Consider the following 111617-nt stretch of genomic DNA (forward strand, 5'->3'; position numbering starts at 1 on the left):
GGGAAACGCCCGGTTACATTCCGAACCCGGAAGCTAAGCCTCATAGCGCCGATGGTACTGCAGGGGGGACCCTGTGGGAGAGTAGGACGCCGCCGGACTCCTTTTCATAGCCGTGGTCCCTGGATTCAATTCCAGGGACCACGGCTTTTTTGTGTTCCGGGGCCGAGGACGCGGCCACCCCTCTGCACCGGCGTGTGGCAACTGAGGGTAAGGTCAGGGGGCATCATTGGCTCTTTCCCACAGGAGGCCCCCGGGTGGAGGTCCAGGAGACTCGCGTCCAGACGGACCGTGTCCTCACCATCCCGAACATCCTCAGCATGGCTCGCCTCGCCGGCGTGCCCCTCTTCCTGTGGTTGATCCTCAGGCCGGAGTTCGGAGGGCCCAACAGCGACGGATGGGCGCTGCTGGTCCTGGCGTTCAGCGGTGTCAGCGACTACCTCGACGGCAAGCTGGCCCGACGCTGGAACCAGATCAGCAACCTCGGCCGGCTCCTCGACCCCGCGGCCGACCGGCTCTATATCCTCTCGACGCTCGTCGGCCTCACCTGGCGGGAGATCCTTCCGCTCTGGCTGACGGCCGCGCTGCTGCTGCGCGAGCTGGTTCTCCTGGTGATGGTCGGGATCCTCAGGCGGCACGGCTATCCGCCGCCGCAGGTGAACTTCCTGGGCAAGGCCGCCACCTTCAACCTGATGTACGCCTTTCCACTACTGCTGCTCAGCGACGCAAGTGGCTGGATCGCCACACCCGCTGCTATTTTCGGATGGGCGTTCGCCGGATGGGGTACAACGCTGTATTGGTGGGCAGGGATCCTCTACGTGGTTCAGGTCCGCCGACTTGTCAAGGCGGACAGCCCGGCCGATTGAGTTCGCCGATTCGGCGGCTGTAAGAGGCTCTCAGGGCCCGCATGCGACATATGTGGGCCCCATCTCGGTGAGCTGAGTCGGCCAGATCGTCGTCTATTGAGGAGGACGTTTCCGACATGAAGGCCGTCGTGATGGCCGGCGGTGAGGGCACACGCCTTCGCCCCATGACCTCGAGCATGCCCAAGCCGCTCCTTCCCGTGGCCAATCGGCCGATCATGGAGCATGTGCTGCGGCTGCTGAAGAGGCATGGGCTCACCGAGACCGTAGTGACAGTGCAGTTCCTGGCGTCTCTCGTCAAGAACTACTTCGGCGACGGCGAAGAGCTTGGGATGGAGCTCACCTATGCCAACGAGGAAAAACCGCTCGGCACCGCGGGCAGCGTGAAGAACGCCGAGGAAGCGCTGAAGGACGATGCTTTCCTCGTCATCTCCGGTGACGCCCTGACCGACTTCGACCTCTCCGAACTGATCGCCTTCCACAAGGAAAAGGGCGCGCTCGTCACCGTATGTCTGACGCGCGTTCCGAATCCGCTGGAATTCGGCATCACCATCGTCGACGAAGAGGGAAAGGTCGAGCGTTTCCTCGAGAAGCCGACCTGGGGCCAGGTCTTCTCCGACACGGTGAACACCGGCATCTACGTCATGGAGCCGGAGGTCTTCGACTACGTCGACGCCGACGTGTCGGTCGACTGGTCCGGTGACGTCTTCCCGCAGCTCATGAAGGAGGGCAAGCCGGTCTACGGCTATGTCGCCGAGGGCTACTGGGAGGACGTCGGCACGCACGAGAGCTACGTCAAGGCGCAGGCCGACGTGCTGGAGGGCAAGGTCGACGTCGAACTCGACGGATTCGAGATCTCGCCCGGAGTATGGGTCGCCGAAGGCGCCGAGGTGCATCCCGACGCCGTACTGCGCGGGCCGCTCTACATCGGTGACTATGCCAAGGTCGAAGCGGATGTCGAGATCCGCGAACACACCGTCGTCGGGTCGAATGTCGTCGTGAAGAGCGGCGCGTTCCTGCACAAGGCAGTCCTGCACGACAACGTCTACATCGGGCAGCACAGCAATCTCCGCGGCTGTGTCATCGGCAAGAACACCGACATCATGCGGGCCGCCCGTATCGAGGACGGCGCGGTCATCGGTGACGAGTGCCTGGTCGGCGAGGAATCGATCGTCCAGGGCAATGTGCGGGTCTATCCGTTCAAGACCGTCGAGGCCGGTGCGTTCGTCAATACGTCGGTCATCTGGGAGTCCCGCGGCCAGGCCCACCTCTTCGGGGCGCGCGGGGTGTCGGGGATCCTGAACGTGGAGATCACGCCGGAACTCGCCGTGCGCCTCGCGGGCGCCTATGCGACGACCCTGAAGAAGGGGTCCACCGTCACCACCGCGCGTGACCACTCCCGTGGTGCGCGCGCACTCAAGCGGGCGGTGATCTCTGCCCTGCAGGCCAGCGCCATCGACGTACGGGACCTGGAGAACGTGCCGCTGCCGGTCGCCCGGCAGCAGACGGCCAGGGGCAGCGCCGGCGGCATCATGATCCGGACGACGCCCGGAGTGCCGGACTCCGTCGACATCATGTTCTTCGACGGGCAGGGCGCGGACCTCTCGCAGGGCAGCCAGCGGAAGCTGGACCGGGTGTACGCGCGCCAGGAGTACCGGCGGGCCTTCCCCGGGGAGATCGGCGACCTGCACTTCCCGTCGAGCGTCTTCGACTCCTACACGGGGTCCCTGCTGCGGAACGTGGACACCACCGGTGTCGCCGAGTCGGGGCTCAAGGTCGTCGTCGACGCGTCCAACGGCAGCGCGGGCCTCGTGCTGCCGAGCCTCCTCGGCAAGCTCGGCGTCGACGCGCTGACCATCAACCCGGGGCTCGACGAGGCGCGGCCCACGGAGACCGCGGACGCCCGCAGGTCCGGGCTCGTGCGACTCGGCGAGATCGTCGCGTCCGCGCGGGCCGCCTTCGGCGTGCGGTTCGACCCGGTCGGCGAGCGCCTCTCGCTCGTGGACGAGAAGGGCCGCATCGTCGAGGACGACCGGGCCCTGCTGGTCATGCTCGACCTGGTGGCCGCGGAGCGGCGCAGCGGGCGGGTGGCGCTGCCGGTGACGACGACACGCATCGCCGAGCAGGTCGCCGCGTACCACGGGACGCAGGTGGACTGGACGACCACGTCACCCGACGATCTGACGCGGGTGGGACGCGGCGACTCGACGATCTTCGGCGGGGACGGGCGGGGCGGGTTCATCGTGCCCGAGTTCAGCAGCGTCTTCGACGGGACCGCCGCGTTCGTGCGGCTCATCGGGCTCGTGGCGCGGACGCAGCTCACGCTCAGCCAGATCGACGCACGCATCCCGCGCGCGCACGTGCTGCGGCGCGATCTCGCGACACCGTGGGCCGTCAAGGGGCTCGTGATGCGTCGCGTGGTGGAGGCGGCGGGGGAGCGGTCCGTCGACACCACCGACGGGGTGCGGGTCGTGGAGAGCGACGGACGGTGGGTCATGGTGCTGCCCGACCCGGCCGAGGCTGTCACTCATTTGTGGGCAGAAGGACCCGACGACGCGTCCGCCCAGGCGCTGCTCGACGAGTGGGCCGCCGTGGTGGACAGCGCAGGTCGCTGACGTTTTCCGGCGTCGGACGGCACCCGCAACAGGTGCCGTCCGGCGCGCCGGTGGGGCCATTCGGAGGTAGTGCCCACGACGTGCGACGATGTGCGGCATGCCGCAGCAGCCCCCCGTCCGGAGCACCCCCTCGCGCCCCCGGCGCAAGGACGCGTCCATGTCGCTGCTCACCACCGTCATGGACCACAGTCTCGACGAGGGATACGCGGAGGCGGCGGCCCGCAAGGAGGCCAGGGGGGACCGCGGTGTCCCGCGGCCGTTGCGGGCCAAGCTGGGGCTCGCGGCCGGACTCGTGCTCGCCGCCCTGGTGGTCACCGTGGGAGCCGCGCAGGCGCGCATAGAGGCTCCGGTGCTCGCCAAGGAGCGTGAGGAGCTCATCGACCGCGTCGAGGAGGCCACGTCGGGAGCCGACAAGCTCGAGGACGACGTGGACGAGCTGCGCGACGACGTCGGCGAGCGGCAACAGGCCGCGCTGCGCAAGCACGGCGGCAGCCAGGGGGAGTTGATGGGGCTCCTCTCCGGGGCCACCGAGGTCCACGGGCCGGGCGTGAAGCTCGTCGTGGACGACAAGAAGCAGGCCCAGCAGGGTGGCGGCGGGCCGCGTGAGAGCACCGGGTTCTCCGACACCGGGCGGGTGCGCGACCGGGACATGCAGCGCGTCGTCAACGGCCTGTGGCAGTCCGGCGCCGAGGCGATCTCCATCAACGACCAGCGACTCACCGCGCTGTCGGCGATCCGGGCCGCGGGTGACGCGATACTGGTCGACAACAGACCGCTGGTGCCGCCGTATACGGTGCTGGCGGTGGGGGACGGGAAACGCCTGAGCTCCCGGTTCCAGAACAGCCCCGACGGTCAGTACCTGCATGCTCTGCAGGAGAACTTCGGCATCCGGACCAGCATCTCCGTGTCGGACGAGCTCCGGCTGCCGGCAGCGCCGAGCGTGACCGTACGAACAGCAGAGCCGAAGGCAGGAAAGGGCACATCGTGATCGCCGTACTGGGCCTCGTCGTGGGAGTCGTGGCCGGATTGTTGGTTCGGCCCGAGGTTCCGGCGGTGGTGGAGCCTTATCTTCCGATCGCCGTGGTCGCGGCCCTCGACGCCGTGTTCGGCGGGCTGCGGGCCATGCTCGACGGCATCTTCGACGACAAGGTCTTCGTGGTGTCGTTCCTGTCGAACGTGGTGGTGGCCGCGCTGATCGTGTTCCTCGGCGACAAGCTGGGCGTCGGCGCCCAGCTGTCCACGGGCGTCGTCGTGGTCCTGGGCATCCGGATCTTCTCCAACGCCGCCGCGATCCGCCGACACGTCTTCCGGGCGTGACGCCGATGAGCGACGAGAGGCCCGACTACAGCCGCCGCAGGGAACTCCCCGCGGAGGTCCCCAGCGCGCCCGAGGCGCCCGCGCCCGAACAGCCCGGGGGCCCGCCGCCGCTGACCGGCCGTCAGCGGCTGGCGAAGGGGCTGTGGCCGCCGCGCGTGACCCGCCCCCAACTCATCGTCGCCCTGCTGCTGTTCGTGCTGGGCCTCGGTCTGGCCATCCAGGTGCGGTCCACCAGCGACAGCAGCGCGCTGCGCGGCGCGCGGCAGGAGGATCTCGTACGCATCCTCGATGAACTGGATGACCGGACTCAGCGTCTGGAAGAAGAGAAGCGACGCCTCGAGGACCAGCGGACCGGGCTGGAGAACAGCTCGGACCAGGCCGAGGAGGCCCGCAAGCAGACGGTCGAGCGGGAGCGGCAACTGGGCATCCTGGCCGGAACGGTGGCGGCCCAGGGACCCGGCATCACGCTGACCATCGAGGACAAGAAGGGGGCGATCGAGGCGGACATGCTGCTCGACGCCATTCAGGAGCTGCGCGCCGCCGGCGCGGAGGCCATCCAGATCAACGACGTACGCGTGGTGGCCAACACCTATCTTTCGGACGCCGACGGCGGTGGCGTCCGGGTGGACGGCCACAAGGTCGGCGAGCCGTACTTCTTCAAGGTGATCGGCAAGCCGCAGGATCTGGAGCCTGCGCTGAACATCCCGGGAGGCGTGGTGCAGACTCTGGAGAAGGAGCAGGCCACGGTGACCGTGGAACGCTCGGAGAAGATCGTCGTGAACGCCTTGCGACCTGCGAAGCGGCCTGACTACGCTCGGTCGTCCTCCCAGTGAGGGGCGGACGCATGGGGGCCGTCAGGCGAGGGCATGAGGTTGCGGGGGGTCGGCGCACCGGAAGCACGGTGCGTGGTGGAAACTGTTTGGTGGCCACAGACGTTGTGAGAATGTCTGGCTCACCGACGAATGCCGGTGTGTGCAATCAGGGTTCGTCCTGCCCCACGGGCGGGTCTGTTTCGGTCAAGGGGAATCGCCCGTGAAGTTGTTTGCGAAGTTGTTCGGCAAGAGCGCACGTGAGGACAGCGGCAATCCGGCCACTGCCCGCCACCGTGCCCCGCGCCACGGAGACGGTGAGGAGCAGGGCGCAGGGCGCCCGATGTTCCGCGATCAGGTCGCTGGTCCAGGCGGTGACAATTCGGGCGGACAGGGCGCGTCGTCTGTTGACCCTGCCGGTCCCGGCCGCATAGGTTTCGGAGAACCGTCAACCTCAAGTACGGGTGGAGGGTTTTCCCCCGACCCGTACGCATCCCATGCCCCTGCGGGGCAGCCACGGCAGGAGGACCCGTCCATGGCCCTGGTGTGTACGAGGTGCGGAAACCGTAACGCCGAGGCGAGCCGGTTCTGCTCCAACTGCGGCGCTCCGCTGCGGGCCGGAGCCGCGCCGGAGCGCGCCTCCGAGACCACCTCGACGATCTCCATCTCGGGCCTGGAGGCCTACGACGCCGAGGTGACGGGCCAGAACCCGTCTCCCGCGCTCTCCCCGGAGGCGCAGGCGGCCGTCGACGCACTTCCGCTCGGCTCCGCGCTCCTGGTGGTGCGCCGCGGTCCGAACTCGGGCAGTCGTTTCCTGCTCGACGGGGAGCTGACCACGGCCGGGCGTCACCCGCAGAGCGACATCTTCCTGGACGACGTGACGGTGTCGCGTCGCCACGTGGAGTTCCGTCGCGTCCAGGACGGTTCCTTCACCGTCGCGGATGTGGGCAGCCTCAACGGCACGTACGTCAACCGCGAGCGCATCGACTCGGTCGCGCTCTCGAACGGCGACGAGGTGCAGATCGGCAAGTACCGCCTGGTCTTCTACGCGAGCCAGCGGGCCATCTGACCCGCCCCCAGACGCCGGGTCTGGGGGGAACCCCAGGGAAGGTCCATGCTTCAAACACCGAGGGGCGGTGCCGGCACCGGCACCGCCGCCGCGGACCGTCGGCTGATGAGCATCGGTACCGTGCTGAACATGCTGCGTGACGAGTTCCCCGAGGTCACGATCTCCAAGATCCGTTTCCTGGAGGCCGAGGGGCTCATCGAGCCGCAGCGCACGCCGTCCGGCTACCGGAAGTTCGCTCCGGCGGACGTCGAGCGGCTCGGCCACGTCCTGCGGATGCAGCGGGACCACTACCTGCCGCTCAAGGTCATCCGCGAGCACCTGGACGCGCTGGAGCGCGGCGAGCGGCCTCCGCTGCCGTCCCTGGGGCGCCAGCGGGACGGCGGTGACGGCGGGGGCCACGACGAGGCCGACGGGCCGACGGCGGCCCGTGTGGGCCGTGCGGAGCTGCTGGCCGCCGCGGAGATCGACGAGGGGCAGCTCGACGAGTGGGAGACCTACGGTCTCGTCGCGCCGCTGCCCGACGGCGGATACGACGCGGAGGCCGTCACGGTGGCCTCGCTCGTGGTCGAGCTCGGCCGTTTCGGTATCGAGCCACGCCATCTGCGGGCGATGAAGGCCGCCGCGGAGCGGGAGGCCGGGCTCGTGGACCAGGTGGTCGCGCCGCTGCGCCGGCACCGCAATCCGCAGACCAGGGCCCACGCCGAGGCCCGCACCAAAGAGCTGGCAGGGCTCACCGGCAGGCTGCACTCGGCACTCGTGCAGACCGCGCTCGGGGTCAAACTGCCCTGACGCGGAGCGGTCCCCGCCGGTACTCGGCGGGTGCCCGACTACCCAAACCTGCCAGCCACGTCCTAGGGTTGCTGTGTGAACGAGCTCGACGTCGTAGGTGTCCGGGTCGAAATGCCCTCCAACCAGCCGATCGTGCTCCTGCGTGAAGTGGGAGGCGACCGGTACCTCCCCATCTGGATCGGACCAGGTGAGGCGACCGCCATTGCCTTCGCGCAGCAGGGCATGGCACCCGCACGGCCGCTGACCCACGACCTGTTCAAGGACGTGCTGGAGGCGGTGGGCCAGGAGCTCTCCGAGGTGCGCATCACCGACCTGCGGGAAGGTGTCTTCTACGCCGAGCTGGTCTTCGCCAGCGGCGTCGAGGTGAGCGCGCGGCCGTCCGATGCCATAGCGCTCGCGCTGCGCACCGGCACGCCGATCTACGGGAGCGACGGCGTCCTGGACGACGCCGGCATCGCGATCCCGGACGAGCAGGAGGACGAGGTGGAGAAGTTCCGCGAGTTCCTCGACCAGATCTCGCCCGAGGACTTCGGCACCAACAGCCAGTGAGCCGCTTCCGGCGGCCCGCGTCGGACCATTCGGCTAGCCTTTCCCCGCGGTGAGGTACGGGAAACCACTCTCAGGGTGATTATCACTCGGCGTGCCGAGTGTGGCGATCGTTGACGAGCCCCTGGCGACTGCCTACCGTCGAGAAGGCAGGTCAAGGAGGGAGGTCGGCGTGAGCAGCAGCGGCGACGGTACGGCGATGGGCGGTCCGTACCCGCTCCACGGCGGCGCGGCCGGTCACTCTCCGCATCGACCCATGGCGGTCCAGGGGAGCGGGGACGCGACGTTCGAGGAAACCGAGCGGATCGGCTATCGCGGGCCGACCGCGTGCGCGGCCGCGGGCATCACCTACCGGCAGCTCGACTACTGGGCCCGTACGGGTCTGGTCGAGCCCAGTGTGCGGGCCGCGGGCGGCTCGGGCACGCAGCGGCTCTACAGCTTTCGCGACGTGGTCGTGCTGAAGATCGTGAAGCGGTTCCTCGACACCGGGGTGTCGCTGCAGAACATTCGCACGACCGTCCAGCACCTGAGGGAGCGCGGGTTCCGCGACCTGGAGCGGATGACGCTGATGAGCGACGGTGCCACGGTCTACGAGTGCACCTCGCCCAGTGAGGTCCACGACCTGCTCCAGGGCGGCCAGGGGGTCTTCGGGATCGCCGTGGGCGTCGTCTGGCAGGACGTCGAGGGGGCGCTGTCCCAACTGCACGGGGAGCGTATCGACACGGGCGAGACACTCGTCGGGCACAACCCCGCCGACGAGCTGGCCCGACGGCGCAACAAGGCCGTCTGAGGCCGCGTTGTCAGTGGCGTAGGGCAGCATCGGAGATGTGAGAAGCGCGCCGACGATCCTGCATCTGGACATGGATGCCTTCTACGCGTCCGCCGAGCAGGCCGCTAAGCCCAGTCTGCGGGGAAAAGCCGTGGTCGTGGGCGGTCTGGGACCGCGCGGTGTGGTCGCCACCGCCTCGTACGAAGCCCGTCGGTTCGGCGTGCACTCGGCGATGCCCATGGGACAGGCGCGCAGGCTGGCGCCGAACGCCGCCTATCTCGTGCCGCGCTTCGGGCTGTACCGCGAGGTCAGCGAGCAGGTGATGGCCCTGCTGCGGGAGCTGTCGCCCCTCGTGGAGCCGCTCAGCCTGGACGAGGCCTTCGTGGACCTGGAGGCGGGCGGGGTCGCGGCCGACGAGGCCTCGGCACGGCTCGTGGGGGAGCGGCTCAGGACGGACATCAGGGCGGTGACGGGCCTCAACGGCTCGGTGGGGCTCGCGGTCTCCAAGATGCTGGCGAAGATCGCCTCCGAGGAGGCCAAGCCGGACGGGCTCAGGCTGATAGCACCCGGGACCGAGCGCGCGCTGCTGGGGCCGATGCCGGTGCGCACCCTGCCCGGGGTGGGGCCCGCGACGGGGGACCATCTGCGGCGGGCCGGGATCACCACGGTCGAGGAGCTGGCGGAGGCCGGTGAGGACGAGCTCGTACGGCTGCTCGGGAAGTCCCACGGCGGCTCGCTGTACGCGATGGCGCTCGCGCGGGACGAGCGGCCCGTGGTCGCCGAGCGGGAGTCGAAGTCGGTCAGTGTCGAGGACACCTACGACGTGGACATCCACGACCGGGTGCGGGTCCGTACGGAGGTCGGGCGGCTCGCCGAGCGGTGTGTGCAGCGGCTGCGGGCGGCCGGGCACTCGGGGCGGACGATCGTGCTCAAGGTCCGCCGGTTCGACTTCTCCACGCTGACCCGGTCCGAGACGCTCCGGGGGCCCACGGACGACCCCGGGGTGGTGCGGGAGGCCGCCGCGCGGCTGCTCGAGTCGGTGGACACCACGGGCGGGGTGCGGCTGCTCGGCGTGGGCGTCACGGGTCTCGCGGACTACACGCAGGAGGACCTCTTCGCGCAGGCGCAGGCCGCCGAGGCGGCGCTGGCCGTGGCGGCGGCGGAGAGCGCCGCGCAGGTCGTGCCCGGGGACGACGGCGGGGCCGGCGGGGGCGCGGAGGCCGATCCGGAGGGCGGGGAGCCCGTGGTGCGTGCCGAGGACGGTGCCCAGGAGTCCGTGGCGCCGGCCGAGCGGCGGTGGGCGGCCGGACACGACGTGCGGCATGCCGAGTACGGGCACGGGTGGGTGCAGGGGAGCGGCCTGGGGCGGGTCACGGTGCGTTTCGAGACGCCGGGTTCCCCGCCCGGGCGGGTGCGGACCTTCCGGACGGACGACGTGGATCTGGCGCCCGCCGAGCCGCTGCCCCTGGTCGGCGTGGGGCTGCGCAGCGAGGGTGTGGCACGGGCGGGGCTCAAGGGTCCGTCCACGACTGATGGTGCGCGGGCGGCGGAGGCGGCTGAGGCCCGCTCGGGGCCGGGCTGAGACGGGCTCGCGCGGGTGGCGGGCGGGGTCAGGGGGTCTCGGTGCCCGCGATCCGGCCGAAGGTCTGGTCCGGGGGAGGCGCGGACCCGGGCGGCGTCGTGTCCAGGCCGTAGTGGTGGTAGAGCTGCAGCTCCTGCTCGGGGGAGAGGTGCCGGCCCACGCCGAAGTCCGGGGCGTCCTTGATCAGGGCGCGGTCGAAGGGGATCCGCAGGGTGCCGTCCTCGGTCAGCTCGCTCGGCTCCAGCGGGACGAAGGCGTCGCGGCTGAACAGGCCGGTGCGTATGGCCGCCCACTCCGGGGCGCCGGTGGCGTCGTCGAGGTAGACCTCGTCGATCGTCCCGATCTTGGCCCCGGTCCGGTCGAACGCCTTGCGGCCGATCAGGTTGCGCGGATCGATGTCGGTCTGCACGGGCCCTCCAGCTGATCGAGGCTTGTCGAAATCGGGTGCAACTCATCCTTATTCAGTCGTAGTCACTACGAAAGAGCACTTCGGGGCAGGCGGCCACTCGAGGGAAGGCCCACGGGCCTCGCTGGTAGGCTGGCGACTGGCTGCTGACCCCGTGCGGGAGAGCTCTCCGGAAAGCGACTTCCGGAGGCGCCGAAGGAGCAAATCCTCCCCGGAATCTCTCAGGCACCCGTACCGCACGGACGAGGTCACTCTGGAAAGCAGGGCGGGCGTCGGGCGGGCACGTTCGGGACCCTTCCTCACCGACGGTGAAAGCAGATCCGCCCCGGGACATGGGCGGCCCTGTGAAGCTCTCAGGTTGAGATGACAGAGGGGGAGGCCGTCCGGGTACCCGCGCCGTGGTACCCCTCGCAGGTCGTGCAGACCAGGAGGCCTCCGCCATGACTGCCACCCATCGCATCCCGCTCGCCGAGCTCGAGCAGGGCATCCCCTTCGAGCAGCGGCACATCGGACCCGACGCGGAAGCTCGGGCCAAGATGCTCGCCCAGGTCGGGTACGGCTCGCTCGACGAGCTGACGGCCGCCGCGGTGCCGGATGTGATCAAGAACGCCGAGGCGCTCGACCTGCCCGGTGCGCGCACCGAGGCGGAGGTGCTGGCCGAGCTGCGCTCCCTCGCGGACCGCAACCAGGTCCTCGACTCCATGATCGGGCTCGGTTACTACGGGACGTTCACCCCGCCGGTCATCCTGCGGAACGTCATGGAGAATCCCGCCTGGTACACGGCCTACACGCCGTACCAGCCGGAGATCTCGCAGGGCCGCCTCGAGGCGCTGCTGAACTTCCAGACCATGGTCGCGGAGCTGACCGGCCTGCCCACCTCGGGCGCCTCGCTCCTCGACGAGGGCACCGCGGCCGCCGAGGCCATGGCCCTCTCGCGCCGCATGGGCAAGGTCAAGAACGGCGTCTTCCTCATCGACGCGGACACCCTGCCGCAGACCGTCGCCGTGATACAGACCCGCGCGGAGCCCACCGGTGTCGAGATCGTCGTCGCCGACCTGAGCGAGGGCATTCCCGCCGAGATCGCCGAGCGCGGTGTCGTGGGCGTGCTCCTGCAGTACCCGGGCGCCTCCGGTGTCGTACGCGACATCAAGCCGCTGATCGACCAGGCGCACGAGATCGGCGCCGTCGTCAGCGTCGCCGCCGACCTGCTCGCCCTGACGCTGCTCACCTCGCCCGGCGAGCTGGGCGCCGACATCGCCGTCGGCACGACCCAGCGCTTCGGCGTGCCGATGGGCTTCGGCGGTCCGCACGCCGGTTACATGGCGGTCCGCGAGAAGTTCGCGCGCAGCCTGCCCGGGCGGCTCGTCGGCGTCTCCGTCGACGCCGACGGCAACAAGGCCTACCGCCTGGCGCTGCAGACCCGTGAGCAGCACATCCGCCGCGAGAAGGCCACCAGCAACATCTGTACCGCACAGGTGCTGCTCGCGGTCATGGCCGGAATGTACGCCGTCTACCACGGCCCCGAGGGCCTGAAGGCCATCGCGCGGCGCACCCACCGGTACGCGACGCTGCTCGCGGCGGGTCTGACCGCCGGCGGCGTCGAGGTCGTGCACGGCGCGTACTTCGACACCCTCACCGTGCGCGCCGAGGGCAGGGCGGAGCAGCTCGTCTCCGCCGCCCGCGAAGGCGGCGTCAACATCCACCCGGTGGACGCCGACCACGTCTCGATCGCCTGCGACGAGACCACCACGCGCAAGCAGCTGACCGCCGTGTGGAGCGCGTTCGGCGTCGAGGCCGACATCGAGGCGCTCGACGCCGGGACCGCGGACACCCTGCCCGAAGGGCTGCTGCGCGGCGACGACTACCTCGCCCACCCGGTCTTCCACCAGTACCGCTCCGAGACGGCCATGCTGCGCTACCTGCGCCGGCTCTCCGACCGTGACTACGCGCTGGACCGCGGCATGATCCCGCTGGGCTCCTGCACCATGAAGCTCAACGCGACCACCGAGATGGAGCCGGTCACCTGGCCCGAGTTCGGCCAGCTGCACCCCTTCGCGCCCGCCCAGCAGGCCCAGGGCTACCTCACGCTCATCCGTGAGCTGGAGGAGCGCCTCGCCGAGGTCACCGGCTACGACAAGGTCTCCCTGCAGCCCAACGCCGGGTCGCAGGGCGAGCTCGCGGGCCTCCTCGCGGTGCGCGGCTACCACCGGGCCAACGGCGACGAGCAGCGCACCGTCTGCCTCATCCCGTCGTCCGCGCACGGCACGAACGCCGCGAGCGCCGTCATGGCCGGCATGAAGGTCGTCGTCGTGAAGACCGCCGAGGACGGCGAGGTCGACATCGAGGACCTCCGCGCCAAGATCGAGAAGCACCGCGACGAGCTGGCCGTGCTGATGATCACCTACCCCTCGACGCACGGCGTCTTCGAGGAGCACGTGGCCGACATCTGCGCGTCCGTGCACGAGGCCGGCGGCCAGGTGTACGTGGACGGGGCCAACCTCAACGCCCTGGTGGGCCTCGCCAAGCCGGGCCACTTCGGCGGCGACGTCTCGCACCTGAACCTGCACAAGACCTTCTGCATCCCGCACGGCGGCGGCGGCCCCGGCGTCGGTCCGGTCGGTGTCCGCGAGCACCTCGCGCCGTACCTGCCCAACCATCCGCTGCAGCCCGCGGCCGGTCCCGAGACCGGTGTCGGTCCGATCTCCGCCGCGCCCTGGGGCTCCGCAGGCATCCTGCCGATCTCCTGGTCGTACGTGCGCCTCATGGGCGGCGAGGGCCTCAAGCGCGCCACGCAGGTCGCGGTGCTCTCCGCCAACTACATCGCCAAGCGGCTCGAGCCGCACTTCCCGGTGCTCTACACCGGCCCCGGCGGTCTCGTCGCGCACGAGTGCATCATCGACCTGCGGCCGCTCAGCAAGGCGACGGGCGTCAGCGTCGACGACATCGCCAAGCGGCTCATCGACTACGGCTTCCACGCGCCGACCATGTCGTTCCCGGTCGCCGGCACGCTGATGATCGAGCCGACGGAGAGCGAGGACCTGAACGAGATCGACCGGTTCTGCGAGGCGATGATCGCCATCCGCCGGGAGATCGAGAAGGTCGGCGCCGGCGAGTGGACCGCCGACGACAACCCGCTGCGCAACGCGCCGCACACCGCCGCGGTGCTGGGCGGCGAGTGGAAGCACGGCTACAGCCGTGAGGAGGCCGTGTTCCCGGCCGGTGTCTCCGCCGCGGACAAGTACTGGCCGCCGGTGCGCCGCATCGACCAGGCGTACGGCGACCGGAACCTGGTCTGCTCCTGCCCGCCGCTGGATGCGTACGAGGACTGATGACCGCGCCCGGCGGGCATGCGGTGGGGCCGGTTCGGAGATTCTTCTCCGGGCCGGCCCCTCGTCTGTTCGGTGGTGCGGTTCTCGGTGGTGCGGTTTTTCGGTGGCGCGGTGGTGCGGGTGCGGACCAGTGACGGTCGTGTCGGTGCGTGCTCAGGCGGCCGTCATGACCTGGTCGGTGCCCAGCGGTCGGTGCGGGGCGATGATCTGCCCGTCCGGCAGCAGCTCACCGGTGTCCTCGAAGAGCAGGACGCCGTTGCACAGCAGGCTCCATCCCTGCTCCGGGTGGCTCGCCATGAGGAGCGCGGCTTCCCGGTCGGCGGAGTCGGCTGTCGGGCACGGTGGTTTGTGCTGGCACATGGAAGGGTTCTTTCGCTGCGATGAGATGGCTGTGACGTCGGTCCTGTGGCTCGATGCGGTATTCATAACCGCCCCCCGTTTGTAGTCGGTCCGCTCCCAGTGTTGCCCTCCGGGCGTCAATCCGCAGGGATTTTGCCGCAGCGGCTCCTCCTGCTTAAGGACGTATCACCCGCCCGGACGGTTCAGCCCAACTTCCCCGTCTCTTCGGGTGGTTCGGGGTGGCCTGAGTGGGCTAGTCCACCTGGGTGGGCAGCGCTGTGCCCCGCGGCCGGGGGCGGCGGGGCACAGGAAGCGCGAGGGTGGCGTCAGGCGGGCGAACCGAGCAGGGGCGCCGGGGTCAGGCGGTGGTTGAGCATCGCCAGCAACTCGGCGACGCGATGCGGGCGGTGGGCCGCGATGCCGGGCGGGGCGGGGGCCAGCGGGACGAGGAGGTCGGAGGCGGCGAGCGGCCCCTCGGCGCCGTCGTCCGTGCAGTCCCGGTGCAGCCAGAGGGTGATCATGTAGAGCTCGGGTACGGAGAGGAGGCGTGGCTGGCAAGGCATCGGCATGGCCTCGGCGTGCCGCAGGGCCCGTTCGGTGGAGGCGATGTAGGGGCCTTCGAAGAAGTGCGAGAACGCCCAGCCGTCCGGGGTGAGCATCGTGTCCGCGGCGGCGAGCGCGCGTTCCCCGCTGCGGATCAGGAAGCGCCAGCCCGCGAGGCGGGTGGGCGCGGTGCCCTCGGGCGTGATGCGGTCCAACACGTGGACCGGCAGCGGCAGTTCGGGACTCGTGGGGCCCTGCGCGGTGCGCAGGGACGGGGTGCGGGCCTCGCGTACGGCCGTGGGGGAACCGAGTGCCGCGAGGACGCTGCGCAGGGCGGGCGCGGGAGCCGGGGGGACATGCAGCGGCATGGTGGGTCGCCTCTCTCATTCGACAGGCACGGTGGAGCGGGGGCAGGTGCGTGACGTCGCTGTCAGCTCTGGGTCAGAGGGGCGGGGGCTGGAACCGCGAGCGCCAACTCTCTGCCTAGATTGCGCAGTTTATACGAGACGTGTTCGAGCAATGTTTCATCTAGAACAAGCTGATATTGCGCGCAAGTGCCTATCAGGTCGAGCTTGTGAGAGTTTTCACCCGATTTTGCGTGGGCCCGGCCGTGGTGACCTCGTATTTCCCTGGGCGCGCGGTCGGCCGATTTCTGCCGGTACTTTTGACCAGGCGCTTCGGAACGGAATCTTCCCTGTGCCGCATGCCTGGTGAATGTGCCGGACAGCTGATGCGTCGAGGGTACCGGCCGGTGGTCGCGCGCGGGGCGTTACCGATCACATTGTCGGGGCATCATCCCCCGTACACAGCGGCCGGATCGTCCGCCGCCCGTGCGAGGAGGGACGCTTCGATGGGGGAGAAGGTCGCGGCAGGCACGTTCGACCTGGCCGATCGGCACCGCTACCGAGGCAAGCTCCGGGAGTGTCTCGCGGGGCTGGAGCGAATGCTGGAGGAGGAGCGGTTCGACCGGCCCAAGAATCTGATGGGCATGGAGATCGAGCTGAATCTCGCCGGGCCCGACGGGCTGCCGAGGATGTTGAATGCGCAGGTTCTGGAACGCATCGCGAGCCGGGATTTCCAGACGGAACTCGGAATGTTCAATCTGGAAGTGAATATCGCCCCGCACCGGCTCGGCGGCCGTGTTCTCGACCGGCTCGCCGAAGAACTGCGCACGGGCCTCAACTATGCCCACCGGAAGGCGAACGAGCTGGACGCCGGCATCGTCATGATCGGGATCCTGCCGACGCTCGACCACGCCGACCTGGTCTCCGGGAACCTCTCCGACGTCGACCGCTACGCCCTGCTCAACGATCAGATCGTGGCGGCGCGCGGCGAGCACTTCGCCCTGGACATCCAGGGCGTGGAGCGGCTGACCTGTACGTCCGCGTCGATAGCGCCCGAAGCCGCGTGTACGTCGGTGCAGTTGCACCTCCAGGTCACGCCGGGCCGGTTCGCCGACGTGTGGAACGCGGCGCAGGCGATCGCCGCCGCGCAGGTCGCCGTGGGGGCCAACGCGCCGTTCCTGTTCGGCCGGGAGCTGTGGCGCGAATCGCGGCCGCCGCTGTTCCTGCAGTCCACCGACACCCGCCCGCCCGAGCTCCAGGTGCAGGGCGTGCGGCCGCGGACCTGGTTCGGGGAGCGGTGGATCACCGGCCCCCTGGAGCTCTTCGAGGAGAACCTGCGGTACTTCCCCGCGCTGCTGCCCCTGATGGACGAGGAGGACCCGATCGGTGTCCTCGACGCGGGCGGCGTGCCGCAGCTAGGCGAGCTCGTGCTGCACAACGGCACGGTCTACCGCTGGAACCGCCCGGTGTACGGCATCGCCGACGGCGTCCCGCATCTGCGCGTGGAGAACCGCGTGCTGCCCGCGGGCCCCACCATCACCGACGTCATCGCCAACGCGGCCTTCTACTACGGGCTGGTGCGGGCGCTTGCCGAGGAGGCGAGGCCCGTGTGGACCCGGCTGCCCTTCGAGGCGGCCGCCCAGAACTTCGACGTCGCGTGCCGCCAGGGCATCGACGCCACGCTGCAGTGGCCGCGGCGCGGCAGGCTCGGCGGCACCACGGAGGTGGCGGCCGTCGATCTCGTACGCGACGAACTGCTGCCGCTGGCGGCCGCGGGTCTGGACGCGTGGGGGGTGGAGGCCGCCGACCGGGACCTCTACCTCGGGGTGATCGAGGAGCGGTGCCGGCGGCGGGTCAACGGCGCGTCGTGGCAGGCGTCGACGTACCACCGGGCGTTGGAGGACGGGATGACCCGGGAGGAGGCGCTGGCCGCGACCACGAAGCGGTACTTCGCGCTGATGCACGCGGGGGAGCCGGTGCATACATGGCCCGTGGGGCTCAGGGAGCCCGCGGTGCCGCTGGGTTGAGCGGCGGCCTGTGGTGCCGCCGGGTTGAGCGGCCGCCTGTGGTGTCGTTGGGCTGTCCGGTTGATCAGCCCTGATTGCTGCCCGCCTCCATGATGGCCTTGAGGATGACCGCGTGGATCTGTGCGGGGTCGTCGACCTGGTGACCGGAGCCGCCGGTGGCCGTGGCGATCTGCTGGACCTCGTCCTTGTCCGCCTCGGGGCCGACGGCGATGGCGATGATCGGCACCGGCTTCGCGGGGTCGGAGAGCTCCTCCAGCTGGGAGATGAGGGAGCTGCGCGAGATGCTGCCCGGGTCCTGGTTGGCGCCGTCGGTCAGGATCACCAGGGCGTTGAACTTCCCGCTCGCGTACGTCGAGCGTGCCTCCCGGTAGGCGGCGAGGGTGGTGTCGTACAGGCCGGTGGCACCGCCGGGCACGGGCTGCAGGGCGCCGAACGCCTCGGACAGCTCGTCGCGGTGGGTGCCGTCGCCCTTGCGGTCGCCGAGCCGCTCGGTGGGCTCCAGCTTGCGGTAGTCGCGGTCGCCGTCCAGCCGGGTGGCGAACTCCCACAGACCGATCTGGTCGTCGTCCGTGAAGCCCGCGAGCGCCTGCAGCAGCGAGGACTTGGTGACCTCCATCCGTGACTGGTCGCGGCCGGGGACGAGCTGCCGCATGGACTCCGAGGCGTCGACGACCGTGCTGAGCCGGGCGCTCTGCACCGTGATCGTCCACATGCCCAGGGTCTCCTGGAGCTGCTTGTCCGACGGCGGGTCCGTGGCCTCGCCCGCGTAGGGCTGCGGGGTGCGGCCGCCGGCCGCGGTGACCAGCTTGTCGGACGGCTGGTCGGGGTCGGTCCTGAAGCCGTGCTCCGTCAGGATCCGGCGGCCGTCGGCGTCGCTGAACATCGTCATGAAGCGCAGGGCCGCACGGCTCATGTCGGTCGACATCCGGCCGTCGTCGACGAGCGTGTACGGGTAGTCGAGCCGGGGCGAACCGTCCTTGGGATAGAACAGGTCGAGGGCGTTCTCCTCGCCCGCCGACGCGTTGTGCGCGTACGCGGCCTGCTCGGAGACGATCACGGCCTGGTTGCGGCGCGGATTGCCCTGTTCGGCGCCGGAGTCGTCGCGGGCCAGGGTTTCCAGGAGCCGGCCGTCGGTGTCGGTGGTGCGGGCGGACAGCGCCTTCGCGACCGCCGCGGCCTGGGTGCTCCCCTCCTTGCCGCTCTGCTTCTTCGCGGACGCGCCGAGTTTGGCGAGGGCGAGCAGGCCGGTCGCGCTGCGCGCCGGGTCGGCGGCGCCCAGGCGCAGCTTGTCGCCCTTCATCGCGGCTCCGGCCAGCTTCGGCCAGTCGTACGTCTTCTTCGGCCAGCCCATCGCCTCCGCGGCGGAGGGGACCATGCCGATGCCGACGGGCGACGCGGCGATGTGACCTGCGGCGGACACCTTGCTCCGCTCGGCGCCGATGCCGACGCGCTGCACCCACAGCTCGGAGTCCGGCACCCATACGTCGTACCGTGCGTCGCCCTTGCCGGAGCGGAGTTCACCGGCGACCTTGTACGAGTCGCGCGCGGTCACCCGGACGTCGATGCAGTGCCCGTCGGAGGTGATCTCCTTCTCGCGGGCCTCGTCGGCCGCTTCGCGCAGGGCGGGGGTGACGTCGGGGGAGGCGACGACATCGAGGCGCAGCGCCTCGTCGCCGCAGGAGCCGCCGAAGGTGAGCAGTCCGCTGCGGACCGCCGCCGCCGCGCCTCCCGCGACCACGAGGACGAGCGCGGTGGCGATGGCGACCGAACGGCCGCGGGCACGTGGCCGGGGGTCGGACGCTGCGCTCTCATGGTCATCGGGCAAGCTGTGACGTCCCATGGCGGTGGTGCCCCTCCTTGAACGATGAAGCAAGGAAAGAGGGGGCTGTACGTCCGAAATCGGCGTCCGTCCCCCTCGGCCTGTCGCGCACGATCTTCGTAAGTTCTTTCGAGACCCTAGCGGGACGAGGATGGGGATGAGGCGGGAATACTCAACTGGAGGCGTCAGTGCAAGAAGGGCCGGGGCCGATGGCCGGTTCTTTTCCGGCGGACGGAAGTTCGCGGCGGATCCTGCGGAACGAGACGCTGCTCGTCCTGGCTCTCTCGCTGGGAGCGAGTGGCGTGTCCGCCCTGATCAGCTTTGTCGGGTCGGTCACCAAGCCGGGCGGTCTCAAGGACCAGGCGGCCACGCTCAACGCGTCGGCGGCGCCGGGGCGTCCCTGGCTTGATCTCGCGTGGCAGTTGTTCGGCATCACGACCGCGCTGGTGCCGGTGGCGCTGGTCGCGCACTTCCTGCTGCGCGAGCGGGCGGGTCTCGGCACGCTCGGCTTCGACCGGACGCGGCCGTGGCCGGACCTGGGCCGCGGTGCCGCCGTCGCCGCGGTGATCGGCAGCACGGGCATCGCCTTCTATCTGGCGGCCCGCGGGCTCGGGTTCAACCTCACGGTGGTGCCCGAGGCACTGCCGGACGTGTGGTGGAAGTACCCCGTCCTCGTGCTGTCCGCGGTGCAGAACGCGGTCCTCGAGGAAGTGATCGTCGTCGGCTACCTGCTGCGCAGGCTCGGTCAGTTGGGGTGGACCCCGATGGCCGCGCTGGTGGGCAGTTCGGTGCTGCGCGGCTCGTACCACCTGTACCAGGGCATCGGCGGCTTCGTCGGGAACCTCGCGATGGGTGTGGTCTTCGTGCTGCTGTACCGCAGGTGGGGGCGGGTCGGCCCACTGGTCGTGGCCCACTCCCTGCTGGATATCGGGGCGTTCGTCGGGTACGGGCTGCTCGCGGGCAAGGTGGGGTGGCTGCCTACGCCGTCGTAGGCAGCGCCCGCTCCTGCGGTGGGTGGGTGCGTGCCGCGTCAGGCGAAGAGCTCGCCCTCGATGACGGTGACCGCGCGGCCGGTCAGCAGGGTCCGGTCGCCGCGCAGTGCGGTGCGGACCAGGCCGGTGCGGGCCGAGGCCTGCAGGCCGGTCAGCTCGGTGCGGCCGAGACGCTCGGACCAGTAGGGCGCGAGCGCGGTGTGCGCGCTGCCGGTGACCGGGTCCTCGTCGATGCCGACGCGCGGGAAGAAGCCGCGCGAGACGAAGTCGTAGCCCCGTGAGGGGTCCTCGGCGCGTGCCGTGGCGATGATGCCGCGCTCGGAGTGGCGGACGAGGGCCTTGTGGTCCGGTGTGAGTGACCTGACCGTCTGCTCGTCGGCGAGCTCGACCAGCAGGTCGCCCGTGTTCTTGCCGGTGTCGTACGCGGCGAGCGGCTCGGCGCCCAGGGCCTCGGCGACGCCTTCGGGCACGGGCGTCCCGGTGAGCGGGGCGGTGGGGAAGTCGAGGGTGAGGGCGCCGTCCTCGTGCGCGGTCGCCGTGAGCACGCCGCTGAGGGTGGCGAAGCGGACGGTGCCGGTGGCGGTTCCCGTGGTGTGCAGGACGTGCGCCGTGGCCAATGTGGCATGGCCGCAGAGGGCGACCTCGGTGGCGGGCGTGAACCAGCGCAGCGCCCAGTCGGCGTCGCCGCCCCGGGGCAGCGGGTGGGCGAAGGCGGTCTCCGCGTGGTTGACCTCCCTGGCCACGTGCTGCAGCCAGGTGTCGTCGGGGAAGGCGTCGAGGAGCACGACCCCGGCCGGGTTGCCGGCGAAGGGGCGGTCCGTGAAGGCGTCGACGATGCGGATGCGGTGGGAAGTCGGCATGAGGTCGACGTTAGGGGGCAGTGGCTTCACGGTGACAAGGCCAATCGGGATTGTCTGGACTGGTTTTTGGTCTGATTGGACTGTGAGGCGGGGGGGCGGGCGTGGGGCGGCTCGTCTCGCGCGGCCGTCGTTCCCCTGGTAGGCAGGCAGCAGAGTTCCTGGCGGGCCGGTGGCGGAGGAGGTGGACGAAGGCATGCTCCGTACCGCGCTCGTGGCCGCGCTCGCCGCGGTGGCCCTCGCCGTGGGAGCACTGGCCCTCTCCGTGAGTGCCTGGTGGTGGTGGGCCGCGGCACCGCTGCTCGCGGCCGCCGCCGTGGGGACGTACGACGTCACCCAGCGCCGCCACTCCGTGCTGCGGAACTATCCGGTCGTGGGCCATCTGCGCCACCTGATGGAGACGATCCGCCCCGAGGTGCAGCAGTACTTCGTCGAGCGGGACTACGACGGCCGGCCCTTCGACAAGGACACCCGGTCCACGGTCTACGAACGCGCCAAGGGCGTCGCGGACGAGGATCCGTTCGGCACGGAGCTGTCCGTGTACGAGCCCGGCTACGAGTTCTTCACCCACTCGGTGGTGCCCAAGCCGGTCCCCGAGGCGCCGCCCACGGTCCGCGTCGGCGGCCCCGACTGCACGAAGCCGTACGGGATGGCGCTGCTCAACGTCTCGGCGATGAGCTTCGGCTCGCTCTCCGCGCAGGCCGTCCGTGCGCTCAACAAGGGCGCGGCCGCGGGCGGGTTCGCGCACGACACCGGCGAGGGCGGCATCTCCGAGCACCATCTGCGGTACGGGGGCGACCTGGTGTGGGAGATCGGCACCGGATACTTCGGCTGCCGTACGGACGACGGCGGCTTCGACGCGGCGGAGTTCGCCCGCAAGGCGGCCGGGGACTCGGTGCGCTGTGTCTCCCTGAAGCTGTCGCAGGGCGCGAAGCCGGGGATGGGCGGGGTGCTGCCCGGCGCCAAGGTGAACGCGGAGATCGCCCGGGTGCGGGGGGTGCCCGAAGGGGAGACGGTGATCTCTCCCGGCTACCACCGGGTGTTCTCCACGCCCCGTGAGCTGGTGCGGTTCCTCGCCGAGCTGCGCCGGCTCGCCGGTGGCAAGCCGACCGGGTTCAAGCTGTGCGTGGGCAGCCGCCGGGACGTCCTCGCGATCTGCCGGGCCATGCTCGCCGAGGACTCGACGCCCGACTTCATCGTGGTGGACGGTGCCGAGGGCGGTACGGGGGCGGCGCCCATGGAGTTCGTGGACCATGTGGGCACGCCGCTCACCGAGGGACTGGCGATCGTGCACAACGCGTTGGTCGGCACCGGGCTGCGGGACCGGATCCGGATCGGGGCCGGCGGGAAGGTGGCCACCGGCGCCGACATCGTGCGCCGGCTGATCCAGGGCGCCGACTACACGAACGCGGCCCGCGCGATGATGTTCGCCGTGGGCTGCATCCAGTCCCAGCGCTGCCACACCAACACCTGCCCGGTCGGTGTGGCGACACAGGACCCGGGGCGGGCGCGGGCCCTCGACGTGCCCGACAAGGCGCTGCGGGTACGCCGCTTCCAGCAGGCCACGGTGCGCAGCGCGATGCAGATCATGGCGTCGATGGGCGTCACGGACCCCGCCCTGCTGCGGCCGCACATGCTGCGGCGGCGGACCGCGTACGACACGGTGGTCTCGTACGCGGACCTGTTCACCTGGCTGGAACCGGGGCAGCTCCTCGACGGCGGCGGTCTGCCGGGGGAGTGGGCGCGGGCGTGGGACGAGAGCGATCCGGACGCGTTCGTGGTGTGAGGGGGGCGTGACACTCCCTGGCGACCGCTGGTGGTGTTCGCCCTGATGACCGCCCGCCCTGGTGACCGCCCGCCCTGATTACCGCTCGGCGTCCCGCCTTCGGCAGGATGTGCACATGACCGAGATCCGCACCCCCCGCCTGCTGCTCCGCCGCTGGACCGACGACGACCTCGCACCGCTGGCGGACATCGACGCGGACCCCCGCGTCATGCGCTGGATCGACGGCGGGCCGGTGCGGGATCCGGACGCCACCGCGGAGGCCATCGAGCGGTGGGAGGAGGAGTGGGACGACGAGGGCTTCGGCCTCTTCGCCGTGGAACTCCTCGCCTCCGGCGAGCTGGCCGGGGTCACCGGCCTGTCCGTGCCGGAGTACCTGCCGGAGGTGATGCCCGCCGTGGCGATCAGCTGGCGTCTCGGCGCCCCGTTCTGGGGCCAGGGGTACGCGTCCGAGGCGGCGCAGGCCACGCTGGAGTTCGCCCTCCAGGACCGCGGCCTCGACCGTGTCATCAGCATCGACCGCGTCGGTAACCGGGCCTCCGAGAACGTGGCCCGCAAGCTCGGCATGACGCTGGAGCGGGAGACGACGCATCCGATGTCCGGAGACGCGCTGAGCGTCCACGCGATCGACCTCAGCGAGTACGCGGGCTGATCCCGCGCGGTACGTCGGCGGGCGGTTCCCCTGGAGAACAGGGGGCCGCCCGCCTTTTTGCGTGCCCTCGGCGGCCCCGGTGTCCCTTGCCGCAGGTCAGGCACGGGGTTGTCAGGCGAACTATTCCGATATATCGTTGAGGCATCGCGAGCGATACGTGACCGGTCAAAGATCGGGCGTTCCGGTTGCGAGTCAATGAATCAAGAAATCGACGAAACGATGAATCAAGGAGTGATCGCCATGCGTTCCCATGGTTTTGAACACGAGCACGGACACGGGCAGGGTCGCGGTCGCCACGGCGGGGGTCCCGGTGGGCCCGAGGGCCGTGGTGGATTCGGGCGCGAAGGCTTCGGCGGCTTCGGTGGCTTCGACGGGCGGCGCGGTGCGTTCGGCCCGTTCGGGCCCGGCTTCGGTGGGCCCGGTGGCCCCTGGGGCGGCGGCCGGGGCGGGCGCGGCGGTCCGCGCGGCAGGGCCCGGCGCGGTGACGTCCGCGCGTCGATCCTGGCCCTCCTCAAGGACCGGCCGATGCACGGCTACGAGATGATCCAGGAGATCGCCGAGCGCAGCGGCGGGGCGTGGAAGCCCAGCCCCGGTTCGGTGTACCCCACCCTCCAGCTCCTGGAGGACGAGGGCCTGATCAGCAGCGCGAGCGAGGGCGGCAAGAAGCTCTTCTCGCTCACCGAGGCCGGTCGCGAGGCGGCCGAAGAAGGCCCCGAGGCGCCCTGGGAAGAGGCCGGGCGCGGGGTCGACTGGGACACGCTGAACGAGATCCGGCAGGCCGGCTTCGGTCTGATGGAGGCGTTCGGCCAGGTCTGGAAGACCGGCAGCAAGGAGCAGCGGGAGAAGGCCGTCACGGTCATCAACGACGCCCGCAAGAAGCTGTACCTGATCCTCGCCGATGAGGACTGAGCCGGTCGGGGCCGTCGGCCCCCACCACGGATGAGGCACCCCGCACATGCTGTGGGGTGCCTCGTTCGTCCATCTCCGGGTGTGCGTCTACGCGGCCGTGGGATGCGCGGCCCCGGCTCAGGTCACCAGGCCGTCCAGCTTGCGCAGCGACTCGTCGAGCGCGGCGGTCGCCGAGTCCTTGAGCTTGCCCGCCATCAGGGACACCGCGGCGCCGGTGAACGTCCCCTCGATGCGGACGAGCGTCCCGGATTCCTCGGGCGTCAGCGAGTAGCGGGTCGTGACGTTGACGCCCATCGGGCCCTTGCCCGCGATGGCCAGGGCGCGTGCCGTCTCCAGCTCCTCGATGGTCCAGTTCACCTCGGCCGGGAAGCCCATCAGCTTCATGTTCTCCACGAAGGTGCCGCCCGTCTCCAGCGCGCTGGGGCCACCCTGCGGGAAGCTCGTGTGCGTGGCGTTCCACTCGCCGTACGAGGAGAAGTCGGTGAGCCGGGCCCAGACCTTCTCGGCGGGCGCCTCGATGTGTGCTTCCGCGCTGACTTCGGCCATGCGGCCACCCCTTCCCGTCGGGCGCTGCGACGGCCGCAGCTACGGTGTCGCGGAACGTAGCCGCAGGTACCCGAACATTCAATACTGATGAACCGTCAGATCTGTCGGCGCGGGCCCGCGGTCGCCTCGGCGGCCCCCGGAGGCGTGGGGTACTGTTCCCTTGCCCTGCGACCGACGCAGGCGGCGCGACCGGGAGGTGAGACCCATTACCGCAGTGGCAGGTCGGGCGCTCCCCCTTCGCGACCGCGCGGTTCCCCCCGCGTAGGTGACCCGAGGGAGCCCCGTCGGGATCCCGGAAGGTTTTCATCGCATGTCGGTTCCAGTTTTCTCCGCGGCACACCGTTCCTCCGCCGTCGACGCCCTGCGCGCCGCGGGCTGCGTCTTCGCCGAGGACGAGGCCGAGTTGATCCTCGCCACCGCCCGCACCCCGGCCGAGGCGGCCGCGATGGTCGAGCGCCGCGCGGGCGGCCTCCCGCTCGAACACGTCGTGGGCTGGGCGGAGTTCCGCGGCCTGCGCGTCGCCGTGGACCCCGGGGTCTTCGTGCCGCGCCGCCGCACCGAGTTCCTCGTCGCCCGTGCGGCCGCCCTCGCCGGGCGCGAGGCCGTCGTCGTCGACCTGTGCTGCGGGTCGGGCGCCCTCGGTGCCGCGCTCGCCGCGAGCCTCGACCGCATCGAGCTGCACGCCGCCGACATCGACCCGGCGGCCGTCCGCTGCGCCCGCCGCAACATCGCCGACGCCGGCGGCCGGGTCTACGAGGGCGACCTCTACGACCCGCTGCCCGGCACGCTCCGCGGCCGCGTCGGCATCCTCCTCGCCAACGTCCCTTACGTACCCACCGACGAAGTCGGCCTGCTGCCCGCGGAGGCCCGCGTGCACGAGGCGCGCGTGGCGCTCGACGGGGGCGCGGACGGGCTCGACGTGCTGCGCCGGGTGACCGAGCAGGCGCCCCGGTGGCTGGCGCCCGGCGGGCACCTGCTGTTCGAGACGAGCGAGGGACAGGTGTCCGCCGCGCTCGCCGCCGTCGAACGGGCCGACCTTGTCGGCCACGTGGTCGAGGACGAGGAACGGTACGCCACCGTCGTCATCGGGACCTGGCCGGGAGGCGGTCGGTGACCGACGGACGTACCGCAGACGGATGATGATCCGGATCGGCGTTTCCGCCGGGCGCAGGGGGCCGTCCGCAGGGCGCGGGGGCGGTCGCGTACGGCGGGCGGGCTAGCCGACCCGTCGTATGACCGCCGCGTCGAAGAGATCGGACGCCCGGGGGAAGGGACCCTCGTCGTGGCAGTGCCAGGCCTCCCAGAACAGGTCGGCGAGCAGCGCGTCCTCGGGCGCGTACACCCGGTAGACGTACTGTCGGCCGTCGATCGCCTGCAAAGCGACCATCCAGCACCTGTTCTCCATGCCTCTGAGGGACGTACGCCACCGCGCCGTGGTTGCGTACCGGCGTGCGGCAAGGCGGCGCGCGCCGGGGGAGCGGACCGATCGGATCTCATCCGTAAGGAGGACAACCCTCGTGGGTGTGCCCACCCTGTGTCGGACGCCAAGATGCTTCCCGCCGCCGATGCATATGCCCCCAGGGGTTGATGTGGTGGGAGATGTGCAAAGCCGTACCCCGCCGGGCGCCGATCCCGGCCCGACCCGAACAGAACCCGACACCCGACTCAGCGCCGAGCTGGCGTCGGTGGTGGCGGGCGCGCGCCGGCGCGCGCTGCGCGACGGGGACCGGCAGATCGACACCGCGCACCTGTTGCACTCCCTGATGGAGACCGACCCCGAGGTGCGCGCCGTCTTCGAGAGCGGCGCCCAGGCCGTCCGCGTCCTCGGGTACCTCGTGCAGCGCAGCATCGGCTACGGCCTGCAGTGGCAGGGCACCGTCGAGGACTCCGGCGCCGTGCCGGTGGTCGCCTCCGTGCCCGCGGCGAGCTCCGTGCACGAACCCGGCTGGTCGCCCGCCGCCTCCGGCGCGCTGGACGTCGCCCTGGAACGCGCCGCACTGCGCGGCGAGTCGCGCGCCCTCGGCATCGACCTGCTCGCGGGCCTCGTCGCCGACCCCGACTGCCGTGCCGTCGAGGTCCTCGCGCGCGCCCGCGTCGACGTACCGGCGCTGCTCGGCCGGATCGAGGCCGGCTGCCGGGAGTACGCCTCCGGTGGTCACGGCTATGGCACAGGGCGCGACTACGCCGCAGGCCAGGGCTACGACACCGGCCGCGCCGCCGGCTGCTGACCCGCGTCCCCGACCGCGCAGGGAGCGCTCCCGCGTCCGCTGGGTGAGACAGGGGTCAAGGGGGATGACGGTCATGACGCCGCCTGCCATGATGTGCCGGTGCAAGCGTCTGAGGGGATTCAGGAGAGCCGGGCGAGCCGGGGGAACGCGGGCGACCGGGGGGACCTGGGCGGACGGTCCGGGCCCGGCAGGGGCGTCGGTCTGGGGCTCGCCCTGGTGTCGGCGGTCGCCTTCGGCGGCTCCGGTGTCGCGGCGAAACCGCTGATCGAGGCCGGTCTCGACCCGCTGCACGTGGTGTGGCTGCGGGTGGCGGGCGCCGCCCTCGTGATGCTCCCGGTGGCCTGGCGCCACCGCGGCCTGCTGCGGAGCAGGCCCGCCCTCCTCGCCGGCTTCGGTCTCCTCGCCGTCGCGGGCGTCCAGGCCTGCTACTTCGCCGCGCTCTCCCGCATCCCCGTCGGCGTCGCCCTGCTCATCGAATACCTGGCGCCCGCGCTCGTCCTCGGCTGGGTGCGCTTCGTGCAGCGGCGTCCCGTGACGCGGGCCGCCGCGCTCGGCGTGGTGCTCGCCGTCGGCGGTCTGGCCTGTGTCGTCGAGGTCTGGTCGGGGCTCAGCTTCGACGCCGTCGGACTCCTCCTCGCACTCGGTGCCGCCTGCTGCCAGGTCGGCTACTTCGTCCTGTCCGACCAGGGCAGCGACGCGGGCGCCGACGCCCCGGACCCGCTCGGCGTCATCGCGTACGGCCTGCTCGTCGGTACTGCCGTGCTGACCGTCGTCGCGCGGCCCTGGGGCATGGACTGGTCGGTGCTCGCGGGCGACGCCGACCTGGACGGCTCGGCCGTCCCCGCCTGGGTGCTGCTCGCCTGGATCGTGCTCATCGCGACGGTCGTCGCCTACGTCACCGGCGTCCTGTCGGTACGCAGGCTCTCGCCCCAGGTGGCGGGCGTCGTGGCGTGTCTGGAGGCGGTCATCGCGACCGCGCTCGCCTGGGTCGTGCTCGGCGAACACCTCTCGGCGCCGCAGGTCGTCGGGGGTGCGGTCGTCCTGGTGGGCGCGTTCATCGCGCAGTCCTCGGCGCCGACGGAGTCGCCCGTGCCGGGCGGAGTCCCACAGCCCGAAACGGAGTTGTCGCACAGCGGCAGCGCGTCCTAGGGTGCGGCTCATGCACGTGCACACCATCGTTCTTCCGCCGCCCGCCGCCTAGCGCGGGCCCCGCACCCCCTGCCCGAGCCGGTGGCCGGGCGGAACGCCGCTGCCCGCAGACGGAGTCAGTCGTCCTTCTCTGCTGCGGAGAACCCACGTGTCACAGAGCACCCCTTCCTTCGGCCTGCCCGTCGGGCGCGCCCTCTTCTATCTGATCGTCGCCGGCACCGCGTGGGGCACCGCGGGTGCCGCCGCCGCGCTGGTCTTCGAGAGCAGCGACATGGGCCCGATCAGCCTCTCCTTCTGGCGCTGCGCCGGCGGCTTCGTGCTGCTGCTCGGCGCCCGTGCGGCCACCCGCCCGGCACGGCGGTCGCGCCGGGCCGCGGCGGACGGGGCCCCCGCCCGGCCGCGCGGTCGCACGGTGCGCCGGGTCCTGGCCACCGGTGTGGCCCTCGCGGTGTTCCAGACCGCCTACTTCGCGTCCGTCGAGGCGACCGGCCTCGCGGTCGGCACCGTGGTCACGATGGGGTCGGGACCTGTCCTCATCGCGCTCGGCGCCCGGCTGACGCTGGGCGAGCGGCTCGGGGGCGGGGGAGTCGTCGCCGTCGTCGGCGCCCTGGCCGGGCTCGTCGTACTCGTCCTCGGCGGTGGCGGGGCGGCCGGTGCGGGCGTCCGTCCGGCGGGCGTGGTCCTCGGGCTGGTCTCCGCCGCCGCGTATGCCGCGATGACACTGCTCACCCGGCGGTGGGGGCGCGGCGGCGGTGCCGACTCGGCCGACACCACGGTCTGGTCGTTCGCCGTCGTCTCGCTCTGCCTGCTGCCGCTCGCCGCGGCCGAGGGGCTGCTGCCGCACACGGCCGACCCCGCGCGCGTGGGCGTCTACTTGCTGTACATCGCCGCCGTGCCGACGGCGGTCGCGTATGCGCTCTACTTCGCCGGGGCCGCCGTCGTACGCTCCGCGACCGTCTCCGTGATCATGCTCCTGGAACCGGTGGGCGCCGCGGTCATCGCGGTCGCCCTGCTCGGGGAGGCGCTGACGGCGGCGACCGTGGCGGGCACGGCCCTGATGCTGGCGGCGGTCACGGGGCTCGCGGTCGCGGAGACGCGGGGCGCGGTGGCGCAGCGGAGGGAAACGGCCGCGGTGTGACCGGAGCGGCGGGTGGCCCAGGGAGGGGGCGGTCCTCGCACGACGCTCTGCGAGGACCGCCCTCCCGGGCTTTCCGGGCGAGCCGCCCGGAGTGGCCCGGGCCGGGGCTTTCCGTGCGGGCCGCCCGGAGTGGCCGGGAGGCTCAGTCCTGGCGGCGGCGCACCTGGTGCGCGCGGGCGGCCTCGTCCCGCGGGCCCTGTCGCTCGGCGAGCCCCGCCGCGATGCGTTCCTGCACCTCGGCGGGCTTGTGGCTCGCGTACTTGAACTTCGCCCGTACGTCCGTCACGTCGAGGATCAACGCGCGGATGCCGGAGAGCATGCGGCCGTACGGGGCCTCGCCCGCGGCCGCCCGCGCGGAGCCGCCCTCCGGCTGGAAGTGGTCGACCTGGCGGTTGAGGACGTCGGCCTTCTCCGCCGGGTCGTCGACGATCCGGGCGGTACAGCGGAGCTGGACGGCCGCGTAGAAGCTGGTCGGGACCCCGTGCTCGGCCGGGATGTCCGGGGGCGCCTGCCACGGCCCCGGCACGTACACGTAGTCGTCGACCACGCTCAGCAGCACCTCGGGGTCGGCCTCCAGCGCGGGCCACACGGGGTTGGGGCGCGCGAGGTGGGTCAGGATCCGGCCGTGCGGACCCTGGTCCGGCTCGTGGACGAAGTGGAGGGGCTGGACGTGCGGCGGCTCGCCGGGCAGGCCGTTGACCGCGAGCTGGCCGAAGTCGTGCCCGGCGAGCCACTGTTGCCACTCGCCGTCCGCGCGGGCCGCGTCCCAGGGGTGGATCAGCATCACAGCTCGATCAGGTAGTCGGGCACCGTGATGTCCGGGGCGAGGTCCGCGGACGGGATGAGGGCGTCGTGGCCCTTGCGGAGCGGGACCACGCCCGCCCAGTGGGGGAGGTCCATGTCCTCCGGCTCGTCGTTGGGGCCGCCGGTGCGCGCCTTCGCGGACACCTCGTTCAGGTCGAGGCGGAGCACCGCGGTCGCCGCGAGCTCCTTGGTGTCGGCGGGGCGGGAGTCGGCGGAGCGGCCCGGCACGACGTGGTCGACCAGCGCGTCCAGGGCGAGCCGCTTCTCCTCGGGGTCCGTGACCTGGTGGGCGGTGCCGTGGACCACCACGGAGCGGTAGTTGATCGAGTGGTGGAAGGCGGAGCGGGCGAGGACCAGGCCGTCGACGTGGGTGACGGTCAGGCACACCTGGAGGCCCGGGTCGCGGTCGGCGGCGGCACCGGCCATGCGCAACGGCCGGGAGCCGGTCGAGCCGTGCACGTACAGGCGGTCGCCGACCCGGCCGTAGAGCGTCGGCAGGACGACGGGGGCGCCGTCGCGCACGAAGCCGAGGTGGCACACGTAGGCCTCGTCGAGTATCGCGTGCACCGACTCGTGGTCGTACGACGCGCGCTCCCTGGAGCGGGTGGGGATCGTGCGGTCGGTCGGTGCGTAGGCGGCGCTCTCCGGCGACGGGGTGTCGGTGGTGTGCGGCGTCGTCTGCATGGCTCTCCCTGTACTGCGCTGGCACATGTCGCTGTTCGTGTTGCGGCTGCTATTGCACTAGTGCATAATCTGCTTTGTGCTAGGAGAGTATCCGATCGAAGGTCGGCGCGCAGCCGACATTGCGGCCAGCGTCGAGCGGGCGGTGGGTGACGGCGGCCTCGAACCCGGGCAACTGCTGCCGCCCATGCGGGAGTTGGCGACACGCCTCGGGGTGAATCCCAATACCGTGGCGGCCGCCTACCGCACCCTGCGCGAACGCGGCGTCATCGAGACGGCGGGCCGGCGCGGCAGCCGCGTACGCCCCAAGCCCGCCACCACCACACGCGAACTGATCCGGGTGGACGCGCCGCCCGGCGTCCGGGACGTCTCCCAGGGCAATCCGGACCCGGAGCTGCTCCCCCCGCTCGGCGAGGCGTTCGCGGCGGCGGCCGCCCAGGGCGACGCGCGGCCGGTCCTTTACGGGGAGGGCGCGGTGGACCCGGAACTGGAGCACCACGCGCGCGTGGCCTTCGACGCCGACGGTGTCCCGCACGCCCCGCTCGCCGTCACCTCCGGATCGCTCGACGCCATCGAGCGGGTGCTCGCCGCCCACCTCAAGCCCGGCGACGGCGTGGCCCTGGAGGACCCGGGCTGGGGCAGCCTGCTCGACCTGGTCTCCGCCCTCGGGCTGCGGGCCGTCCCGGTCGGCGTGGACGACGACGGGCCGCTGCCCGCCGACCTGGAGCGGGCGCTGGCCTCCGGCGCCCGCGCCGCCGTCGTGACCGACCGCGCGCAGAACCCGACGGGTGCCGCCGTCACCGCCGCACGCGCGCGTGCCCTGCGCGAGGTCTTCGCCGCGCACGAGGACGTGCTGCTCATCGAGGACGACCACGGTCACGGCATCGTGGACCTGCCGCTGCACCCGCTGGCCGGGGTGACCCGCAGCTGGGCCCTCACCCGCTCGACCGCCAAGGCGTACGGCCCCGACCTGCGGCTCGCCGTGCTCACCGGCGACCCCGTCACGGTGGACCGGGTGCGGGGGCGCCAGCGCCTCGGCCCCGGCTGGGTGAGCAGGCTGCAGCAGCGGGCGGTCGCGCGGCTCTGGGCCGAGGGGGCGGTGGACGCCCGGCAGGTGGCGGCGTCCTACGGGCGGCGGCGGGACGGGCTGATCGGGGCGCTCGCCGAGCGGGGCGTCGTCGCGTACGGACGCAGCGGCATGAACGTGTGGGTGCCGGTGCCCGACGAGACCGGGGCGGTGGCGCGGCTGCTGCACGCGGGCTGGGCCGTCGCGCCGGGCGCCCGCTTCCGGCTCGGCACACCGCCCGCGGTGCGGATCACCGTCGCGGCGCTCGACGACACGGACGTCGTGGCCGTGGCGGACGCGATCGCCTCCGCCACGGGTCCCGCGCCGTCGCGGCGCTACGACTGACGGCACGGGGCGAGGCCGGCCGGGCCCGGGGACGACCGGCCTCGGCCGGGCCGCGACGGGCGGGGCCGGTCGCGGAGGTGGTCGCCGTCGTGACCGGCCGGGCCGGGCTAGGGGCGGTGCGGCGGTGTCGCGGCCGGTGGGGCGGCTTCGGGACCGGGCGTGGGGGAGGGCAGCGGTCCCCGCGGAACGCCGCGCGGCCCCGACCGGGTGAGGGCCGCTCCCGCCAGGACGATCACCGCGCCGACCGGGGTCGACCAGCTGAGCGATTCGCCCAGGACCGCCACGCCCGCCGCGGTCGCGATGACCGGGATGAAGTACGTGACCATCTGGGCGGTCGTCGGGCCGACTTCGGCGACCAAGGCGTACTGCAACAGGAACGCGACCCCCGTGCCGACGGCGCCCAGCGCCACGACCGCCAGCAGCGGAACGACGGGGAAGTGCGTCGGCAGGGTGGTGAACACGGGTGTCACCACCGCCAGTTCGACGGTTGCGACCAGCAACTGCGCGCCGGACAGCGAGAGGTTCGAGTGCCCCGTCCCGGCCAGCGTGCGGCGCACGTAGATCCAGCCGATCGGGTAGCTGAGCGAGGCGAGCAGCGCCAGCGCGGTACCGCCGAGGTCCAGACCGTCGAAGCCCTGCCAGGCGCCGAGCACCGTGAGCACCCCGAGGAACCCGATGCCGAGCCCCGCGACGCGGCGCCGGGTCGGCCGGTCCTCGGAGAGCGCGACGAGGGAGAGCGCCATGCCCCACAGCGGCGACGTCGCGTTGCAGATGCCCGCCAGCGTCGACGGGATCGTCAGCTCCGCGTAGGCGAACAGCGAGAACGGCAGGGCATTGAGCAGGAACGCCGACACGGTCAGGTGCAGCCAGGTGCGCACCCCGCGCGGCAGCCGCTCCCGCTTCACCGCGAGCACCGCGCCGATCACCGCCGTGCCGAACACCAGGCGGCCGAGGGTGACCTGGAACGGCGCGTACCCCTGCGTGCCCACCTTGATCAGCAGGAAGCTGAAGCCCCAGATGAGCGAGAGGATGCCGAAGCGGACGCGCCAGTCGAGCGCGGGACGGGGCCCGGCCCCGGGGCGGTGGCCGGGCGGGATGCCGGTGCCGCGGCGTACGGGGGTGGCGGGGCCGGCCCCGGACTGCTCGGGGGACTGCTCGGGGGGCGGGAGAACCGCCGCTGATCGGGGCGGCGGGGTCAGGGTGCTCATGCACCCCACGATGGACCTCGACGATCTCGTAGCACAAGCGAGATTTTGTGAGGCTCATCGCGTAGCATCGCTTACATGTTGAACCTGGAGCGGCTGCGAACGCTCGACGCCCTCGCCCGGCACGGCTCGGTCAGCGGGGCCGCCGCGGGGCTGCACGTCACGACGTCGGCGGTCTCGCAGCAGATGACGAAGCTGGAGCGCGAGGTGGGCCAGCAGCTCCTCGCCAAGAACGGCAGGGGAGTGCGCCTCACCGACGCCGGGCGGCTGCTCGCCGAGCACGCCGCGCGGATCCTCTCGCAGGTCGAGCTGGCCCAGGCCGACCTGGAGGAGCAGCGCGGCAAGGCGGTGGGCGAGCTGCGGATCTCCGCGTTCCCCACCGCCCTGCGCGGCCTGCTGCCCGCGACGCTGACCGCGCTGCGCGCCGACCACCCCGGACTGCGCGTGAGCTGCCAGGAGTTGGAGCCGACGCCGGCGGTCGCCGCCGTGGTGCGCGGCGACATCGACATGGCGGTCGTCCTCGACTGGTACAACAAACCGCTGCCGATCCCGGAGGGCCTCGTCAAGGCCCCGCTCCTCGACGACCCCGCCGACATCGCGATGCCCGCGGCGCACCCGCTGGCCGATCGCGCCGAGGTGGATCTGGAGGAGTTCGCGGACGACGAGTGGATCACCTGGGCGGAGGGGGAGTTCTGCCACGAGTGGCTGATGTTCACGCTGCGCGGCAAGGGCGTCGAGCCGCGCATCGCGCACCGTGCCGAGGAGCATCACACCCAGCTCGCGCTGGTCGCCGCGGGCCTGGGTGTCTGCGTGGCACCGCAGTTGGGCCGCGACCCGATGCCCGCGGGGGTGCGGATGGTTCCGGTGCGGCAGCGGGTGCGCCGCCATGTGTACGTGGTGTGGCGGGCCGACGCGGACCGCCGCCCGTCGATCAGGGCGGCGGCGGAGGCGCTGAGGGGGGCGGGGGCCGGACTGCGGTAGCCGGGGGTGGTGTTGTCGGTGACGGGTGACGGGTGACGGGGTGCCCCCGAGCCGTCCCACGCGCCGCCGCCCCCAGCCGTCCCACGCGCCCCCGTCTCACCTTATCCGATTCACCCGATCCCGCCCAGTTTCCGGAAGTCCCAGGACGCCACCGCGTCCGGCGTCAGCCGCAGCCAGGCGTGGCGGCCGTCGTGCGGCATCTCGTCCAGGCCGAAGTTCTTGCGGGCGAACAGTCGCTCGGGCACGTCGAGTTCGGGGCACGGCTCGCCCGTACGCGGAGCCTCGCCGACGAACTCCACGGTGCCCGTGAGCTCCACTCCGCGCAGCTCCCCGTAGTCCTCACCCGTGTCGACCACCACGGCGACGCGCGGATCCTTGCGCACGTCGGCCCAGCGCTTGCTGCGGGTGATCGAGTACAGCCACAGCGACGTGCCGTCCCAGGCGAACCAGAGCGTGCTGGCGTGCGGCGCGCCGTCCGGCGAGACGGTCGCCACCCGGCAGGTGCGCTCCGCGGTGAGGAACGCGTCGAGCTCGTCCGGCGTCATCATGATCCTGCGGCCCCGGCGCTGCGTGACGGCCATGTGTCTTCCTCCCGAGTGGCCATCCGGCGGAACGGATCGTCCGGACCGCCGGTCTGACTCTGCGTCAGGAAAGGATGCGGGCTCTTCCTTCGTGACGCAATGGCCGTTAGCCTCGCGCGGATTCCGGGCCCCCGGCGGGTGGCGCCCGGCGACCGGTGTCCCGGACGCCCGCGACAGGGGGAAGCCATGCCGTCGTACGAACAGCTCAGGGAACTCCTCGACCCCGCAAGCACGGTCCTGATGACCGTCGAGTGCCAGCAGGGTGTCGTCGGACCGGAGAGCGCGCTGCCCGAACTCGCCGCGGAGGCACGGTCGTCGGGGGCGCTGGCCAACGTCGCCCGCCTGGTGTCCGCCGCCCACCAGAGCGGTGTCCAGGTCCTGCACGCCATCGCCGAACGGCGGCCCGACGGGCGCGGCGCCAACCACAACGCCCGGCTCTTCCGCGCGGCCGGACGACTGCCCGTGCAGCAGCTCTCGGGCACCGCGGCCGTCCGCATCGCCCCGCCGGTCGAGGTCGCCGACGAGGACCTCGTCGTCCGCCGTCTGCACGGCCTGTCGCCCGTGGCGGGCACGGACGTCGACCCGCTGCTGCGCAACCTCGGCTGCCGCACCCTGCTGATCACCGGCGTCTCCGCCAACATCGCGATACCGAACGCCGTGTTCGACGCCGTGAACCTCGGCTACACCGCCGTCGTGCCCGCCGACGCCATCGCGGGAGTCCCCGCGGACTACACGCCCGCGATGATCCGCAACACCCTCGCGCTCGTCGCCACCATCACCACCGCACAGGAGGTGCTCGGCGCCTGGAAGCGGCCCTACCGGGCCGGCTGAGGGCCACCTCCCCGGTGCCGGCTAGGCCAGCTTGATCGAGCCGCCCGAGACCGTGATCCCGGCCGACGGCAGCGGTTTCGGCGCGGGACCGCCCTGCACGCTGCCGTCCGCCAGGGCGAACCTGCTGCCGTGGCAGGGGCAGTTGATCGTGCCGTCCTCGACGCTGGACACCGGACACTGCTTGTGGGTGCACTTGTTCGAGAACGCCTTGAAGTCGCCCTTCGTCGGCTGGGTGACCACCACGCCCTCGTCCTTGAAGATCTTGCCGCCGCCCACGGGGATGTCCGACGTCCTGGCCAGGACCGACCCCGCGGCGTCCCCGCCGTCGCCCGCCTGCTCACCGGCGGGCTCGGCACTGTCCTTGTCGTCGCTGCCGCCGCAGGCGGTGAGGGCGGCGGCGAGCCCGGCGGCGCCGAGCGTGGCCACGACGGTACGGCGGCAGGGCCCCGCGTGGGTCTCATCGGAAGTCGTCATGCCCAGGGGTACGGGGCCGGGGCCCGCCGTGTTCAGCCGTTCAAGGACTTCTGCAGGAAATCCAGTTCGAGGCGGAGCAGATTCGCGGCGACCTCCTCGCGGGACACCAGGTGGCTCGCGCCGGGCAGCGGCAGCACGGTGTGCGGACGGCCCGCGGCCAGCAGCGCCGAGGACAGGCGCAGCAGGTGGACGGGCAGGACGTTGTCGTCGGCCAGGCCGTGCACCAGCATCAGCGGCCGTTCCAGCCGGTGCGCGTGGGCGACCAGCGAGCAGTTCTCGTACGCGTCGGCCTGCACATCGGGGTGGCCCAGATAGCGCTCCTTCCAGTGCGTGTCGTACAGGCGCAGGTCGGTGGGCGCGGCGCCCGCCACCGCCGCGTGGAAGACGTCGGGCCGGTGCAGGACCGCGCCCGCCGCGAGGAACCCGCCGAACGACCAGCCGCGTATGCCCACGCGGCCCAGATCGAGGTCGGCGAACCGCTCGGCGGCCGCGTGCAACGCGTCCACCTGGTCGTCGAGCACGGGCGTCAGCTGGTCGCCGTGCACCGCCTTGGCCCAGGCCCCGCCCCGGCCGGGCGTGCCGCGTCCGTCGGTGACGAGCACCGCGTAGCCCTGTTCGGCGAACCACTGGGCCACCACCGTCCACCACGCGCGCGCGTGCACCACGAGTTGGAGCCCCGGACCCGCGTAGGGGCAGAGCAGCACCGGCAGCTTCCCGGAACCCGGCTCGTGCCAGGACGGCAGGTAGAGCGCGCTGCGCAGCTCCCGTTCGCCGAGGGTCAGATGGCGGGGCCGGGGCGTCACGACCGGTTCCTCCGCGTGGACGGCGATGCGGCCGACCGGCTCGCCGCCGCGCAGCACGGTCACCGTGTGCCCGTCGGGCGTCCGGCTGTCCAGGACCACGGTGTCGCCGCCGACGGCCGCCGTGTGCACGCCGGGGCCCTCGCTGAGCTGGCACAGCGGTCCGGCCCCGGGCTCCGGATCGGGCTCCTGGTCCGCGTGGTCGAACGCGTAGACGTGCACCTCCGTCGGCTCGGTCGACGCGGTGAACCACAGTCGTTCGCCCGTGCTGCCCAGGACCTCGCGCACCTGGAGGCCGCGCGGCGTCAGGGTGTCGCCCACGTGCAGGCCGCGCGTGTCCCCGGGCACCTCGCCGGGACGCACGACCCGGCCGCTCGCCAGGCGCAGGGGCGTGCCCGGCAGCAGGTCAAGCCACGCGCCGTCGCGCAGGTGCTCGACGAGCCGGGTCGCGCCGGTCCCGGGGTCGACGGTCATGACGTACGCCGAGCGCTGGTCGCGGGTCTGCAGGGTGATCAGCGGCCCGTGGGCGTCCCAGGCCGCCGTGGGGACGTACTCGAAGGCGTCGTCCGTCCACTCGCCCGCGATGTGGCGTCCGAAGACCCGCAGGGGCGTGCGGACGGTGGTGCGGGTGCCGTCGAGGCGCAGCAAGTGCAGTGACGTTTCTGCGTTCGCGGTGCCCGCCGCCGGATAACGCACCGCGCGCGGCGCGAGCTCCGGGTGGGCCGGGTCGGAGAGCCACCACACCTGCACCGCCGAGGCGTCGACGCGGGCGACCAGCAGCGCGTCGCTCCGCGGCGACCACCAGAAACCGCGCCCGCGGCCCATCGACTCGGCGGCCACATGGTCGGCGAGTCCGTACGTGACCTGCGGACTCTCGGGTTCCGCGAGCGCCCGGTCGCCCGTCCCGTCGACGCCGACCACCCGCAGGGCGCCGCCGCAGACGTACGCGACGAGGGCGCTGTCCGGTGAGAGGCGCGGGTCGACCACCGGCCCCGCCGTGCGGATCCGGCGCGGCGCGCCGCCGTCCGTCGCCACCACCCAGAGCGCCCCGCCCAGCGCGAAGGCCGCCACGCGCGCGTGGAGGTCGCTCGAGTAGGAGACCACTCCTTGCGCCGATTCCCGGGCGCGCTCCCGGCGCACGCGCTCCGCCTCAGGGAGGGGACCGCCGTCGCCCAGGGCGAGCGGATCGGCCAGCATGCGTTCGGCCCCGTCCTCGTACACCCACAGTCGGCCCACCGGATCGTCGCCCGCCGTGGAGCGCACGAACAGCACCCGCTCCCCGTCCGGCGAGACCGTGAAGCCGCGCGGCACCCCCAGCGAGAAGCGGTGCGTGCGCGCGAACTGCAGAGGAAGATCAGGTGAGTCCATGCCGGGCACTGTAAGCAGCGGGCCGAGTGATCGAACAGCTCATGACCGGCAGTAATCTGGGCCCATGCTCAGCCACGTCACCGCGGTCCGTTACGTCACGCCCCTGCGGGAGGGCGGATCGCTGCCCGGCCTCGTCGAGACCGAGGACCACGGCACGTACGAGACGTACGTCATCAAGTTCACCGGCGCGGGACAGGGCCGCAAGACGCTCGTCGCCGAGGTGATCTGCGGGGAGCTGGCCCGCAGGCTCGGTCTGCGGATGCCGCGGCTCGTGGTGATCGGACTCGACCCGGTGCTCGGACTCGGCGAGCCGGACGAGCGGGTGCAGGCCCTGCTCAAGGCGAGCGGCGGACCCAACCTGGGCATGGAGTTCCTCTCGGGCGCCCTCGGCTTCGACCCGCTTGCCTACGACGTGGCACCGGACGAGGCAGGACGCATCGTCTGGTTCGACGCCCTGATCAACAACGTGGACCGCTCCTGGCGCAACCCCAACCTGCTGCGCCGGCAGGGCGAGCTGTGGCTCATCGACCACGGCGCGAGCATGATCTGGCATCACAACTGGCGCACCGCCCGGGCCGCCGCCGCCAAGCCGTACGACGCGTCGGACCACGTCCTCGCCCCGTACGGCCCGGACGTGGCGGCGGCCGCCGCGGAGCTCGCGCCCCGCGTCACCGAGGAGCTGCTCACCGAGGTCTGCGCCGAGGTGCCCGACGTGTGGCTGGCCGACGAGCCCGGCTTCGAAGGGCCGGACGCGGTGCGTCGTGCCTACGTGGAGGTCCTGCTGGCGCGGGCCGGCACCGTCCACGAGCGGATCACCCTGCCGACGACCGAGCCGAAGGGCGCCACCCAGTGACCGAGCAGAACGCATCCGCGACGGGCGAGCGGGACGTACCCGCGCGGGACGTCTTCGAGTACGCGCTGGTGCGCGTCGTGCCCCGCGTGGAGCGCGGCGAACAGTTCAACGCGGGCGTGATCCTCTACTGCCGCGCCCGGTCCTTCGTCGCCGCCCGCACCCACCTCGACGAGACCAGGCTGCGCGCCCTGGACCCGGCGGCCGACGTCGAGGGCATCAGGGCCGCGCTCGGCGCGGTCGAGCGGATCTGCGCGGGCGGCGCCGCCGCCGGGCAGGCCGAGCGCGACGAGGCGGGGCGGCGCTTTCGCTGGCTGATCGCGCCGCGTTCCACGGTGGTCCAGCCGGGCCCGGTGCACACCGGTCTGACGGCGGATCCCGGGGCCGATCTGGACCGCCTTCTCGACCTGCTGGTCAGGTAAAGCGGCACCGCACTCCTGTGGGCCGTTGACACCCGGTGCCAGGGCTTCTAGCGTCTCGTCCTGCTGAAGGTACTAAGCGGTCGCTCACCATCGGGGCGTACCGTAGAGCCGCATCCCAAGGGCGAGGAGAACCAGCATGTCCACCAGTGAGCAGCGCGTCGCTGTCGTGACCGGCGCAGCGCGAGGCATCGGCGCGGCGACCGCGGTACGGCTCGCGGCCGAGGGCCGCGCCGTCGCCGTCATCGACCTCGACGAGGCCGCCTGCAAGGACACCGTCGCGCAGATCACCGCGGCCGGCGGCAAGGCGCTCGCGGTCGGCTGCGACGTGTCCGACGAGGCCCAGGTCGAGGCCGCGATCGCCCGGATCGCCGAGGAGCTCGGCGCGCCGACGATCCTCGTCAACAACGCCGGTGTGCTCCGCGACAACCTGCTCTTCAAGATGAGCGCGGGCGACTGGGACACGGTCATGAACGTGCACCTGCGCGGCGCCTTCCTGATGTCCCGTGCCGTCCAGAAGCACATGGTGGACGCGGGCTTCGGCCGTATCGTCAACCTCTCCTCGTCCTCCGCGCTCGGCAACCGCGGCCAGGTGAACTACGCCGCGGCCAAGGCCGGTCTGCAGGGCTTCACCAAGACCCTCGCCAAGGAGCTCGGCAAGTTCGGCGTGACCGCCAACTCCGTCGCCCCCGGCTTCATCGTCACCGAGATGACGAAGGCCACCGCGGACCGCGTGGGCATGGGCTTCGAGGACTTCCAGGCCGCGGCCGCCACCCAGATCCCGGTGCAGCGCGTGGGCCGCCCCGAGGACATCGCCAACGCCATCGCCTTCTTCACGGGCGACGCCGCGGGCTTCGTGTCGGGGCAGGTCATGTACGTCGCCGGCGGCCCGCTCAACTGACCCGGAAGGCAGAGATCATGGCTGTGCAGGACAGCGGCAGGGCCGCGCTCGTCACGGGCGCGAGCCGCGGCATCGGTTACGGCATCGCCGAGGCGCTGGTCGCCCGCGGCGACCGGGTCTGCATCACCGGCCGCAACGAGGACGCCCTCAAGGAGGCCGTCGAGAAGCTCGGCGCCGACCGGGTCATCGGCGTCCCGGGCAAGGCCCACGACGAGGCGCACCAGGCGGTCGCCGTCGAGCGCGCGATGGAGGCCTTCGGCCGCGTCGACTTCCTCGTCAACAACGCCGGCACCAACCCGGTGTTCGGCCCGATCGCCGAGCTCGACCTGAACGTCGCGCGCAAGGTGTTCGAGACCAACGTCGTCTCGGCGCTCGGCTTCGCCCAGCAGACCTGGAAGGCCTGGCAGAGCGAGAACGGCGGCGCGATCGTGAACATCGCCTCCGTCGCCGGCGTCTCCGCCTCGCCGTTCATCGGCGCGTACGGGATGAGCAAGGCCGCCATGGTCAACCTCACCCTGCAGCTGGCGCACGAGTTCGCGCCGAAGGTGCGCGTCAACTCGATCGCGCCCGCGGTCGTCAAGACCAAGTTCGCCCAGGCGCTGTACGAGGGCCGCGAGGCCGAGGCCGCCGCGTCCTACCCGCTCGGGCGGCTCGGCGTGCCGGAGGACATCGGGGGAGCCGCCGCGTTCCTCACCTCCGCCCAGTCCGACTGGATCACAGGTCAGACACTCGTGGTCGATGGCGGCATCTTCCTCAATGCGGGCGTCGGCTGACGAACGCCCCACATCCACCGGGGCCCCGCTTTCGGTGACGTATACACGCATCAAGTGCCCTGTCGGCGCCAGGACTTGGCCCGGCGGGGCACTGCGATATTGTCTCCCGATTCCATGGCATGGCCGATCGAGGAGCGTGCGCGTGTTCAGTGAAGTTCCCGCTGCCCAGCGGACCCGGGCGCTGCGCCCGGTGGCGGCGATCGCGTCGATATCCCTGCTCGCGGGCTGTGGGGTGCTGTCGTCCGACGGGTCGGACGAAGCGGAACAGATCACCGTCGGCACGATGAGCGCGCCGAGCACCCTGGACCCGGCCAAGGCGTGGGACAGCTCCTGGGAGCTCTACCGGAACGTCTTCCAGACCCTGCTCAGCTTTCCCTCGGGGGCCACCGAGCCGGAGCCGGACGCCGCGGAGTCGTGCAAGTTCAGCGACGGCTCCAGCACGGTCTTCACCTGCGAGCTGCGCGAGGGGCTGCAGTTCTCCGACGGCGATCCGCTGGACGCGGCGGCCGTCAAGTACTCCTTCGACCGGATGCGCATCATCGCCGTGAAGGGCGGCCCCACCGGGCTCCTCGGCTCGCTCGACAAGGTCGAGGCCAAGGGCGACCGGACCGTCATCTTCCGCCTCAAGAAGGCGGACGCGACCTTCCCGTTCGTGCTCGCGACCCCGGCCATGTCGATCGTCGACCCCGGCGAGTACCCGAAGGACCAGCTCCGCGAGGGTGACACGATCACCGGGTCCGGGCCGTACACCCTCAAGTCGTACGCCGCCGACGAGAAGGCGGAGCTGGTCAGGAACGACAAGTACAAGGGCGCCGCCGACGTCAAGAACGACGCCGTGACCATCCGCTACTTCAAGAAGTCGGCGGCCATGGTCGACGCCCTGAAGAGCAAGCAGATCGACGTGACGTTCCGCGGCCTGGCCGCCGAGGACATCGTCACCATGCAGGGCAAGGGCCGGCGCGAGCAGGAGATCGAGCTCGTGGAGGGCTCGGGCACCGAGATCCGCTACCTGGTGTTCAACACCAAGGACCCGTGGGTACGGAAGCTGCCGGTCCGCCGCGCCTTCGCGCAGCTCGTCGACCGTGCCGCCATCGCCCACAAGGTCTACAAGGACACCGTCGAGCCGCTCTACTCGATGGTCCCCAGGGGTCTGACGGGTCACGCCACCGGCTTCTTCGACGACTACGGGAACCCCAGCGTGGCCAAGGCCAGGAAGATCCTCACCGACGCCGGCATCAACCAGCCGGTCCCGCTCACCCTCTGGTACACCACCGACCGCTACGGCTCGGCGACCGAGTCGGAGTTCGCCGAGCTCAAGCGGCAGCTGGAGGCGTCGGGCCTGTTCAGGATCACGCTCAAGAGCCGCCCCTGGACGCAGTTCCAGGAGGGCTACAGCAATGGCGAGTACCCGGTCTTCGGGCGCGGCTGGTTCCCCGACTTCCCCGACGCGGACAACTTCATCGCGCCGTTCGTCGGCCCCCGGAACGTGCTCAACACGCCCTACCCGTCGAAGGAGATCACCGACGAGCTGCTGCCCCGCGAGCGCAGGGAGGCCGACCGGAGCGCGGTGATCGAGGACTTCGAGCGGGCCCAGGAGATCCTCGTCGACGACGTCCGGCTGCTGCCGCTGTGGCAGGGCAAGCAGTACATCATGGCCAGCGAGGAGATCGCGGGCGGCGAGCGGGCCCTCGACCCCTCGGCGATCATGATGATGTGGGAGCTGCAGCGCAAGACCAGCTGGTAGCGGGCGGTCGGCGCCGGGCGGACGTCACCGGGCACAGGGCGGACGGCGCCGGGCGGACGTCACCGGGCACAGGGCGGACGGCGCCGGGCGGCGGGGCGGGGGAGCCGGTCGATTGTCAGTGGTCGCCGGTAGGTTCTGTGGTGAGAAGTGACCGCACACCGGAGGTTGTTGACGTGACCGACATCGCCATGCTGCCCGCGTCCTGGCGCGGAGTCCTCGGCGAGGAGCTGCAGAAGCCCTACTTCAAGGAGCTCACCGAGTTCGTCGAGGAGGAGCGGGCGAGGGGACCCGTCTTCCCGCCGCGTGACGAGGTCTTCGCCGCACTCGACGCGACGCCGTTCGACCAGGTGAAGGTCCTGGTCCTCGGCCAGGACCCGTACCACGGCGAGGGCCAGGGGCACGGCCTGTGCTTCTCGGTGCGCCCCGGTGTGAAGACCCCGCCCTCCCTGCGGAACATCTACAAGGAGATGAAGGAGGAGCTCGGCCACCCCGTGCCGGACAACGGCTATCTGATGCCGTGGGCCGAGCAGGGCGTCCTCCTGCTCAACGCGGTCCTGACCGTGCGCTCCGGCGAGGCCAACTCGCACAAGGGCAAGGGCTGGGAGAAGTTCACGGACGCGGTGATCCGCGCGGTGGCCGACCGCCCCGACCCCGCCGTCTTCGTCCTGTGGGGCAACTACGCCCAGAAGAAGCTCCCGCTCATCGACGAGGAGCGGCACGTCGTGGTGAAGGGCGCGCACCCCTCACCGCTGTCCGCGAAGAAGTTCTTCGGCTCGCACCCCTTCACGCAGATCGACGAGGCGGTCGCCGCGCAGGGCCACCAGCCGATCGACTGGCGGATCCCCGACATCGGCTGACGCGGGTGGGGCGGCGGACGGGGCGGATGCGTCGGGGACGTCGGGCGGTCCGGCGCGCGGGCGGGCCTTGCGGTGCCGGTTGGCGCGATCCGGCCCGCACCTGTCGCCGTGGGCCGCCGTGGCCGGGACCGGCCGCGGTCGGCCGGGTCCCGTGCACCGGGTCGCGAAGGGCCCGTCACCGGGCTGGCCCATCGCCGCGCGCGAGCGCCACCGCCGCCGAACGAGCCTGACCGGGATTGTCGGTGGTGGCGGCTAGCGTCGTGAGCGATGGGGGCCATGGCCGTACGACCACGGAGGATCCGGTGACGGAGCAGCAGGAGCAGACGGCGGAGGACGCCATGATGACGCGGATCGGGCAGGCGGTCATGCTGCACCACGGCGGCGACCGCGAGGAGGCGCAGGACCGCTTCCTCGGCCTGTGGGGGGAGATCGGCGAGGACGGCGACCCGCTGCACCGCTGCACGCTCGCGCACTACATGGCCGACACGCAGGTGGACCCCTCGGACGAACTGGCCTGGGACTTGCGGGCGTTGTCGGCGGCCGACGAGCTCACGGACAAGCGCCTGCACGAACACCACACCTCGCCGACGGTCCGCGGCTTCTACCCCTCCCTCCACCTCAACATCGCCGCGGACTACGTGAAGCTGGGCCGCCCCGCAGCCGCCCGCAGTCACCTGCGCCGGGCCCGCGGCGCGGTGGGCGCCCTGGAGGACGACGGCTACGGCAACGGCATCAAGGAGGCCATCGCGCGCCTGGAGGGCGAGGTGGGGGAGGGCAGCGAGGAGGAGTAGCGGCGGTGCCGGGGGAGGGGTGCGGAGGGCGGGAAGCCGGGCGGGGCCCCGAAAGAGCCGGGCAGCGGCGGCCACGGGGGTGTCGCCGCTGCTCACGGGAGTGTGAGGGGGCATCGGCCGGATATCTCGGCGTCCGCTGATGCTGCTGCCGGTGCGTGGGCGGGGGCCGTGTCCGTACGTGCGGGGGAGCCGGGGTCCGTGGGGGTGGGGTGAGCCGGTGTCCCTGGGTGCTGTTTGTGCATGCGGGGGCGTCCGTGCTGGCCGTCCGTGCTGGCCGTCCGTGCGCAGGCGTCTACGTGCTGCGGCGTTAGCGTCCGTACACGTCCCGGCAGATGACGGCCTGGGGGCTGTCGGGGTTCCAGTTGCCGTAGGCCTCGCCGAGGGTGCAGACGTCCGCGCCGCTCGGGACGGTGGGGGTCCGCGGAGGTGTCGCGGGTCGGTCGGCCCCCGCTCCGGGGCGTCGCGCGGCGGCCTCGGGTGTGTGCCGGGAGGGCGGCGGTGCCGGGCGGGCCGGTGGTGCGGGTGGCGCGGGCGAGGGGGCGGCCGCGGCGGATCTGCGGGCGGCGGGGCGCGGGGGCGGTCCCATGCGTTCGAGGGCTTCGCGGGCCGGGGCCTGCACGACCCGCGGCCGGCTCCTCCCGTCGGCGCGGGGCGCGGGCGGCGGCGCGGTGGCCGCGGCGGGACCGGCCCCGGTGGGCCGCTCGACGCTGACGCAGCCGGAGACGGCGGCCGAGACGGCCACGGAGACGAGGAGCGCGGCGGTGGTCGTCGATCGGTGCACCCGCGCAACTCTGCTGTGCGTGAGGGGCGTTGGGGTGGAAAGTAGGGGAGGTTGCCCCGCACGGGTGAGGGGCGCCGCCCCAGGTGACGCAGGCACCGGTGGCGGGGCGGCGGCCGTGCTGTTCGCGGGTGACGGCGCCGCACGCCCCGAGGTTCACGGGTGACGGCGGCGCACGCCCCGAGCGCCGTCGGCGGGCTCGCTCAGTCGTCCAGCATGCCGCGCAACAGCTCGCCCACGCTCGTCCGCAGCTCCTCCTGCGCCGGGACCGTGGCGTGGTACGACCCCGCCACGCACGAGAACATCAGGCCGTCGCACCACGCCACCAGGGACAGTGTGTGACGCTCGGGAGTCGGGGAGCCCGCAGCCCGGAGCAGGGCCTCCAGGGGTTCCCTGAACTGGGCGCCCGTCGCGTCGTAGAACGCGCGGAGCTCCGGCCTGCGGGTGGCTTCGAGGGCCAACTCGTACCGGGACACGAGGAGTCGGCGGTGCTCGCCGGTGAGGTAGCGGTGCAGCGCCAGGGCGAGGCCGGTGGCCAGTTGGTCGAGGCCGGCCGTCGGGTCCGGCAGCTCGGCCGGGTCGAGCACCTCCGCCTCGCGCTCGGCCTGCCGCCGTACCGCCGCTTCCAGGAGGGCGAGCCGGGTGCGCGCGTGATTGGACGTGGACCCCTGGGGCAGGCCCGCCGTCTCGTCCACGGCCCGGTGGGTGAGGCCTCGCATGCCGCGTTCCGCCAGGAGGGCGAGGGCGGCGTCGGCGATGAGTTCGGTGCGGGGGGCTCCCGTGCTGCGTACGGACATGACAGAAACCCTACCTCCCTGACTACAGCTGTAGTACGGTCATGTCCTCGCCCACTACGGATGTAGTGAGCGGATGGGTGCCGCGTCCGTGGCGCACGTGCGGCGGTTGTGGCGTACGGGCGACGGCGTGCGGCACCGCGGAGGAGGAGTCATGAGGAAGCAGCCCCACGCCGTGGTCATCGGCGCCGGTATCGGCGGGCTCAGCGCGGCCATCGGCCTGCACGAATCGGGATGGAACGTCACGGTCCTGGAGCGGGCGGCCGCCCTGGAGCCGGTGGGAGCCGGTATCGGCCTGGCCCCGAACGGCCGGCGCGCCCTGGACGTCCTGGGCCTCGGGGAGCAGGTGCGCGGCCTCGCCGCCTGGCAGGGCGACGGAGGGATGCGCGCGCAGAACGGCCGCTGGCTGGTGCGCACGACCGCGGCGGAGACCGAAGCGGCGTACGGCGGATCCCTGGTGATGCTGCACCGCGCCACCCTCGTCGACCTGCTGGTCGCCGCGCTGCCCGAGGGGGCGCTGCGCACCGGCACGCGGGCCGCCGTCACGGACCCCGGTGCCGCAGGCCGCCGTGCCGTGGTCACCACCGACGAGGGGGACAGCGGGGCGGACCTCGTCGTCGGCGCGGACGGCATCGACTCCGCCGTCCGCCGGGCCCTCTTCCCGGACCACCCCCGCCCCGCGTACGCCGGATTCACCGCGTGGCGGTTCGTCGTCCCGGCGCCCGACGTGCCCTTCACGCCGCACGAGACCTGGGGGCGGGGCGGCGTGTGGGGCACGCAGCCGCTCAAGGACGGCAGGGTGTACGCGTACGGAACGGCCCGTGTGCCCGAGGGCGGCAGGGCGCCCGACGGCGAGAAGGCCGAGCTGGAACGCCGGTTCGGCCACTGGCACGACCCGATCCCGCGGCTGATCGCCGAGGTCCGGGCGGAGGACGTCCTGCGCAACGACGTCCGGCACCTGCCGGCCCCGCTCGCCCGCCACCACCGCGGCCGCGTCGTGCTGATCGGCGACGCCGCGCACGCCATGACCCCGAGCCTCGGCCAGGGCGGCAACCAGGCGATCGAGGACGCAGTCGTGCTGGCCCACCACGCGGCCCCGCACGGAGACCTCGCCGCGGGCCTCGCGGCCTACGGCGCGGCCCGCGTCCCGCGCACGTCGGAGATCGTCCGGCGCGCGGCCCGCGCGTCCCGCGTCACCCACCTCACCGCAGCCCCGCTCGTCGCCCTGCGCGACGCCTTCGTGTCGACGGCCGTGCGGGTGGCCCCGGGGGCCGTCCTGCGCAGCTTCACCTCGCTCACGGACTGGCATCCGCCGCAGGCCACACCGATCGCCCAGGTCGCCCCGGTCGCCCCGGTCGCTTCGGCCGACGGTCATCCGGCGCCCGCCGCTCCCCACTAGCCCGCCAGGCCGCCCCACCGGGCTCGCCGATCACCGGACCCCGCCCTGCGGAACATCCCGGACGAACACGACCCCGTCCATGCGGGACAGGTGCGCCGGGTCGAGCGGGGCGTATCCGTAGTACGGGGACGGGCGCGGGACCGGTGACGTGGCGCCGAGGGCCGTGGCCAGCCGCGGGGCGTCGAGAAGGCAGGGATCGTCCGGCAGCGCGTACAGGTGTCCCTCGACGGAGTCCCGCGGCGGAACGTCCACGCCGTGGTGCCGGAGCGTGCCGAGGGCGGTGGCCACGAACCCGTACCGCTCGCCCAGACGGGCGCTCACGAGCGCGCCCGCGCCCCACCACGCCAGGGGCGCGGCGCCCATCCGCACCGAGCTCTTGTCCCGCTGGAGATGGGCGTTGTGGGCGTGGACGAGCGTCGGGCCCCGTTCGGCCAGGGCCAGGAGGTTGTCGGCCATCATCTGGTCCCGCAGGCTCACCAGCAGGGTCATGCGGTGCGGCGCGGGGTCGGCCATCCGGAAGTGGTAGCGCAGCAGGCCGGTGGCGGTGCGCGCGTACAGGCGGGCCCGATCCAGGTCCTCCCTGGAGGTCGCCGCGAGCAGGTGCGGTATCTCCGTGTCGAGGAGCGCGGTCAGGTCGTCGGCGAGCAGGCGCAGCTCCCTGGCCTCGGCCGAACGCCCCACGGACCGGGCCGGATCCGTCATGGCGGCGGGCGTGGTCCAGGCGTCGTCGGCGCCGAGCAACCGGTCGAGAGCCTCGGCGGAGCAGGGCAGCAGCTCCGCGTCCACCGAGGCCGACAGGTACGCGTGCAGTGCGGTGAGGGCCTGCCGGGGGCTCGCCGCGTCGGTGATCTCCAGCGGTCCGTCGAAACCGGCGAAGCGGACCTGCTCGTGCGGGGGACGCCCCTCGTTGTGCGCACGCAGTCGGCGTACGAGCTCGCGGTTGGCCGCGGAGGCGCCCCAGCCGTGACTGAACCCGCCGCGCATGACGTCGTCGAGGGTGCCGCGGCCCGTGGTCACGTACGCGTCCACCAGCAGGCCCCGCAGACAGTCGCTCTCGATCGCGACCGTCCGGTAGCCCTTCTCCTCGATCAGTCGCAGGAAGAGGTCGTTGCGCAGGTCGAGCAGGGAGTCCTCGCCGTGGGTCGGCTCGCCGAGGGCGAGCAGCCGGGGGCGGCCGGGGAACAGCTTCATGACGGCGGAGGCTTCGAGGGCGTGGGCGGTGTCCGTGATGTCGGTGGCCATGCCCTCAACGCTATCGTTGAAGATTCGGTGGAAACTTTGGCACGAAGACAGCGGGGATATAGCGGGGACATGGGCAAAAAGCTTCAAAGCAGCCGACGGCTCAGGCCGGTCGATCTGGCCCGCGGGCACGGTCTGTCGACCCAGGCCGTCCGGAACTACGAGGCGGCCGGCATCCTCCCGACCGCCGACCGCACCCCCCACGGCCACCGCACCTACACACGGCGGCACGAACAGGCCCTGGGCACGTTCCTCGCGCTGCTGCCCGGCCACGGCCACCCGACGGCGACCTCGATCATGCGGGCGGTGCACCGGGACGCGGTGGAGGAGGCGTACCACCTCATCGACGAGAGCCACGCTCAGCTCCTCGACGACCGCAGGACCCTGCAGGCGGTGGAGCGCGCCCTGCGGGATCTGGCGCCGGCCGCGACGGCGGCGGACGGGCGGGCGCCCGCGCGAAGGACCGGGACCGGGCAGGGCCCCGGCGCCGCCGACGTGTTCGTCGGTGCGCTGGCGGCGGAGCTCGGCATCCGGCCCGCGACGCTGCGCACCTGGGAGCGGGCCGGGCTCGTCCGCCCCCGCCGCGACGCGCGGACCGGGTACCGCGTCTACGACGAGGCCGCCGTGCGGGACGCCCGGCTGACGCACCAGCTCAGGCGGGGCGGTCACCTCCTCGCACAGATCGGCCCGTTGATCGAGCAGGTGCGTACGGCCGGCGGGCCGGAGCCGCTGGCGGCCACCCTGCGGGACTGGCACGCCCGCCTCACCGCCCGCGGACTTGCCCTGCTGACGGGCGCCGCCGAACTGGCGGCATACCTGCGGGAGCGGGATGGGGATCGGGATCAGGGTGAGGATCGGGAGCGGGAGTGCGGACGAGGGTGAACGGTCCCCGTACCGGCCGCGTCTGATCGCGATCGGCGGGCAGGTGGCCGAGGCTGGACGGCAGCAGGACGCGGTACGACGACAGCCGGAGTGTCGACATGCACAGACCCACGGAGCCGACGCATCCCGCGCGCGGCCCCCGCCGACAGGAGACGGCCACCCGCGTGGGGGAGGCCTCCCGTGCCTGAGACCGAGCGGGAACGCGTGACCATCACGGTCCTGTGCTGGATCCGCAAGCCCGGCAGCGAGGCCCGCTGCTGTCTTCCGCCCGGCCACCACGGCGACCACCACCACTGGTACGGCGCCGGACACTGGCCGCGGCGGGCGGGCGAGACCCAGGCGAGCTGACCGCCGACGGGGGCCGCCGCCCTCCCGCTGCCGCCGGAGCGCCGTACGGGTGACAATCTAGGGACGGTGAAACCGAGCCCGATCAGGGCTCGCCCAGGCCTACCCAGAGAGTGACTGTGACTGCAAACAGCGTGGTCGAGGCGGCGTCCGACGGCGAAGGCCGGGTACTGAAGGTCGGCTGCATAGGCCTGGGCGACATCGCCCGGAAGGCGTACCTGCCCGTCCTGACCACCCAGCCCGGGGTCGAGCTGCACCTGCAGACGCGCACGCCCGCGACCCTCGCCGACGTCGCCGGTGCGCACCACATCCCGGACACCCGCTGCCACACCGACCTCGACGCCCTGCTCGACCAGGGTCTCGACGCCGCCTTCGTGCACGCGCCGACCGCCGTGCACCCGGAGATCGTGACCCGCCTCGTCGAGGCGGGCGTGCCGACGTATGTCGACAAGCCGATCGCCTACGAACTCGCCGAGTCCGAGCGCCTGGTGCGTCTCGCGGAGGACCGCGGCGTCAGCCTCGCCGTCGGCTTCAACCGCCGCCACGCGCCCGCCTACGCCCAGTGCGCCGAGCACCCGCGCGAGCTGATCCTCATGCAGAAGAACCGCGTCGGCCTGCCCGAGGACCCGCGCACGCTGGTGCTCGACGACTTCATCCACGTCGTGGACACCCTGCGCTTCCTGGCGCCGGGGCCCGTCGACCACGTCGGCGTGCGCGCCCACGTCGAGGACGGCCTCATGCACCACGTCGTGCTGCAGCTGGCCGGTGACGGCTTCACGGCGCTCGGCGTGATGAACCGGCTGAGCGGTTCCACCGAGGAGATCCTGGAGGTCTCCGGCCAGGACACCAAGCGGCAGGTGCTCAACCTCGCCGACGTCGTCGACCACAAGGGCCAGCCCAGCGTGCGGCGGCGCGGCGACTGGGTGCCGGTGGCCCGGCAGCGCGGCATCGAGCAGGTGGTGCTCGCCTTCCTCGACGCCGTCCGCGCGGGGAAGGTGCTCAGCGCCCGGGACGCACTGGCGACCCATGAACTGTGCGAGCGAGTGGTCCGGGCCGCTCGGGAACAGGCCGCCTGAAGATCCGCAGCCCCTCCACCGCGCACAGCAGCACGAGAACGACCAGCGCCGCCCGCACGGGCCAGTCGCCCCACCGCACGTACGCCGTGACGCCCGTGCCGAGCGGCACGTCGTACACCGCCGCCGCGCTCGCCGACGTCCCGAGCGGGGAGCCGACGCGCGAGCCGTCCGGGGCGTAGACCGCGGAGACGCCGGTGAGGGTCGCGTGCACCATCGGGCGGCCCGTCTCCGCGGCCCGCATCGCCGCGAGCGACGCGTGCTGCGGGGGCGCCCAGCTCGACTGGAACGACGAGGTGGCGGACTGCGCGAGCAGCAACTGCGCGCCGTCGCGGGTGAGCCGGCGGCTCATGTCGGGGAACGCCGACTCGAAGCAGACCAGCGGTCCGACCCGCAGGCCCTGCCCGACGTCCATGACGACCTGCCGGTCGCCGCGCCTGCGGTCCTCGCCCGCGGCCTTGCCGACGGACGTCGCCCAGCCGAGCAGCGACCGCGCGGGAACGTACTCGCCGAAGGGCACCAGGCGCATCTTGTCGTACCGGTCGCCGGTCGGTCCTTCCGGGCCGACCAGGACCGAACTCTTGAATATGCCGGGCCGGTCGGAGCGGCGCGCGTCCACGTTCACCAGGATGTCCGCGCCGACCTCGCGGGAGAGCGCGGCGATCCGGCGGGCGACGTCCGGCCGGTCGACCAGGTCGTAGCCGACGCTGCTCTCGCCCCAGACGACGAGGTCCAGGTCCCGGCCCGCCAGCGTGCGGGTCAGTGCCTCCTCGCGGGCGAGCCGCCGGTCGGCGCTCCGGGCCCCGTCGATGACGCCCGGCTGGACGACGGCGACGCGGGCCCGCCCGGCGGACTCGGGGCGCGGCGCCCACGCCCAGGCAGCCGCCGTGGCGGCGGTCACGGCGAGGATGCCGACGACGGCGGGGACGGCGACCAGGCCGGGACCGGCATTCCGGAACGTGCCGCCGCTTCCGGGGGTGCCGGAGCTCCTGAAGGTGAGCGGCGCGATCGTCCGCAGCGACGTCGCTGCGGGTGACCCCGTGACCGGGGAGCGCGGCCGGACGACGGCGGGCCACGGGACCGGCCGCAGGACCGACCGCGACCCGACGGCGCGTGCGGCCGACGCGATCACCAGCAGCGCCACCGCCGTGTTCACCACCACGACGAACGCGCTGATCAGCCACACCCCGCCGACCGAGGCCAGGCGCAGCGCGGGTGCCACCTGCCACTGGCTGGAACCCAGCAGCCCCCACGGCCCGCCCAGTCCCTGCCAGGACCGCACCAGTTCCACCATCAGCCAGGCGGAAGGCAGGACCACGAGTGCGGCCGCGGCCCGTCCCGGGGTGGGCGTGCCGCCGAGGAACCGGCGTACCAGCCAGCCCCAGGGCGCCCACAGCAGACCGAGCAGCGCGGCTATCACGACCGTGAAGACGTGCAGGCTCGGCAGCAACCAGTGGTGCACGGCCACCATGAAGCCGAGGCCCCCCAGCCACCCGTCGAGCGCGGCGCGCCGCGGGGTGGGGGCCGACCTGGCCAGCAGCATCCAGGGCACGAGCGCGGCGTACGCGAACCACCACAGCGACGGGGCGGGGAACGCCAGGGCGGGCAGCGCCCCGGCCGTGACGGCGAAGCCGCCGCGCCACCAGCGCGACGCGAGCAGCCGCGCGGTGCGCCGCCCGTGCCGCTCCCACCGGTCTCGCTCCCACCGGCCGTCGCCGAACAGATCCATGCAGCGCCTCCCTCGGTCCCCGACGCCGGGTCGCCTCCAGTGTGCGCGTCCCGGACGATCTAGAACAGTGGGCGTGCGTTCGATTGCGGTCGGGGGCGGAGGGGCGGAGTCCGGGTGAGGGTGGCGCGCGGTGTCTGAGGTGCCGGGGGAGCCACCTGGTGAGGGGCCGGGGAGAAGTCAGGGGGTGCTGGGGGAGACATCAGGGGAGGCCGCCGGGGGAGACATCCGGGGAGGTGCAGGGGGAGGCATTAGGGGAGGTGCAGGGGGAGGCCTTAGGAGAGGTGCAAGGGGAGGCGTCGGGTGCGGCGCGGGGTCAGCTGTCCCGGGTCTTCTCCGGCGGCCGCCCCTCGCCGGGCAGCCGCCGCCATTTCTCGGTGACGACCACGCGGCGCAGCCGCCACCCGGCGTGCGTACGCAGCACGGTGAAGGCGTAACGGCCGCCGCAGACGAAGTCCGGGGCGGTGGAGCGGTTCGGGTCGGGTGCCGCGTCGTCGGGTGCCGCGTCTGGGGGTTCGGCGAACCGCATCGGGTTGAGGTAGTCGGCCTGGACCTGGGCGGTGTCGCCGGTGTCCTGATCCAGGGTGCCGAAGTCGAGCCTGCGGTTGGCGATCACGTGCTGGCGCATCGGGAACATCCGCATCGTCTCCGCGAGCCACGTCGCTATCTCGTCGAACCCTCCCTCGATGCCGCCCGCCGAGCGGTAGTCGGCGCGCCCCCCGGGTGCGAACAGCTGTCGGTAGGCGTCCCAGTCGCCGTCGTCGACGGTCACCGCGTACTCGGTGATGAGGGCATCGATGGCCAACCGGTCCATCACGGCGGCGAGTTCCACGCGCTGCGTCATCCGATCAGTCTTGGGCACGGGGGGTGCCGAGCCAAGAGGCGTGCAGGGATGAAGAGTTGGCGGTGGGGTCGACTCGGACGACCTGGTCGCGTCGAGGCGGGGCGGCGTGTCGGCGCGAGGTCGGAGGCGGGTGGGGTGGCGGGGTGGTGGGGGCAGGCGTATGTCGTGTGGGGGGCCTACGAGGAGGCGTCGAGGGTGGCTACGAGGAGGTCGCGGGCGGTTCCACCGCCGCGGCGAGGGCGCGAGCGACGAGGTCGCGGATCATGGTGTCGCCGGAACCACCGCTCTCCTCTTCTGCTGAGCCTGCCGCACCTCCTCCTGCGCCTCCTGCGCCTGCCGCACCTCCTCCCGCGCCTCCTGCGCCTGCCGCACCTCCTGAGCCTTCCGGGACCGCCGGTCCCTTCGTGGCCTCCGTGACTTCGGTGAGGGCATCCAGGTCGTCGGGTCCGAACCAGCCGTACGCGCTGTGCTTGGCCCATTCGAGGGAGGGTTCGGCCAGGTCCCCCGCGACCTCGACGAGATAGTCGGCCTCGTGCCGCACCCCGCAGCCGTCGTCGCCCGCCCAGGTGACCAGGCCGAGGAACCTCCGCACGCGCCGCAGCAGCCAGCCGGTCTCCTCCTCGATCTCGCGCGCCAGCGCGTCGAGCAGGGCCTCGCCGGGCTCGACGTGGCCGCCGACGATGTCCCAGCGGCCGGGGAAGAGGCGGCGGTCGGGGCCGCGCTTCTGGGCGAAGGCGCGACCCTGCGCGTCGAGGATGACGGCGCCGACGGCCCAGGTCTCACCGGGTGCGGGCACCGGTACGTGGACGCCCGGATCGACATGGATCTCCGACTCGACGTGGGCGTCGGACTCGATGCGGACGCCCGGATCGACGCGGAACGACTCCAACGATGTGCCCTTCCGTGTCCCGCCCTGCGTCCCGTCGAGTCGGCCTTCCGGCCCGCCGGGTCGGCCTAAGCGGCCTTCACGACCTCCGCGCGGACCGCGGCGGCCCACTCCGTCACCAACTGCTCGTACTCCCGGCGCTGTTCGGCGGAGAGCTTGCCGCCGGTGCGCAGCCACAGGCCGCGAATCCGCTCGTTGAGTTCGACGGAAGAGCGCGCGGAACCATGGGGTGGTGGGGTTAAGGGCATGGCGCCAAGCCTAGGGGATGGCTACGACAATCGGAACTGTCAGCTACCGCACACCTCCACCATGTGATCGTCGGGCCCGGTCGCCCTCCCCGAACCGATATGGAACGGTGGAAACCAGAAATACGCACTGATTCCCCTACGGAAGGGTTGGCGCCATGTCCTCGAAGCGACGCCGCAAGAAGAAGGCCCGCCGCAAGCACGCGGCCAACCACGGCAGCCGTCCCCAGTCCTGAGGGGCGCCGGCCCCGCAGCCGGGGCCGAAGAAATCCGTCGGGGGTGCATCCGCCCCGGCACCTCGGCGTGTAGGTAGGGGTGTGGGACGGTCCGGCACCCCCGTCCGGCCCGCCCCACGCGGCCGCTGGCGTCGGGCGACCATTGCCCCCCGACGCCAGCGGCATGTCGGGGGAGGTGGCGGCCGTCGAGCTCGGCTCCGGCCGCGGTTGCACCTAGGTGGTTGTGCGCGGGTGGCTTCGCACGAGGGGTTCCGGCGACTTCCGCGGCTCCGGCGGCTTTACACCGGTCGCGCGACCGTCTCAGAAGGCCGGGTCGGCCGCTTGCCGGAGTGCGGACCGGGTACGCGAATCCCACGGTCGTCGGCATCCTCGCCGCTCCGGCTGCACCCGGTCGGACACGTGGTCGAGCGATGCCGTCGCCGCAGCGCCGTCGAGGGCCCACGGCCGCACGACGGCACCACCACTCCTGCAGGAGGAGGCCCCGTGTACCAGCTCCCCAGCCCGAAGCGGATCGTCGTCCTGGCCGCGGGTACGACCGCCGCGACCGGCGCCGTGCTCACCACGGCAAGCACCGCGGGGGCCCCGGCCCCGGCGGCACTCGGCATCACCATCGGCGCGTTCACGGCCATCGCCGCGGGGGCCATCCGGCTGGTCCTCCATCCCGACGATCGGCACGGCTCCTCCGCCTGACGCGTACGGGCGGGCAGGAGGCGGCTACTTCCGGCGGCGGAAGAACAACCACAGGCGGGCGGCGACCAGGCCGAGCACCACGACGCCGACGGCGATCTGGAGCCAGCGCGGGGCGGCGCCGCCCGAGCCGGGGAGGTAGAGGGCGAGTGTCACGGGCGCCACGACTCCTGTCACGGGGACGCTGAGCAGAGATGCCGACACACCCCTGCGGCCGACGGCAGCACGACGCGCCCCCATCGGCGCGCCTTGCGACGGCTTGTCACGGTTGTACCAGTGTGGCGCCGCGCGCGGGTGCGGGGTGGGCATGACGGACGGCCGACGGCTACCCGGAAACGGGCGAAGAGTACAGGCGTACCGCGACGGTTTACCCGAATACCTCCCTCGGTCGACGACGCGCGGGCCGCCCCACCGCCACCCTGGTGCGTGACCACGTCACCTCACCGGGGGGAAACATGCGCACTCTGCTCGGCAAGACCGGAATGGTCGTCGGCGCCCTCGCGCTCATGACCTCACCACTGCTCGTCGCGGCACCGGCGTCGGCCGCCGACGTGAAGAGTTGCAGCCACGGCTACAGCAACAAGTCGTCCAAGACCGGCCGCATCATCGGCAACGGCGTCAACGTCCGCACCGGTCCGCACACCAGCTGCGGTTCTACCGGCGCGCTCAACTACGACGACGGCGTGTACTTCCACTGCTGGACCAACGGCACCAACGTCCACGGGGACACCCGGTGGTGGCACATCCGGGTCAACACCACCAACTGGCAGGGCTGGGTCTCCAACTACTACCTCCTCGCGGTCCCCCCAGAGGCCGCGGAGAAGTGCTGACACGCACGTCGCGTGCCGTCGCCTCGGGATCACGCACCATCCCCGCGGGGCCTTTCGCTTGCGCGGGCGTGAGGTCGAACGCCCGGAGCCACCGCTGATAGGTTCCGGGCTGCACGGGATCCTCGTTGTTGAACCGGTCGACGACGACGTTGTACGACTCGCCGCCGCCGACGTCGACGGCCTCCCCGTCGGGCGCCGTCCACTTCCAACCCCCACCGCTGATCGGCGCGACCTCGTCGGCCGTCATCGCCTTGTCCTTCAGCGTGACCACGGCGAAGACGCCGTTCTCCGCAGCGTCTTCGCCGCTCTTCCCGCACGTACGCGATCGTGTCGGGCGTGATCGTGTCGGGCGTGATCTGGAGGACGCCCGTGCCGTTCTCACCGACGGTCCGCGAGGGCTCTCCGAGTTTCAACGTCCTGGCATCGTCCCCGTTGCTCGGCTCCTGCGACTTCGACGCCTGCGCCTTTACGGCCGACTTCTCGTCGGGCTCGCCGTCTTCACCGGCACACGCGGTCAGGGCGGCGAGGAGCAGGGCGGCGAGGGCCGCGGTGGTACGAACGCGCGGGCTGGTCGGTCGCATCAGAGGAGCCCGGCGTTGAGCCCCGGCCGGCGAGCCCGATGACAATGCCATCGGCCGGTCTCGCGGCGGACTGACCACGAAGATCCACCTCGCCTCCGATGCCCACTGCCGACCACTGGCCTTCGTGCTCACCGCCGGACAGGCCGGTGACGCAGCCGCCTTCGTTCACGTCATGGCCCGTCTCCGCGTTCCTCGGCAGCGAGGACGTCCCCGTACCAGGCCGGACGTGGTCCTGGCCGACAAGGTGTACTCCTCCCGCGCGATCCGTGAGCACCTGCGCAAGCGCGGAATCCGGGCGGTCATTCCCGTTCCGGCCGATCAACGCGGCTACCGGCTGCGGCGCGGCAGCCGAGGTGGCAGACCACCCGCCTTCGACCGCGAGGGCGTACAGGCAGCGCAATACCGTCGAGCGGTGCATCAACCGCTCGCAGCAGTGGCGGGGCATCGCCACCCGCTGGCCCGCGACTACGAGGCCCGCCCGGCCCCGCTCCGAAGCGATGATCCACCTCGCCATGACCGGCCTGTCTCGTTGCCCGCAGCCTCACCGGCGAGAGCACCGCTCCCTGGCGGGAGCCGACATCCCCGTATCGAATACGTGTCACGGGATGAAACAACAGGACGAAACGACCTCTTAGCGGGGTGCCAGGCGGTTCAGGATGTCGGCGACTACGACGGAGTCGATGTAGGCGTCGACCGCGACGATGGTGTCGCCTTGTGAGTCGAAGTGGCAGACCCAGACGTAGAAGGGGTCGTACGGAACGCCGTCGAGAGCGACGCCGACACCCTGCATCTCCACCACGGACACCGGCCCGTCGCCGTGCAGGGCTTTGATGTCGAATCGCAGTCCTCCGGAGAGCAGGGGCCGGACCTGGCCGATCGTGGCCGGAATGAACTCCGCTCTGCTGCGGTACTGCCCGGCGAGCGGATGCCGGCCGTGCAGGGTCCACCGCACGTCGTCCGCGAGGTGGGCGAAGAACTCGTCGACGGTGTCAACGTCTTCCAGCAGGGCGAACAGATCCCTTCGGGATGCGCTGACTTCTTGTGGAGCCTCCATGGATCTGCCTCCGGTTGCGTCAAGGGATGGGCTGTTCCGCCGGCCGGCGGGATTGAGCGGGCAGCGGCAGAGGACTGATGATCACCCGCCGGATGTGACCACCCTCCGCGGGGGAATCAGGTCGGTCTCCTACCACCAGGAAAGCTACAGAAAGTAACAAAGCATGATGGATTAGAAAACAGGGCCGGAATTGATCACAGCACCACGGAGTGCCCCAGTGATCGACACCTATCCTGCGCCCCTGGATCGGCTGAGCCGTGGGTGCTTGACCGCGTTCGGCTGGAGGGGCGGTTTACGGCGCTGATGCGGGGCGCCGGGGCAGCGTCAGGCGGCCCGGGTAAGCGCGGGCCGGGCGGTGGCCTGGCGGCGGACCTGGTTGTGCAGCTCCTGCACCATACGTGGCACGTGCACGTCCCAGCTCTGGTCGCGGAAGTGGCGGCGCAGTTCCCCGGTGATGGTGGGCACCGCATAGGGGGCGAAGGCGCCGCGGTCCGGGTCGAAGCGGTCCACGGTCTTGAGCAGGCCAAGGGCTGCGACCTGCTTGAGGTCGTCCAGGCTCGCGCCCTTGCCCCGGAACTTGGTGCCCAGCCGGTGCGCCATCGGCAGCCATGCCTCCACGAGGTCCGCGACCAGGACGTCGCGTTCGGGTCCGGCGGGTGTGGCGGCCAGCTGGACGAAGGCCCACTCTCGACGGACTCACCGCCCGCGCGGCGCCGCAGGACGATGTGGAGCATGTCGTCGGTGATGACCGGGGGCCGGCCGCCGTCCTTGCCCTTGCGGGCCGTGGTGTCGAGCCCCTCCAGGGTGGACTCGCGGATGTTCTCCCGCTCGTTCTCCGCCATCGCGGCGACGAGCACGAGCAGCAGCTTGCCCGGTCCGGTGGGGTCAGGGGCGCTGCCCGCCACCCGCACCACCAGCAGCCCCACCGACCCGAATGCCGGAAACGGCAAGGCCACGGCCAACTGCACGGCGGTCGCCGCCCTGCTGATCACCTGCTGACCTGTCACACCGCACACGCCACCGCCCCTGGTACCCGTTCGTAGAGGGTGCCAGGGGCGGTGGCAGGTCCTTCGCGGGCCGAGCTCCCTTTGCAGGGGGAACGGGTCAGGCGGGTGCGGCGGTGGACAGGAGCCTGTTCTGCCGTTCCAGGGCGAGCTCTCCGGGGGCGCAGGCGGCGCGGGTGTCGGGGTCGGTGACCGGCGGACGGTCGGTGCGGACGATGGACGCGGCGGCGTCGCTCAGCCATGCCGGGTGGGGCTCGGCTCCGGCGAAGGCGGCCAGCTGGGCCAGGTGGTGCTCCGGGGCATCGAGGATGTCCTCGTAGGACAGGGCCATGCGCCGGTCCGCGGGAAGCTGCAGCAACTGGTCCACTCCCTGCGTGATCAGGCCGGACCAGAAGGTGCCGAACGCCGCCAGGGGGATCGCGGAGCGCATGACGAGCTCGCAGTCCACGTCGCCGGCCAGGTGGGCCAGGTGTTGCGGCAGGGACGCGGCGTGTTCGGGGCCGATCTGGAAGGGCGAGGTGAGACCGAGCAGGGTCATGGCCTCGGTCCGCAGCAGCAGGGTGCGGAAGCCGATGTGGCGGCTCATCGACATGGCGCACGCGGGGCCGGAGCGGCTCAGGTGCACGAAGCGGGCTTCGGGGAACATGGCGCGCAGTGCCGGGAGGAAGGCGAGGGAGGCACCCGAGCGTTCCACCACCACGCAACCGCCGAGCCGCCCGGCGAGTTCGGCAAAGAGCGCGAGGTATTGGTCGGCCGCGGGCCGGGCCGGCCAGCCGGGGACCGTGCAGGCGAGGTCGTCGTGCAGTGCGTCGGGGGTGGCCGTGAGCGCGGGCAGGGCCATGTGCGAGATGGCCGGCACGCCGGTCTCCGGGCGGAAACGTCCGCGGGTGTAGGGGTAGAGCAACTCCGGCATGGGGAAGCCGGAGGCCGCGATCGCATCGAGCGGACGGGCCGGACCGCTCAGCAGGGACCAGAACTCCCGCCCGTCGACCACTGCGCCCTCGAACGCCGCGTTCCCCCGGCAGGCCAGGGAGGTGAAGAACTCGTTCATGCTCAGCACATCGGGATGGGCCTGCAAGGCACGCGAGAGCATCGTCGACCCACAACGGCCGCTCCCCACGACGAAGGTGAGATGCACAAAACCCTCCTACATGTCAGCGAACCCTAACCGGGCATGACAGTAAGTCACCGATCAGCTCGTACCCCGGGGCCGGGGAACACCTCGCAGACACCCACACGCCACCTGCGCAAAACACGTCCCTGACCAGCCGGGTCGCACCGGGGCTCAAAGCAGCAAGCCCGACTCATGAGGCATTCACGCGGACGAGTGAACGGACTTGACGGAAGCCCGGCTGGGCCCGCCTGGCAGCGCGGTCGGACCAACGCTGGACGCTGATCAGCCCGATGCCGGCACTGGCAGGTCAGCTGCCTGAGGCGGCCACACCCTTATAGCCTTGTGTTTCTGTGGCGGTGGTGAGGGCCTGAATGATGCGCAGGGCTTGGCCCTGGATGGATTCGGTGAGCCCCATGGGCTGTGGCTGCTGTTGGAGGGCGGCCACGACGGAGTTGGGTTTGGTGAGTCCGGCAGGAACGGGCAGCGGGGTGAGTTCGGCGAGACGCCAGGCGCGAATGTCGACGAGCTTGATTTGTAGCCGCGGTGGGTTCGGTATCCGTAGAGCTTCTTTGTGCGGGGGATCCGGCCGGACTTGCGGGCGACGCTTACCCGTGACGCCCAGTTCACTGCGTGTGGGCCAGATTCGATGGGCTTGATGAGGCAGCCGCTGTGCGCGGCCAGTTCGTCGAGGGGCTGGTCCGTGTAGGGCGTACGGGCCTTTGCCGCGCTCTTGGGGCATGGCCGGTGCCGGATTGCGACCGGGCCGCTGAGGGGGGGGCAGTGTTCGGCTCCATGAGGCAGATGCCGCGTTCGGCGAGATCCTGCCGTCCTTTGTCGGTGAGCTGGGCGCTCCGTGCCCACGTCGTTCAGTGATTCTGATGAGTCCGCAGCTCTGCAGAGCCTGTGCGCTGCCCTTGTATGTGCTGTCCGGCCACACTCCGTCGGGGCAGCCCTGGCCGACCCAGTCGAGCACGGCCTGCTGCCGCATTGAGGCTCCTGTGAGTGTCGTGAGAGGACCTTTGTTCGGGCGAGACGAGCTGCGCGACGCGCCTACTGCGAGAACAGCTGCTCCTGGAAGACTGCGGGCTCGAAGGCAGTCAGTTCCTCAGAGCGCGGACGCCCGATGTGCTTGCCGAGCTCTACCTTCGAGGCGTGGCCTGGCTGCCCGGAGGAGTCGGACGTTGGCCGTGTCCAGGGCCTGCTGGCGCGCCTCGGCCCCGACTGACCCGGGTCGGCCGCCGCACGGAAGGGTCCGCACGGCTGTGCGGACCCTTCCCTGTCATCCCCTGCTTTGCCGATGCACACGCCCTGGGGAGGCGGGAGCTGCAATCAGGCGCTGGGAAATGCACGGTAGCGCCGGCTGCGCGGCCCTGGTTCAGCCGCCGGATTCCCCCGCATGCGGGCTCAGCGCCCCCATGCCCACCAGTACGAACAGCACGATGCCGAGCAGGACCCGGTAGTAGACGAACGGCATGAAGGACTTCGTCGTGATGAACTTCATGAACCAGGCGATGACCGCGTAGCCGACCACGAAGGCGATGATCGTGGCGAAGATCGTCGGGCCCCAGGAGACGTGGCCCTCGCCCGCGTCCTTGAGTTCGTACGCGCCGGACGCGAGGACCGCGGGGATGGCGAGGAGGAACGAGTAGCGGGCCGCGGCCTCGCGGGTGTAACCCATCAGGAGGCCGCCGCTGATCGTGGCGCCCGAGCGGGAGACGCCCGGGATCAGGGCCATCGCCTGGCAGATGCCGAAGATCAGGCCGTCCTTGACGCCGAGTTCCCGCAGGCTCTTGCGGTCCCGTACGGCGCGGTGCTTGCCGCCCTCCTCGTCGCGGGCCGCCAGGCGGTCGGCGATGCCGAGGACGATGCCCATCACGATGAGCGTCGTGGCGATCAGGCGCAGGTCACGGAAGGGGCCCTCGATCTGGTCCTTGAGCGTGATGCCGAGGACGCCGATGGGGATCGAGCCGACGATGACCAGCCAGCCCATCTGCGCGTCGTGGTCCGAGCGCGGCACCTTGCCGAAGAGCGAGCCGGACCAGGCCGACAGGATCCGCGCGATGTCCTTGCGGAAGTAGATCAGTACGGCCGCCTCGGTGCCGATCTGCGTGATCGCGGTGAACGCGGCCCCGGGATCGTGCCAGCCCGCGAACGCCGCGGTCAGCCGCAGGTGTGCGCTGGAGGAGATCGGGAGGAACTCGGTCAGTCCCTGGACGAGTCCGAGGATGAAGGATTCAAGCCAAGACATGAAAACTGAGCCGTCCAAGTACTGATCATCGGACCGCGTGTGCGGTCGTGGCGGTCATCGAGGGGCGTGGCGGTGGAGGTGGCTGCCGCGGAGTGGTGCTGCGACGTGTGCGGCAGGAGTGCTGTGCGAAGGGGCGTGACGCCTGGGTGCGAGGGGTGATCACCTCCCTCGTCGGGGGCAGCGTAGCGCTCCTGGGTTACGGGACGGTGGGAGGGCCGTCCGTGGGCCGCGCCGCGCGAGCCGCCGCGGGGAACGGCGCCGGGCCCGCCGTATTCCGCCCCGGCGCCCGCCGTCGCGCGGCCGGATCGCCGTGGCGGACCGCGTCGCCGCAGGTGAGGACCGGCACCGGAGCGTTCCCGCACACGCGTGGCGCGGCGCGGGCCTCCCGGTACTTCATCGGCCGTTCACCGGACCGTCGCTGACGCGTCGTCGGGATGTCGGGAGGGGCCCGCAGGATGCGTGAGGTCGTGATCTTCGAGGTCGTACGCACCTCCATCGGACGGCATGGTCGGCGCTCTCGTCGAGCAGGTCGCCGACCAGGGGCCGGGCACGGTCCTCGAAGCGCTCCGGCGACTTTCGCGGCACGACTCCCGCGGCACGTCCTAGCGGGGCGGCGCCGAGCGGTCGCGGAAGTGGTGGCGCTTGAACCACGCCACCGTCGCCCCGCCGAGACCCGTCACCGCGATGAACCCCATCGCGATCAGGAAGACGGGCGACGTCGGTGTCGACGCGCGGGCACCCGCGATGACGTACGCGGCGGTGTTGGGGATCGAGCCCAGGCCAGTGGCCAGCAGGAACGGCAGCCAGCCCATGCGCGACACCGCCGCGCAGTAGTTGGCGGCGGCGAACGGCACGCCCGGGAAGAGCCTTACCGCCAGCATGGAGCGGAACCCGTGCCGGCTCAGCTGCCCGTCCGCGGCCTTCAGCCAGCGGCCCCGCAGCAGCGGGCGCAGCGCGTCCTGGCCGAGCATCCGGCCGAGCCCGAAGGCGATCCCTGCGCCGAGCACCGTGCCGGCGATCGCCGCGCCGAGACCGGCCTGCGAGCCGAACAGCGCCCCCGCGGCCAGATTGAGCAGCGGGCGCGGCACGAACGCGGCGGTGCACACCCCGTACGCCACGGCGAACAGGGCCACCGCGGTCGCGCCGCCCAGCTGCGCCGGCCACCCGTCGGAGAGAAGTCTCTGTGGCTCGAAGACCAGGACACAGGTCGCCGCCGCTGCCAGCAGCACCACCAGCAGGGACAGCCGCGACCACGGCGAGAGCAGGGCCCTTGCACAGCGCCCCGCGAGGCCCTGCGGACGGACGATTGCGGTCTGGGACATCCGGGAAGAGTAACCGGCCCGGGTATCTGATCGCCGTATGGTGCGTCTCATGACCGTCACAGTCCGGACGAAAGCACCGCGCAGCGACCTGGCGGACACCGTCCTCGAACGGCTCGTCACGCAGTACCCGCAGAGGGCCGATCCGGAGCGGGCCGTGCGGATGAGGGCGTACATGAAGGACGTCGCCCCCTTCCTCGGCCTCGCCTCACCGGTGCGCCGTGAGCTGTCCCGCGCCGTCCTCGCCGGCACCCCGCGCCCCGACGAACGGGACTGCACGGCGATCGCGCTGCGCTGCTGGGAGCTGCCCGAGCGCGAGTACGCCTACTTCGCCGTCGACTACCTGCGCCGCCACGTGAAGCGCTGCTCGTCCGGCTTCCTGCCCGTCGCCCGGCACCTCGTGACGACGCGCTCCTGGTGGGACACGGTCGACCTGCTGGCCGCGCACGTCGTGGGCGCGCTGGTCGAGGCCGACCCCGGGCTGCGGTCCGCCATGGACGAGTGGATCGAGGACGAGGACCTGTGGGTGGCCCGCACGGCCCTGCTCCACCAGCTCCGGTACAAGACGGCCACCGACACGGAACGCCTCTTCGCCTACTGCGTACGCCGGTCGGGCGACTCCGACTTCTTCATCAGGAAAGCCATCGGCTGGTGCCTGCGCGAGTACGCCAAGACGGACCCGGACGCGGTACGAGGCTTCGTCGACCGGAACAGGGACGTCCTCGCGCCGCTCTCGGTACGGGAGGCGCTCAAGAACCTCTGAGGAGCGATTGCGGGCCCGCCGAGGGCGCGCTCAGAGGGCTCCGCGGTGGTTCTCCGCCATCCGGCGCAGGTCCTCGGGGGTCCAGCCGGTGATGCGGGAGACCTCGGCCTCGGCGCCCCGCTCGTCGGTGTCCTGGAGGCAGGCGAGGGCCTCCAGGCGCAGGTCGGCGCGTGCTGCCTCGAACGCGGCCTCGGCCTCCTGGTAGCGGGTGGCGGCGAGTTCGAGCTTGGCGGTGTCCATGTCGGAGAGTTTCCCACGCGGACGGGCGTGCCCGCCGTCACGTCGAGGGAGACGATCTCGAACGACGCGCCCTGCGCCTGCCAGGCGAAGAACGGCGGCCACACCGCCCGGTAGGCGTCGAGGCCGCGGACGCCGTCCTGCGGCGGCACGTCGAACATCACGATGTCGTCGGCGTGGTCCGCGAAGACTTCCCCGCCGCGGGCAACTCGTCCCACACCGTGTGCCGTTCGGGCGAAAATCATTCGACGTGGGCGTTTCCTTCGGTGAGGATCGGACCTATGTTCCGGTACGCCTTCCTCGCAGCCACGCCCGCAGTCGCGGGCGCTGCGACGGCTGCCGTCACCGCCCCCGCCGCCTTCGACGGCGCCCGAAGCTGACTCTCCCCGGACACTCCGGCGGACCCCGCAGGGGGAGGGTCGGTCCGGCCCCCGGGGTCCCCGTCCCGACCGCGCGCAGTGCCGCCGGCCCGGGGCAACAGCATTCGAGTTCCGGAGAAGGAACCACCATGTCCAAGACCGCCTACGTCCGCACGAAGCCGCACCTCAACATCGGCACCATGGGCCACGTCGACCACGGCAAGACCACCCTGACCGCAGCCATCACCAAGGTCCTCAGCGAGCGCGGCTCCGCCGGCGGCACCCAGTACGTCTCCTTCGACCGCATCGACCGCGCCCCCGAGGAGGCCCGGCGCGGCATCACCATCAACATCGCGCACGTCGAGTACGAGACGGACACCCGGCACTACGCCCACGTGGACATGCCGGGCCACGCCGACTACGTCAAGAACATGGTCACCGGCGCCGCCCAGCTGGACGGGGCGATCCTCGTCGTGTCGGCGCTCGACGGGATCATGCCGCAGACCGCCGAGCACGTGCTGCTCGCCCGCCAGGTCGGCGTCGACCACCTCGTGGTCGCGCTGAACAAGGCGGACGCCGGTGACGCGGAGCTCACCGACCTCGTCGAGCTGGAGGTCCGCGACCTGCTCTCGGCGCACGGGTACGGAGGGGACACCGTCCCCGTCGTACGGGTCTCGGGGCTCAGGGCGCTGGAGGGCGACCCGCGGTGGACGGCCTCGGTCGAGGCGCTGCTCGACGCGGTGGACACGTACGTGCCGATGCCCGAGCGCTATCTCGACGCGCCGTTCCTGCTGCCCGTCGAGAACGTGCTGACCATCACCGGGCGCGGCACCGTCGTCACCGGCGCCGTCGAGCGCGGCACCGTCCGCGTCGGCGACCGCGTGGAGGTCCTCGGCGCGGACACGGAGACCGTGGTCACCGGCCTGGAGACCTTCGGCAAGCCGATGGCACAGGCGCAGGCGGGCGACAACGTGGCGCTGCTGCTGCGCGGCCTGCCCCGCGACGCCGTACGCCGCGGCCACGTGGTCGCCGCGCCCGGCAGCGTCACACCACGGCGGCGCTTCACCGCGCAGGTGTACGTCCTCGCCACCCGCGAGGGCGGGCGGGGCACGCCGATCGCCACCGGGTACCGGCCGCAGTTCTACCTCCGCACCGCGGACGTGGTCGGTGACGTCGACCTCGGCGCGGCCGCCGTGGCCCGCCCCGGCGACACGGTCACGATGACGGTCGAGCTCGGCCGTGACGTGCCGCTGGAGACGGGGCTCGGCTTCGCGATCCGCGAGGGCGGCCGCACCGTCGGCGCGGGCACCGTCACGGAGCTTCTCTGACGGCTCGTCCCGCCCGCCCCGGGGGGCACCGGCTCCCCGGGGCGGGCGGGCACAATGGACGCCGTGGACGAGCAGGAGTTCGAGCGCGGGGCCGGGGCGGACGCAACCGGCGTGGACGACGGCGGGGCCGAGGCGATCCCGGTGACCAGGGAGGTCGACCACGGCACGGCGAAGCTGATGCCCGACGTCGACCGGCGGCGCGCCTGGCTGCTCACGGTCGACGGCGCGCCCCAGTCGTACGTCGACCTGGACGAGCCCACGCACCTGGAGTTCGAGTACGTGCGCCGCCTGGCCCACGTCCTGGACGCCGCCGCCGAGCCGGGCAGCCCCCTGGACGTCACCCATCTCGGGGGCGGCGCCCTGACACTGCCCCGCTACGTCGCCGCCACCCGGCCCGGCTCCCGGCAGCAGGTCGTCGAGGCGGACCGGGGGCTGCTCCGGCTGGTCGCCGAGCGGCTGCCGCTGGCCGAGGGGAGCGGGGTCGACGTGCACGGCGCGGACGCCAGGGAGTGGCTCGACGCGGCGCCGGAGGGCGGCGCCGACGTCGTCGTCGCCGACGTGTTCGGCGGCTCCCGCGTCCCCGCACACCTCACCACCGTCGCCTACGCGCGAAGCGCCGCGCGGGTGCTGCGGCCCGGCGGGCACTACATCGCGAACCTCGCCGACGGCGCGCCCTTCGCCTTCCTCCGCTCCCAACTGGCCACGTTCGCCGAGGTCTTCGGGGAGCTCGCGCTGATCGCCGAACCGTCCGTGCTGCGCGGGCGCCGCTTCGGGAACGCGGTGCTCGTCGCCGCGGACGGACCCATCGACGTGGCGGCGCTGGCCCGCCGCACCGCGGCCGACGTCTTTCCGGCCAGGGTCGAGCACGGGAAGGCGCTGCGGCGCCTCATCGGCGACGCGCGGCCGGTGCGCGACGAGGACGCGGTCCCCTCACCCGAGCCGCCCGACGGCGCCTTCTCCATCGGCTGACGCCACGGCGGCCCCGCGCGGCTCCGGTTCGAGGCCCGGCTTGGCCACCGGCGCCGACACCGCCACCTCCCTCGTGCGGCGCTGGAGACGGCGTACGTCGGGGACGAACAGGACGGCGGCGGTCACGAGCACCACCAGCGCCGCGCAGCCCCACAGCGAGGCGGTCCTGCCGAACGCGGACTCCGCGGGACCGGCGAGCGCCGTGGCCAGCGGCACCATCGCGACCGAGCCGAACCAGTCGTAGGCGGCGACGCGCGACAGCTTCTCCTCCGGGATCTCCTGGTGCATGGCGGTCATCCAGGACACGCCGAACACCTCGATCGCCAGACCGCTGACGAACATCACCGCGGCGAGCCCGGCGACCGGCAGCGGCACCGCGAGCGCCGCCGAGGGCGCGGCCAGCGGGAAGACGCACAGGGTGCCGGCGAGCAGCAGACGCCGCGGCTTCCACCGCGTCATCAGAAACGCGCCGCCGACCGTGCCCGCGCCGAACGCGCCGAGCGCCAGGCCCCACGGCCCCGCGCCGCCCAGTTCGTCCCGGGCCACCAGCGGCCCGAACACCGACTCGGCTGCGCCGACCACCGCCACCACCACCGAGAACTGCGCCACGATCGACCACAGCCAGGGCCGTCCGGTGAACTCCCGCCAGCCGTCCCGCAGATCGGCGAGCAGCCCGCCGCCGGGCGCCCGCGCGGGGATGTGGCTCACGTCGAGGAACGAGCGCAGGGCGCCCGCGACCGCGAAGGCGGCCGCGTCCACGGCGAGCACCCAGCCGGGTCCCAGCCCCGCGACCATCAGGCCGCCGAGCGCGGCGCCGCCCAGGCCCGCGCCCTGCATCGCCATCCGGTACAGCGCGAACGCCCGCCCGGCCTGCTCGCCGCTGACCGACGACATCAGCATGCCCTCGGCGGCCGGGCCGAAGAACGCCTGACCGACGCCGCCGAGCCCGGTGAGGACCATCATCTGCCACAGCCGTGGCTCGCCCGCGAGGACCAGTGCGGCGAAGGCGGCCTGCGAGCCGCAGTTGAGGACGTTGGCCGCGACCATGACGTGGTGCCGGGGCAGCCGGTCGGCGACCGCGCCGCCGATGAGCAGGAACAGCACGAGCGGCAGGGTCCGCGCGGCGGCCACCAGGCCCACGTCGCCGCCGTCGCCGCCCGCGTCGAGGACCGCGAACGCCGCCGCGATCAGAGCCCCGTGGCTTCCGAGGTTCGTCACGATCGCGGCGGCGGTCAGGAGTGTGTAGTTGCGGCCGGCCCGGGCGGGGCGGCGGGGTGCGGGGGCGGGATGCGTCACCCCGGGACTATCCCCGCAGGGCGGCCGTCCTGCCAAACCGTTTTGCCCGGGAGCGGCGAGCGCACTCCCGGCGGCCGGGCGCGGAGAGCGGTCGAGTGCGGCGAACGCCCGGGCGCGGAGGACCGGTGGCTCAGGACTCCTCGGCCGCGGCCTTGCTCCAGCGGACCGTGCTGAGGATCTTCTTCACCGTGGCGTCGGGAACCTCCTCCTTGACGCCCTTGGCGCCGTAGAGGGTCCAGGCGACGTACTCGCCGGCCTCGTTCTTGAAGGCGAACGTGGTGGCCTTGCCCTCCGAGTCGCACTTGGCGGAGGTGGCGGCGCCGGACGTCGTGGACGTCGCGACGCTGCCCTTGACGCCGGACGCGGTGGTGTAGTCCTCGATCTTGCCGATCTTGATCTTCTTCTTGTCGGCCTTGGTCTGCTCGGTGTAGCCGCCGAAGACCCACCACGCCGAGTCGTTGCGGGCGACGTCCTCGGTGTTCTTGGCGCCGTTCTGGCCCTTGGTGCCGACCGCGGCGAGCGAGGTGTCGTCGGGCTCGCCGTCCTTGTCGTCGTCGGACGTGCACCACTTTTCCTTGAGGATCGCCGGCGCGGACATGCCGATGATGCTCTTCGTGCCGTCGTCCTTGCGGTCGTCGAAGCCGATGAAGGTGTCCGGCGTCTCGACCTTCCAGTCGGCGGGGACGTCGAAGGCGGTGCCCCACTTGGGGTTCACCACGACCTGCCAGCCGTCGACGGTGGGCTTGTCCTCGCCGCCCTCCCCGCGCGCGTTGCCGTCGTCGCTCGGGCTCGGGCTCGGCTTCTTCGACACGGACTTCGAGGGCTTCGCGGGAGCCGCCTCGTCACCCTTGTCGTCGTCGTTGCCGAAGACGAGGAAGCCGGTGACGCCCGCCGCCACCACGACGGCGAGCGCGGCGACGATCGCGGTGATCTTCGTCTTGTTGCCGTCGCCGCCGCCCTGGCCGCCGCCGGACTGCTGCGGCGGCACGGGCGGTGGCGTCGGAGCCGCCCACTGCGGCTGCTCGGGCTGCGAGAAGGCGCCCGAGTGCGGCTGCTGGTAGCCACCCGGAGGCTGCTGCTGGTATCCCGGCTGCTGCTGATATCCCGGCTGCTGATAGGGATTCGGCTGCTGGTACCCCGGCTGCTGGTAAGGGTTCTGCCCCTGGGGCTGTCCCTGGGGCTGTCCCTGGGGCTGTCCCTGAGGTTGGCCCTGGGGCTGCCCCTGAGGTTGCCCCTGGTCACGGCTCTGGTCCTGCGGGTTCTGCTCGCCCCCGGGCGGCTGCTTTTCTGGCCACATGGCCAGTAACCATAGAGGTGCCCGGGGCCCGGTGCCATGCGCGCCCCCTGTGCGACGCGTCGCGCGTCGTGCCTGGTGGGGAGAGTGTGCGGAGAAAACGCGGAACGTACGGAGAAAGCGGTGGATACCGTCAGGATTCCGTCGGGTCGCCGTGGGTGCGCACGGTGCTGAGGATCTTCATCACCGTCTTCTCCGGAATCTCGTCCCGCACACCCGAGGCACCGTAGAGGCTCCACGCCACGTAGTCGCCGGCCTCGTTCTTGAAGCCGAAGGTGATCGCCTTGCCGTCCGTGGCGCACTTGCCCCGCTGCGGTGTGTCCGTGGACTTCGCACGGGCGATGCTGCCCTTGATGCCGGACTTCGTGGTGTACGGCTGCGCCTTCTCGTCGTTGGTGAAGCTCTTCTTGTCCGGCTGGGTGTAGCCGGCGTAGACCCACCAGCCGACCTGGTTGACCGCGACCTCGTCGGTGTTCTTCGCGCCCTTGGCGCCCTTGGTGCCCACGGCGGCGAGCTCGTGGTCCTCGGTCCTGCCGTCCTTGTCGTCGTCGCTCGTGCACCACTTCGGCCGCAGGTAGGCGGGCGCCGACATCGTCATCAGCGGCTTGCCCGTCTTGTGGTCCTCGAAGGCGATGGCGGAGCCCGGGTCCTGCACCTCCCACTCCGGCGGGACGTCGAAGGCGGTGCCCCACTTCGGGTTCACCACGACGTGCCAGCCCTTGATCGTGGGCTTGAGGGCGTTGTCCGTGCCGCGCTCGCCGCCGGTGCGGTCCGCCGCGGCGCCCGGCGCGTGGCTGCCGGGCGCGGGGGAGCCGGCCTCGGTGCCCTTGCCGTCGCCGCCGTCGCCGTCGCCGAGCAGCAGGAATCCGGTCACGCCCGCGGCCACGACCACGGCGGCCGCCGTGGCGATCGACACGATCCTGACCTTGTTGCCGCCATCCCGGCCGCCGCCCCCGCCCCCGTCCGCGGGCGCCTGCGGCGCGCCCGTCGCAGCCGTCGGGGCGCTCCACGGCCCCTGCTGACCGGCGCCGGACATCGGGGAGCCGGGCTGCTGCTGATACGGGTTCGGCGCCTGGTATCCCGGCTGCTGATAGGGATTCGGCTGCTGGTACCCCGGCTGCTGGTACGGGTTCTGCCCCTGAGGTTGGCCCTGGGGCTGCACCTGAGGCTGTCCCTGAGGTGGGCCCTGGGGCTGTCCCTGAGGTCGTCCCTGGTCACGGCTCTGGTCCTGCGGGTTCTGCTCGCCCCCGGGCGGCTGCTGTCCTGGCCACATGGCGGGCCACGATACGGGTGCCGCGCGCACAAGATCACAGCCGCCCCGGGAGGCGTGAACGGGCCTGCCGGGAATGCTCGGTTCTCGGCGGTCTTGTACACCCGCACGGCCCGGAGGACCTTCCGCACGGTCGTGTCCGGCGGCTCGCCCCCGCCGCACGGGCGCCCGGCCCGGGCGCCGGTGATCCACGCCCGGGAGGGCCCTGGCCAAGGTCGCTACCCGTGGGTAACATCGCCGTCATGAGCGCAGACCAGATGTCGATCGGCGAGATGCTCGCCGCCACGGTTCCGATGGCCCGCACGCTGAACCTGGAGTTCCGCGAGACCGCGCCGGACCGGGCCGTGGTCGCCCTGCCGGACCAGGGCGACTACCACAACCACGTCGGCGGCCCGCACGCCGGCGCCATGTTCACCCTGGGCGAGTCCGCGAGCGGCGCCATCGTCCTCGCCGCGTTCGGCGCCGAGCTCTCGCGGGCCGTGCCGCTCGCCGTCAGCGCCGAGATCGCGTACAAGAAGCTGGCGATGGGGCCGGTGACGGCCACCGCGACCCTCGGCCGCCCGGCCTCCGACGTGATCGCCGAACTCGACGCGGGGCAGCGCCCCGAGTTCCCGGTCGCCATCGAGATCCAGCGCGAGGACGGCGCGGTCACGGGCGAGATGACGGTGGTGTGGACCCTGCGCCCCAACAACCCCAACTGACCCGCACGGGTCAACCGACCCGCGGAGGCCCGTGGTTGTGCCCGACGGCACGGCCCCGGGCCTCCGGTCGTTTCGGGGTGCCGCCGCCACGCCCTGACGTTCACTTCTTGTTCAACTCATTGACACGAGTCATCGGCGGCCATAGTTTTCCCGCCGCTGCACCTGGTGTCTAACGGTGTGTCAGTCCTTCTTGTCGCATAGTGCGTTCAAAGCCCGAATGACTACTCACCATTGGCACGTGTACACGCTTCGCTTCGCACAGTCGTGTTCGCGCACACAAGGCACAGAAGGAAGTGACGGCTCATGTCCCACTCCGTGTCCCGGCGGTCGGCTCTCAGGCTGGCCGGCGGTGCGATCGCCGTGGCAGCCGCGGCCACCGCCGGTACGGCGGTCCCCTCGCACGCGGCGGCCCGCTCCAGACAGGGCCCCGGTGCGGGCCGCCGCGTCGAGTCCCTCGTCGGCCGGCTCACCCTCGACGAGAAGATCTCCCTGCTGCACGGCGCGACCGACCCGAAGAGCCTCGGCCAGGCGGGTTACGTCCCCGGCGTGCCGCGCCTCGGCATCCCGCCGCTGCGCCTCGCCGACGGCCCCGCGGGCGTCCGGGTCGCCGCCCGCGCCACCGCCCTGCCCGCCCCGGTCCTGCTCGCCGCCGCCTTCGACCCCGCGCTCGCCCGCCGCTACGGCCAGGTCATCGGCCGCGAGGGGCGCGCCCTGCAGCAGGACGTGCTGCTCTCGCCGATGGTCAACCTCATCCGCACCCCGTACGCGGGCCGCAACTTCGAGACCTTCGGCGAGGACCCGCTGCTCGCCGCCGACCTGGTGTCCGAGGAGATCAAGGGCATCCAGGGCGAGGGCCTCATCGCCACCGTCAAGCACTTCGCCCTGAACAACCAGGAGAAGGACCGCACGAAGGTCGACGTGCGGGCCGACGAGCGGACGATGCACGAGACCGAACTGCGCGGGTTCGAGGCGGCCGTCGCCGCCGGCACCGGAGCCGTCATGGGCGCGTACAACAAGGTCAACGGCACCTTCGCCTGCGAGAACAAGGAGCTCCTCAGCGACATCCTGCGCGAGCGCTGGGGCTTCGAGGGGTGGGTGATGACCGACTGGTACGCCCAGCACAGCACCGTCGCGGCCCTCGCCGCCGGTCTCGACATGGAGATGCCCGACGACGCCTACTTCGGCGCCGCCCTCAAGCGGGCCGTCCGCGACGGCAGCGTCCCCGAGCCGCAGGTCGACCGCTCGGTGCGCCGGATCCTCGGCGTCATGGAGCGCTTCGGACTGCTCGACGCGAGCCGCCCGCCGCGCCCGGAGCGCGACCCCGACGCGGGAGCGACGGTCGCCCTGGACGTCGCCAAGGCCGGGGCCACCCTGCTGCGCAACGCGCACCGCGCCCTGCCGCTCACCGGCCGCGCCGCCCGCTCCGTCGCCGTCATCGGCCCCACCGGCCGCCAGCCCTTCGTCAGCGGCGGCGGCAGCGCCCACGTCGTCCCCGACCACGCCGACAGCCCGCTCGACGCGATCACCGCCCGGGCCGGCCGCGAGGCCGAGGTCACCTACGCGGTGGGCGAGGACCTCTACGGCAAGCCGATCCCGCGCTCCCGGCTCACCCCCGGCTTCGACCCGGAGGGCCAGAAGGTCGCCGCGGGCAAGGAGTGGACGTACGACGGGACGCTGACCCCCGCCGAGCCGGACGAGTGGACGCTCGTCCTCCACTACTCCGGCGAGCGGCCCAAGGTGGAGCTGGACGACGTCGAGCTCTACCCGCCGCGGCCGGGCGTCGGCGAGTACTTCTCCGGTGGTCTCATCGCCGCCGCGCCCGACGGGCTGAACGTGCGCCGCGCGACCCGGAACCTCACCCCCGCCGGGCACCGGCTGAAGATCACCGCGAAGGGCGGCGACCGGGGACAGACGTTCCGGCTGCGCCGCATCACCGGCGCCACGCGCGCCGCCGACGTCGCCGAGGCCGTCCGCGCGGCCCGCCGGTCGCACACCGTCGTCCTGTTCGCCTACGAGGACGCCACCGAGGGCCAGGACCGCACGACCGTCGCGCTGCCCGGCCACCAGGAGGAGCTGATCCAGGCCGTCACCGCGGCCAACCCGCGCACCACCGTCGTCCTGAACACCTCGTCGGCCACCTCCATGCCGTGGCTGGAGCGGACCGCCGCCGTCCTGCAGATGTACTACCCGGGCCAGGAGGGCGCGGCCGCCACCGCTGCCGTCCTGTTCGGCGACTGCGACCCCGGCGGCCGGCTCACCCAGTCCTTCCCGGTGGACGACGACCTGCACCCGATGGCCGGGGACCCGCGACGCTATCCGGGAGTCGACGGCGTCGAGGAGTACTCCGAGGGCGTCCTCGTCGGCTACCGCTGGTACGACGCCGAAGGGGTGCGGCCGCTCTTCCCCTTCGGCCACGGCCTCTCGTACACCACCTTCGCCTACGCGGATCTGGCGGTCCGTCAGGTCGGCCGGGGCGTGGACGTCAGCTTCACCGTGCGCAACACCGGCAGGCGTGAGGGCGTCACCGTCCCGCAGGTCTACGTCGGTCCCTCGCCGGACCTGCGGCTGACCCAGGCCGAACGGCTCCTCGGCGGCTACCGGCGGCTCACCCTGCGCCCGGGGGAGCGGCGGCGCGTCACCGTCCACGTCGACCGGCGGACCCTCTCGGCCTGGGACGTCAAGCGGCACGACTGGCGGCTCGGCACGGGACGGCGCTCCTTCCGCGTGGGCACCTCCGCCCGCGACATGAAGCTCTCCGCGACCACCGTCGTCAAGGGAGCGGGCGCATGAGCGCCGCCGGCGGCCGGATACGCCGAGCCGTGTCGGCCGTCGCTGCCCTGGCGGCGGCGGCCGCCGCGGCCGTCCTCGGCCCGCTGCCGGCCCAGGCGGCGACCGGCACGGGCGGCGGCACCCTGGTGCGCACCGACGACGGCTGGCTGCGCGGCACGGCCACCGCCGAGGGGCGGCAGTTCCTCGGCGTGCCCTACGCGCGCCCGCCCGTCGGGGACCTGCGCTGGAAGGCGCCGCGTCCGGTGCGGCCGTGGGACGGCGTGCGCCGGGCGACCGGGTTCGGCAACCGCTGCGTGCAGAGCGCCAGTTGGGACCCCGGCTACGAGAATCCCAGCCACACCGAGGACTGCCTCGACCTCAACGTCCACACCCCCGAGGGGCGCACGGGCCGTCTGCCCGTGCTGGTGTGGCTGCACGGCGGCGGGCTGACCGCGGGGGCGGGCTCGGACATCGTGCCCGACAGCTTCGCCCGCCGCACCGGCGCGGTCGTCGTCACGGTCAACTACCGCCTCGGCGCCCTGGGTTTCCTCGCCTCCGCGGGCCTCGACGGCGAGGCGTCCGACGGCGTGTCCGGCAACTACGGCATGCTCGACCAGCAGGCCGCGCTGCGCTGGGTGCGCGCCAACATCGGCCGCTTCGGCGGCGATCCAGGCCGGGTCACCGTCGCCGGCGAGTCGGCGGGCGGCCGGTCCGTCTGCACCCAGCTCGCCTCGCCCACCGCCCGCGGCCTCTACCGCGCGGCCGTCGTGGAGAGCGGCGCGTACGGCGACTGCGCGGGCCGCGAGCGGCAGCGGGCGACCGCCGACGGCGCGGCCTTCGCGAAGAAGGCGGGCTGTCCCGACCCGCGCACCGCGCTCGCCTGCCTGCGGGGCAGGCCCGCCGAGCGGATCCTCGCCGCGCAGGCCGGCTTCGACTGGGGTCCCGTGGTGGGCGGCGCCTTCCTTCCGGTCCAGCCCGAGGCGGCGTACCGGAACGGGAGCGCGGCCCGGGTGCCCGTGCTGAACGGCGCGAACAGCGACGAGGGACGGCTCTTCGCCTTCTCGCAGTTCGACGGCCGGGGTGCCCCGCTCACCGCCGAGCGGTACCCGCAGGCCCTCGCCGCGGCGTACGGGGCGGAGCTGGGCGCCCGCGTCCTGCGGAGGTATCCGCTCGCGGACCACGCCTCACCGACGCACGCGTACGGCGCCGCGCTCGGCGACCGGATGTTCGCCTGCTCGGCGCTGCGCATGGACACCGCTCTGGCACGCCGAGGGCCCGTCTACGCCTACGAGTTCGCGGACCGCACCTCGCCGCCCTTCGCCTCGCTGCGGCGGCTCGACACCGACTTCGACTTCGGCGCCACCCACGTCAACGAGGTCCAGTACCTGTTCAAGCACTTCGGGCTCACCTCGCCCTTCAACGCCGAACAGCGCCTGCTGGCCCGGCAGATGGTGCAGTACTGGGGCTCGTTCGTGCGCACCGGAGTGCCGCGCGCCGACGGCGGGCCCGCGGCCCCCGACCAGCGCACCCGGCCGGGGCAGGTGCTCTCGCTGCGCACCGCGTCGGCGGGCGGGAACACGATCGACGCCACCGTGCGCGACACCCACCGCTGCGACCTCTGGGACGCCGTTCCGGCGAGCTGAGCCGCTGCGGGTAGGCTGCCCGGCGTGCGCGACCGAGCAGGCGCGCACGCCGGGCACACACACTTGAACCGCACGGGAGGAACCGGCGTTGCACGTCCAGGAGTGGCTGGAGCACGTCCCAGCCGTCAGCATCTACGCGCTGGTGGGCCTCGTCATCGGTCTGGAGAGCCTGGGCATTCCGCTGCCCGGTGAGATCGTCCTGGTCTCCGCGGCGCTCCTGTCCTCCCAGCACGGCGACCTCAACCCGGTGATCCTGGGCGCCTGCGCCACCGCGGGCGCCATCATCGGCGACTCCATCGGGTACGCCATCGGGCGCAAGGGCGGCCGCCCGCTCCTCGCCTGGCTGGAGCGGAAGTTCCCCAAGCACTTCGGCGCGTCGAACGTGGCCACCGCCGAGCGGTCCTTCCAGAAGTGGGGCATGTGGGCGGTCTTCTTCGGCCGCTTCGTCGCGCTGCTGCGCATCTTCGCCGGGCCGCTCGCGGGCGTCCTGCGCATGCCCTACTGGAAGTTCCTGATCGCCAACGTCCTCGGCGGCATCGTCTGGGCGGGCGGCACCACCGCCGTCATCTACTACATCGGCGTGGTCGCCGAGGACTGGCTCAAGCGCTTCTCGTACGTGGGACTCGGCATCGCCGTCCTCATCGGCGTCGGCTCGATGCTGTTCGTCAAGCGCCGGGCGAAGAAGGCCGCGGCCGAGGCGGAGGCGGCCGAGGCCGCCGAGCAGCCGCTCGCCGACCCGCGGCCGGTCCCCGCCGTCGACTGAACCCGTCCGGTCAGTCCGCCGCGTGCGCGTCGCGGTGGGCCTTGGCCAGATCCACGTACAGCGTGCCGTTGAGCGAGATGCCCTCGCGCTCCTCGTCGGTGAGCGGCCTGCGCACCTTGGCGGGCACGCCCGCGACGAGCGAGCCCGGGGGCACCTGCATGCCCTGGGGCACCAGGGCCTGGGCCGCCACCAGCGAACCGGTGCCGATCACCGCGCCGTTGAGGACGGTGGCGCCCATGCCGATCAGCGCGTCGTCCTCGACGGTGCAGCCGTGCAGGACGGCGTTGTGGCCGACCGAGACGCGCTCCCCGATCGTGAGGGGGAAGCCGGGGTCGACGTGCAGGGTGCAGTTGTCCTGGATGTTGCTGTCGGCTCCCACCACGATGGGCCCGCAGTCGGCGCGGAGCACCGCGCCGTACCAGGCGCTCGCCCCGGCCCGCAGCGTCACCTCGCCGATCACGACGGACGTCGGCGCGGTGAACGCGTCCTGGTCGATCTCCGGGGTCCTGCCGCCGATGCCGGTGATGAGTGCCTCGTGGCCCATCGACTCGCTCCCTGTTCGGTACGTCTGTGTGCGTCACGCCTGACGGCACCGTACGGGACGGCCGGGCGGGCGCCGCCGTGTGGGGTGAAGATCACAGGCCGGGGGCCTGCGGCGGGGTGGGGCACTGAGTAACGTGAGCGCGTGCCGAAGAACAGGAACACGTTCTCATCCCTCGCGGCCGGGCCGCGCAGGCTCGCGCAGCGCGCCGTCCACGCGGGCTGGGACTGGGTGCAGCGCACGGGCGCGGTGACCGCCGCCCACCCCGGCCGGCTGCGGTTCGGCGCGATCGGCGAGGGCACGAAGCTCGCCTTCCCGCAGGGCACGGTCTTCGGGGAGCCGTGGATCCGGCTCGGCGACCACTGCGTCGTGGGCCAGCACGTCACGCTCACCGCGGGCATGATGCCGGACCTCGACCTCGGGCCCGACCCGATCCTGCGCATCGGCAACGGCGTCGTGCTGGGCCGCGGCAGCCACGTCATCGCGGACACCGCGGTGTCCATCGGGGACGACTGCTACTTCGGTCCGTACGTGTACGTGACGTCGACCAACCACTCCTACGACGACCCGCACACGCCCATCGGGAAGCAGTGGCCCCGGATGGAGCCGGTGGAGATCGGGCCCGGGTGCTGGGTGGGGACGGGGGCGGTGATCCTGCCGGGGGCCCGCATCGGGCGCAACGTCGTGGTGGCCGCGGGGGCGGTCGTGCGCGGGGAGGTGCCCGACCATGCCGTGGTGGCGGGGGCGCCCGCGCGGGTGGTGCGCACCTGGGACGCGGAGCAGGGCTGGCAGCCGCCGCTGCGGACCCCCGCTCCGGTGCCGATCCCCGACGGGGTCACGCCGGAACAGCTGCTTGCGCTGGGGGAGTTGGGGGAGGGCTGAGGCCCGGGTCTCCGGGCGGTGCGCGGGCCGCCCGCCGGCTCAGCCGGCCAGCAGCACCGTGCCCACCAGGGCCAGGCCCGCGCCGGCCGCCTGGACCGCGCGCAGCCGCTCGTCGAGCACGGCGCGGGCCGCCAGCGCCGTCACCACCGGGTACACGGAGGAGAGCACCGCGGCGACCGTGACCGGGCCGTTCTGGGCGGCGACCGAGTACGTGCCGTTGGCGGCGACGTCCGCGAGTCCGACGAAGGCGAGGGCCGGGAGCATGGCCAGGAGCACGCCCGTGCCGGAGCCTTCGGGCAGCGCCCTGCCGCCGCGCCGGACGGAGACGTACAGCGCGGCGCCGCCCGCCGCCACGTTGGTCACGCGCTGCACGAAGAGGGCGAGGAAGAGCCCGGTCAGGCTGCTGGACGCCTCGGCGATCAGGGCCATCACGCCGCCGAAGCCGAACGCCGCGACGAGCGTGAGCAGCACCGCCCTGCGCTGCACCGGCGCGCCGCGCAGCTCCGGTCCGCCCGCGAGGACGATGCCCGCCACGGCCACCCCGATGCCCGCGAACTGGGCCGGGCCCGGCCGCTCGCCGAGCAGGAGCCCGACGCCGACCGGCACGGCGACGCCGAGCGAGCCGAGCGGTGAGACGACGCCCATCGGGCCGAGGGCGAGCGCCTTGTAGAAGGCGAGCATCGCGACCGGGCCGACCAGGCCCGCCGCCACCGCGAACCACAGCTGCGGCCCCCACTCCGTCCACCCGCCGGTCGCGATCACGACGACGCCGAGCACGACCACCGCGATCGTCTGCGAGGCGACGACCACCGTGAGGGCGGGAACGCGTCGGGTGAGCAGTCCGCCGCCGAAGTCGGCAAGGCCCCACAGGAGGCTGGTGGCCAGGGCGAACAAAGCGGTCATCGAAGGGCCTCGCAGTACAGTGTGTTGAACCATCTGGGATCATCAGGTGCACCACACCGTAGTTCAGTATCCTGAACTCTGTCATCCAAAATAATGGACGGGAATGTGTCGGACCTCGACCAGCTGACGCAGTCGCTCGCGCGCAACCTCAAGCGCTGGCGCAACGAAAGGGGCTTCACCCTCGACGCCCTGGCGGCCCGCGCGGGCGTGAGCCGCGGCATGATCATCCAGATCGAGCAGGCCAGGACCAACCCCAGCGTGGGCATCACGGTGAAGCTCGCGGACGCGCTGGGCGTCAGCATCACCACGCTCCTGGACTACGAGCAGGGGGCGCACGTCCGGCTCGTGCCACCGGAGCAGGCGGTGCGCATGTGGTCCACGGAGGCCGGCAGCAGCACCACGCTCCTGGTGGGCACCGAGGCGCGCGGCCCGTTCGAACTGTGGTCGTGGCGCCTCATGCCGGGCGAGGGGAGCGACTCCGACGCGCACCCGACGGGCACCGTCGAGCTGCTGCACGTGGCGTGCGGCGAGCTGACGCTCCTCGTCGACGGCGCCGAGCACGTCGTCACCGCCGGGGCGGCCGCCACCTTCGAGGCCGACGTGCCGCACGGCTACCACAACAGGGGCGCCGAGCCGGTCGAGATGACCATGTCGGTCTCGGTCCCGCCCGCCCACGCGGGCACGTACTGACACGCGGGCACGTACTGAGGGGTCGGAACCGGCCCGCCGCCGCGGGCTGTTAGCGTGCCGCCATGCGTGCCCCTCTCGGTCGGTTCGACGTCGTCAGCCCCGCCCCCGAAGCCCTGGACCTGCTCGTCCCGCCCGTCGCGGACGCCGTGCGCGGCTGGCGGGGCGCCGTCCCCGCCGACGAGCTCGTGCACGTCGACACCGACCCGCGCTGGGCCGACACCGCCGCCTTCCTGGAGCACTACGGCCCCGACCTCCTGGACCGGTCGGCCAACTGTGTCGTGGTGGCGGGCAGGCGCGGCGGCGAGACCACGCTCGCCGCGTGCCTCGTCCCGTCCGCCACGCGCGTCGACGTGAACGGCGTCGTACGCCGCCGCCTCGGCGCGCGCAAGGCGTCGTTCGCCCCGGCGGACACGGCCACGGGCGAGACCGGCATGGAGTACGGCGGCATCACCCCGATCGGGCTGCCCGCGGCCTGGCCCCTGCTCGTCGACGCGGTCGTCGCCGACCTCCCGTACGTCCTGGTGGGCAGCGGCAGCCGGCGCGGCAAGCTCATCGTGCCGGGCAAGGTGTTCGCCGCGCTGCCGAACGCGGTCGTCGTGGAGGGCCTCGGCGTCGCCGCGGCGGGCTGAGGCGGACGAGGCACGGCCCGGCGAGGACGCCGGGCCGGGGCGGGCGGCTCACCCGTCCAGACCGCCGCGCGCCACCAGCTGACGCACGATCACGTCCCGCTGGATCTCGTTGGTGCCCTCGCCCACGATCATCAACGGCGCGTCCCTGAAGTACCGTTCGACGTCGAACTCCGTCGAGTAGCCGTGGCCGCCGTGGATACGGACCGCGTCCAGGGCGATCCGCATCGCCGTCTCCGACGCGCACAGCTTGGCCATGCCCGCCTCCATGTCCACGCGCCGCCCCGCGTCCGCCTCGCGCGCCGCGTACAGGGTCAGCTGGCGTGCCGCGGACAGGGACGTCGCCATGTCCGCCAGATAGTTGCCGATCGACTGGTGGCGCCAGATCGGCACGCCGAACGACTCGCGCTCCTGGGCGTAGCGCAACGCGTCCTCGAAGGCCGCCCGCCCCACTCCCAGCGCGCGGGCGGCGACCTGCAGCCGCCCCGTCTCCAGGCCCTTCATCATCTGTCCGAACCCCCGGCCCTCGACGCCGCCGAGCAGCGCGCCGGCCGGGGCGCGGAAGCCGTCGAAGAGCAGCTCGCAGCTCTCCACGCCCTTGTAGCCGAGCTTCGGCAGATCGCGCGAGACGGTCAGTCCCGGGCCGTGCTCGACGAGCAGGACGGACATCCCGCGGTGACGCGGCTCGGCGTCCGGGTCCGTCTTGCAGAGCAGCGCGATCAGCCGGGACCGCCGGGAGTTGGTGATCCAGGTCTTCGCGCCGTCCACGACGTACCCGCCGTCGTCCCGGCGGCGCGCGACCGTGCGCAGCGCCTGCAGGTCCGAGCCGCCGCCCGGCTCGGTCAGCGCCATCGTGGCGCGCACCTCGCCGGTGGCCATGCGGGGCAGCCAGTGCCGCCGCTGCTCCGGCGTGCCGAAGTGCAGGAGCAGCTTCGCGACGACGGTGTGGCCGCCCATCGCGCCCGCCAGGCTCATCCAGCCGCGCGCCAGCTCCTCGGTCAGCAGGACGTAGCAGGGGGTGGAGACGGGCGTCCCGCCGAACTCCTCGGGGACGGCGAGGCCGAAGACGCCGAGCTCCTTCATCCCCTCGACGAGCTCGGTCGGATAGGTGTCGGCGTGCTCCAACTCCCGTGCCACGGGCCGGACCCGGCGGTCGACGAAGTCGCGGACCGTGCGGATCACCAGTTGCTCGTCGGGCGGCAGTCCGTCCAGGGCGCTCACCGGCAGACCCCCGCGGCGCGCAGCCGTGCGATGTCGTCCGGGGCGCGGCCCAGCTCGGCGAGGATCGCGTCGGTGTGCTCGCCCGCGGCCGGCACCGGATCCATCCGCGGGGCCACCCCGGACAGGATGGCCGGCGGCAACAGCGCCTGTACGGGCTCGTCCGTGCCCGGTACGCGGATGTCCCGCCAGCGTCCGCGCTCGGTGAGCACCGGGTGGGCCAGGAACTCGGGGACGGAGTTGACGCCCGCGTTCGCGATGCCCGTGCGGTCGAGCAGCCGCGTCGCCTCGTCGCTGCCGAGCTCCGCGAAGCGCGCGGAGATGATCGCGTCGAGCGCCTCCCGGTGCGCCACGCGGTCGGACCCGGTGGTGAAGCGGGGGTCGTCGGCCAGCTCGGGCCGCCCGAGGAACTCGCGGCACAGCGCGACCCATTCGCGTTCGTTCTGCACGGAGAGCAGCACGTCCTTCCCGTCCGACGCGGTGAACGGGCCGTACGGCGCCACCGTCGCGTGCCGGGCGCCGACGCGGGGCGGCTGGGTCCCGCCGTACCGCGTGTAGTAGGCGGGCTGGCCCATCCACTCGGCCAGCGCGTCGAAGAGCGACACCTCGACGGCGGGCGCCCGCCCGGTCGTCGCCCGCGTGAAGAGCGCGGAGAGGATGCCGCTGTACGCGTACATCCCGCCCGCGATGTCGGCCACCGAGATCCCCGCGCGCACGGCCTCGTCCGGGGTGCCGGTGAGCTGGAGCAGCCCGGTCTGGCACTGCACGAGCAGGTCGTACGCCTTGCGGTCCACCCAGGGCCCGTCCGTGCCGTAGCCGCTGACGGTGCAGGTGATCAGGGACGGATGGCGCGCCCGCAGCTCGTCGGCGCCCAGGCCCAGGCGGTCGGCGGCGCCCGGCGCGAGGTTCTGCACGAACACGTCGGCCCCGGCGACCAGGTCGCCGAGGATCGCCCTGCCCTCCTCCGACTTGAGATCGAGGGTGAGCGACTCCTTGGAACGGTTCAGCCAGACGAAGTAGCTGGCCTGGCCGTGCACGGTCGTGTCGTAGCGGCGCGCGAAGTCGCCGCCGCCGGGCCGCTCGACCTTGATCACCCGCGCCCCGAGATCGGCGAGTTGGCGGGTGGCGAAGGGCGCGGCGACGGCCTGTTCCAGGCTGACGACGGTGACGCCGGCGAGGGGGAGGGCGGGAGGGAGGGGCGGGGGAGGTGGCATGCGGTGTTTGTACGGGGTGACGGGGGGCGGGTCAATGACGCGGGGGCGGGTCGGTGGGGGTGGGGCGGGGTCGCACCGGTGCGGGGCCCGCGGGGGTGCGGCGCCGCGCTTTCGATGCCTGCGGGACGGCGGCCCGTCGTCCGGTGGACGGCAGGCGGTTGGGCGCCCGACGGCAGGCCGACGCACGCCTGAGACGCGCAGTTCAGCCGGTGCCGTCACCGTGCTGCGTGGGTGGTGGCGGTGCGGGGCCGCGGGGATGTGGCGCTGCCGGGTCGCCGTCCCGCCCGTCCCGACCGCGGTCGCGCGCCCCGGTGCGCGGCGGACCTCCCCGACGCCTCTCGATCGACCGTCTCCCGCCTTCCCCCCGCATCACTCACGTCTCCCGCACCTCCTTCGTCTCCGTCGTCCCCCTCGTCTCGTCGTCCCCCTCGAACCGAGAAACGGAAATGACATGCACTCGACATCCGCAGCGGCACCGCTCGCCCCGACGCCGCCCACCCGCCCGTACGTCACCTCCCTCGCGGACACCACCGCACAGATCAGGGCCGCCCAACGCCTGCGTCACCGGGTCTTCGCCGAGGAGCTAGGCGCCGCCCTCGACACGCCGCTGCCCGGTCACGACATCGACGCCTTCGACGACCTCGCCGATCACCTGATCGTCACCGACACCTCGACCGGCGAGGTCGTCGGGACGTACCGCCTGCTGCCGCCCGGCCGGACCGGGGCGTCCTACTCCGACGGGGAGTTCGACCTGCGCGCGCTCGGCGCCCTGCGGCCGTCGACCGTCGAGGCGGGCCGCTCCTGCGTGCACCCCGACCACCGGTCCGGCGCCGTGATCAACCTGATGTGGTCGGCGCTGGCCCGGTACGTCCTGCTCTCCGGGCACCGGTATCTGGCCGGCTGCGCCTCCGTCCCGCTGGCCGACGGCGGCCGCGCCGCCGCGAGCGCCTGGCTGCTCGGCACCGCCAAGCACACCTCGCCGCCCGGGCTGCGGGTCCACCCCCGGCGCCCCTGGACGCCCGCCGGTCCCGCGCCGGAGCGCCCGTCCTACGCCGACCTGCCGCCGCTGCTGCGCGGCTACCTCCGGCTCGGCGCCTGGGTGTGCGGCGCCCCCGCCCACGATCCCGAGTTCGACGTCGCGGACTTCTTCGTCCTCCTGGACACCGACCGGCTCAGTGCGCGTCACCGCCGCTACTTCCTGGGCGAGGACGCGCGGTGAACCCCTGGACGGTCGACCGCGGCTGCCCCGCGAGCTGTGCGGCCGAGCCGGACCCGCGCGTGCCCCTGGCCGAACTCGCGCGCCGGTACGCGGCGTTGACGTACGCCCTGACCAGGGCCGTGGCCCGCGGCGAGCGGATCGCCGCCCCGGCGGCCCTGCGCACCGAGGCACGGGCGGTGCTCGGCGCCCTGGGAGTGGGTCTGGAGGCGACCGGTGCCGGGCGGCTGAGCGCCGGGGCGTGCGGCACCGGGACGCTCGTCGTCGCCAACCACATCTCCTGGCTCGACGTCGTCGCCCTGCTCGCGGTGGAGCCGGTGACCGTCCTCGCCAAGCGGGAGGTGGGCCGGTGGCCGGTGATCGGCACCCTGGTCCGGCGGGCGGGCACGCGGTTCATCGACCGGGACGGCGATCCGCGCGGGCTCCCGCACACCGTGCGCGAGGTGGCCGGCGTCCTGCGGTCCGGCGGGTCCGTGCTCGTCTTCCCCCAGGCGACGACGTGGTGCTCGGCGGCGGGCGGACGCTTCCGGCGGGCCGCCTTCCAGGCCGCGGTCGACGCGGGCGCCCCGGTGCGGCCGGTGACGGTCGCGTACCGGCAGAACGGGAAGCCGAGCACCGCCGCCGCCTTCCTCGGCACGGAGGACTTCACCGCGTCGCTGCGCCGGGTGGCGGGCGCGCGCGGGCTGACCGCGCGGATCACCGTCCACGCCCCGGTGCGGGGCGCCGACCGGCGGAGTCTGGCCGCCGCCGCGCAGGAGGCCGTCCTCGCGGGGCACAGGGGGCCTGAGCGGCGTCAGGCGACGGCGGGAACGCCCCTTCCGCGAAGGGCTCCTGCGGGCGGTCCGGCCGGCCCGGGGCCGGCGTCGGGGACCGGTGTCACGGCGTGGGGGCCGCCGCCTCCTGACGGCCCGACCCGGTGGATCCCCGCACCACGAGCTCCGGCATGAAGACGAACTCGCCGTGCGGCGCGGGCGTTCCGCCGATCTCCTCCAGGAGCGCCCGCACCGCCGCCTGGCCCATCGCCTGCACGGGCTGGCGGACCGTGGTGAGCGGCGGGTCGGTGAAGGCGATCAGCGGGGAGTCGTCGAAGCCGACCACGGAGACGTCCCCGGGGACGGTCAGGCCCAGGTCGCGGGCGGCCCGTACGGCGCCGAGCGCCATCATGTCGCTGGCGCACACGACGGCGGTGCAGCCGCGGTTGATGAGCGTGGTGGCCGCCGCCTGGCCGCCCTCCAGTGTGTAGAGGGAGTGCTGGATCAGCTCGGCGGCCGCCTCGTCGGCCAGGCCGAGCTGCTCGCGCAGCCCGAGCCGGAACCCCTCGATCTTCCGCACCACCGGGACGAACCGCTTGGGCCCGACCGCGAGTCCGATGCGGGTGTGGCCGAGCGACGTCAGGTGCGTGAGGGCGAGGCGTACGGCGGCGCGGTCGTCCGTCGACACGAAGGGCGCGGCCACGTCCGGGGAGAAGCCGTTGACGAGGACGTAGGGGACGCCCTGGGCGCGCAGGGCGTCGTAGCGCCGCATGTCGGCGGTGGTGTCGGCGTGCAGTCCGGAGACGAGGATGATGCCGCTGACCCCGCGGTCCACCAGCATCTCGGTGAGCTCGTCCTCGGTGGAGCCGCCCGGCGTCTGCGTCGCGAGGACGGGCGTGTAGCCCTGGCGGGTCAGGGCCTGCGCGATGACTTGGGCGAACGCCGGAAAGATCGGGTTGTCCAGCTCGGGCGTGATGAGGCCGACGAGACCGGCGCTGCGCCGGTGCAGGCGCACCGGGCGTTCGTACCCGAGCACGTCGAGGGCGGCGAGGACGGCCTCGCGGGTGCCCACGGCCACCCCTGGCTTGCCGTTGAGGACGCGGCTGACGGTGGCTTCGCTGACCCCCGCGTGGGCTGCGATGTCGACGAGCCGTGCGGTCATGGCACCGGACTGTACCCGGCACCACGGGGATTGCCCACCGCCTGCGAAACCTTGCGCAAGAGGGGCGCCTTGCAAGAGTCTTGCAGGCGGATTCAGTGCGCCGCGGCAGCCCTCTCCCTGCCTTCCGTTGCGGCCCGCACCTCTCTGACCGGCCCAAGTGCCGGGACCCGCCGGGGTGTCAAGCGCGGTCGGGGCAACGGTAAGGACACGCAGATGTAACGATCACCGTGTCTTGCAGAAAATTGCCGCAAGGTCTTTCGGTGGCATTGCGGCGCTGTTACGTTCCTGGCAACCCGGCGCCGCGTCGAGAGCGGCCAGCAGGAGGCACCTCTTCGTCTCCCCGTGATTCCGGGATCAGTTGAAGGAGTTCACATGCGGCGTGGCATTGCGGCCACCGGGCTGATCGCGGCCCTGGCCATGACAGCGGCAGCGTGCGGGGGCGACGACGAGGGCGACGGCGGCAGCAAGGGCGGCAAGCTCTCGGGCACCGTCACCTTCTGGGACACCTCGAACGACGCCGAGAAGGGCGCGTACGAGAAGATCGCCAAGGGCTTCGAGAAGCTGCACCCGGACGTCAAGGTCAAGTATGTGAACGTCCCGTTCGGCGAGGCCAACGCCAAGTTCAAGAACGCGGCGGGCGGCAACTCCGGTGCCCCCGACGTGATGCGCACCGAGGTCGCCTGGACCCAGGACTTCGCCTCGCTCGGCTACCTCGCCCCGCTCGACGGCACGGCCGCGCTCGACAAGGCGGACGACTACCTCGCGCAGGCCGCGGCCAGCACGAAGTTCAAGGGCAAGACCTACGCCGCGCCGCAGACCATCGACACCCTGGCCCTCTTCTACAACAAGAAGATGCTCAAGGCCGCGGGGGTCGACGTGCCCACCACCTTCGACGAGGTCAAGTCGGCCGCGACGAAGATCCGCTCCAAGTCCGGCAAGACCGGCCTCTATCTGCGCGGCGACGACCCGTACTACTACCTCCCGTACCTCTACGGGGAGGGCGGCGACCTCCTGGACACCAAGAGCAAGAAGGTCACCGTCGACGACCCCGAGGGCGCCAAGGCGTTCTCGGTGATGAAGGACCTGGTCGACTCCAAGGCCGCGGTCACCGACGCGAGCGACGGCTACAACAACCAGCTCAACGCCTTCAAGGACGGCGACGTCGCGATGGCCCTCGACGGCCCCTGGTCGATCCAGGGCGCCCTGCAGGGCAAGGAGTTCACCTCCGACAAGGCCAACCTGGGCGTCGCCCCGGCCCCGGCCGGCAGCGCGCGCCAGGGTGCGCCGCAGGGCGGCTGGAACCTCGCCGCGTACGCCGGGTCCGGCAACCTCGACGCGTCCTACGCGTTCATCAAGTACATGAGCTCGGCCAAGGTGCAGCAGCAGACCACCGAGCAGCTCAGCCTGCTGCCGACCCGCACCTCCGTCTACGACGTGAAGTCCGTCAAGGACAACCAGATGGTGCAGTTCTTCAAGCCCGCCGTGGAGAAGTCCGTGCAGCGGCCGTGGATCCCGGAGGCCAACGCGCTCTTCGAGCCGATCCGGCTCCAGCTGGAGAAGGTGCTCAGCGGCAAGGCCTCGCCCGAGAAGGGCGCCCAGGGCATCGGTGACGCCTACCGCAAGCTCCTCAAGGACTACAAGTAGCGCCCGAAGGACCACCGACTCCACCAGGACCACGAGCAAGAGGGAGGGCCGACCGCCCCATGGCTGTCGAGACCGGCCGGGCGGTGGCGAAGGCCGCGGATGCCAGGAGCATCCGCGGCCGCGGCCACCGGCCAGGCAAGAACCCGGGGCGGCTGCGCAGGGCGCTCGCCACCCACTGGTACGCGTGGGCCATGGTCGCCCCCGTGGTCGTCGTGATCGGCGTCATCGTCGGGTACCCGCTGGCGCGCGGCCTGTACCTGTCGACCACCAACGCCAACGAGGCCAACGTCGAACGGCACATCGGTGTCAACGACATCCCCGCCACGTACGAGTCCGTCGGTCTCGACAACTACCGGTCGATCCTGTCGGACGGCGTCTTCTGGGACCGCCTGACCTGGACCCTGGTGTGGACCGTCTCCTGTGTCGCGCTGTCCTTCGCGCTCGGTCTCGCGCTGGCCACCATGCTCAACCGCAGACTGGCGGGGCGCTCCTTCTACCGGATGGCGCTCATCCTGCCGTGGGCGGTGCCGGCCTTCGTCTCCGTCTTCACCTGGCGGCTGCTCTTCAACGAGAAGAAGGGCATCCTCAACAAGCTCCTCGCGGGCGGCGGCATCGACGCCGTCCCCTGGCTCAACGACCCGACCTGGGCGAAGATCTCGGTGATCACCGTCAATGTCTGGCTGGGCGTGCCGTTCATGCTCGTGGCCATGCTCGGCGGCCTGCAGTCCATCCCGGGCGAGCTGTACGAGGCCGCCGAGATGGACGGCGCCAACGCCTGGCAGCGCTTCCGGCACATCACCCTGCCGGGGCTGCGCTCCGTGGCCAGCACGGTCATCCTCATCAGCGGCATCTGGACGTTCAACATGTTCCCGGTGATCTTCCTGCTGACCAGGGGAGGACCGGGCGACGCCACCGAGATCCTGGTGACCTACGCCTACCGGCTGTCGTTCGTCGTCAGCCCCCGCGACTTCGCGGGCTCCGCAGCCTGGGGCGTGCTCATCCTCGCGCTCCTGACGATCATCGCGGTGGCCTACCGCCGCGCGCTCCGCAAGCAGGGAGAGGTGTGGTGACCACCGTGCCGGACGAACACCGGGCCCCCGGACCCCAGGACCCCGGACCCCAGGACCCCGGGCACCGAGCCCCCGGGGCCGCGACACGCGCCGAGCGGACCGGGCGCACCCGCAAGGCCAGAGGGCGCGACGAGCGCGGGCCGCTCGCCTCGGCCGCCCTGCACGCGACCCTCCTGCTCGCCGCCGCGATCGCCGTGGGGCCGCCGCTGTGGCTCCTGGTCACCTCGTTCAAGCCGCAGAGCGAGGCCTTCTCCACCGACCTGGTCAAGGACTTCACCCTCGGCAACTACGACCACGTCCTCAACGACACCGAGTTCCCTCAGTGGCTGCTCAACTCCGTGCTCGTCGTGGGCCTCACCACGGTGATCGGCGTGTTCATCGCGGCGACCACCGGCTACGCGGTCAGCCGCTTCAGGTTCCCCGGCATGCGCCCCCTGATGTGGCTGCTCCTGATCACCCAGATGTTCCCGGTCGCGGTGCTCATCGTGCCCCTGTACAACCTGCTGGCGAGCCTCGGACTGCTCAACCAGCCCGTCGGTCTCGTCGTCACCTATCTGACGATCGCCGTGCCGTTCTGCGCCTGGATGATGAAGGGCTACTTCGACACCATCCCCGTCGAGATCGACGAGGCGGGACGCGTCGACGGGCTCAATCCGTTCGGCACGTTCTGGCGGCTCATCGTGCCGCTCGCCAAGCCGGGCCTCGCCGTCACCGGCTTCTACAGCTTCATCACCGGCTGGGCCGAGGTGGCCTACGCCTCCGCCTTCATGACCGGCGAGGAGAACCTCACCCTCGCGGGCGGCCTGCAGACCTTCGTCAACCAGTACACCAGCGACTGGGGCTCGCTGACGGCCGCCGCCGTGATCGTCGCGGTGCCCGCCGCCGTCATCTTCGGCTTCGCCCAGCGCCACCTCGTCTCCGGCCTGACGGCGGGCGCGACGAAGTCCTGAGGCGGCCCGCCGCCCGCGACCCGCACGGCGCGCACGCCCCACCGGCGGCGCCGGACCGACACCGTCCGGCGCCGCCCCCACCCCACTCGATCCCAGGGAAGACATGACCCAGCACCTCGCTGCCCCTGCCGCCCACACCACCGAGACGCGCACGGACTGGTGGCGCGGCGCGGTGATCTACCAGGTGTACCCGCGCAGCTTCGCCGACGGCAACGGCGACGGCATGGGCGACCTCGCGGGCATCCGCGGCCGGCTGCCGTACCTCAGGGACCTCGGCGTCGACGCCGTCTGGCTCAGCCCCTTCTACGCCTCGCCGCAGGCCGACGCCGGTTACGACGTCGCCGACTACCGCGCCATCGACCCGATGTTCGGCACCCTCCTGGACGCCGACGCGGTCATCCGCGACGCCCACGAGCTCGGCCTGCGCATCATCGTGGACCTGGTGCCCAACCACTCCTCGGACCAGCACGACTGGTTCCGCCGCGCCCTCGCCGAGGGCCCGGGATCCCCGCTGCGCGAGCGCTACCACTTCCACCCCGGCAAGGGCGCCGACGGCGAACTCCCGCCCAACGACTGGGAGTCCATCTTCGGCGGCCCCGCCTGGACCCGGGTGCCCGACGGCGACTGGTACCTGCACCTCTTCGCGCCCGAGCAGCCCGACTTCAACTGGGAGCACCCCGCCGTCCGGGACGAGTTCCGCTCGATCCTGCGGTTCTGGCTCGACATGGGCGTCGACGGCTTCCGCGTCGACGTGGCCCACGGCCTGGTCAAGGCGGCCGGACTGCCCGACATCGGCAGCGCCGACCAGCTCAAGCTGCTCGGCAACGATGTCATGCCGTTCTTCGACCAGGACGGCGTGCACGCGATCTACCGCAGCTGGCGGCAGGTGCTCCAGGAGTACGCGGGGGACCGCATCCTGGTCGCCGAGGCGTGGACGCCGACCGTCGAGCGCTCCGCCTACTACGTACGCCCCGACGAGATGCACCAGGCCTTCAACTTCCAGTACCTGGGCACCTCCTGGGACGCCGCCGGACTGCGCGCGGTCATCGACGCCTCGCTCGCCGCGATGCGGCCCGTCGACGCCCCCGCCACCTGGGTGCTCTCCAACCACGACGTGACCCGGCACGCCACCCGGCTCGCCAACCCGCCGGGACTCGGCACCCAGCTGCGCACCGCGGGCGACCGCGCGCTCGGCCTGCGCCGCGCCCGCGCCGCGACCCTGCTGATGCTCGCCCTGCCCGGCTCCGCCTACCTCTACCAGGGCGAGGAGCTCGGCCTGCCCGACGTCACCGACCTGCCCGACGCGGTACGCCAGGACCCCTCCTTCCACCGCGCCGACGGGCAGGACGGATTCCGGGACGGCTGCCGGGTGCCCATCCCGTGGACCACCGAGGGATCGTCGTACGGCTTCGGCACGGGCGGCAGCTGGCTGCCGCAGCCCACCGGCTGGGGCGAACTGAGCGTGCAGGCGCAGACCGGCGACCCCGGCTCCACCCTGGAGCTCTACCGCAGCGCCCTCGCCCTGCGCCGCGCGCGCCCCGGGCTCGGCGCGGGCCGCGCCGTCGAATGGCTCGACGCCCCCGAGGGCGTGCTCGCCTTCGCCCGCGAGGGCTTCGTGTGCACCGTGAACACCACCGCGGCGGCCGTGCGCCTGCCGGCCCCCGGCCGGGTGCTGCTCGTCGGCGGTGACGACGGGGTCGAGACGGCCGAGGGCACCGTGACGCTGCCGGCCGACACGACCGTCTGGTGGGCGGTGTGACGCTCGCCCCCGTGCCGCGGGACGCCCTGCGGGCCGCCCCGCGGCTGCTGGACATCGCGGCGCAGGCCGGGGTCAGCGAGGCCACCGCGAGCCGGGTGCTCAACGGCAAGGCGGGGGTCGCCGCGGGCACCAGGCGCCGGGTCCTCGCCGCCCTGGACGTCCTCGGCTACGAGCGGCCCACCCGGCTCGGACGGCGCAGCGCGGGCCTGGTCGGCCTGGTCATCCCCGAGCTCACCAACCCGATCTTCCCCGCCTTCGCGCAGGTCATCGAGCAGGTCCTGGCCGGGCACGGCTACACCCCGATGCTCTGCACCCAGATGCCGGGCGGCGCCACCGAGGACGAGCTGGTGGAACAGCTGGAGGACCGCGGGGTCAGCGGCATCATCTTCCTCTCCGGGCTGCACGCCGACACGACGGCCGACCCCACCCGCTACCGCGAACTGGCCCGCCGCAAGGTGCCGTTCGTGCTCGTCAACGGCTACCACCCGGACATCCCGGTGCCGTTCGTCTCGCCCGACGACCGCTCGGCCGTCCGGATGGCGGTCCGGCACCTCGTCGACCTGGGGCACGAGCGGATCGGGCTGGCCGTCGGCCCCACCCGTTACGTGCCCTCGCGGCGCAAGGCGGAGGGCTTCGTGACGGCCCTGCGCGATCTGCTCGGTCGCGCGCCCGAGGAGGCCGAACGGCTCGTGCAGCACACCCTGTTCACCGTCGAGGGCGGGCAGGCCGCGGCCGGGGCGCTGCTCGACCTGGGGTGCACGGCCGTGGTCTGCGGCAGCGACCTCATGGCGCTCGGTGCCGTGCGGACCGTGCGGGAGCGGGGCCTGACCGTGCCCGGCGATGTCTCCGTGGTCGGCTTCGACGACTCCCAGCTCATCGCCTTCACCGATCCGCCGCTGACCACCGTGCGTCAGCCCGTGCGGGCCATGGCGAGCGCGGCGGTGGGCGCCCTGCTTGAGGAGATCGACGGAAACCCCGTGCAGCGCACGGAGTTCGTCTTCCAGCCCGAGCTGGTGGTCCGGGGTTCCACGGCCCAGGCGCGCCGCTGAAGTTAGCACCGCCGCAAGCTCTTGCGGAAGCCTTTGCGTGCCGTGATTCCCCGGTGTTTCCGGGGTGTGTCCAGAGGGTTGACCCGGTGTCGGGGGCGCCCTACGGTCCAGACCGCAACAACTTGTGCTGGCTTGCTGCAAGTTCCTTCAAAGCGCGGGAGGTACCCCCATGACCGTCCGGACCAGCAAGTGCCGCAGATCCGCGGCGGGCGCGCTCGCCCTGATCGCGGGCCTCGCGAGCGGCGTCGTCGGCGCGGCGCCCGCGGCCCTGGCCGCTCCGCCCGGCGGCAAGGACGTCACCGCCGTCCTCTTCGAGTGGAACTTCCGGTCGGTCGCGAAGGCCTGTACCGACCGGCTCGGCCCCGACGGCTACGGCTACGTGCAGGTGTCGCCGCCCCAGGAACGCATTCAGGGCGCGCCCTGGTGGACCGCCTACCAGCCCGTCAGCTACAAGATCGGCAGCCGGCTCGGGGACCGCGCCGACTTCAAGAACATGGTCGACACCTGCCACGGCGCCGGGGTGAAGGTCGTCGCCGACGCGGTCATCAACCACATGACCAACGCCTCGGGCACCGGCTCGGCCGGCTCCCGGTTCACCAAGTACGACTACCCGGGGACCTATTCGGGCGCCGACATGGACGACTGCAGGTCCGCCATCGGCAACTACCAGGACCGCTGGAACGTCCAGCACTGCGAACTGGGCGGCCTGGCCGACCTGGACACCGGCGAGGACTACGTGCGCGGCCGCGTCGCCGCCTACCTCAACGACCTCCTCTCGCTCGGCGTCGACGGGTTCCGCGTCGACGCGGCCAAGCACATCCCGGTCGCCGACCTGCGGAACATCAAGGCACGCCTGAGCAACCCGGGCGCGTACTGGAAGCAGGAGACGATCCACGGTGCCGGTGAGGCGGTCTCTCCGAGCGAGTACACCGCCACCGGGGACGCCCAGGAGTTCCGCTACGGCTGGGACCTGAAGCGGGTCTTCACCAGCGAGAAGCTCGCCTACCTCAAGAACTACGGCGAGGGGTGGGGCTATCTGCCCAGCGGCTCCGCCGCGGTGTTCGTGGCCAATCACGACACCGAACGGCACGGCCAGACCCTCAGCTACAAGGACGGCGCCGACTACACCCTGGCGCACGTCTTCATGCTGGCCTGGCCCTACGGCTCCCCGGACGTCCACTCCGGGTACGAGTTCACCGACATCGACGCGGGACCGCCCAACAACAGCCAGGTGAAGGCCTGTTACAGCGACGGCTGGAAGTGCCAGCACGCCTGGCCGGAGATCCGCTCGATGGTGAAGCTCCGCAACACCGCGCGCGGCACGGCGGTCACCCAGTGGTGGGACAACGGCAACGACGCCGTCGCGTTCGGCCGCGGCGACAAGGCGTACGTCGTCGTCAACCACGAGAGCTCCGCCCTCAGCCGTACCTTCCAGACCTCCCTGGCCGCGGGCACCTACTGCGACGTGCAGAGCGGCAGGAGCGTCCGGGTGGACGACGCGGGCCGGTTCACCGCCTCCGTCGCCCCGAACACCGCCCTCGCCCTGCACACCGGGGCCAAGAGCTGCTGACGAGGCGTACCTGTCGTACGCCTCCGACCTCTCGTCCTTCTCGTGCCCCTCGGACCTCTCGTACCCCTCGTACCTCTCAAGGAGAGACTCCCGTGACCGGCTCCCCGCGCCGCACCGCCGTGGCCGTCGCCCTGGCGCTGCTCGCCGCCGCGCCCCTGACCGCGACGGCGGCCGCGGCACCGCCCGCCCCGGCGGTGCCGTCCGCCGCGGCCGAAGCCGCCGAAGGCATCGATCTGTCGACGTCGCGGGCCCAGTGGATCGACCGCGACACCCTCGCCTGGGATACTCCCGCAGGTCCTGCCCACGACCTCCTGTACGCACCGCGCGGCGGCCTCGCCGTGCGGGACGGCGCGCTCCACGGCACCGCCCACCGGCTGCGCCTCACCCCGGTCGAGGGCGGCCTCACCGCGTCCCAGCGGGCCAGGTTCCCGCACCTCAAGAGCTATGCGGCCTTCACCCTCGCGCCCCGGGACCGCGACCGGGTCCGTGCCGCCCTCACCGGCCAGCTCGTCGCCACCGCGCGCTCCGCCGACGGCACCCTGCGCGCCGCCACCGGCGTCCAGACCCAGGGCGTCCTCGACGACGTGTACGGCGCCGCCGCCACCCGGGCCGCCCTCGGCCCGCGATTTCGTCACGGCCGCGTCACCCTGTCCGTCTGGGCCCCCACCGCGCGGCGCGTCGCCCTCGACATCGGCGGCCGCAGGGTCCCGATGCACCGGGACGCCGCCTCCGGGGTCTGGTCGGCGACCGGGCCGGGAAGCTGGTCGGGCCGGAGCTACCGCTACGCCGTGACGGTGTGGGCGCCGAGCGTGCGCGAGGTCGTCACCAACCAGGTCACCGACCCCTACTCGACCGGCCTCACCGTCGACTCCGAGCGCAGCGTCGCCGTCGACCTGCGCGACCCCGCCCTCGCGCCCCCCGGCTGGTCCACGCTGCGCAAGCCGACGGCCACGCCGCTGCGCGAGGCGCAGATCCAGGAGCTGCACATCCGCGACTTCTCCGTCGCGGACCGCACCTCGAAGCACCCCGGCGGCTATCTGGCCTTCACCGAACGCGACTCGGACGGCATGCGCCACCTGCGCCGCCTCGCCCGCGCCGGCACGTCGTACGTGCACCTGCTGCCCGCCTTCGACATCGGCACGATCCCCGAGCGCGCCGCCGACCGCGCCACCCCCGACTGCGACCTGCCCTCCTACGCCCCCGACTCCGCGGAGCAGCAGGCGTGCGTGACCAGGAGCGCGGGCAAGGACGCCTACAACTGGGGCTACGACCCGCTGCACCACACGGTGCCCGAGGGCTCGTACGCGAGCGACCCCGAAGGCGCGCGCCGTACCGTCGAGTTCCGCCGGATGGTGCAGGGCCTGAACGGCTCGGGGCTGCGTACGGTGATGGACGTCGTCTACAACCACACCGTCGCGAGCGGCCAGGCCGACCGGTCCGTCCTCGACCGGATCGTGCCCGGCTACTACCAGCGCCTGGACGCCGACGGCGCCGTCACCACCTCCACCTGCTGCGCGAACACCGCGCCCGAGAACGCCATGATGGGCAAGCTCGTCGTCGACTCGGTCGTCACCTGGGCCAGGGAGTACAAGGTCGACGGCTTCCGCTTCGACCTCATGGGCCACCACCCCAAGGCCAACATCGTCGCCGTGCGCAAGGCGCTCGACGCGCTCACCCCGGCCAGGGACGGCGTCGACGGCAAGAAGATCGTCCTGTACGGCGAGGGGTGGAACTTCGGCGAGGTCGCCGACGACGCCCGGTTCGTCCAGGCCACCCAGAAGAACATGGCGGGCACCGGCGTCGCCACCTTCTCCGACCGCTCCCGCGACGCGCTGCGCGGCGGCGGCCCCTTCGACGGGGACCCGGGCGTGCAGGGCTTCGCCAGCGGCCTGTACACCGACCCCAACTCCTCGCGGGCGAACGGAACTCCGGCCGAGCAGAAGGCCCGCCTGCTGCACTACCAGGACCTCATCAAGGTCGGGCTCGCGGGGAACCTCGCGGGCTTCACCTTCCGGGACTCGGCCGGGCGCACCGTCACGGGCGCCGAGGTCGACTACAACGGCGCACCCGCCGGGTACGCGAAGCGCCCCGGCGACGCCCTGTCCTACGCCGACGCGCACGACAACGAATCGCTCTTCGACGCGCTCGCCTTCAAGCTGCCCCGGGACACGAGCGCGGCCGACCGGGCCCGCATGCAGGTCCTCGCGATGGCGACCGCCTCGCTCTCGCAGGGCCCCGCGCTCGGCCAGGCGGGCTCGGACCTGCTGCGCTCCAAGTCCCTGGACCGCAACTCCTACGACAGCGGCGACTGGTTCAACGCCGTCCACTGGAACTGCCGCGCGGGCAACGGCTTCGGGCGGGGTCTGCCGCCGGCCGCCGACAACAAGGACAAGTGGGCGTACGGGAAGCCCCTGTTGGCCTCCGCGGCCGCCCTCGCGCCGGGCTGCGCGGAGATCGACGGCACGTCGGCCGCGTACCGGGACCTGCTGCGGATACGGACGACCGAGCCGGAGTTCACCCTCGCCACGGCCGGGCAGGTGCAGTCCGCGCTGTCCTTCCCGCTGTCCGGCACCCGGGGCGAGACGCCCGGTGTCATCACCATGCGCCTCGGCGACCTGGTGGTCGTGTTCAATGCGAGCCCCCGGACGCGGAGCCAGCGGGTCGGCGCGGTCGAGGGAGCGCGGTATGCCCTGCACCCCGTGCAGGCGGCCGGCGCCGACCGCACGGTGAAGTCAGCTACGTACGAGCGGAGTTCGGGCACGTTCACGGTGCCCGCGCGGACGGTGGCCGTGTTCCGGCGGGGCTGAGCGGGGTACGGCGGGGGCGCGTCCGCCGCCGGTCAGCGGCGGGAGCGCGGGCGCGGCCGGGCGGCCGGTGCCCGCCGGGTGCAGCCCCGCGGTCCGGTGCCCGCCGGGCGCATGGCGCAGACCGTGCTGTCGAGCGGTGCGTCGGCGAGCCGCCGCCAGACCAGGGCGAGACGGCGGGTGAGGCGGACGGCGGGCTTGTGGGCGAAGACGAGGTACGTCATGGGGGTTCACCTCCGGGGAAGGGAGTCGTGGAGCGTCGTGAGGGGTCAGTAGGTGATGCCGAAGGCGCGGTCCGCGAGCGGGCGCGGCGCCGGGACGGGACGCGCGCGGGCGACGACCTGGCGCGCGACGGCACGCGGCAGCCCGAGGTGCGCGGCCAGCCGGGAGGCCCGGTGGCCGCGCCCGGCGAGGACGAAGGCCAGGTGCACGCACGGGTCGTAGACCGGCCCGGACGCGGCGCGGCGGGGGCCGGGACGCGTGGCGGGGGCGGTCAGGAGATAGGTGGTGGAAACGCCGTCGACGGTGAGCCGGATCGTGGGCTCGGGGCGGGCGTCGGGCATGGCGGCCTCCCGAAAGGGCGGGGCGGCAGCGCCTGAGGCCGCGCCGGGGGCGCCGAGGTGGTGCGTGAGGGGCGCAGCGGGCGTCAGTGCGTACCGCGAGGAGACGGGTGGAGGGGGGTGAGGAGTCGCGTACGACTCGGACTCGGACTGTGGTCCATGGTTCCCGCCTCCTCTCCGCGCCGGTGCGCCGGGCGGGACGCCCGACGGAATCGTCCCCACCGTAAGCGGGCGAGGGCCGCGGAACCAGGGGCCGAAGGTCCCGAATGATCCGCCGGGACGGACGAGCGGGGCTGCACCCCGCCGGGTGCGGCCCCGCTCGCGCCGTGCGCGGACGCCCTAGCGGGCGATGCGCTTGAAGGTGTCCCCGAAGGTCCAGCCCTTCGAGCCGTCCCAGTTGAGGGACCAGGTCATCAGGCCCTTCAGGGCGCCGCTGTAGTGGTTCCAGGCCTGGGTCACCAGGCTCGGGGACATGTAGCCGCCGCCGGCGCCCGACTGGGCGGGGAGGCCGGGGACCTGCTTGTCGTAGGGCACCTTGACCGTGGTGCCCTGGATGACCAGGCCCTTGTTCAGGCAGTCCGTCTGGGCGGTGAAGCCCTGGACGGTGCCGGCGGAGTAGGAGTCGCCGGAGCAGCCGTACATGCTGCCGTTGTAGTACTGCATGTTCAGCCACCACAGGCGGCCGTTGTCGGCGTACTTCTTGATGACCGGCAGGTACGCGCCCCAGATGGAGCCGTAGACGACGCTGCCGCCGGTCACGTACGCCGTCTCCGGGGCCATCGTCAGGCCGAAGTTCGACGGCATCTTCGCGAGCACGCCGTCGATGATGCGGATCAGGTTGGACTGCGAGGGGGACAGCTGGTTGATGTTGCCGCTGCCCACCAGGCCGGTCTCGATGTCGATGTCGATGCCGTCGAAGTTGTACTTCTTCAGGATCGGCACGATCGTCTCGACGAACCGGTCGGCGACCTTGGTCGAGCTCAGGTCGATGCCGGCCGCCGCGCCGCCGATCGACATCAGGATGGTGGCCCCGTCCGCCTTGGCCTGGCACATCTCGGCCGGGGTGGCGACCTTCACCGTCGCGTCCATCCCGTCCTCCCACAGGACGGTGCCGTCCGAACGGATCACGGGGAAGGCCGCGTTGATGACGTTGTAGCCGTGCTCGCGGATGCGGGAGTCGGTGATCGGGGTCCAGCCGAAGGGCGGGTGCACGCCGTTGGACGCGCCGTCCCAGTTCTCCCAGTACCCCTGGAGCACCTTGCCGGTGGGCCGCGACTTGACCGCGCAGGTGTCGGCGGCGGGCGCGGCCGCCTTCGGCGCGGCCGGAGCGGCCGCGGCGGCGGGCAGTTGCGCGACACAGGCCAGGGCCAGGGCGGACCCCAGCAGGCGTAACGTCCGACCGATCACACTGTGCTCCCTGGGTGCGGTGGGGGGACCTGGAGACGTGCCTGGTGCGGTGCGTCAACTTAGGCTGGACCAGACCATTCGTCAATAGGTCTGTACCAAAGGGGAGTTGGGGGCGGCAGTCGTGCGGTGCCGGGGGCTCAGCCGTCGACCGGCAGGCCGCGCGGCTCCTTGATGCGCTTCATGATGATCTGGGAGTTCACCTCGGTGACGCCCGCCAGGGCCGTGACCCGCTCGATCCACAGCCGCTCGTACGCGGCGAGGTCCGCGACCGCGATGCGCAGCAGGCAGCCGGGGCTCCCGAACAGGCGGTACGCCTCGATGACGTCCGGGATGTCCTGGAGCGCCGCCTCGAACGCCTCGACCGTCTCGCGGTCGCGCCGCACCTCGATGGAGACCAGCACCTCGAAGCCCCGGCCGACGGCCTCGGGGGCGACGACCGCGCGGTAGCCCTGGATCACGCCGTCCAGCTCCAGCTGGCGCACGCGCCGCATGCACGGTGACGCGCTGAGGCCGACCCGGGTGGCCAGCTCCTGATTGGTCAGCCGCCCGTCGTTCTGCAGCTCGCGCAAGATGTTGCGATCGATCTCGTCCATGGCGCAATTATCCACCACGCGTATTGCGTACGGACCGAATCTTGGCAAGCACATTGCGTGATGTTCGATCTATCCTTGCGTCGAGGCTGCCCACTGCTCAGGGGGCTGACGGTCCTCGGGATCCCTGGGAGGTACAAGGTCGTGGAAGCACACGCGCGCCGCGTCGTCGTCATCAGCACCGGCGGGACGATCGCCAGCCGCTGGCAGGGCACCGGCTTCGCCGCCGACGCCCCGGGCCGCGAGGTGCTCGCCACCGCGTCGATACCGCACGGCATACGCTCCGAGGTCATCGACCTGTTCAACGTGAACAGCCCCCGCCTGACCTCAGCCCAGCAGGTCACCCTGCTGCGCACCGTGCGCGAGGTGTTCGCCGACCCCGGCGTCGACGGCATCGTCGTCACGCACGGCACGGACACCCTGGAGGAGTCCGCCTTCCTCCTCGACCTGCACCACGACGACCCGCGCCCGGTCGTCTTCACCGGCGCGCAGAAGCCGCTCGGCGCCGAGGACGGCGACGGGCCCGGCAACCTCTACGACGCGCTGCTCACCGCCGCGACGGTGCGCGACCTCGGCGTCCTGGTCGTCTTCGACGGCAAGGTGCACGCCGCGCGCGGCACCGTGAAGACCCAGACCCTCGCCGCCGACGCCTTCGCCGACCCGTCCCGGCCGCCCGTCGGCAAGGTCGGCTTCGGGAAGGTCTCGGTGCTCAACCGCCCGGCGCGCCCCGAGCCGCTGCCGCTGCCCGCGGAACTGCCGACCGGCTCCCTGCCGCGCATCGACATGGTCATGCACCACGTCGACGCCGACCCGCTGTTCCTGGAGACCGCGGTCGAGGCGGGCGCCGAGGGCATCGTGCTCGTCGCCACCGGCGCGGGCAACGCCACCCCCGAGTTCGTCGCCGCCGTCACCGCCGCCATCGAGCGGGGTGTCGTCGTCGCCCTCACCACGCGCGTACCGGCCGGCCCCGTCACCGAGATCTACACCCACGGCGGAGCCGTCGACCTGTCCGCCGCCGGCGCGGTCCTCACCGGCACCCTGCGTGCGGGCCAGGCCCGCACCGCCCTCCTCGCCGCCCTGCTCTCGACCGGCGACCCGGCCGGGCGCACCGCCGCCCTGCGCCGCATCGTCGTCGACCCGGCGGACACCACCGCCGTCGACCGGGCGGCCTGACCGCGCGGGCCACCGCGCACACCCCCGTATCCCCGCGTACACCCCCGAACGACCCCTGGCCGGGTCCCGCTCATCGGTCCCGGCCCCGCACGCCTGCCCGGAAGAGAACCACCATGACCGCCGCCCCCACCAGCGCCGTCCGCCGCGAGCACGACCTGCTCGGCGACCGGGACGTCCCCGCCGACGCCTACTGGGGGATCCACTCCCTGCGCGCCACGGAGAACTTCCCCATCACGGGCATCCCGATCTCCGTGTACCCGCAGCTCATCGACGCGCTCGCGGCCGTCAAGGAGGCCGCGGCCCGCGCCAACGAGGAGCTGGGGCTGCTGCCGCGGGCGAAGGCCGACGCGATCGCCGCCGCCTGCCGGGAGATCCGCGCGGGGCGCCTGCACGACCAGTTCGTCGTCGACGTCGTCCAGGGCGGCGCGGGCACCTCCACCAACATGAACGCCAACGAGGTCGTCGCCAACCGCGCCCTCGAACTCCTCGGACACCCCAAGGGCGCCTACACCCACCTGCACCCCAACGAGGACGTCAACCTCAGCCAGTCCACCAACGACGTCTACCCGACCGCGGTCAAGGTCGCGACGATCAGCGCGGTGCACGGACTGCTGCGCGCGATGGCGGTGGTGCAGGACGCGTTCGCCGCGAAGGCCCTGGAGTTCCGCGACGTCCTGAAGATGGGGCGCACCCAGCTCCAGGACGCGGTGCCGATGACGCTCGGCCAGGAGTTCTCCGCGTACGCCGTGATGCTCGACGAGGACCGCATGCGGCTCGCCGAGGCCGTCGAGCTGATCCACGAGATCAACCTCGGCGCGACCGCCATCGGCACCGGCCTCAACGCCCCCGCCGGATACGCCGAGACGGCCCGCCGCCATCTCGCGGAGATCACCGGCCTGCCGCTGGTGACGGCCGCGAACCTGGTCGAGGCCACGCAGGACTGCGGCGCCTTCGTGCACCTGTCCGGCGTCCTGAAGCGGATCGCGGTCAAGCTCTCCAAGAGCTGCAACGACCTGCGGCTGCTGTCCTCGGGGCCGCGCGCGGGCCTCAACGAGATCAACCTGCCGCCGGTCCAGGCCGGTTCGAGCATCATGCCGGGCAAGGTCAACCCGGTCATCCCCGAGGTCGTCAACCAGGTCGCCTTCGAAGTGATCGGCAACGACGTCACCATCACCATGGCCGCCGAGGCGGGGCAGCTCCAGCTCAACGCCTTCGAGCCGATCATCCTGCACTCGCTGGCGAAGAGCATCACCTCGCTGCGCGCGGCCTGCCTCACGCTCTCCGAGCGCTGCGTCACCGGCATCACCGCCAACACGGAGGTGCTCCGCGCCTCGGTGGAGACCTCCATCGGTCTGGTCACCGCGCTGAACCCGCACATCGGGTACACGGCGGCCACCGAGATCGCGCGGGAAGCGCTCAGCACGGGCCGCGGCGTCGCCGAGCTGGTCCTGGAGAAGGGCCTGCTGCCGCCGGAGCGGCTCGCGGAGCTGCTGACGCCGGAACGGGTCGCCGGAGCCGTCTGAGCGGCCGGACGGGGTCAGCGGCCGGACGCCAGCACGTCCAGCGCCGCCTGCGCCGTGAACTCCTGCTGGCCGCCGCGCACCAGCAGCTCCACCGAGGCGAACGCCGCGTCGTCCGCGTGCGCCGCCACGTACGGGATCGCGACGCACCGCATCCCGGCCGCGCGGGCCGCGGCCGCGCCCGGTGCCGCGTCCTCGAAGACGACGCAGTCCGCGGGCGCCGCGCCCAGCAGCCCGGCCGCCGCGAGGAACACGTCCGGCGCGGGCTTGCCCCGCGGGACCTCCTCGGCGGAGACGAACGTGGTCAACTGCGCGTCCAGGCCGGTGCCGGCCAGGATCGCCGCGATGGCCGCGCGGGACGAGCCGGACGCCACGGCCATCGGCACGCCCTCGTCGTGCAGGCGCTCGACGAGCTTGCGCATCTCCGGATAGACGGGCGTGGCGGCGCGGGCCAGCGCCAGATAGCGCCGGTCCAGGTCGGCAAGGAGCTCGGGCACCGAGGCCTCGATGCCGTACTCCCGCTTCCACAGCGCGAGCGTCTCGTGGGAGCTGATGCCGACGTACTGTTCGTTGTCGGCCCAGGTGTAGTCCCGGCCGGTGCGGTCGGCGAGCAGGGCCCGCGACGCTTCGTAGTAGTTGGGTTCGCTGTCCACGAGGGTGCCGTCGAGGTCGAAGACGACCGCGGTGCTGCCGAAGGTGCTCATGCCCTCCAGCATGCCAAACCGCCAGGTCATCCGGGTGCGGCCGCCGACCTGCCGACCGACTCGACCAGGGGGAGCAGCCGGTGCGGCACCCGCTCGCGCAGCGCCATCTCGGTGCGGGTGCGCACCACGCCCGGCAGGTTGATCAGCTGCTGGATGACGTCCTCCAGGTGGCCGTTGTCCCGCGCGGCGACCCGGGTGAGCAGATCGCCGCCGCCGGTGATCGAGTACGCCTCGATGATCTCCGGCACGGCCGCGAGCGCGTCGCCGACCTCGTCCAGGTGCCCCTGCGTGACCTCGATGTGGACGAAGGCGAGCACGGGGTGGCCGAGCGCGGCGGGGGAGAGGAAGGGCCCGGTACCGGTGATCACGCCGTCGCGTTCCATGCGGTCGAGCCTGGCCTGCAGGGTGCCGCGGGCGATGCCGAGGACGCGCGCGTACTCGCGCAGGCTGGTGCGGGGCTGTTCCAGGAGCAGGCGCAGGATGCGGGTGTCGAGTTCGTCGACGGCCATGGTCGGAGGTTCTCCCAGGTGGGCGGGGGTGATCGCTGGTGACTGTAGCCGCTGGACCGGCGAACCCCGCGCCACGGGCCACCGGCCGGGGGACGAGCGCGTCGCCCCCGGCCGGTCACCGCGGCACGCGCTACTTGGGCGTGACCCACACCTGGCGCTTGTTCGTGTTCGCCGTGTAGAGCTGCACCTTCGTGCTGTTGGCGGTGGAGCCGCCCGTCACGTCGAGGACCTTGCCGGACGCGACGTGCACGATCTGCCCCTTGGCGTTGACCGACCAGCGCTGCGACGGGTCGCCGTTGCAGTCGTAGAGGCTGATCTTGTTGCCGTTGGTGCTCTTGTTGCGGTAGTTGTCCAGGCACTTGCCGAGCGAGCGGAAGGTGCCGTCCTGCTGCAGGATCCAGGACTGGCCCGGACCCGTGTTGCAGGTGTAGAGCTGGACCTGCGTGCCGTTGGCGGCCTTGCCGCCCTTGACGTCGAGGCACTTCTTGCCGATGCCGGTCACCTTGCCCTGCGGGGGCACCTTGGCGCCCGCGCCGCGGGCGAGCGTGCGCAGGCCCTGCACGTCGTACTGCTGGACGTAGGTGCCCGCCCGCTGGTCGGTGTACGCGGTGACGGGCGTGCACATCACCGGCGACTGGCCGGAGTCGGTGCCCTTGACGCAGTCGCCGCGGGTGGCGCTGCGGTTGGCGTGCGTGAGGCCCATCGTGTGCCCGAGCTCATGGCTGATGTGGTTGCGCATGGCGGCGTCGCCCCAGGAGGGCAGGGGCTTGCCGGCGGCGGTGAAGAACTCGTCGTCGATGTAGGCGTGCCCGCTGGTCGCGGTGTCGGCGACGGACGACGAGTAGAAGCCGCAGCTCAGGTTCTTGGTGCCGGACCCGTCGCGGACGACCTTCCAGCCCGTCGAGCCGCCGTCGGCGGGCGGCACGCACGGGCGGTGCAGCACGCCGATGACGATCTCGCCCTTGGGGCGGGCGTAGTCCCAGCCGACCGGGGTGGTGTCGACGGTGACGGGCAGCGTCGTGACGCGCTTGAGGTCCGCGGCGGACCGCTTCACGTACGCGCCCAGCCAGTCGACGGACTTCTTGTCGTAGAACTTGATGGTGTACCCGGTGGCGAGGTACTTGGAGGGGCCGCCCGACTTCCAGCCCGTGCCCTGCGGCGGAGCGGCGGCGGCCCGCGCCGAAGAGGCGCCCGCGGGCGCCGACTTCAGGGACAGCACGCCGTCCTCGAAGGTGGTGCCGTCGGCGCCGGAGGCGCCGGAGTCCGCCGTCGCGGCGGGCGCACCCGCCGCGCGCGGTCCCGCCGGTTCGTCACCGCCGGTGCCGAACGCGGCGGGCGACAGCTGTATCCCCGCCACGACGGCCGCCGCGGCGCCCACGCCGGCCATCGCCCTGCGGCGCTTGCGCGCGCCGCGCTTCCGTATGGAACTCAAGTCCCCGTTGTCCTCTCACTGAAGAGCGTGTGTCCGGAGGGTGTCCGGAGCACGTCCGCGGCCCCGGACCGCTCCAGAGAGGTCCGGGGCCGAACAGATGATAGGCGTGAAGTGTGGGACGGGTGTGGCCAGTTGGGCGTATGAGGGGGACGGGCGACGTCAGTGGGCGTTCTCCGTCGGGCGCAGGCCCTTGGGGATCCTGGCCCAGGTGAGCACCGCGGCGGCCAGCGGCAGTGCGGCCGCCATCAGGAACGTGGGCGTCATCCCGGAGGTGAACGCGTCACCGGCCCGGCTCAGCAGGGCGGCGCCGGCCGGCCCCGTGAGTTCGGTGGCGACCCGCGCCGCCTCGCCGATGGAGTCGCTCACGGACGCCGTCGTGTCGGCCGGGAGGCCGAGGTCGGGCAGGTTCACCCGGTACAGCGCGGTGGCGACGCTGCCGAGGACGGCGACGCCCATCGCGGCACCGAGCTCGTAACAGGTCTCCTCGACGGCCGCGGCCCCGCTGACGTCCTTGGCCGGCGTGGCGGCCATGAGCGTCACGGACGCGGCGGTCGTCGCGATGCCGACGCCGCAGCCGAGCACCGCGAGCGCCACGGCGACCTCGCCGTAGCCGAGCGGCCCCGACAGCTGGAGCAGCCACGGCAGGGCGAGTCCCGCGGTCATCAGGACCAGGCCGCCGCCCATGACGTGGCGGATCGGCAGCCGGTGCATCAGCGCCGGGGTGACCAGCGAGGTGAGCACCAGGCCCAGCGGCGCGGGCAGCAGCCGGATGCCCGCCTCCAGCGGGGAGTAGCCCTGCCCGTACTGGAACCACTGGGTGATCAGGAACAGCGCCGAACCCAGCGCGATCATGCCGAGGAAGATCGAGGCCGCGGCGATGGCGAAGGGGCGTGAGGTGAACAGGCGCACCTGCAGCAGCGGGTTCTCCAGGCGCAGCTGGCGGCGGACGAAGACGGTCAGCGTCACCGCCGCGACGACGAGGAGCGCCCAGGCCACGGGGTCGGCGGGGCCGCCCTTGCCGAGCTGCTTGATGCCGCCCGCGAGGGCGAGCATGCCGACGACGGACTGGCCGACGCCCCACCAGTCCCAGCGGCCCTGCCGGGGCTGGTGGGACTCGGGCAGGATCCACAGGCCGAGCGCGATGATCACCAGCGCGACGGGGATGTTGATCAGGAACGCGGAGTGCCAGCCGTCGTGCTCGACGAGGAGGCCGCCGACGACCGGGCCGAGCGCCATGCCGCCGCCGAAGACGGCCGACCACACGGCGTAGGCGAGGGCGCGCTCGCGGGCGTCGGTGAAGACGTGCCGCAGGATCGACAGGGTGGCCGGCATGATCGCCGCACCGCCCGCGCCGAGCAGTGCGCGGGCGGCGATGACCTGCCAGGCGGCGGTCGCGAAGACGGCGAGCAGCGAGGCCAGGGCGAAGACGCCGAAGCCGATCAGGAGCAGCCGCTTGCGGCCCCACCGGTCGCCGAGCGCGCCCGCGGTCACGAGGAGTCCGGAGAGCACCAGGGCGTAGATGTCGATGATCCACAGCTGCTGCACGGAGCTGGGCCGCAGATCGGCGACCAGGGACGGGAAGGCGACGTTCAGGATCGTGGTGTCCATGGCGATCAGCAGGAGGCTGCCGGAGAGGATCGCGAGGACGGCCCAGCGCCGTGAGTCACGTTGCGGGGTCATGTGGTGTAACACCTCAATTTCGAATGAGACATCAATGTCTCACATGAAACGAAGAGGTGTCTACTGAGGTCTCCGGGGCGGGCCCCGGGTCAGCGCACCCGCCGCAGCGCCTCCGCCGTCAGGTCCGCGAGCGTCGGATAGCCGTCCACCGCCATCAGCAGATCCGCCTCGGCGAGCAGCGAGCGCAGCACGTGCGTGACGCCGTCGGCGCCGCCGATGCCGAGGCCGTACGCGTACGGGCGGCCGACGCCGACCGCGGTGGCGCCCAGTGCGACGGCCTTGACGATGTCCGCGCCGGTGCGCACGCCCGAGTCGAAGAGGACCGGCAGGCCGTCGGCCGCCTCGACCACCGACGGGAGGACGTCGAGCGCGGGCAGCCCGCCGTTGGCCTGGCGGCCGCCGTGGTTGGAGCAGTAGATGCCGTCCACGCCGCCGTCCCTGGCGCGTCGCACGTCCTCCGGGTGGCACAGCCCCTTGACGATCAGCGGCAGCGACGTCATGGAGCGCAGCCACGGCAGGTCGTCCCAGGTGAGCGGGTTGCCGAAGACCTGCACCCACTTCAGGACGGCGGACTGCGGGTCCTGCTCGGGCGGCGCGGCCAACTGCGCGCGGAAGACCGGGTCGCTGGTGTAGTTCGTCAGACAGTGGCCGCGCAGCTGGGGGAAGTTGGAAGTGCTCAGGTCCCGCGGCCGCCACCCGGTGATCCAGGTGTCCAGGGTGACGACGATCGCCTTGAAACCGGCCTTCTCCGCGCGGCTCACCAGGCTCTCGGCGAGGGCGCGGTCGGTCGGGGTGTACAGCTGGAAGAAGCCCGGCGTCCCGCCGAGCTCGGCGGCGACGGCCTCCATCGGGTCGGCGGACAGGGTGGAGGCGATCATCGGCACCCCGGTCCGCGCGGCCGCCCGCGCGGTGGCCAGGTCGCCGTGCCCGTCCTGCGCGCAGATCCCGAGGACCCCGATGGGCGCCATGAACAGCGGCGAGGGCAGCGTCATGCCGAACAGGTCGACCGACAGGTCGCGCTCGGCGGCCCCGACGAACATGCGCGGCACCAGCCCCCAGCCGTCGAACGCGGCGACGTTGGCGTTCTGCGTCCGCTCGTCCCCCGCCCCGCCCGCCACGTACGACACGACCGACGGCGGCATCGCGGCCTGCGCGCGCGCCGCCAACTCCGCGTACGTCATGGGGAAGTCGGGGACGACCCCGCCGAGGCCGCCGAGGTAGATCTCGTCCTGGTAGTCCTTGAAGGGGCGCGGCGTCGGATTCATACGAGGGGCCTTTCCCGGCAGCAGGGGGCGGACCCGGCACCGGAGGCGTCGGCACCGGCGCACGACGGCTCAGTCTTGTGTGAAGTCGACGTCAGGGTCAATGAGCGACAAAGGAAGCGATCGCACCCGGATTGGCGATCAGTGTGCGAGGGCATCACCGTGGGGCAGGACCGGTCGCGCACCTGATGCCGCGACCCCGGTGGCGACGGAGATCGCGGGTGGACGCCGGTTTGTCTTCTGGGAGGGGAGTGAGCTGTCATGCGTGCGCACCAGCGCGCCCATCGGCCCACGGAACGGGTGGAGTACGCGCTGCCGCAGGAGCCCGCGTCGGCGGGCCGGGCGCGCAGGCTGGCCTCCTCGTTCCTCGTCGGGTCCCGGCGCCGAAAAACCGAGGTGGACGCCGAGCGGGTGGACGACGCGAAGCTCGTCGTCTCCGAGCTCGTGTCCAACGCGGTACGCCACGGGAACAGCGGGTGCCGCCTGCGGGTCGAGGTGACCGGCGGCCGGGTGACCGTCGAGGTCACCGACGCCAGCCCCGAACGTCCCCGGGTCCAGAAGTACAGCGTCGACCGGGAGAGCGGCCGCGGCCTCGCCATGGTGCGCGAGCTGACCCACCGCCTGGAGGTCGTCGGCGCCCACCCGGGCGGCAAGACGGTACGGGCCGTCCTGGCCTGAGCGCGGCGGCGGCCGGACCGCCGCCCGACCGCCGCCCGACCGCGAAAAGTCCGTTGCGGGACGGGCCTCCCTGGCCGGACAGTGTCCCCATGACCACGTCCCTGAAGCCGCCCCCCGGCCTGACCGTGCGCCCCGCGACACTCGGTGACACCGCCGCGGTGTGCGCGCTGCGCAATGAGGTCGACCTGCTGGAGATCGGCCGCGCCGACACCGACCCGGCCGAGGTCCGGGCCGACCTGAAGCATCCCGAGGTGGACCTGGAGCGGGACTCCTGGCTGCTGTTCGAGGGGACGCGCCTGATCGGGTACGCGCTGTCGTGGGACGAGTCCGGCGGCGAGCGCATCGACGTCGACCACTACGTCCTGCCCGGCCGGCCCGACGGCTCCCTGCACCTGCTCGACCTCCTGGAGACCCGCGCGGCGGAGCGGGCCGCGGCCAACGGCGCCTCGCGCGCGGTGGTGCACCTGCACCTCACCACCGAGCCCACCACGGACCCCCGGTCGCTGCGCGAGCGCGGCTGGCGCACCGTGCGCCGCTACCACGCGATGGAGCGCCCGCTCACGCCCGCCGCCGACCCGCTGCCCGCGCCGCCGCCGGGCGTCACGCTCCGCGACTGCCTGGCCGAGGAGGACCGCGTCCGCGCGCACGCCCTGCTCCAGGAGAGCTTCGCCGAGCACTTCGACCACCAGCCGCGCACCTACGCGCAGTGGCTGGACGACATCGACGCCGAGCGCGTCGACTGGTCGCTGATCTGGATCGCGCATGTGGAGGGCGTGGGCGACGCCGCCGTGCTGCGCACCCACGACGACCGGCCGTCGATGGGCTGGATCGGCCATGTCGGCGTGCTGGCCGCGGCCCGCGGCCGGGGGCTCGGCAGCCACCTGCTGCGGCACGCCTTCGGGCACTACGCGGCGCGTGGCCGCGACCGGATCGGCCTGGGCGTGGACACCGACAACAGCAGCGGCGCGCTGGGCCTGTACGAGCGGCACGGCATGACCCTCGACTACGGCGTCGACACCTGGGAGCTGATCCGCCCGGCCTGACCGGGGCCCGCCGGGGCCGGGCGGATCCGCGCCGCTAGCGCAGCGCGCTGCCGAAGAGCGCGGCGGTGTTCGGCGAGCCGACGTCCTTGGGGCCGAAGGCCACCGACGCGTCCGCGGTCAGGCCCGTGGACGTGCCGAGGAACGACCACAGCGCACCGGCCCGCGCGTTCTCCTCGACGGAGGACGCCGCGAGGTCGCGCAGACCGTCGCCCGTGACGTCGAGCAGCCGCACCGCGGCCCCGAACTGGTCGTCCTTCTCGGCGACCCCGGGCACGTCCGCCGTGTCCTGGTGGAAGGCCTGGGCGCCGTCGCCCGTCACCCCGTCGGAGCTGCCGCGCACCAGCACCACCGAGCCCGCGTCGGCGACCTCCTTGACGTCCTCGCCGCTCACCCCGAGCGCGATGTCCGCGTAGCCGTCGCCCGTCACGTCGCCGACGGAGACCGAACTGCCGAAGCGGTCGCCCTCCTCCTCGGCGCCGGGAATGCCGGGCAGGTCCTGGTCGAACTCCTGCACCTGCGGCTTCAGCCCGTCCGCCGAGCCGTAGGCGACCCGCACCTTGGGGTGCTCCTCCTCGTAGCCGCTGGTGCCGACGACCAGGTCGTCGTAGTCGTCGCCGTTGACGTCGCCGAGGCCCAGCGCGCCCTCGGCGCCCGCGCCGTCACCGCGCTTGAAACCGGTGGGGCCGCCGTACAGGATGCTGTTGGTCCAGGTGCCGTCGCCGGTGTAGTCGTTGATCGCGATGTCGGACCGGCCGTCGCCGTTGACGTCGCCGACGGCCCTCGGCACCACCGGGCCCTGCACGGAACGGGGTCCGTCGACGCACACCTCGGGCCGCTCGCGGCAGCCGGGGTAGGGGCGCTCCTCGCTCTCGTAGCTCCACCACTGCGACTTGTCCATGAAGTCGAGGGTGGCGGCCGGGGTGCCGGAGCGGGTCAGAGGGCCCTTCCACAGGCGGGCCCGCTGCTCGACGGGGTCGTCGCCGTGCGCGCCGACCAAGTCGAAGAGCGCCAGGTCCGTGATGCCGTCACCGTCGAAGTCCCCCGTCTGCGGGGCGAATCCGAACGTGTCGATCGCGGTGCCGCCGGTCGGGCCGTTCGCGGATCCCCACAGGATCACCGAGCCGCCGCCCTTGACGCCGGTGCCGATCACGACGTCCGCGTAACCGTCCCGGTCCAGGTCGCCCTTGGCGACGTGCCGGCCGAACTCCTGCTTGGCGGTGGCGGTGCCGGGCACACCACCGGTGGCCCGGCTGATGATCTTCTTGCGGGCCGGGTCCAGACCCTTCTGCGAGCCGTACGTCACCACGACGTACCCGGCCTTCGCCTGGCCGGAGACCGTGCCGCCCGGGGCACCGACGACCAGGTCGGCGTACCCGTCGCCGTTGACGTCGTCGGCCGCCCCGGCGGCCGGCGGGGCGGCGTGGGCGGTGCCCTGCCCGAGCGTC

The 111617-nt window shown here is 72.5% G+C and carries 103 protein-coding genes, 1 rRNA gene, 4 pseudogenes and 1 riboswitch (1 of these 109 running past the window's edge); of the genes and pseudogenes, 62 read left to right on the forward strand and 46 right to left on the reverse strand.

The features are described from left to right. From rrf to ACFYXE_RS18810, 11 genes are all read left to right on the forward strand, one after another. Nucleotides 1-98: ribosomal RNA gene (gene rrf / locus ACFYXE_RS18760) — 5S ribosomal RNA — on the forward strand; the annotation flags it as partial. 156 nt (nt 99-254) lie between these two features. Next, complete coding sequence (locus ACFYXE_RS18765; RefSeq protein WP_389313685.1) at nt 255-863, forward strand: CDP-alcohol phosphatidyltransferase family protein; 609 nt, start codon at nt 255-257, stop codon at nt 861-863. A 116-nt stretch (nt 864-979) separates the two neighbouring features. Continuing rightward, a complete protein-coding gene (locus ACFYXE_RS18770) occupies nt 980-3475 on the forward strand; it encodes a sugar phosphate nucleotidyltransferase (protein WP_389313687.1) in 2496 nt (831 codons plus the stop codon). Nucleotides 3476-3563: 88 nt separating this feature from the next. Next, nucleotides 3564-4463, forward strand: coding sequence for a DUF881 domain-containing protein (locus ACFYXE_RS18775; protein WP_361176101.1), 900 nt, complete (start codon nt 3564-3566; stop codon nt 4461-4463). After that, nucleotides 4460-4792 carry a small basic family protein gene (locus ACFYXE_RS18780; protein WP_003988855.1) on the forward strand — a complete coding sequence of 111 codons (333 nt, stop codon included), beginning with the start codon at nt 4460-4462 and terminating at the stop codon, nt 4790-4792. Before ACFYXE_RS18775 ends, ACFYXE_RS18780 begins: the two co-directional genes overlap by 4 nt. Nucleotides 4793-4797: 5 nt before the next feature. Continuing rightward, nucleotides 4798-5625 (forward strand): DUF881 domain-containing protein, encoded by an 828-nt coding sequence (locus ACFYXE_RS18785; protein ID WP_361176111.1) that lies wholly within the window; start codon nt 4798-4800, stop codon nt 5623-5625. An 82-nt stretch (nt 5626-5707) separates the two neighbouring features. Further along, a complete protein-coding gene (locus ACFYXE_RS18790; protein WP_361176109.1) occupies nt 5708-6670 on the forward strand; it encodes an FHA domain-containing protein in 963 nt (320 codons plus the stop codon). A gap of 45 nt (nt 6671-6715) precedes the next feature. After that, a complete protein-coding gene (locus ACFYXE_RS18795) occupies nt 6716-7459 on the forward strand; it encodes a MerR family transcriptional regulator (protein WP_389313690.1) in 744 nt (247 codons plus the stop codon). 75 nt (nt 7460-7534) lie between these two features. Then, nucleotides 7535-8008 (forward strand): bifunctional nuclease family protein, encoded by a 474-nt coding sequence (locus tag ACFYXE_RS18800; RefSeq protein ID WP_030794342.1) that lies wholly within the window; start codon nt 7535-7537, stop codon nt 8006-8008. Nucleotides 8009-8177: 169 nt separating this feature from the next. Then, nucleotides 8178-8795, forward strand: coding sequence for a MerR family transcriptional regulator (locus tag ACFYXE_RS18805; RefSeq protein ID WP_361176097.1), 618 nt, complete (start codon nt 8178-8180; stop codon nt 8793-8795). 37 nt (nt 8796-8832) lie between these two features. After that, the gene (locus tag ACFYXE_RS18810; RefSeq protein ID WP_389313693.1) at nt 8833-10356 is read left to right on the forward strand and encodes a DNA polymerase IV; all 1524 of its coding nucleotides are present in this window, start codon (nt 8833-8835) and stop codon (nt 10354-10356) included. A 28-nt stretch (nt 10357-10384) separates the two neighbouring features. On the opposite strand, the gene ACFYXE_RS18815 is transcribed toward ACFYXE_RS18810, so the two are convergent. Beyond that, nucleotides 10385-10765, reverse strand: a complete 381-nt coding sequence (locus tag ACFYXE_RS18815; RefSeq protein ID WP_361176093.1) for a PRC-barrel domain-containing protein — start codon at nt 10763-10765, stop codon at nt 10385-10387. A gap of 144 nt (nt 10766-10909) precedes the next feature. Then, nucleotides 10910-11009: riboswitch (glycine riboswitch) on the forward strand. 193 nt (nt 11010-11202) lie between these two features. Between ACFYXE_RS18815 and gcvP the strand changes: the two genes are divergently transcribed. Then, on the forward strand, nt 11203-14091 hold the full coding sequence (gene gcvP, locus ACFYXE_RS18820) for an aminomethyl-transferring glycine dehydrogenase (protein WP_389313695.1): 2889 nt from the start codon (nt 11203-11205) through the stop codon (nt 14089-14091). A gap of 153 nt (nt 14092-14244) precedes the next feature. Here gcvP and ACFYXE_RS18825 read toward each other — a convergent pair whose 3' ends face one another. Beyond that, the gene (locus ACFYXE_RS18825) at nt 14245-14451 is read right to left on the reverse strand and encodes a DUF5999 family protein (protein WP_389313697.1); all 207 of its coding nucleotides are present in this window, start codon (nt 14449-14451) and stop codon (nt 14245-14247) included. Between the two features lie 305 nt (nt 14452-14756). Beyond that, nucleotides 14757-15341, reverse strand: coding sequence for a hypothetical protein (locus ACFYXE_RS18830; RefSeq protein WP_389313699.1), 585 nt, complete (start codon nt 15339-15341; stop codon nt 14757-14759). Between the two features lie 482 nt (nt 15342-15823). Between ACFYXE_RS18830 and ACFYXE_RS18835 the strand changes: the two genes are divergently transcribed. Beyond that, nucleotides 15824-17344, forward strand: coding sequence for a glutamate--cysteine ligase (locus tag ACFYXE_RS18835; RefSeq protein ID WP_361176085.1), 1521 nt, complete (start codon nt 15824-15826; stop codon nt 17342-17344). 64 nt (nt 17345-17408) lie between these two features. Here the strand turns inward: ACFYXE_RS18835 and ACFYXE_RS18840 are convergent, their stop codons facing one another. Next, nucleotides 17409-19184 (reverse strand): substrate-binding and VWA domain-containing protein, encoded by a 1776-nt coding sequence (locus tag ACFYXE_RS18840; protein WP_389313701.1) that lies wholly within the window; start codon nt 19182-19184, stop codon nt 17409-17411. 188 nt (nt 19185-19372) lie between these two features. Here ACFYXE_RS18840 and ACFYXE_RS18845 point away from each other — a divergent pair, with 188 nt between their 5' ends. Beyond that, nucleotides 19373-20155 carry a type II CAAX endopeptidase family protein gene (locus ACFYXE_RS18845; protein ID WP_361176079.1) on the forward strand — a complete coding sequence of 261 codons (783 nt, stop codon included), beginning with the start codon at nt 19373-19375 and terminating at the stop codon, nt 20153-20155. 38 nt (nt 20156-20193) lie between these two features. Here the strand turns inward: ACFYXE_RS18845 and ACFYXE_RS18850 are convergent, their stop codons facing one another. Next, entirely contained in the window at nt 20194-21015 is an 822-nt protein-coding gene (locus ACFYXE_RS18850) for a PhzF family phenazine biosynthesis protein (RefSeq protein ID WP_389313704.1), read from the reverse strand. Nucleotides 21016-21208: 193 nt separating this feature from the next. Between ACFYXE_RS18850 and ACFYXE_RS18855 the strand changes: the two genes are divergently transcribed. From ACFYXE_RS18855 to ACFYXE_RS18865, 3 genes are all read left to right on the forward strand, one after another. Further along, nucleotides 21209-22798: an FMN-binding glutamate synthase family protein gene (locus ACFYXE_RS18855; protein WP_389313706.1), complete on the forward strand. Its 1590-nt coding sequence runs from the start codon at nt 21209-21211 to the stop codon at nt 22796-22798. Between the two features lie 115 nt (nt 22799-22913). Further along, on the forward strand, nt 22914-23447 hold the full coding sequence (locus tag ACFYXE_RS18860; protein ID WP_389313708.1) for a GNAT family N-acetyltransferase: 534 nt from the start codon (nt 22914-22916) through the stop codon (nt 23445-23447). 240 nt (nt 23448-23687) lie between these two features. Next, a complete protein-coding gene (locus ACFYXE_RS18865; protein WP_361176067.1) occupies nt 23688-24356 on the forward strand; it encodes a PadR family transcriptional regulator in 669 nt (222 codons plus the stop codon). A 117-nt stretch (nt 24357-24473) separates the two neighbouring features. Here the strand turns inward: ACFYXE_RS18865 and ACFYXE_RS18870 are convergent, their stop codons facing one another. Continuing rightward, on the reverse strand, nt 24474-24902 hold the full coding sequence (locus ACFYXE_RS18870; RefSeq protein WP_361176064.1) for an SRPBCC family protein: 429 nt from the start codon (nt 24900-24902) through the stop codon (nt 24474-24476). A gap of 310 nt (nt 24903-25212) precedes the next feature. On the opposite strand from ACFYXE_RS18870, the gene ACFYXE_RS18875 reads away from it, so the two are divergent. After that, nucleotides 25213-26016: a putative protein N(5)-glutamine methyltransferase gene (locus ACFYXE_RS18875; protein WP_389313711.1), complete on the forward strand. Its 804-nt coding sequence runs from the start codon at nt 25213-25215 to the stop codon at nt 26014-26016. 102 nt (nt 26017-26118) lie between these two features. Here the strand turns inward: ACFYXE_RS18875 and ACFYXE_RS18880 are convergent, their stop codons facing one another. Beyond that, nucleotides 26119-26289 (reverse strand): hypothetical protein, encoded by a 171-nt coding sequence (locus ACFYXE_RS18880; RefSeq protein WP_361176058.1) that lies wholly within the window; start codon nt 26287-26289, stop codon nt 26119-26121. A gap of 214 nt (nt 26290-26503) precedes the next feature. Here ACFYXE_RS18880 and ACFYXE_RS18885 point away from each other — a divergent pair, with 214 nt between their 5' ends. The 3 genes from ACFYXE_RS18885 to ACFYXE_RS18895 all read left to right on the forward strand — a co-directional run bounded on the left by ACFYXE_RS18885 (nt 26504) and on the right by ACFYXE_RS18895 (nt 29417). Then, on the forward strand, nt 26504-27130 hold the full coding sequence (locus ACFYXE_RS18885) for a Clp protease N-terminal domain-containing protein (RefSeq protein ID WP_361176055.1): 627 nt from the start codon (nt 26504-26506) through the stop codon (nt 27128-27130). 165 nt (nt 27131-27295) lie between these two features. Continuing rightward, complete coding sequence (locus ACFYXE_RS18890; RefSeq protein WP_361176107.1) at nt 27296-28279, forward strand: EamA family transporter; 984 nt, start codon at nt 27296-27298, stop codon at nt 28277-28279. Nucleotides 28280-28427: 148 nt separating this feature from the next. After that, a complete protein-coding gene (locus ACFYXE_RS18895) occupies nt 28428-29417 on the forward strand; it encodes a DMT family transporter (protein ID WP_389313714.1) in 990 nt (329 codons plus the stop codon). A 142-nt stretch (nt 29418-29559) separates the two neighbouring features. On the opposite strand, the gene ACFYXE_RS18900 is transcribed toward ACFYXE_RS18895, so the two are convergent. Both ACFYXE_RS18900 and ACFYXE_RS18905 read right to left on the reverse strand, forming a co-directional pair. Beyond that, the gene (locus ACFYXE_RS18900; protein ID WP_389313716.1) at nt 29560-30201 is read right to left on the reverse strand and encodes an FMN-binding negative transcriptional regulator; all 642 of its coding nucleotides are present in this window, start codon (nt 30199-30201) and stop codon (nt 29560-29562) included. Beyond that, nucleotides 30201-30905: a pyridoxamine 5'-phosphate oxidase family protein gene (locus ACFYXE_RS18905; RefSeq protein WP_389313718.1), complete on the reverse strand. Its 705-nt coding sequence runs from the start codon at nt 30903-30905 to the stop codon at nt 30201-30203. The genes ACFYXE_RS18900 and ACFYXE_RS18905 overlap by 1 nt, the downstream gene beginning before the upstream one ends. A 76-nt stretch (nt 30906-30981) precedes the next feature. Here ACFYXE_RS18905 and ACFYXE_RS18910 point away from each other — a divergent pair, with 76 nt between their 5' ends. Continuing rightward, nucleotides 30982-32313 carry an aminotransferase class I/II-fold pyridoxal phosphate-dependent enzyme gene (locus ACFYXE_RS18910; RefSeq protein ID WP_389313720.1) on the forward strand — a complete coding sequence of 444 codons (1332 nt, stop codon included), beginning with the start codon at nt 30982-30984 and terminating at the stop codon, nt 32311-32313. 107 nt (nt 32314-32420) lie between these two features. On the opposite strand, the gene ACFYXE_RS18915 is transcribed toward ACFYXE_RS18910, so the two are convergent. Continuing rightward, nucleotides 32421-33521, reverse strand: coding sequence for a DMT family transporter (locus tag ACFYXE_RS18915; protein WP_389313722.1), 1101 nt, complete (start codon nt 33519-33521; stop codon nt 32421-32423). A gap of 75 nt (nt 33522-33596) precedes the next feature. Here ACFYXE_RS18915 and ACFYXE_RS18920 point away from each other — a divergent pair, with 75 nt between their 5' ends. Further along, entirely contained in the window at nt 33597-34499 is a 903-nt protein-coding gene (locus ACFYXE_RS18920) for a LysR family transcriptional regulator (RefSeq protein WP_361173537.1), read from the forward strand. Between the two features lie 110 nt (nt 34500-34609). Here ACFYXE_RS18920 and ACFYXE_RS18925 read toward each other — a convergent pair whose 3' ends face one another. Then, nucleotides 34610-35080, reverse strand: a complete 471-nt coding sequence (locus tag ACFYXE_RS18925; protein ID WP_389313725.1) for a pyridoxamine 5'-phosphate oxidase family protein — start codon at nt 35078-35080, stop codon at nt 34610-34612. A gap of 186 nt (nt 35081-35266) precedes the next feature. Between ACFYXE_RS18925 and ACFYXE_RS18930 the strand changes: the two genes are divergently transcribed. Next, nucleotides 35267-35911, forward strand: a complete 645-nt coding sequence (locus ACFYXE_RS18930) for a cysteine hydrolase (RefSeq protein WP_389313727.1) — start codon at nt 35267-35269, stop codon at nt 35909-35911. 21 nt (nt 35912-35932) lie between these two features. On the opposite strand, the gene ACFYXE_RS18935 is transcribed toward ACFYXE_RS18930, so the two are convergent. Continuing rightward, nucleotides 35933-36385: a Rieske (2Fe-2S) protein gene (locus tag ACFYXE_RS18935; protein ID WP_389313729.1), complete on the reverse strand. Its 453-nt coding sequence runs from the start codon at nt 36383-36385 to the stop codon at nt 35933-35935. A gap of 32 nt (nt 36386-36417) precedes the next feature. Further along, the gene (locus ACFYXE_RS18940) at nt 36418-38553 is read right to left on the reverse strand and encodes a prolyl oligopeptidase family serine peptidase (protein WP_389313731.1); all 2136 of its coding nucleotides are present in this window, start codon (nt 38551-38553) and stop codon (nt 36418-36420) included. A gap of 64 nt (nt 38554-38617) precedes the next feature. Here ACFYXE_RS18940 and ACFYXE_RS18945 point away from each other — a divergent pair, with 64 nt between their 5' ends. From ACFYXE_RS18945 to ACFYXE_RS18975, 7 genes are all read left to right on the forward strand, one after another. Then, the gene (locus ACFYXE_RS18945; RefSeq protein ID WP_389313733.1) at nt 38618-39406 is read left to right on the forward strand and encodes a HipA family kinase; all 789 of its coding nucleotides are present in this window, start codon (nt 38618-38620) and stop codon (nt 39404-39406) included. Continuing rightward, nucleotides 39403-39825: a DUF3037 domain-containing protein gene (locus ACFYXE_RS18950; protein WP_389313735.1), complete on the forward strand. Its 423-nt coding sequence runs from the start codon at nt 39403-39405 to the stop codon at nt 39823-39825. Before ACFYXE_RS18945 ends, ACFYXE_RS18950 begins: the two co-directional genes overlap by 4 nt. A gap of 136 nt (nt 39826-39961) precedes the next feature. Then, nucleotides 39962-40723, forward strand: a complete 762-nt coding sequence (fabG, locus tag ACFYXE_RS18955) for a 3-oxoacyl-ACP reductase FabG (protein WP_361173516.1) — start codon at nt 39962-39964, stop codon at nt 40721-40723. Between the two features lie 17 nt (nt 40724-40740). Beyond that, nucleotides 40741-41496, forward strand: coding sequence for an SDR family oxidoreductase (locus ACFYXE_RS18960; RefSeq protein ID WP_389313738.1), 756 nt, complete (start codon nt 40741-40743; stop codon nt 41494-41496). A 136-nt stretch (nt 41497-41632) separates the two neighbouring features. After that, a complete protein-coding gene (locus tag ACFYXE_RS18965; RefSeq protein ID WP_389313740.1) occupies nt 41633-43240 on the forward strand; it encodes an ABC transporter substrate-binding protein in 1608 nt (535 codons plus the stop codon). Nucleotides 43241-43413: 173 nt separating this feature from the next. Then, nucleotides 43414-44097 carry a uracil-DNA glycosylase gene (gene ung / locus ACFYXE_RS18970; RefSeq protein WP_361173507.1) on the forward strand — a complete coding sequence of 228 codons (684 nt, stop codon included), beginning with the start codon at nt 43414-43416 and terminating at the stop codon, nt 44095-44097. Nucleotides 44098-44399: 302 nt separating this feature from the next. After that, entirely contained in the window at nt 44400-44888 is a 489-nt protein-coding gene (locus tag ACFYXE_RS18975) for a hypothetical protein (RefSeq protein WP_389313743.1), read from the forward strand. 307 nt (nt 44889-45195) lie between these two features. Here ACFYXE_RS18975 and ACFYXE_RS18980 read toward each other — a convergent pair whose 3' ends face one another. Further along, nucleotides 45196-45669: a hypothetical protein gene (locus ACFYXE_RS18980; protein WP_389313745.1), complete on the reverse strand. Its 474-nt coding sequence runs from the start codon at nt 45667-45669 to the stop codon at nt 45196-45198. A gap of 200 nt (nt 45670-45869) precedes the next feature. Beyond that, nucleotides 45870-46463, reverse strand: coding sequence for a TetR/AcrR family transcriptional regulator (locus ACFYXE_RS18985; RefSeq protein WP_389313747.1), 594 nt, complete (start codon nt 46461-46463; stop codon nt 45870-45872). A 151-nt stretch (nt 46464-46614) separates the two neighbouring features. Between ACFYXE_RS18985 and ACFYXE_RS18990 the strand changes: the two genes are divergently transcribed. Then, nucleotides 46615-47859 carry an FAD-dependent monooxygenase gene (locus tag ACFYXE_RS18990; RefSeq protein ID WP_389313749.1) on the forward strand — a complete coding sequence of 415 codons (1245 nt, stop codon included), beginning with the start codon at nt 46615-46617 and terminating at the stop codon, nt 47857-47859. 30 nt (nt 47860-47889) lie between these two features. On the opposite strand, the gene ACFYXE_RS18995 is transcribed toward ACFYXE_RS18990, so the two are convergent. After that, on the reverse strand, nt 47890-49101 hold the full coding sequence (locus ACFYXE_RS18995; protein ID WP_389313751.1) for an erythromycin esterase family protein: 1212 nt from the start codon (nt 49099-49101) through the stop codon (nt 47890-47892). 69 nt (nt 49102-49170) lie between these two features. On the opposite strand from ACFYXE_RS18995, the gene ACFYXE_RS19000 reads away from it, so the two are divergent. From ACFYXE_RS19000 to ACFYXE_RS19010, 3 genes are all read left to right on the forward strand, one after another. Next, nucleotides 49171-49980 carry a TioE family transcriptional regulator gene (locus ACFYXE_RS19000; RefSeq protein ID WP_389313753.1) on the forward strand — a complete coding sequence of 270 codons (810 nt, stop codon included), beginning with the start codon at nt 49171-49173 and terminating at the stop codon, nt 49978-49980. A 180-nt stretch (nt 49981-50160) separates the two neighbouring features. Further along, on the forward strand, nt 50161-50328 hold the full coding sequence (locus tag ACFYXE_RS19005) for a hypothetical protein (RefSeq protein ID WP_389313755.1): 168 nt from the start codon (nt 50161-50163) through the stop codon (nt 50326-50328). A 167-nt stretch (nt 50329-50495) separates the two neighbouring features. Next, nucleotides 50496-51401 (forward strand): Gfo/Idh/MocA family protein, encoded by a 906-nt coding sequence (locus ACFYXE_RS19010; protein ID WP_389314644.1) that lies wholly within the window; start codon nt 50496-50498, stop codon nt 51399-51401. Here the strand turns inward: ACFYXE_RS19010 and lnt are convergent. The 4 genes from lnt to ACFYXE_RS19030 form a co-directional block, all read right to left on the reverse strand. Next, the gene (gene lnt, locus ACFYXE_RS19015; RefSeq protein ID WP_389313757.1) at nt 51325-53127 is read right to left on the reverse strand and encodes an apolipoprotein N-acyltransferase; all 1803 of its coding nucleotides are present in this window, start codon (nt 53125-53127) and stop codon (nt 51325-51327) included. The two genes, ACFYXE_RS19010 and lnt, sit on opposite strands and share 77 nt — an antisense overlap. 313 nt (nt 53128-53440) lie before the next feature. Further along, on the reverse strand, nt 53441-53968 hold the full coding sequence (locus ACFYXE_RS19020) for a nuclear transport factor 2 family protein (RefSeq protein ID WP_389313759.1): 528 nt from the start codon (nt 53966-53968) through the stop codon (nt 53441-53443). Between the two features lie 199 nt (nt 53969-54167). Next, on the reverse strand, nt 54168-54857 hold the full coding sequence (locus ACFYXE_RS19025; protein ID WP_389313761.1) for an NUDIX hydrolase: 690 nt from the start codon (nt 54855-54857) through the stop codon (nt 54168-54170). Nucleotides 54858-54922: 65 nt separating this feature from the next. Continuing rightward, nucleotides 54923-55102 carry a hypothetical protein gene (locus tag ACFYXE_RS19030; RefSeq protein ID WP_361173475.1) on the reverse strand — a complete coding sequence of 60 codons (180 nt, stop codon included), beginning with the start codon at nt 55100-55102 and terminating at the stop codon, nt 54923-54925. Between the two features lie 716 nt (nt 55103-55818). On the opposite strand from ACFYXE_RS19030, the gene ACFYXE_RS19035 reads away from it, so the two are divergent. Further along, a complete protein-coding gene (locus ACFYXE_RS19035; RefSeq protein WP_361173472.1) occupies nt 55819-56025 on the forward strand; it encodes a hypothetical protein in 207 nt (68 codons plus the stop codon). Between the two features lie 24 nt (nt 56026-56049). On the opposite strand, the gene ACFYXE_RS19040 is transcribed toward ACFYXE_RS19035, so the two are convergent. Beyond that, nucleotides 56050-56187, reverse strand: a complete 138-nt coding sequence (locus ACFYXE_RS19040) for a hypothetical protein (RefSeq protein ID WP_361173469.1) — start codon at nt 56185-56187, stop codon at nt 56050-56052. Nucleotides 56188-56477: 290 nt separating this feature from the next. Between ACFYXE_RS19040 and ACFYXE_RS19045 the strand changes: the two genes are divergently transcribed. Further along, nucleotides 56478-56852 (forward strand): SH3 domain-containing protein, encoded by a 375-nt coding sequence (locus ACFYXE_RS19045; RefSeq protein ID WP_389313764.1) that lies wholly within the window; start codon nt 56478-56480, stop codon nt 56850-56852. A gap of 603 nt (nt 56853-57455) precedes the next feature. Beyond that, nucleotides 57456-57945: pseudogene (locus tag ACFYXE_RS19050) on the forward strand (IS5 family transposase); the annotation flags it as partial. Between the two features lie 119 nt (nt 57946-58064). Here the strand turns inward: ACFYXE_RS19050 and ACFYXE_RS19055 are convergent. Continuing rightward, nucleotides 58065-58487 carry a nuclear transport factor 2 family protein gene (locus tag ACFYXE_RS19055; RefSeq protein ID WP_389313766.1) on the reverse strand — a complete coding sequence of 141 codons (423 nt, stop codon included), beginning with the start codon at nt 58485-58487 and terminating at the stop codon, nt 58065-58067. Nucleotides 58488-58853: 366 nt separating this feature from the next. After that, nucleotides 58854-59156, reverse strand: a pseudogene (locus ACFYXE_RS19060) (sigma-70 family RNA polymerase sigma factor); the annotation flags it as partial. A gap of 63 nt (nt 59157-59219) precedes the next feature. On the opposite strand from ACFYXE_RS19060, the gene ACFYXE_RS19065 reads away from it, so the two are divergent. Further along, on the forward strand, nt 59220-59486 hold the full coding sequence (locus ACFYXE_RS19065) for a hypothetical protein (RefSeq protein ID WP_389313768.1): 267 nt from the start codon (nt 59220-59222) through the stop codon (nt 59484-59486). 105 nt (nt 59487-59591) lie between these two features. Here ACFYXE_RS19065 and ACFYXE_RS19070 read toward each other — a convergent pair whose 3' ends face one another. From ACFYXE_RS19070 to ACFYXE_RS19080, 3 genes are all read right to left on the reverse strand, one after another. Continuing rightward, nucleotides 59592-60542, reverse strand: a complete 951-nt coding sequence (locus tag ACFYXE_RS19070) for a sulfotransferase (protein WP_389313770.1) — start codon at nt 60540-60542, stop codon at nt 59592-59594. A 1438-nt stretch (nt 60543-61980) separates the two neighbouring features. Next, the gene (locus tag ACFYXE_RS19075; protein ID WP_389313772.1) at nt 61981-62853 is read right to left on the reverse strand and encodes an undecaprenyl-diphosphate phosphatase; all 873 of its coding nucleotides are present in this window, start codon (nt 62851-62853) and stop codon (nt 61981-61983) included. A 602-nt stretch (nt 62854-63455) separates the two neighbouring features. Beyond that, nucleotides 63456-64175: a TVP38/TMEM64 family protein gene (locus tag ACFYXE_RS19080; RefSeq protein ID WP_389313774.1), complete on the reverse strand. Its 720-nt coding sequence runs from the start codon at nt 64173-64175 to the stop codon at nt 63456-63458. A gap of 49 nt (nt 64176-64224) precedes the next feature. Between ACFYXE_RS19080 and ACFYXE_RS19085 the strand changes: the two genes are divergently transcribed. Further along, nucleotides 64225-64935: a DNA alkylation repair protein gene (locus ACFYXE_RS19085; protein WP_389313776.1), complete on the forward strand. Its 711-nt coding sequence runs from the start codon at nt 64225-64227 to the stop codon at nt 64933-64935. Between the two features lie 30 nt (nt 64936-64965). On the opposite strand, the gene ACFYXE_RS19090 is transcribed toward ACFYXE_RS19085, so the two are convergent. Together ACFYXE_RS19090 and ACFYXE_RS19095 are read right to left on the reverse strand one after the other, a co-directional pair. Continuing rightward, a complete protein-coding gene (locus ACFYXE_RS19090) occupies nt 64966-65175 on the reverse strand; it encodes a hypothetical protein (RefSeq protein WP_361173449.1) in 210 nt (69 codons plus the stop codon). 20 nt (nt 65176-65195) lie between these two features. Continuing rightward, nucleotides 65196-65417: pseudogene (locus tag ACFYXE_RS19095) on the reverse strand (nuclear transport factor 2 family protein); the annotation flags it as partial. A 263-nt stretch (nt 65418-65680) separates the two neighbouring features. Between ACFYXE_RS19095 and tuf the strand changes: the two are divergent. Next, on the forward strand, nt 65681-66859 hold the full coding sequence (tuf, locus tag ACFYXE_RS19100) for an elongation factor Tu (RefSeq protein ID WP_389313779.1): 1179 nt from the start codon (nt 65681-65683) through the stop codon (nt 66857-66859). A gap of 177 nt (nt 66860-67036) precedes the next feature. Next, nucleotides 67037-67828 carry a spermidine synthase gene (locus ACFYXE_RS19105; protein WP_389314646.1) on the forward strand — a complete coding sequence of 264 codons (792 nt, stop codon included), beginning with the start codon at nt 67037-67039 and terminating at the stop codon, nt 67826-67828. On the opposite strand, the gene ACFYXE_RS19110 is transcribed toward ACFYXE_RS19105, so the two are convergent. From ACFYXE_RS19110 to ACFYXE_RS19120, 3 genes are all read right to left on the reverse strand, one after another. Further along, the gene (locus ACFYXE_RS19110; RefSeq protein WP_389313781.1) at nt 67790-69124 is read right to left on the reverse strand and encodes an MFS transporter; all 1335 of its coding nucleotides are present in this window, start codon (nt 69122-69124) and stop codon (nt 67790-67792) included. The two genes, ACFYXE_RS19105 and ACFYXE_RS19110, sit on opposite strands and share 39 nt — an antisense overlap. A 130-nt stretch (nt 69125-69254) precedes the next feature. Further along, on the reverse strand, nt 69255-70421 hold the full coding sequence (locus ACFYXE_RS19115; RefSeq protein WP_389313784.1) for a hypothetical protein: 1167 nt from the start codon (nt 70419-70421) through the stop codon (nt 69255-69257). A 130-nt stretch (nt 70422-70551) separates the two neighbouring features. Beyond that, nucleotides 70552-71691: a hypothetical protein gene (locus ACFYXE_RS19120; RefSeq protein WP_389313786.1), complete on the reverse strand. Its 1140-nt coding sequence runs from the start codon at nt 71689-71691 to the stop codon at nt 70552-70554. 239 nt (nt 71692-71930) lie between these two features. Here ACFYXE_RS19120 and ACFYXE_RS19125 point away from each other — a divergent pair, with 239 nt between their 5' ends. The 4 genes from ACFYXE_RS19125 (at nt 71931) to ACFYXE_RS19140 (ending at nt 77564) form a co-directional block, all read left to right on the forward strand. Further along, the gene (locus tag ACFYXE_RS19125) at nt 71931-72389 is read left to right on the forward strand and encodes a DUF4442 domain-containing protein (protein WP_389313788.1); all 459 of its coding nucleotides are present in this window, start codon (nt 71931-71933) and stop codon (nt 72387-72389) included. A gap of 303 nt (nt 72390-72692) precedes the next feature. Beyond that, a complete protein-coding gene (locus ACFYXE_RS19130; protein ID WP_389313790.1) occupies nt 72693-75179 on the forward strand; it encodes a beta-glucosidase in 2487 nt (828 codons plus the stop codon). Beyond that, nucleotides 75176-76801, forward strand: coding sequence for a carboxylesterase/lipase family protein (locus ACFYXE_RS19135; protein WP_389313792.1), 1626 nt, complete (start codon nt 75176-75178; stop codon nt 76799-76801). The genes ACFYXE_RS19130 and ACFYXE_RS19135 overlap by 4 nt, the downstream gene beginning before the upstream one ends. Before the next feature lie 88 nt (nt 76802-76889). Next, nucleotides 76890-77564 (forward strand): DedA family protein, encoded by a 675-nt coding sequence (locus tag ACFYXE_RS19140; protein ID WP_361180242.1) that lies wholly within the window; start codon nt 76890-76892, stop codon nt 77562-77564. 10 nt (nt 77565-77574) lie between these two features. On the opposite strand, the gene ACFYXE_RS19145 is transcribed toward ACFYXE_RS19140, so the two are convergent. Continuing rightward, complete coding sequence (locus ACFYXE_RS19145; RefSeq protein ID WP_389313795.1) at nt 77575-78108, reverse strand: gamma carbonic anhydrase family protein; 534 nt, start codon at nt 78106-78108, stop codon at nt 77575-77577. A gap of 141 nt (nt 78109-78249) precedes the next feature. On the opposite strand from ACFYXE_RS19145, the gene ACFYXE_RS19150 reads away from it, so the two are divergent. Further along, nucleotides 78250-78987: an acyltransferase gene (locus ACFYXE_RS19150; RefSeq protein ID WP_361180246.1), complete on the forward strand. Its 738-nt coding sequence runs from the start codon at nt 78250-78252 to the stop codon at nt 78985-78987. Nucleotides 78988-79026: 39 nt separating this feature from the next. Here the strand turns inward: ACFYXE_RS19150 and ACFYXE_RS19155 are convergent, their stop codons facing one another. Continuing rightward, the gene (locus tag ACFYXE_RS19155) at nt 79027-79890 is read right to left on the reverse strand and encodes an EamA family transporter (RefSeq protein ID WP_389313797.1); all 864 of its coding nucleotides are present in this window, start codon (nt 79888-79890) and stop codon (nt 79027-79029) included. Between the two features lie 105 nt (nt 79891-79995). On the opposite strand from ACFYXE_RS19155, the gene ACFYXE_RS19160 reads away from it, so the two are divergent. Together ACFYXE_RS19160 and ACFYXE_RS19165 are read left to right on the forward strand one after the other, a co-directional pair. Beyond that, the gene (locus ACFYXE_RS19160; protein WP_389314648.1) at nt 79996-80580 is read left to right on the forward strand and encodes a helix-turn-helix domain-containing protein; all 585 of its coding nucleotides are present in this window, start codon (nt 79996-79998) and stop codon (nt 80578-80580) included. 62 nt (nt 80581-80642) lie between these two features. Further along, nucleotides 80643-81209: a YbaK/EbsC family protein gene (locus tag ACFYXE_RS19165; RefSeq protein ID WP_389313799.1), complete on the forward strand. Its 567-nt coding sequence runs from the start codon at nt 80643-80645 to the stop codon at nt 81207-81209. 48 nt (nt 81210-81257) lie between these two features. On the opposite strand, the gene ACFYXE_RS19170 is transcribed toward ACFYXE_RS19165, so the two are convergent. Together ACFYXE_RS19170 and ACFYXE_RS19175 are read right to left on the reverse strand one after the other, a co-directional pair. After that, nucleotides 81258-82427 carry an acyl-CoA dehydrogenase family protein gene (locus ACFYXE_RS19170; protein WP_389313801.1) on the reverse strand — a complete coding sequence of 390 codons (1170 nt, stop codon included), beginning with the start codon at nt 82425-82427 and terminating at the stop codon, nt 81258-81260. Then, a complete protein-coding gene (locus ACFYXE_RS19175; RefSeq protein ID WP_389313803.1) occupies nt 82424-83638 on the reverse strand; it encodes a CaiB/BaiF CoA transferase family protein in 1215 nt (404 codons plus the stop codon). The genes ACFYXE_RS19170 and ACFYXE_RS19175 overlap by 4 nt, the downstream gene beginning before the upstream one ends. Before the next feature lie 451 nt (nt 83639-84089). Between ACFYXE_RS19175 and ACFYXE_RS19180 the strand changes: the two genes are divergently transcribed. Both ACFYXE_RS19180 and ACFYXE_RS19185 read left to right on the forward strand, forming a co-directional pair. Next, nucleotides 84090-84857, forward strand: coding sequence for a GNAT family N-acetyltransferase (locus tag ACFYXE_RS19180; RefSeq protein ID WP_389313805.1), 768 nt, complete (start codon nt 84090-84092; stop codon nt 84855-84857). Further along, complete coding sequence (locus ACFYXE_RS19185) at nt 84854-85801, forward strand: lysophospholipid acyltransferase family protein (RefSeq protein ID WP_389313807.1); 948 nt, start codon at nt 84854-84856, stop codon at nt 85799-85801. Before ACFYXE_RS19180 ends, ACFYXE_RS19185 begins: the two co-directional genes overlap by 4 nt. Here ACFYXE_RS19185 and ACFYXE_RS19190 read toward each other — a convergent pair. Then, entirely contained in the window at nt 85731-86768 is a 1038-nt protein-coding gene (locus ACFYXE_RS19190; RefSeq protein ID WP_361180262.1) for a LacI family DNA-binding transcriptional regulator, read from the reverse strand. The two genes, ACFYXE_RS19185 and ACFYXE_RS19190, sit on opposite strands and share 71 nt — an antisense overlap. A 372-nt stretch (nt 86769-87140) precedes the next feature. Here ACFYXE_RS19190 and ACFYXE_RS19195 point away from each other — a divergent pair, with 372 nt between their 5' ends. The 7 genes and pseudogenes from ACFYXE_RS19195 to pulA all read left to right on the forward strand — a co-directional run bounded on the left by ACFYXE_RS19195 (nt 87141) and on the right by pulA (nt 97617). Beyond that, complete coding sequence (locus tag ACFYXE_RS19195) at nt 87141-88412, forward strand: extracellular solute-binding protein (RefSeq protein WP_389313810.1); 1272 nt, start codon at nt 87141-87143, stop codon at nt 88410-88412. A 59-nt stretch (nt 88413-88471) separates the two neighbouring features. Further along, nucleotides 88472-89482 carry a carbohydrate ABC transporter permease gene (locus ACFYXE_RS19200; protein WP_389313812.1) on the forward strand — a complete coding sequence of 337 codons (1011 nt, stop codon included), beginning with the start codon at nt 88472-88474 and terminating at the stop codon, nt 89480-89482. A gap of 158 nt (nt 89483-89640) precedes the next feature. After that, nucleotides 89641-90432 (forward strand): carbohydrate ABC transporter permease, encoded by a 792-nt coding sequence (locus ACFYXE_RS19205; protein ID WP_361180270.1) that lies wholly within the window; start codon nt 89641-89643, stop codon nt 90430-90432. A gap of 103 nt (nt 90433-90535) precedes the next feature. Next, nucleotides 90536-92191, forward strand: a complete 1656-nt coding sequence (locus ACFYXE_RS19210; protein WP_389313814.1) for a glycoside hydrolase family 13 protein — start codon at nt 90536-90538, stop codon at nt 92189-92191. Continuing rightward, nucleotides 92179-93240: a LacI family DNA-binding transcriptional regulator gene (locus tag ACFYXE_RS19215; protein WP_389313816.1), complete on the forward strand. Its 1062-nt coding sequence runs from the start codon at nt 92179-92181 to the stop codon at nt 93238-93240. Before ACFYXE_RS19210 ends, ACFYXE_RS19215 begins: the two co-directional genes overlap by 13 nt. Before the next feature lie 169 nt (nt 93241-93409). Next, nucleotides 93410-94807 (forward strand): annotated as a pseudogene (locus ACFYXE_RS19220) (alpha-amylase family protein); the annotation flags it as partial. Between the two features lie 95 nt (nt 94808-94902). Further along, on the forward strand, nt 94903-97617 hold the full coding sequence (gene pulA / locus ACFYXE_RS19225; protein ID WP_389313818.1) for a pullulanase-type alpha-1,6-glucosidase: 2715 nt from the start codon (nt 94903-94905) through the stop codon (nt 97615-97617). Between the two features lie 32 nt (nt 97618-97649). Here the strand turns inward: pulA and ACFYXE_RS19230 are convergent, their stop codons facing one another. From ACFYXE_RS19230 to ACFYXE_RS19245, 4 genes are all read right to left on the reverse strand, one after another. Beyond that, a complete protein-coding gene (locus tag ACFYXE_RS19230) occupies nt 97650-97838 on the reverse strand; it encodes a hypothetical protein (protein ID WP_389313820.1) in 189 nt (62 codons plus the stop codon). A 45-nt stretch (nt 97839-97883) separates the two neighbouring features. Beyond that, nucleotides 97884-98177 (reverse strand): hypothetical protein, encoded by a 294-nt coding sequence (locus tag ACFYXE_RS19235; protein ID WP_389313822.1) that lies wholly within the window; start codon nt 98175-98177, stop codon nt 97884-97886. Between the two features lie 336 nt (nt 98178-98513). After that, on the reverse strand, nt 98514-99578 hold the full coding sequence (locus ACFYXE_RS19240; protein ID WP_389314651.1) for a chitinase: 1065 nt from the start codon (nt 99576-99578) through the stop codon (nt 98514-98516). A 140-nt stretch (nt 99579-99718) separates the two neighbouring features. Beyond that, nucleotides 99719-100174 carry an Lrp/AsnC family transcriptional regulator gene (locus tag ACFYXE_RS19245; RefSeq protein WP_389313824.1) on the reverse strand — a complete coding sequence of 152 codons (456 nt, stop codon included), beginning with the start codon at nt 100172-100174 and terminating at the stop codon, nt 99719-99721. A 141-nt stretch (nt 100175-100315) separates the two neighbouring features. Between ACFYXE_RS19245 and ACFYXE_RS19250 the strand changes: the two genes are divergently transcribed. Next, entirely contained in the window at nt 100316-101344 is a 1029-nt protein-coding gene (locus ACFYXE_RS19250) for an asparaginase (protein WP_389313826.1), read from the forward strand. Nucleotides 101345-101457: 113 nt separating this feature from the next. Then, entirely contained in the window at nt 101458-102867 is a 1410-nt protein-coding gene (gene aspA, locus ACFYXE_RS19255; RefSeq protein WP_389313828.1) for an aspartate ammonia-lyase, read from the forward strand. A 14-nt stretch (nt 102868-102881) separates the two neighbouring features. Here the strand turns inward: aspA and ACFYXE_RS19260 are convergent, their stop codons facing one another. From ACFYXE_RS19260 to ACFYXE_RS19280, 5 genes are all read right to left on the reverse strand, one after another. Then, nucleotides 102882-103568: an HAD family hydrolase gene (locus ACFYXE_RS19260; RefSeq protein WP_389313830.1), complete on the reverse strand. Its 687-nt coding sequence runs from the start codon at nt 103566-103568 to the stop codon at nt 102882-102884. A gap of 26 nt (nt 103569-103594) precedes the next feature. Beyond that, nucleotides 103595-104077, reverse strand: coding sequence for an Lrp/AsnC family transcriptional regulator (locus ACFYXE_RS19265; protein WP_389313832.1), 483 nt, complete (start codon nt 104075-104077; stop codon nt 103595-103597). Nucleotides 104078-104207: 130 nt separating this feature from the next. Further along, nucleotides 104208-105509, reverse strand: coding sequence for a ricin-type beta-trefoil lectin domain protein (locus ACFYXE_RS19270; protein ID WP_389313834.1), 1302 nt, complete (start codon nt 105507-105509; stop codon nt 104208-104210). 159 nt (nt 105510-105668) lie between these two features. Beyond that, the gene (locus tag ACFYXE_RS19275; RefSeq protein ID WP_389313836.1) at nt 105669-107189 is read right to left on the reverse strand and encodes an MFS transporter; all 1521 of its coding nucleotides are present in this window, start codon (nt 107187-107189) and stop codon (nt 105669-105671) included. 89 nt (nt 107190-107278) lie between these two features. Continuing rightward, nucleotides 107279-108454 (reverse strand): alpha-hydroxy-acid oxidizing protein, encoded by a 1176-nt coding sequence (locus tag ACFYXE_RS19280; RefSeq protein ID WP_389313837.1) that lies wholly within the window; start codon nt 108452-108454, stop codon nt 107279-107281. A gap of 258 nt (nt 108455-108712) precedes the next feature. On the opposite strand from ACFYXE_RS19280, the gene ACFYXE_RS19285 reads away from it, so the two are divergent. Both ACFYXE_RS19285 and ACFYXE_RS19290 read left to right on the forward strand, forming a co-directional pair. Further along, entirely contained in the window at nt 108713-109129 is a 417-nt protein-coding gene (locus ACFYXE_RS19285; protein ID WP_361176772.1) for an ATP-binding protein, read from the forward strand. Between the two features lie 89 nt (nt 109130-109218). Further along, a complete protein-coding gene (locus tag ACFYXE_RS19290) occupies nt 109219-110172 on the forward strand; it encodes a GNAT family N-acetyltransferase (protein ID WP_389313839.1) in 954 nt (317 codons plus the stop codon). A gap of 34 nt (nt 110173-110206) precedes the next feature. Here the strand turns inward: ACFYXE_RS19290 and ACFYXE_RS19295 are convergent, their stop codons facing one another. Then, on the reverse strand, nt 110207-111617 hold the 3' portion of the coding sequence (locus ACFYXE_RS19295; RefSeq protein ID WP_389313841.1) for a hypothetical protein. 83 nt of this gene lie beyond the right edge of the window; the window shows 1411 of its 1494 coding nt (coding positions 84-1494); the start codon falls outside the window, past its right edge; the stop codon is at nt 110207-110209.

The organism is Streptomyces sp. NPDC002564 (genome assembly GCF_042889645.1).
In the GTDB taxonomy this organism is placed as follows: Bacteria; Actinomycetota; Actinomycetes; order Streptomycetales; family Streptomycetaceae; genus Streptomyces.

Excerpts from the sequence above, each read along its gene's own strand:
- ACFYXE_RS18770 (WP_389313687.1), top strand. The coding sequence starts at position 980 with ATGAAGGCCGTCGTGATGGCCGGCGGTGAGGGCACACGCCTTCGCCCC.
- ACFYXE_RS18775 (WP_361176101.1), top strand. The coding sequence starts at position 3,564 with ATGTGCGGCATGCCGCAGCAGCCCCCCGTCCGGAGCACCCCCTCGCGC.
- ACFYXE_RS18785 (WP_361176111.1), top strand. The coding sequence starts at position 4,798 with ATGAGCGACGAGAGGCCCGACTACAGCCGCCGCAGGGAACTCCCCGCG.
- ACFYXE_RS18795 (WP_389313690.1), top strand. The coding sequence starts at position 6,716 with ATGCTTCAAACACCGAGGGGCGGTGCCGGCACCGGCACCGCCGCCGCG.
- gcvP (WP_389313695.1), top strand. The coding sequence starts at position 11,203 with ATGACTGCCACCCATCGCATCCCGCTCGCCGAGCTCGAGCAGGGCATC.
- ACFYXE_RS18825 (WP_389313697.1), bottom strand. The coding sequence starts at position 14,451 with ATGTGCCAGCACAAACCACCGTGCCCGACAGCCGACTCCGCCGACCGG.
- ACFYXE_RS18830 (WP_389313699.1), bottom strand. The coding sequence starts at position 15,341 with ATGCCGCTGCATGTCCCCCCGGCTCCCGCGCCCGCCCTGCGCAGCGTC.
- ACFYXE_RS18835 (WP_361176085.1), top strand. The coding sequence starts at position 15,824 with ATGGGGGAGAAGGTCGCGGCAGGCACGTTCGACCTGGCCGATCGGCAC.
- ACFYXE_RS18840 (WP_389313701.1), bottom strand. The coding sequence starts at position 19,184 with ATGGGACGTCACAGCTTGCCCGATGACCATGAGAGCGCAGCGTCCGAC.
- ACFYXE_RS18845 (WP_361176079.1), top strand. The coding sequence starts at position 19,373 with ATGGCCGGTTCTTTTCCGGCGGACGGAAGTTCGCGGCGGATCCTGCGG.
- ACFYXE_RS18850 (WP_389313704.1), bottom strand. The coding sequence starts at position 21,015 with ATGCCGACTTCCCACCGCATCCGCATCGTCGACGCCTTCACGGACCGC.
- ACFYXE_RS18855 (WP_389313706.1), top strand. The coding sequence starts at position 21,209 with ATGCTCCGTACCGCGCTCGTGGCCGCGCTCGCCGCGGTGGCCCTCGCC.
- ACFYXE_RS18860 (WP_389313708.1), top strand. The coding sequence starts at position 22,914 with ATGACCGAGATCCGCACCCCCCGCCTGCTGCTCCGCCGCTGGACCGAC.
- ACFYXE_RS18865 (WP_361176067.1), top strand. The coding sequence starts at position 23,688 with ATGCGTTCCCATGGTTTTGAACACGAGCACGGACACGGGCAGGGTCGC.
- ACFYXE_RS18870 (WP_361176064.1), bottom strand. The coding sequence starts at position 24,902 with ATGGCCGAAGTCAGCGCGGAAGCACACATCGAGGCGCCCGCCGAGAAG.
- ACFYXE_RS18875 (WP_389313711.1), top strand. The coding sequence starts at position 25,213 with ATGTCGGTTCCAGTTTTCTCCGCGGCACACCGTTCCTCCGCCGTCGAC.
- ACFYXE_RS18880 (WP_361176058.1), bottom strand. The coding sequence starts at position 26,289 with ATGGTCGCTTTGCAGGCGATCGACGGCCGACAGTACGTCTACCGGGTG.
- ACFYXE_RS18900 (WP_389313716.1), bottom strand. The coding sequence starts at position 30,201 with ATGCTGATCCACCCCTGGGACGCGGCCCGCGCGGACGGCGAGTGGCAA.
- ACFYXE_RS18905 (WP_389313718.1), bottom strand. The coding sequence starts at position 30,905 with ATGCAGACGACGCCGCACACCACCGACACCCCGTCGCCGGAGAGCGCC.
- ACFYXE_RS18915 (WP_389313722.1), bottom strand. The coding sequence starts at position 33,521 with ATGAGCACCCTGACCCCGCCGCCCCGATCAGCGGCGGTTCTCCCGCCC.
- ACFYXE_RS18920 (WP_361173537.1), top strand. The coding sequence starts at position 33,597 with ATGTTGAACCTGGAGCGGCTGCGAACGCTCGACGCCCTCGCCCGGCAC.
- ACFYXE_RS18925 (WP_389313725.1), bottom strand. The coding sequence starts at position 35,080 with ATGGCCGTCACGCAGCGCCGGGGCCGCAGGATCATGATGACGCCGGAC.
- ACFYXE_RS18930 (WP_389313727.1), top strand. The coding sequence starts at position 35,267 with ATGCCGTCGTACGAACAGCTCAGGGAACTCCTCGACCCCGCAAGCACG.
- ACFYXE_RS18935 (WP_389313729.1), bottom strand. The coding sequence starts at position 36,385 with ATGACGACTTCCGATGAGACCCACGCGGGGCCCTGCCGCCGTACCGTC.
- ACFYXE_RS18940 (WP_389313731.1), bottom strand. The coding sequence starts at position 38,553 with ATGGACTCACCTGATCTTCCTCTGCAGTTCGCGCGCACGCACCGCTTC.
- ACFYXE_RS18945 (WP_389313733.1), top strand. The coding sequence starts at position 38,618 with ATGCTCAGCCACGTCACCGCGGTCCGTTACGTCACGCCCCTGCGGGAG.
- fabG (WP_361173516.1), top strand. The coding sequence starts at position 39,962 with ATGTCCACCAGTGAGCAGCGCGTCGCTGTCGTGACCGGCGCAGCGCGA.
- ACFYXE_RS18960 (WP_389313738.1), top strand. The coding sequence starts at position 40,741 with ATGGCTGTGCAGGACAGCGGCAGGGCCGCGCTCGTCACGGGCGCGAGC.
- ACFYXE_RS18985 (WP_389313747.1), bottom strand. The coding sequence starts at position 46,463 with ATGTCCGTACGCAGCACGGGAGCCCCCCGCACCGAACTCATCGCCGAC.
- ACFYXE_RS18990 (WP_389313749.1), top strand. The coding sequence starts at position 46,615 with ATGAGGAAGCAGCCCCACGCCGTGGTCATCGGCGCCGGTATCGGCGGG.
- ACFYXE_RS18995 (WP_389313751.1), bottom strand. The coding sequence starts at position 49,101 with ATGGCCACCGACATCACGGACACCGCCCACGCCCTCGAAGCCTCCGCC.
- ACFYXE_RS19000 (WP_389313753.1), top strand. The coding sequence starts at position 49,171 with ATGGGCAAAAAGCTTCAAAGCAGCCGACGGCTCAGGCCGGTCGATCTG.
- lnt (WP_389313757.1), bottom strand. The coding sequence starts at position 53,127 with ATGGATCTGTTCGGCGACGGCCGGTGGGAGCGAGACCGGTGGGAGCGG.
- ACFYXE_RS19020 (WP_389313759.1), bottom strand. The coding sequence starts at position 53,968 with ATGACGCAGCGCGTGGAACTCGCCGCCGTGATGGACCGGTTGGCCATC.
- ACFYXE_RS19030 (WP_361173475.1), bottom strand. The coding sequence starts at position 55,102 with ATGCCCTTAACCCCACCACCCCATGGTTCCGCGCGCTCTTCCGTCGAA.
- ACFYXE_RS19045 (WP_389313764.1), top strand. The coding sequence starts at position 56,478 with ATGCGCACTCTGCTCGGCAAGACCGGAATGGTCGTCGGCGCCCTCGCG.
- ACFYXE_RS19055 (WP_389313766.1), bottom strand. The coding sequence starts at position 58,487 with ATGGAGGCTCCACAAGAAGTCAGCGCATCCCGAAGGGATCTGTTCGCC.
- ACFYXE_RS19065 (WP_389313768.1), top strand. The coding sequence starts at position 59,220 with ATGTCGTCGGTGATGACCGGGGGCCGGCCGCCGTCCTTGCCCTTGCGG.
- ACFYXE_RS19070 (WP_389313770.1), bottom strand. The coding sequence starts at position 60,542 with ATGAACGAGTTCTTCACCTCCCTGGCCTGCCGGGGGAACGCGGCGTTC.
- ACFYXE_RS19075 (WP_389313772.1), bottom strand. The coding sequence starts at position 62,853 with ATGTCTTGGCTTGAATCCTTCATCCTCGGACTCGTCCAGGGACTGACC.
- ACFYXE_RS19080 (WP_389313774.1), bottom strand. The coding sequence starts at position 64,175 with ATGTCCCAGACCGCAATCGTCCGTCCGCAGGGCCTCGCGGGGCGCTGT.
- ACFYXE_RS19085 (WP_389313776.1), top strand. The coding sequence starts at position 64,225 with ATGACCGTCACAGTCCGGACGAAAGCACCGCGCAGCGACCTGGCGGAC.
- ACFYXE_RS19090 (WP_361173449.1), bottom strand. The coding sequence starts at position 65,175 with ATGGACACCGCCAAGCTCGAACTCGCCGCCACCCGCTACCAGGAGGCC.
- tuf (WP_389313779.1), top strand. The coding sequence starts at position 65,681 with ATGTCCAAGACCGCCTACGTCCGCACGAAGCCGCACCTCAACATCGGC.
- ACFYXE_RS19105 (WP_389314646.1), top strand. The coding sequence starts at position 67,037 with ATGCCCGACGTCGACCGGCGGCGCGCCTGGCTGCTCACGGTCGACGGC.
- ACFYXE_RS19115 (WP_389313784.1), bottom strand. The coding sequence starts at position 70,421 with ATGTGGCCAGAAAAGCAGCCGCCCGGGGGCGAGCAGAACCCGCAGGAC.
- ACFYXE_RS19120 (WP_389313786.1), bottom strand. The coding sequence starts at position 71,691 with ATGTGGCCAGGACAGCAGCCGCCCGGGGGCGAGCAGAACCCGCAGGAC.
- ACFYXE_RS19125 (WP_389313788.1), top strand. The coding sequence starts at position 71,931 with ATGAGCGCAGACCAGATGTCGATCGGCGAGATGCTCGCCGCCACGGTT.
- ACFYXE_RS19130 (WP_389313790.1), top strand. The coding sequence starts at position 72,693 with ATGTCCCACTCCGTGTCCCGGCGGTCGGCTCTCAGGCTGGCCGGCGGT.
- ACFYXE_RS19135 (WP_389313792.1), top strand. The coding sequence starts at position 75,176 with ATGAGCGCCGCCGGCGGCCGGATACGCCGAGCCGTGTCGGCCGTCGCT.
- ACFYXE_RS19145 (WP_389313795.1), bottom strand. The coding sequence starts at position 78,108 with ATGGGCCACGAGGCACTCATCACCGGCATCGGCGGCAGGACCCCGGAG.
- ACFYXE_RS19155 (WP_389313797.1), bottom strand. The coding sequence starts at position 79,890 with ATGACCGCTTTGTTCGCCCTGGCCACCAGCCTCCTGTGGGGCCTTGCC.
- ACFYXE_RS19165 (WP_389313799.1), top strand. The coding sequence starts at position 80,643 with ATGCGTGCCCCTCTCGGTCGGTTCGACGTCGTCAGCCCCGCCCCCGAA.
- ACFYXE_RS19175 (WP_389313803.1), bottom strand. The coding sequence starts at position 83,638 with ATGCCACCTCCCCCGCCCCTCCCTCCCGCCCTCCCCCTCGCCGGCGTC.
- ACFYXE_RS19180 (WP_389313805.1), top strand. The coding sequence starts at position 84,090 with ATGCACTCGACATCCGCAGCGGCACCGCTCGCCCCGACGCCGCCCACC.
- ACFYXE_RS19190 (WP_361180262.1), bottom strand. The coding sequence starts at position 86,768 with ATGACCGCACGGCTCGTCGACATCGCAGCCCACGCGGGGGTCAGCGAA.
- ACFYXE_RS19195 (WP_389313810.1), top strand. The coding sequence starts at position 87,141 with ATGCGGCGTGGCATTGCGGCCACCGGGCTGATCGCGGCCCTGGCCATG.
- ACFYXE_RS19200 (WP_389313812.1), top strand. The coding sequence starts at position 88,472 with ATGGCTGTCGAGACCGGCCGGGCGGTGGCGAAGGCCGCGGATGCCAGG.
- ACFYXE_RS19210 (WP_389313814.1), top strand. The coding sequence starts at position 90,536 with ATGACCCAGCACCTCGCTGCCCCTGCCGCCCACACCACCGAGACGCGC.
- ACFYXE_RS19230 (WP_389313820.1), bottom strand. The coding sequence starts at position 97,838 with ATGACGTACCTCGTCTTCGCCCACAAGCCCGCCGTCCGCCTCACCCGC.
- ACFYXE_RS19235 (WP_389313822.1), bottom strand. The coding sequence starts at position 98,177 with ATGCCCGACGCCCGCCCCGAGCCCACGATCCGGCTCACCGTCGACGGC.
- ACFYXE_RS19245 (WP_389313824.1), bottom strand. The coding sequence starts at position 100,174 with ATGGACGAGATCGATCGCAACATCTTGCGCGAGCTGCAGAACGACGGG.
- aspA (WP_389313828.1), top strand. The coding sequence starts at position 101,458 with ATGACCGCCGCCCCCACCAGCGCCGTCCGCCGCGAGCACGACCTGCTC.
- ACFYXE_RS19260 (WP_389313830.1), bottom strand. The coding sequence starts at position 103,568 with ATGAGCACCTTCGGCAGCACCGCGGTCGTCTTCGACCTCGACGGCACC.
- ACFYXE_RS19265 (WP_389313832.1), bottom strand. The coding sequence starts at position 104,077 with ATGGCCGTCGACGAACTCGACACCCGCATCCTGCGCCTGCTCCTGGAA.
- ACFYXE_RS19275 (WP_389313836.1), bottom strand. The coding sequence starts at position 107,189 with ATGACCCCGCAACGTGACTCACGGCGCTGGGCCGTCCTCGCGATCCTC.
- ACFYXE_RS19280 (WP_389313837.1), bottom strand. The coding sequence starts at position 108,454 with ATGAATCCGACGCCGCGCCCCTTCAAGGACTACCAGGACGAGATCTAC.
- ACFYXE_RS19285 (WP_361176772.1), top strand. The coding sequence starts at position 108,713 with ATGCGTGCGCACCAGCGCGCCCATCGGCCCACGGAACGGGTGGAGTAC.
- ACFYXE_RS19290 (WP_389313839.1), top strand. The coding sequence starts at position 109,219 with ATGACCACGTCCCTGAAGCCGCCCCCCGGCCTGACCGTGCGCCCCGCG.